The organism is Sulfitobacter maritimus, assembly GCF_013346665.1.
Classification (GTDB): Bacteria; Pseudomonadota; Alphaproteobacteria; order Rhodobacterales; family Rhodobacteraceae; genus Sulfitobacter; species Sulfitobacter maritimus.
In genome coordinates, this window is the sequence record NZ_JABVBB010000038.1 from 447,489 (window position 1) to 560,043 (window position 112,555).

At 60.1% G+C, this 112,555-nt stretch carries 104 protein-coding genes, 2 tRNA genes and 2 riboswitches (2 of these 108 only partly in view); of the genes, 56 read left to right on the top strand and 50 right to left on the bottom strand.

What is annotated here, in order from left to right; translation table 11 throughout:
* A protein-coding gene (locus HTT03_RS16965) for a c-type cytochrome (protein WP_174860964.1) crosses the window boundary here: on the bottom strand, positions 1-79 show its 5' end (the start). Its footprint begins 401 nt before the window's first position; 79 of the gene's 480 nt are visible here — the first part of the coding sequence; its start codon is at positions 77-79; its stop codon lies off the left edge, out of view.
* Positions 80-273: 194 nt separating this feature from the next.
* Here HTT03_RS16965 and idi point away from each other — a divergent pair, with 194 nt between their 5' ends.
* Positions 274-804: an isopentenyl-diphosphate Delta-isomerase gene (gene idi / locus HTT03_RS16970; protein ID WP_174860965.1), complete on the top strand. Its 531-nt coding sequence runs from the start codon at positions 274-276 to the stop codon at positions 802-804.
* Between the two features lie 19 nt (positions 805-823).
* Positions 824-1,705: an oxygen-dependent coproporphyrinogen oxidase gene (gene hemF / locus HTT03_RS16975; RefSeq protein ID WP_174860966.1), complete on the top strand. Its 882-nt coding sequence runs from the start codon at positions 824-826 to the stop codon at positions 1,703-1,705.
* A 322-nt stretch (positions 1,706-2,027) separates the two neighbouring features.
* Here hemF and hemE read toward each other — a convergent pair whose 3' ends face one another.
* The gene (gene hemE / locus HTT03_RS16980; RefSeq protein ID WP_174860967.1) at positions 2,028-3,068 is read right to left on the bottom strand and encodes a uroporphyrinogen decarboxylase; all 1,041 of its coding nucleotides are present in this window, start codon (positions 3,066-3,068) and stop codon (positions 2,028-2,030) included.
* An 83-nt stretch (positions 3,069-3,151) separates the two neighbouring features.
* Between hemE and hemC the strand changes: the two genes are divergently transcribed.
* The 5 genes from hemC (at position 3,152) to HTT03_RS17005 (ending at position 9,661) form a co-directional block, all read left to right on the top strand.
* Positions 3,152-4,099 (top strand): hydroxymethylbilane synthase, encoded by a 948-nt coding sequence (gene hemC / locus HTT03_RS16985; RefSeq protein ID WP_174860968.1) that lies wholly within the window; start codon positions 3,152-3,154, stop codon positions 4,097-4,099.
* A complete protein-coding gene (locus tag HTT03_RS16990) occupies positions 4,096-5,028 on the top strand; it encodes a LysR family transcriptional regulator (protein ID WP_174860969.1) in 933 nt (310 codons plus the stop codon). The genes hemC and HTT03_RS16990 overlap by 4 nt, the downstream gene beginning before the upstream one ends.
* A 61-nt stretch (positions 5,029-5,089) precedes the next feature.
* Positions 5,090-7,168 carry a hydantoinase/oxoprolinase family protein gene (locus HTT03_RS16995; protein ID WP_174860970.1) on the top strand — a complete coding sequence of 693 codons (2,079 nt, stop codon included), beginning with the start codon at positions 5,090-5,092 and terminating at the stop codon, positions 7,166-7,168.
* Between the two features lie 4 nt (positions 7,169-7,172).
* A complete protein-coding gene (locus HTT03_RS17000; protein WP_174860971.1) occupies positions 7,173-8,882 on the top strand; it encodes a hydantoinase B/oxoprolinase family protein in 1,710 nt (569 codons plus the stop codon).
* Positions 8,883-8,971: 89 nt separating this feature from the next.
* Positions 8,972-9,661: a fumarylacetoacetate hydrolase family protein gene (locus HTT03_RS17005; protein WP_174860972.1), complete on the top strand. Its 690-nt coding sequence runs from the start codon at positions 8,972-8,974 to the stop codon at positions 9,659-9,661.
* Between the two features lie 31 nt (positions 9,662-9,692).
* On the opposite strand, the gene HTT03_RS17010 is transcribed toward HTT03_RS17005, so the two are convergent.
* The 5 genes from HTT03_RS17010 to gabT all read right to left on the bottom strand — a co-directional run bounded on the left by HTT03_RS17010 (position 9,693) and on the right by gabT (position 15,129).
* Positions 9,693-11,060 carry a tetratricopeptide repeat protein gene (locus HTT03_RS17010; RefSeq protein ID WP_174860973.1) on the bottom strand — a complete coding sequence of 456 codons (1,368 nt, stop codon included), beginning with the start codon at positions 11,058-11,060 and terminating at the stop codon, positions 9,693-9,695.
* A gap of 1 nt (position 11,061) precedes the next feature.
* Positions 11,062-11,868 carry an alpha/beta fold hydrolase gene (locus tag HTT03_RS17015; RefSeq protein ID WP_174860974.1) on the bottom strand — a complete coding sequence of 269 codons (807 nt, stop codon included), beginning with the start codon at positions 11,866-11,868 and terminating at the stop codon, positions 11,062-11,064.
* Entirely contained in the window at positions 11,861-12,850 is a 990-nt protein-coding gene (locus HTT03_RS17020; RefSeq protein WP_174860975.1) for a P1 family peptidase, read from the bottom strand. Before HTT03_RS17020 ends, HTT03_RS17015 begins: the two co-directional genes overlap by 8 nt.
* A gap of 8 nt (positions 12,851-12,858) precedes the next feature.
* On the bottom strand, positions 12,859-13,605 hold the full coding sequence (locus HTT03_RS17025; protein ID WP_174860976.1) for an SDR family oxidoreductase: 747 nt from the start codon (positions 13,603-13,605) through the stop codon (positions 12,859-12,861).
* A 126-nt stretch (positions 13,606-13,731) separates the two neighbouring features.
* On the bottom strand, positions 13,732-15,129 hold the full coding sequence (gene gabT, locus HTT03_RS17030) for a 4-aminobutyrate--2-oxoglutarate transaminase (RefSeq protein WP_174860977.1): 1,398 nt from the start codon (positions 15,127-15,129) through the stop codon (positions 13,732-13,734).
* Between the two features lie 185 nt (positions 15,130-15,314).
* Here gabT and HTT03_RS17035 point away from each other — a divergent pair, with 185 nt between their 5' ends.
* Positions 15,315-15,866 carry a cupin domain-containing protein gene (locus HTT03_RS17035; protein ID WP_174860978.1) on the top strand — a complete coding sequence of 184 codons (552 nt, stop codon included), beginning with the start codon at positions 15,315-15,317 and terminating at the stop codon, positions 15,864-15,866.
* Positions 15,867-15,952: 86 nt separating this feature from the next.
* On the opposite strand, the gene HTT03_RS17040 is transcribed toward HTT03_RS17035, so the two are convergent.
* From HTT03_RS17040 to HTT03_RS17055, 4 genes are all read right to left on the bottom strand, one after another.
* Positions 15,953-16,120, bottom strand: coding sequence for a hypothetical protein (locus HTT03_RS17040; RefSeq protein WP_174860979.1), 168 nt, complete (start codon positions 16,118-16,120; stop codon positions 15,953-15,955).
* 131 nt (positions 16,121-16,251) lie between these two features.
* On the bottom strand, positions 16,252-17,976 hold the full coding sequence (locus HTT03_RS17045) for a sensor histidine kinase (RefSeq protein WP_174860980.1): 1,725 nt from the start codon (positions 17,974-17,976) through the stop codon (positions 16,252-16,254).
* Positions 17,977-17,978: 2 nt separating this feature from the next.
* Positions 17,979-18,536 (bottom strand): RNA polymerase sigma factor, encoded by a 558-nt coding sequence (locus HTT03_RS17050; protein WP_174860981.1) that lies wholly within the window; start codon positions 18,534-18,536, stop codon positions 17,979-17,981.
* Positions 18,536-18,706: a NepR family anti-sigma factor gene (locus HTT03_RS17055; RefSeq protein ID WP_174860982.1), complete on the bottom strand. Its 171-nt coding sequence runs from the start codon at positions 18,704-18,706 to the stop codon at positions 18,536-18,538. Before HTT03_RS17055 ends, HTT03_RS17050 begins: the two co-directional genes overlap by 1 nt.
* A 94-nt stretch (positions 18,707-18,800) precedes the next feature.
* On the opposite strand from HTT03_RS17055, the gene HTT03_RS17060 reads away from it, so the two are divergent.
* The 3 genes from HTT03_RS17060 (at position 18,801) to HTT03_RS17070 (ending at position 20,392) form a co-directional block, all read left to right on the top strand.
* On the top strand, positions 18,801-19,610 hold the full coding sequence (locus HTT03_RS17060) for a response regulator (RefSeq protein WP_174860983.1): 810 nt from the start codon (positions 18,801-18,803) through the stop codon (positions 19,608-19,610).
* A 126-nt stretch (positions 19,611-19,736) separates the two neighbouring features.
* Positions 19,737-20,042: an ElaB/YgaM/YqjD family protein gene (locus tag HTT03_RS17065; protein ID WP_174860984.1), complete on the top strand. Its 306-nt coding sequence runs from the start codon at positions 19,737-19,739 to the stop codon at positions 20,040-20,042.
* Positions 20,042-20,392 (top strand): phage holin family protein, encoded by a 351-nt coding sequence (locus tag HTT03_RS17070; RefSeq protein WP_174860985.1) that lies wholly within the window; start codon positions 20,042-20,044, stop codon positions 20,390-20,392. The genes HTT03_RS17065 and HTT03_RS17070 overlap by 1 nt, the downstream gene beginning before the upstream one ends.
* On the opposite strand, the gene HTT03_RS17075 is transcribed toward HTT03_RS17070, so the two are convergent.
* Complete coding sequence (locus tag HTT03_RS17075) at positions 20,364-20,714, bottom strand: DNA-binding transcriptional response regulator (RefSeq protein ID WP_174860986.1); 351 nt, start codon at positions 20,712-20,714, stop codon at positions 20,364-20,366. The two genes, HTT03_RS17070 and HTT03_RS17075, sit on opposite strands and share 29 nt — an antisense overlap.
* Positions 20,715-20,803: 89 nt before the next feature.
* Here HTT03_RS17075 and HTT03_RS17080 point away from each other — a divergent pair, with 89 nt between their 5' ends.
* A complete protein-coding gene (locus tag HTT03_RS17080) occupies positions 20,804-21,532 on the top strand; it encodes a Crp/Fnr family transcriptional regulator (protein ID WP_174860987.1) in 729 nt (242 codons plus the stop codon).
* 6 nt (positions 21,533-21,538) lie between these two features.
* On the opposite strand, the gene HTT03_RS17085 is transcribed toward HTT03_RS17080, so the two are convergent.
* Complete coding sequence (locus HTT03_RS17085) at positions 21,539-22,468, bottom strand: YihY/virulence factor BrkB family protein (protein ID WP_174860988.1); 930 nt, start codon at positions 22,466-22,468, stop codon at positions 21,539-21,541.
* A 42-nt stretch (positions 22,469-22,510) separates the two neighbouring features.
* Positions 22,511-23,362: a formate/nitrite transporter family protein gene (locus HTT03_RS17090; RefSeq protein ID WP_174860989.1), complete on the bottom strand. Its 852-nt coding sequence runs from the start codon at positions 23,360-23,362 to the stop codon at positions 22,511-22,513.
* 176 nt (positions 23,363-23,538) lie between these two features.
* Between HTT03_RS17090 and HTT03_RS17095 the strand changes: the two genes are divergently transcribed.
* Positions 23,539-24,819 carry an acetylornithine deacetylase/succinyl-diaminopimelate desuccinylase family protein gene (locus HTT03_RS17095; RefSeq protein ID WP_174860990.1) on the top strand — a complete coding sequence of 427 codons (1,281 nt, stop codon included), beginning with the start codon at positions 23,539-23,541 and terminating at the stop codon, positions 24,817-24,819.
* 102 nt (positions 24,820-24,921) lie between these two features.
* Here the strand turns inward: HTT03_RS17095 and HTT03_RS17100 are convergent, their stop codons facing one another.
* Complete coding sequence (locus HTT03_RS17100) at positions 24,922-26,178, bottom strand: Hsp70 family protein (protein ID WP_174860991.1); 1,257 nt, start codon at positions 26,176-26,178, stop codon at positions 24,922-24,924.
* Positions 26,179-26,330: 152 nt separating this feature from the next.
* On the opposite strand from HTT03_RS17100, the gene HTT03_RS17105 reads away from it, so the two are divergent.
* Positions 26,331-27,815, top strand: coding sequence for an ABC transporter substrate-binding protein (locus HTT03_RS17105; RefSeq protein ID WP_174860992.1), 1,485 nt, complete (start codon positions 26,331-26,333; stop codon positions 27,813-27,815).
* A 69-nt stretch (positions 27,816-27,884) separates the two neighbouring features.
* Here HTT03_RS17105 and HTT03_RS17110 read toward each other — a convergent pair whose 3' ends face one another.
* A complete protein-coding gene (locus HTT03_RS17110) occupies positions 27,885-28,322 on the bottom strand; it encodes a hypothetical protein (RefSeq protein ID WP_174860993.1) in 438 nt (145 codons plus the stop codon).
* Between the two features lie 249 nt (positions 28,323-28,571).
* Between HTT03_RS17110 and HTT03_RS17115 the strand changes: the two genes are divergently transcribed.
* From HTT03_RS17115 to HTT03_RS17165, 11 genes are all read left to right on the top strand, one after another.
* A complete protein-coding gene (locus HTT03_RS17115; RefSeq protein ID WP_174860994.1) occupies positions 28,572-29,519 on the top strand; it encodes an ABC transporter permease in 948 nt (315 codons plus the stop codon).
* On the top strand, positions 29,516-30,331 hold the full coding sequence (locus tag HTT03_RS17120) for an ABC transporter permease (RefSeq protein ID WP_174860995.1): 816 nt from the start codon (positions 29,516-29,518) through the stop codon (positions 30,329-30,331). Before HTT03_RS17115 ends, HTT03_RS17120 begins: the two co-directional genes overlap by 4 nt.
* Positions 30,328-31,929 carry an ABC transporter ATP-binding protein gene (locus HTT03_RS17125; RefSeq protein WP_174860996.1) on the top strand — a complete coding sequence of 534 codons (1,602 nt, stop codon included), beginning with the start codon at positions 30,328-30,330 and terminating at the stop codon, positions 31,927-31,929. The genes HTT03_RS17120 and HTT03_RS17125 overlap by 4 nt, the downstream gene beginning before the upstream one ends.
* Positions 31,930-32,131: 202 nt before the next feature.
* Positions 32,132-33,091 (top strand): TAXI family TRAP transporter solute-binding subunit, encoded by a 960-nt coding sequence (locus HTT03_RS17130; RefSeq protein WP_174860997.1) that lies wholly within the window; start codon positions 32,132-32,134, stop codon positions 33,089-33,091.
* A gap of 104 nt (positions 33,092-33,195) precedes the next feature.
* Entirely contained in the window at positions 33,196-35,949 is a 2,754-nt protein-coding gene (locus HTT03_RS17135; RefSeq protein ID WP_174860998.1) for a TRAP transporter permease, read from the top strand.
* Positions 35,950-35,959: 10 nt separating this feature from the next.
* Positions 35,960-36,391 (top strand): universal stress protein, encoded by a 432-nt coding sequence (locus HTT03_RS17140; protein WP_174860999.1) that lies wholly within the window; start codon positions 35,960-35,962, stop codon positions 36,389-36,391.
* Positions 36,392-36,458: 67 nt separating this feature from the next.
* Positions 36,459-37,541: a carbon-nitrogen hydrolase family protein gene (locus HTT03_RS17145; RefSeq protein WP_174861000.1), complete on the top strand. Its 1,083-nt coding sequence runs from the start codon at positions 36,459-36,461 to the stop codon at positions 37,539-37,541.
* Positions 37,542-37,607: 66 nt separating this feature from the next.
* The gene (locus HTT03_RS17150; protein WP_174861001.1) at positions 37,608-40,343 is read left to right on the top strand and encodes an aminotransferase class I/II-fold pyridoxal phosphate-dependent enzyme; all 2,736 of its coding nucleotides are present in this window, start codon (positions 37,608-37,610) and stop codon (positions 40,341-40,343) included.
* Positions 40,344-40,360: 17 nt separating this feature from the next.
* Positions 40,361-41,818 (top strand): biotin carboxylase, encoded by a 1,458-nt coding sequence (locus tag HTT03_RS17155; RefSeq protein ID WP_174861002.1) that lies wholly within the window; start codon positions 40,361-40,363, stop codon positions 41,816-41,818.
* Positions 41,819-41,835: 17 nt separating this feature from the next.
* A complete protein-coding gene (locus tag HTT03_RS17160; RefSeq protein ID WP_174861003.1) occupies positions 41,836-42,807 on the top strand; it encodes a C45 family autoproteolytic acyltransferase/hydrolase in 972 nt (323 codons plus the stop codon).
* On the top strand, positions 42,804-43,910 hold the full coding sequence (locus tag HTT03_RS17165) for a CaiB/BaiF CoA transferase family protein (protein ID WP_174861004.1): 1,107 nt from the start codon (positions 42,804-42,806) through the stop codon (positions 43,908-43,910). The genes HTT03_RS17160 and HTT03_RS17165 overlap by 4 nt, the downstream gene beginning before the upstream one ends.
* 49 nt (positions 43,911-43,959) lie before the next feature.
* Here the strand turns inward: HTT03_RS17165 and HTT03_RS17170 are convergent, their stop codons facing one another.
* Positions 43,960-44,520 (bottom strand): type 1 glutamine amidotransferase domain-containing protein, encoded by a 561-nt coding sequence (locus HTT03_RS17170; RefSeq protein ID WP_174861005.1) that lies wholly within the window; start codon positions 44,518-44,520, stop codon positions 43,960-43,962.
* A 164-nt stretch (positions 44,521-44,684) separates the two neighbouring features.
* On the opposite strand from HTT03_RS17170, the gene HTT03_RS17175 reads away from it, so the two are divergent.
* From HTT03_RS17175 to HTT03_RS17205, 7 genes are all read left to right on the top strand, one after another.
* Complete coding sequence (locus HTT03_RS17175; RefSeq protein ID WP_174861006.1) at positions 44,685-45,329, top strand: paraquat-inducible protein A; 645 nt, start codon at positions 44,685-44,687, stop codon at positions 45,327-45,329.
* Entirely contained in the window at positions 45,287-45,946 is a 660-nt protein-coding gene (locus HTT03_RS17180; RefSeq protein WP_174861007.1) for a paraquat-inducible protein A, read from the top strand. Before HTT03_RS17175 ends, HTT03_RS17180 begins: the two co-directional genes overlap by 43 nt.
* Positions 45,939-48,023: a PqiB family protein gene (locus tag HTT03_RS17185; protein WP_174861008.1), complete on the top strand. Its 2,085-nt coding sequence runs from the start codon at positions 45,939-45,941 to the stop codon at positions 48,021-48,023. Before HTT03_RS17180 ends, HTT03_RS17185 begins: the two co-directional genes overlap by 8 nt.
* A gap of 3 nt (positions 48,024-48,026) precedes the next feature.
* Positions 48,027-48,593: a PqiC family protein gene (locus HTT03_RS17190; RefSeq protein WP_174861009.1), complete on the top strand. Its 567-nt coding sequence runs from the start codon at positions 48,027-48,029 to the stop codon at positions 48,591-48,593.
* Between the two features lie 148 nt (positions 48,594-48,741).
* Complete coding sequence (locus HTT03_RS17195) at positions 48,742-49,257, top strand: GbsR/MarR family transcriptional regulator (RefSeq protein ID WP_174861010.1); 516 nt, start codon at positions 48,742-48,744, stop codon at positions 49,255-49,257.
* Complete coding sequence (locus tag HTT03_RS17200; protein WP_174861011.1) at positions 49,254-50,501, top strand: efflux RND transporter periplasmic adaptor subunit; 1,248 nt, start codon at positions 49,254-49,256, stop codon at positions 50,499-50,501. Before HTT03_RS17195 ends, HTT03_RS17200 begins: the two co-directional genes overlap by 4 nt.
* Complete coding sequence (locus tag HTT03_RS17205; protein WP_174861012.1) at positions 50,498-53,629, top strand: efflux RND transporter permease subunit; 3,132 nt, start codon at positions 50,498-50,500, stop codon at positions 53,627-53,629. The genes HTT03_RS17200 and HTT03_RS17205 overlap by 4 nt, the downstream gene beginning before the upstream one ends.
* Positions 53,630-53,641: 12 nt before the next feature.
* On the opposite strand, the gene HTT03_RS17210 is transcribed toward HTT03_RS17205, so the two are convergent.
* The 18 genes from HTT03_RS17210 to aroC all read right to left on the bottom strand — a co-directional run bounded on the left by HTT03_RS17210 (position 53,642) and on the right by aroC (position 69,198).
* Complete coding sequence (locus HTT03_RS17210; protein ID WP_174861013.1) at positions 53,642-54,106, bottom strand: PTS sugar transporter subunit IIA; 465 nt, start codon at positions 54,104-54,106, stop codon at positions 53,642-53,644.
* A 42-nt stretch (positions 54,107-54,148) separates the two neighbouring features.
* Complete coding sequence (gene hpf, locus HTT03_RS17215; RefSeq protein ID WP_174861014.1) at positions 54,149-54,715, bottom strand: ribosome hibernation-promoting factor, HPF/YfiA family; 567 nt, start codon at positions 54,713-54,715, stop codon at positions 54,149-54,151.
* 263 nt (positions 54,716-54,978) lie between these two features.
* Entirely contained in the window at positions 54,979-55,737 is a 759-nt protein-coding gene (gene lptB / locus HTT03_RS17220) for an LPS export ABC transporter ATP-binding protein (RefSeq protein ID WP_174861015.1), read from the bottom strand.
* Positions 55,737-56,231: an LptA/OstA family protein gene (locus tag HTT03_RS17225; protein ID WP_246253583.1), complete on the bottom strand. Its 495-nt coding sequence runs from the start codon at positions 56,229-56,231 to the stop codon at positions 55,737-55,739. The genes lptB and HTT03_RS17225 overlap by 1 nt, the downstream gene beginning before the upstream one ends.
* A gap of 5 nt (positions 56,232-56,236) precedes the next feature.
* Positions 56,237-56,845 (bottom strand): LPS export ABC transporter periplasmic protein LptC, encoded by a 609-nt coding sequence (gene lptC / locus HTT03_RS17230; RefSeq protein ID WP_174861016.1) that lies wholly within the window; start codon positions 56,843-56,845, stop codon positions 56,237-56,239.
* A 6-nt stretch (positions 56,846-56,851) separates the two neighbouring features.
* Positions 56,852-57,814 (bottom strand): KpsF/GutQ family sugar-phosphate isomerase, encoded by a 963-nt coding sequence (locus HTT03_RS17235; RefSeq protein WP_174861017.1) that lies wholly within the window; start codon positions 57,812-57,814, stop codon positions 56,852-56,854.
* The gene (locus tag HTT03_RS17240) at positions 57,811-58,425 is read right to left on the bottom strand and encodes a ribonuclease D (RefSeq protein ID WP_174861018.1); all 615 of its coding nucleotides are present in this window, start codon (positions 58,423-58,425) and stop codon (positions 57,811-57,813) included. Before HTT03_RS17240 ends, HTT03_RS17235 begins: the two co-directional genes overlap by 4 nt.
* 54 nt (positions 58,426-58,479) lie before the next feature.
* Positions 58,480-59,199 carry a PaaX family transcriptional regulator C-terminal domain-containing protein gene (locus tag HTT03_RS17245; RefSeq protein ID WP_246253585.1) on the bottom strand — a complete coding sequence of 240 codons (720 nt, stop codon included), beginning with the start codon at positions 59,197-59,199 and terminating at the stop codon, positions 58,480-58,482.
* A gap of 61 nt (positions 59,200-59,260) precedes the next feature.
* Complete coding sequence (gene paaZ / locus HTT03_RS17250) at positions 59,261-61,285, bottom strand: phenylacetic acid degradation bifunctional protein PaaZ (RefSeq protein WP_174861020.1); 2,025 nt, start codon at positions 61,283-61,285, stop codon at positions 59,261-59,263.
* Positions 61,286-61,295: 10 nt separating this feature from the next.
* On the bottom strand, positions 61,296-62,360 hold the full coding sequence (locus HTT03_RS17255; RefSeq protein WP_174861021.1) for a 2Fe-2S iron-sulfur cluster-binding protein: 1,065 nt from the start codon (positions 62,358-62,360) through the stop codon (positions 61,296-61,298).
* Positions 62,361-62,367: 7 nt separating this feature from the next.
* Positions 62,368-62,925, bottom strand: coding sequence for a 1,2-phenylacetyl-CoA epoxidase subunit PaaD (gene paaD / locus HTT03_RS17260; RefSeq protein ID WP_425506330.1), 558 nt, complete (start codon positions 62,923-62,925; stop codon positions 62,368-62,370).
* Positions 62,919-63,641, bottom strand: coding sequence for a 1,2-phenylacetyl-CoA epoxidase subunit PaaC (gene paaC / locus HTT03_RS17265; protein WP_217482878.1), 723 nt, complete (start codon positions 63,639-63,641; stop codon positions 62,919-62,921). The genes paaD and paaC overlap by 7 nt, the downstream gene beginning before the upstream one ends.
* Before the next feature lie 32 nt (positions 63,642-63,673).
* On the bottom strand, positions 63,674-64,018 hold the full coding sequence (gene paaB, locus HTT03_RS17270) for a 1,2-phenylacetyl-CoA epoxidase subunit PaaB (protein WP_174861023.1): 345 nt from the start codon (positions 64,016-64,018) through the stop codon (positions 63,674-63,676).
* Between the two features lie 5 nt (positions 64,019-64,023).
* A complete protein-coding gene (gene paaA / locus HTT03_RS17275; protein WP_174861024.1) occupies positions 64,024-65,016 on the bottom strand; it encodes a 1,2-phenylacetyl-CoA epoxidase subunit PaaA in 993 nt (330 codons plus the stop codon).
* Positions 65,017-65,044: 28 nt separating this feature from the next.
* Positions 65,045-66,250: a 3-oxoadipyl-CoA thiolase gene (pcaF, locus tag HTT03_RS17280; RefSeq protein WP_174861025.1), complete on the bottom strand. Its 1,206-nt coding sequence runs from the start codon at positions 66,248-66,250 to the stop codon at positions 65,045-65,047.
* Positions 66,251-66,515: 265 nt separating this feature from the next.
* Positions 66,516-67,115, bottom strand: coding sequence for a cob(I)yrinic acid a,c-diamide adenosyltransferase (gene cobO, locus HTT03_RS17285; RefSeq protein WP_174861026.1), 600 nt, complete (start codon positions 67,113-67,115; stop codon positions 66,516-66,518).
* A 24-nt stretch (positions 67,116-67,139) separates the two neighbouring features.
* Positions 67,140-68,078, bottom strand: a complete 939-nt coding sequence (locus HTT03_RS17290) for a DMT family transporter (RefSeq protein ID WP_174861027.1) — start codon at positions 68,076-68,078, stop codon at positions 67,140-67,142.
* 10 nt (positions 68,079-68,088) lie between these two features.
* Positions 68,089-69,198, bottom strand: a complete 1,110-nt coding sequence (gene aroC, locus HTT03_RS17295) for a chorismate synthase (protein ID WP_174861028.1) — start codon at positions 69,196-69,198, stop codon at positions 68,089-68,091.
* 92 nt (positions 69,199-69,290) lie between these two features.
* Positions 69,291-69,392, top strand: a riboswitch (TPP riboswitch).
* Between the two features lie 34 nt (positions 69,393-69,426).
* Here aroC and thiB point away from each other — a divergent pair.
* From thiB to HTT03_RS17310, 3 genes are read left to right on the top strand one after another with little or no spacing between them, the layout of a single operon-like run.
* Positions 69,427-70,404, top strand: a complete 978-nt coding sequence (gene thiB / locus HTT03_RS17300) for a thiamine ABC transporter substrate binding subunit (RefSeq protein ID WP_174861029.1) — start codon at positions 69,427-69,429, stop codon at positions 70,402-70,404.
* Entirely contained in the window at positions 70,380-71,936 is a 1,557-nt protein-coding gene (locus tag HTT03_RS17305) for a thiamine/thiamine pyrophosphate ABC transporter permease ThiP (protein WP_174861030.1), read from the top strand. The genes thiB and HTT03_RS17305 overlap by 25 nt, the downstream gene beginning before the upstream one ends.
* A complete protein-coding gene (locus HTT03_RS17310) occupies positions 71,923-72,615 on the top strand; it encodes a thiamine ABC transporter ATP-binding protein (protein WP_174861031.1) in 693 nt (230 codons plus the stop codon). The genes HTT03_RS17305 and HTT03_RS17310 overlap by 14 nt, the downstream gene beginning before the upstream one ends.
* Here the strand turns inward: HTT03_RS17310 and HTT03_RS17315 are convergent.
* Positions 72,612-73,094, bottom strand: coding sequence for a 6,7-dimethyl-8-ribityllumazine synthase (locus tag HTT03_RS17315; protein WP_174861032.1), 483 nt, complete (start codon positions 73,092-73,094; stop codon positions 72,612-72,614). The genes HTT03_RS17310 and HTT03_RS17315 overlap by 4 nt on opposite strands.
* 76 nt (positions 73,095-73,170) lie before the next feature.
* A riboswitch (FMN riboswitch) is annotated at positions 73,171-73,311 on the bottom strand.
* Between the two features lie 56 nt (positions 73,312-73,367).
* On the opposite strand from HTT03_RS17315, the gene HTT03_RS17320 reads away from it, so the two are divergent.
* The 5 genes from HTT03_RS17320 to HTT03_RS18770 all read left to right on the top strand — a co-directional run bounded on the left by HTT03_RS17320 (position 73,368) and on the right by HTT03_RS18770 (position 78,187).
* Positions 73,368-73,982, top strand: a complete 615-nt coding sequence (locus HTT03_RS17320) for an FMN-binding negative transcriptional regulator (protein ID WP_174861033.1) — start codon at positions 73,368-73,370, stop codon at positions 73,980-73,982.
* Between the two features lie 60 nt (positions 73,983-74,042).
* Positions 74,043-74,651, top strand: coding sequence for a glutathione S-transferase N-terminal domain-containing protein (locus tag HTT03_RS17325; RefSeq protein ID WP_174861034.1), 609 nt, complete (start codon positions 74,043-74,045; stop codon positions 74,649-74,651).
* A gap of 190 nt (positions 74,652-74,841) precedes the next feature.
* Entirely contained in the window at positions 74,842-75,402 is a 561-nt protein-coding gene (gene petA, locus HTT03_RS17330) for a ubiquinol-cytochrome c reductase iron-sulfur subunit (protein WP_174861035.1), read from the top strand.
* A gap of 14 nt (positions 75,403-75,416) precedes the next feature.
* A complete protein-coding gene (petB, locus tag HTT03_RS17335) occupies positions 75,417-76,760 on the top strand; it encodes a cytochrome b (RefSeq protein ID WP_174861036.1) in 1,344 nt (447 codons plus the stop codon).
* Between the two features lie 632 nt (positions 76,761-77,392).
* On the top strand, positions 77,393-78,187 hold the full coding sequence (locus HTT03_RS18770) for a cytochrome c1 (RefSeq protein WP_425506334.1): 795 nt from the start codon (positions 77,393-77,395) through the stop codon (positions 78,185-78,187).
* A 253-nt stretch (positions 78,188-78,440) separates the two neighbouring features.
* On the opposite strand, the gene mtaB is transcribed toward HTT03_RS18770, so the two are convergent.
* Positions 78,441-79,694, bottom strand: a complete 1,254-nt coding sequence (gene mtaB, locus HTT03_RS17345) for a tRNA (N(6)-L-threonylcarbamoyladenosine(37)-C(2))-methylthiotransferase MtaB (RefSeq protein WP_174861038.1) — start codon at positions 79,692-79,694, stop codon at positions 78,441-78,443.
* Positions 79,691-80,524: a diaminopimelate epimerase gene (gene dapF, locus HTT03_RS17350; RefSeq protein ID WP_174861257.1), complete on the bottom strand. Its 834-nt coding sequence runs from the start codon at positions 80,522-80,524 to the stop codon at positions 79,691-79,693. Before dapF ends, mtaB begins: the two co-directional genes overlap by 4 nt.
* 104 nt (positions 80,525-80,628) lie before the next feature.
* On the opposite strand from dapF, the gene HTT03_RS17355 reads away from it, so the two are divergent.
* Positions 80,629-80,704 (top strand) — tRNA-Lys (locus HTT03_RS17355).
* A 63-nt stretch (positions 80,705-80,767) separates the two neighbouring features.
* Here the strand turns inward: HTT03_RS17355 and HTT03_RS17360 are convergent.
* The 5 genes from HTT03_RS17360 to HTT03_RS17380 all read right to left on the bottom strand — a co-directional run bounded on the left by HTT03_RS17360 (position 80,768) and on the right by HTT03_RS17380 (position 85,330).
* Positions 80,768-81,616, bottom strand: coding sequence for an ABC transporter permease (locus HTT03_RS17360; RefSeq protein ID WP_174861039.1), 849 nt, complete (start codon positions 81,614-81,616; stop codon positions 80,768-80,770).
* Positions 81,617-81,620: 4 nt separating this feature from the next.
* Positions 81,621-82,850 carry an ABC transporter permease subunit gene (locus HTT03_RS17365; protein ID WP_174861040.1) on the bottom strand — a complete coding sequence of 410 codons (1,230 nt, stop codon included), beginning with the start codon at positions 82,848-82,850 and terminating at the stop codon, positions 81,621-81,623.
* A 59-nt stretch (positions 82,851-82,909) separates the two neighbouring features.
* The gene (locus HTT03_RS17370) at positions 82,910-83,953 is read right to left on the bottom strand and encodes an ABC transporter substrate-binding protein (protein ID WP_174861041.1); all 1,044 of its coding nucleotides are present in this window, start codon (positions 83,951-83,953) and stop codon (positions 82,910-82,912) included.
* Positions 83,954-84,012: 59 nt separating this feature from the next.
* A complete protein-coding gene (locus HTT03_RS17375; RefSeq protein WP_174861042.1) occupies positions 84,013-85,104 on the bottom strand; it encodes an ABC transporter ATP-binding protein in 1,092 nt (363 codons plus the stop codon).
* 140 nt (positions 85,105-85,244) lie between these two features.
* Positions 85,245-85,330 (bottom strand) — tRNA-Leu (locus tag HTT03_RS17380).
* Positions 85,331-85,496: 166 nt separating this feature from the next.
* Here HTT03_RS17380 and HTT03_RS17385 point away from each other — a divergent pair.
* From HTT03_RS17385 to HTT03_RS17435, 11 genes are all read left to right on the top strand, one after another.
* Complete coding sequence (locus HTT03_RS17385; RefSeq protein ID WP_174861043.1) at positions 85,497-86,483, top strand: complex I NDUFA9 subunit family protein; 987 nt, start codon at positions 85,497-85,499, stop codon at positions 86,481-86,483.
* On the top strand, positions 86,483-87,289 hold the full coding sequence (locus HTT03_RS17390) for an undecaprenyl-diphosphate phosphatase (RefSeq protein WP_174861044.1): 807 nt from the start codon (positions 86,483-86,485) through the stop codon (positions 87,287-87,289). The genes HTT03_RS17385 and HTT03_RS17390 overlap by 1 nt, the downstream gene beginning before the upstream one ends.
* 161 nt (positions 87,290-87,450) lie before the next feature.
* Positions 87,451-88,884: an NAD(P)-dependent oxidoreductase gene (locus tag HTT03_RS17395; RefSeq protein ID WP_174861045.1), complete on the top strand. Its 1,434-nt coding sequence runs from the start codon at positions 87,451-87,453 to the stop codon at positions 88,882-88,884.
* 134 nt (positions 88,885-89,018) lie between these two features.
* Positions 89,019-89,456, top strand: a complete 438-nt coding sequence (locus HTT03_RS17400; protein WP_174861046.1) for a GFA family protein — start codon at positions 89,019-89,021, stop codon at positions 89,454-89,456.
* Positions 89,453-89,887 (top strand): GFA family protein, encoded by a 435-nt coding sequence (locus tag HTT03_RS17405; RefSeq protein ID WP_246253587.1) that lies wholly within the window; start codon positions 89,453-89,455, stop codon positions 89,885-89,887. The genes HTT03_RS17400 and HTT03_RS17405 overlap by 4 nt, the downstream gene beginning before the upstream one ends.
* Entirely contained in the window at positions 89,884-94,416 is a 4,533-nt protein-coding gene (gene gltB / locus HTT03_RS17410) for a glutamate synthase large subunit (RefSeq protein ID WP_174861047.1), read from the top strand. Before HTT03_RS17405 ends, gltB begins: the two co-directional genes overlap by 4 nt.
* Before the next feature lie 464 nt (positions 94,417-94,880).
* Entirely contained in the window at positions 94,881-95,582 is a 702-nt protein-coding gene (locus HTT03_RS17415) for an SGNH/GDSL hydrolase family protein (RefSeq protein ID WP_174861048.1), read from the top strand.
* Between the two features lie 7 nt (positions 95,583-95,589).
* Entirely contained in the window at positions 95,590-96,324 is a 735-nt protein-coding gene (gene mtgA, locus HTT03_RS17420) for a monofunctional biosynthetic peptidoglycan transglycosylase (protein WP_217482851.1), read from the top strand.
* Positions 96,325-96,382: 58 nt separating this feature from the next.
* On the top strand, positions 96,383-97,051 hold the full coding sequence (gene fzlA, locus HTT03_RS17425) for an FtsZ-binding protein FzlA (RefSeq protein WP_174861049.1): 669 nt from the start codon (positions 96,383-96,385) through the stop codon (positions 97,049-97,051).
* A gap of 22 nt (positions 97,052-97,073) precedes the next feature.
* The gene (gene queG / locus HTT03_RS17430) at positions 97,074-98,120 is read left to right on the top strand and encodes a tRNA epoxyqueuosine(34) reductase QueG (protein WP_174861050.1); all 1,047 of its coding nucleotides are present in this window, start codon (positions 97,074-97,076) and stop codon (positions 98,118-98,120) included.
* A gap of 5 nt (positions 98,121-98,125) precedes the next feature.
* Complete coding sequence (locus HTT03_RS17435; protein ID WP_174861051.1) at positions 98,126-100,132, top strand: hydantoinase/oxoprolinase N-terminal domain-containing protein; 2,007 nt, start codon at positions 98,126-98,128, stop codon at positions 100,130-100,132.
* Between the two features lie 28 nt (positions 100,133-100,160).
* On the opposite strand, the gene msrA is transcribed toward HTT03_RS17435, so the two are convergent.
* From msrA to ade, 6 genes are all read right to left on the bottom strand, one after another.
* Positions 100,161-100,670: a peptide-methionine (S)-S-oxide reductase MsrA gene (gene msrA, locus HTT03_RS17440; protein ID WP_174861052.1), complete on the bottom strand. Its 510-nt coding sequence runs from the start codon at positions 100,668-100,670 to the stop codon at positions 100,161-100,163.
* Positions 100,667-101,116, bottom strand: a complete 450-nt coding sequence (gene msrB, locus HTT03_RS17445) for a peptide-methionine (R)-S-oxide reductase MsrB (RefSeq protein ID WP_174861053.1) — start codon at positions 101,114-101,116, stop codon at positions 100,667-100,669. The genes msrA and msrB overlap by 4 nt, the downstream gene beginning before the upstream one ends.
* A 79-nt stretch (positions 101,117-101,195) precedes the next feature.
* Positions 101,196-102,065 carry a DMT family transporter gene (locus HTT03_RS17450; RefSeq protein ID WP_174861054.1) on the bottom strand — a complete coding sequence of 290 codons (870 nt, stop codon included), beginning with the start codon at positions 102,063-102,065 and terminating at the stop codon, positions 101,196-101,198.
* A 687-nt stretch (positions 102,066-102,752) separates the two neighbouring features.
* Positions 102,753-103,040: an HU family DNA-binding protein gene (locus HTT03_RS17455; protein WP_007118569.1), complete on the bottom strand. Its 288-nt coding sequence runs from the start codon at positions 103,038-103,040 to the stop codon at positions 102,753-102,755.
* A gap of 127 nt (positions 103,041-103,167) precedes the next feature.
* Positions 103,168-104,631 (bottom strand): AMP nucleosidase, encoded by a 1,464-nt coding sequence (locus HTT03_RS17460; RefSeq protein ID WP_174861055.1) that lies wholly within the window; start codon positions 104,629-104,631, stop codon positions 103,168-103,170.
* On the bottom strand, positions 104,628-106,430 hold the full coding sequence (gene ade / locus HTT03_RS17465) for an adenine deaminase (RefSeq protein ID WP_174861056.1): 1,803 nt from the start codon (positions 106,428-106,430) through the stop codon (positions 104,628-104,630). The genes HTT03_RS17460 and ade overlap by 4 nt, the downstream gene beginning before the upstream one ends.
* Before the next feature lie 115 nt (positions 106,431-106,545).
* Here ade and HTT03_RS17470 point away from each other — a divergent pair, with 115 nt between their 5' ends.
* The gene (locus HTT03_RS17470) at positions 106,546-107,790 is read left to right on the top strand and encodes a glycosyltransferase family 4 protein (RefSeq protein WP_174861057.1); all 1,245 of its coding nucleotides are present in this window, start codon (positions 106,546-106,548) and stop codon (positions 107,788-107,790) included.
* A 34-nt stretch (positions 107,791-107,824) separates the two neighbouring features.
* On the opposite strand, the gene HTT03_RS17475 is transcribed toward HTT03_RS17470, so the two are convergent.
* Positions 107,825-108,943 carry a polysaccharide biosynthesis/export family protein gene (locus tag HTT03_RS17475; protein ID WP_174861058.1) on the bottom strand — a complete coding sequence of 373 codons (1,119 nt, stop codon included), beginning with the start codon at positions 108,941-108,943 and terminating at the stop codon, positions 107,825-107,827.
* Positions 108,944-109,082: 139 nt separating this feature from the next.
* On the opposite strand from HTT03_RS17475, the gene HTT03_RS17480 reads away from it, so the two are divergent.
* The 3 genes from HTT03_RS17480 to HTT03_RS17490 all read left to right on the top strand — a co-directional run.
* On the top strand, positions 109,083-109,952 hold the full coding sequence (locus tag HTT03_RS17480) for an NAD-dependent epimerase/dehydratase family protein (RefSeq protein WP_174861059.1): 870 nt from the start codon (positions 109,083-109,085) through the stop codon (positions 109,950-109,952).
* A 10-nt stretch (positions 109,953-109,962) separates the two neighbouring features.
* Positions 109,963-110,574, top strand: coding sequence for a sugar transferase (locus tag HTT03_RS17485; protein ID WP_174861060.1), 612 nt, complete (start codon positions 109,963-109,965; stop codon positions 110,572-110,574).
* 257 nt (positions 110,575-110,831) lie between these two features.
* Positions 110,832-112,555, top strand: the 5' portion of a protein-coding gene (locus HTT03_RS17490) for a polysaccharide biosynthesis protein (protein WP_174861061.1). The gene runs 157 nt beyond the window's last position; the window shows 1,724 of its 1,881 coding nt (coding positions 1-1,724); its start codon is at positions 110,832-110,834; its stop codon lies beyond the right edge, outside the window.

Here is a 112,555-nt window from a genome sequence, read left to right on the forward strand (position 1 = left end):
CGCCGGTGGCGTGGCTATCTGCCAAGAGCGGACTGGCTCCGAGACAAAGGGCGAAAATAGACGCAATACGCATAGTCATATACAAACTCCTCCAGCTTTCGGGGGAAACCTAGCGTTTTGGGCGTAAGGGTAAAGGGCGCAGGCTGCGCCAAAGTGTAGCATCATTGGGCCGATCAGGGTGTTAGCTGTTGAGCCTATGGGAAATTGCCCTGATAACCGCGCATGTATTTTTTCATAACCCGAGGGTGATATGACCAAGGCGGAGCGCATCTGATGGAGATCATGGTCCCGGCTTGGGTCGATGGCACCTTACAGCCTGTCGAAAAGCTCGCTGCGCATGAGCGGGGGCTGCGGCATAAGGCTGTGTCGATCTTTGTCATTGCGGGCGACAAGCTGCTGCTACAACAGCGCGCCCTTGGCAAGTACCACACGCCCGGCCTTTGGGCGAACACCTGCTGCACCCATCCCGAGTGGGGCGAGCCTGCAGAGGACTGCGCAGAACGGCGCTTGCGCGAAGAACTTGGGATCACGGCGCTTGATCTGGACCACCGTGGGCAGGTCGAATACCGCGCCGATGTGGGCGGGGGGCTGATCGAGCATGAGGTGGTGGATGTCTTTCTGGCCCATGCGCCTGAAAGTTTGGAAATGGCAATAAACCCCGACGAGGTCATGGCAACCAACTGGATGCGCCTGCGCGATCTGCACGCCGACCTCACACAAAACCCCGAGCGCTATACCCCTTGGCTACGCATTTATATGGCGGAACATGAAGGGCTTATCCTTGGTGACGGGGCAGCGAATTGACAAGAAAGGCGGGCAAAAGATGACCGACGACATGCAAGACGAAAAGGCCCGCGCCTCGGCGTGGTTCCGCACCCTGCGCGATGAGATCGTACAGGCTTTCCACGACATCGAAGCGCGCCATGTGGGCGAAGAGGAGGCCGGGCAGTTCGTGGTGAGCAACACCACCCGCACAGCGCCCGATGGCTCTGACGCCGGAGGCGGGGAGATGTCTGTGATGCGCGGTGGTCGTGTGTTTGAGAAGGTCGGTGTAAATATCTCGACCGTCTACGGCACCTTGGGCGAGCGTGCGCAGGCGGCGATGGCGGCACGAAAAGGACTGCCGGGCATGGCCGAAGATCCGCGCTTTTGGGCATCTGGCATCAGTCTGGTTGCGCATATGCAAAACCCGCATGTGCCTGCTGTCCACATGAACACGCGCATGTTCTGGACCCCGCATGCGTGGTGGTTCGGGGGCGGGGCGGACCTGAACCCCTGTATCGAATACGACGAGGACACCGCACATTTCCATGCCGAGATGAAGCGAGCCTGCGATCCTCATGGTACGACACTTTATAACGAGCTCAAGGCTTGGGCGGACGAGTATTTCTACATTCCGCACCGCAAACGGACGCGGGGCGTAGGCGGCATCTTTTACGACGACCGCAACAGTGGCGATTGGCAGGCCGATTTCGCGCTGACGCAAGATGTGGGCCGCGCGTTCCTGCCTGCCTTTGTGCCGCTGGTCGACAAGCGGCGCGGGATCGACTGGGACATGGATGACAAGGACGTGCAGTTGCGGCACCGGGGGCTCTATGCCGAGTACAACCTTGTCTATGACCGGGGAACGAAGTTTGGGTTGGAGACAGGGCATGACCCTGATGCGGTGCTGATGAGCCTGCCGCCGATGGCGAAGTGGGTTTGATGTAGCGCTCCGGCCGAAGAAAAACCGAAGGTGTGCCTTGATATGATTGGCGCGCCCTGGTTGCCCGGCAGGCCACCTCCCGCGAGGACTAACACCCCGGCTCGGAATGAAGCCGTAGGCGCCGGGCCGTCGCTTGCCCGCCCTGTCACGCTAAAGGCGTGCCGGAGTATATTGGGCGCACCTCTGGTGCGGCTGGGTAGGCGATTGGGTTACACTGGGAGAGACTTCGCGAGCACAAGTCTGCACCATAAATTGGCAAAAAGCATCCGAAGGATCGCCGACCCGCAGGCAGGCGATCGCACTCGTATCATGGTGCTAGTGTTCAGTCCCGCTTTTCGCGCACCGTATCGATCATCAACTGCACATTCTCCGGGTCCGCATCCGGCGTGATGCCATGCCCCAGATTGAAGATATGCGGCCCCTTCGACAGCGCATCGACAATCGCCCGGGTCTCCTGCACCAGCGCATCGCCGCCCGTCACCATATGCGAAGATTTGAGGTTGCCCTGAACACAGCCATTAGGCTGCACGTTCTCAGCCACCCATTCCGCGCTGACCCCATCGTCAACCGCGATGCAATCCGCCCCGGTGGCGGCATGCAGATTGGCAAACCGTGCCCCGGCACCGCGCGGGAAGGCGATGATCGGCACATGTGGATGACGCGCTTTTAGCGCGCTGATGATCTGGCGCAAAGGCTCGGTCGAATAGCGGTCAAAGTCAGTGCCCTGCAGCGATCCAGCCCAGCTATCAAAGAGCTTAATCACCTCGGCCCCTGCTTTGATCTGCATGTCGAGATATTCAATCGTTGCCAGCGTGATCCGCTCCATCAGCGCATCAAATACCTCCGGGTTCTCGTTCTTCAACGCATGGGCTGGCCCCTGATCTGGCGTGCCTTTGCCCGCGATCATATAGGTCGCCACTGTCCACGGTGCGCCAGCGAAACCAATGAGCGTGGTCTCTTTGGGCAGTTCGCGAGACAGGATGCGCACGGTCTCATAAATCGGGGCGAGATGCTCATGGATCGCATCCGCAGGCTTCAGGGCCTCCATCTCGGACTTGGTCGTGATCGTCGACAGCCGCGGCCCTTCGCCGGTAACGAACCACAGATCGGCCCCAAGCGCTTGCGGCACCAGCAGGATATCGGCAAAGAGGATCGACCCGTCAAACCCGTAGCGCCGAATGGGTTGCAAAGTGACCTCAGCCGCCAGTTCGGAATTGTAGCACAGCGACAGGAAATCTCCCGCCTTGGCCCGTGTGGCGCGATACTCCGGCAGGTAGCGCCCGGCTTGGCGCATCATCCAGATCGGCGGGGTCGGCAGGGTTTCGCCCGCAAGGGCGCGCAGGATGGTCTTGTTGGTGGTCATAATGGCGCTCCTAATGTGGCAAAGCCGTTACGATGCGAGGTACAGCAGTTGTCAGTTCATGTCGACGGGGGTAGGGATGCGGCATGACGTATCAGCTTCCCACCCCGGCTCGACCCCTTAACATCGGCACACGCGGATCGCTCTTGGCGCTCGCGCAAGCGAATGAGGTGCGCGACCGGCTCGCCGCCGCCTTTGACCTGCCGTCTGAGGCGTTCACCATTGTCGTCATCAAAACCACCGGCGACCGGATCATTGACCGCCCGCTGAAAGAGATTGGCGGCAAGGGGCTGTTTACCCGCGAGATCGAGGCGGCGCTGCTCGACGGCTCCATCGACATTGCGGTTCATTCGATGAAGGACATGCCAACGCTCCAACCCGGCGGGTTGGTGATCGACACCTATCTGCCGCGTGAAGACTGGCGCGATGCGTTTATTTCGCCCCGCCTGAAGTCTATCGCAGACCTGCCCGAAGGCGCGGTCGTGGGCACCTCCAGCCTGCGGCGGCGGGCGCAGGTCAAACTGCGGCGGCCTGATCTGGAAGTGGTCGAATTTCGCGGCAACCTGCAAACCCGTTTGAAGAAACTGGATGATGGCGTTGCCGAAGCGACCTTTCTGGCGATGGCAGGGCTGAACCGGCTTAAGATGGATGAGGTGCCAAAGGCCGCTGTTGATACCGACGACATGCTGCCCGCGATTGCACAGGGTGCCATTGGGGTCGAGCGGCGTATCGATGATCCTCGCGCCGCTGACATGCTGGCTGCGATCCATGATCGTGCGACCGGCGAACAACTGGCCGCCGAACGCGCGTTCTTGGCAGCGCTTGATGGCTCTTGTGAGACGCCAATCGCCGGGCTGGCCGAACTTAACGGCACCACCATGCGTCTGCGCGGCCAAGTGCTGCGCCCGGATGGGTCAGACGCCATTGGCGATGATATCACCTGCGCGATCTCTGACGGCGCCGAAGCAGGCGAGGACATGGCGCGCAAGCTCTTGGCTGAAGCAGGGCCGGGCTTTTTTGACTGGCGCGAATGATCGGCAATCTCTTCACGCTGAAACAGCTTGAAGCGCTAATCTGGGTCGCGGACCTTGGCAGCTTCCGCCGTGCCGCTGCGCATCTTAATACCACGCAGCCAAATATCTCGGCGCGCATTGCGGGGTTGGAGTCGACCTTGGGCGTGACGCTGATGCGGCGCGATGCGGGGTCAATCCGGCTGACGGAAAAAGGCCACGCGCTTTTGGTCCAAGCCCGCCGCGTGCTGCGCGAGGCTGAACGGTTGGTCGACATTGCGGCACGACCCGATCTGATCGACGACAGTCTGCGCCTTGGGGTGACCGAAGTGGTCGCCAGCACATGGCTGCGCCCGTTTCTACGCAGCTTGGCCGAAGCCTATCCCAACCTTACCGTGGAGCTCACCGTCGACCTGTCGCGCGATCTAGATCAAGAACTCGCGGCCAATGCGCTCGATCTGACCGTGCAAACCGCGCCTTTCTCCACCCCGGCGAGCGGGCAGTTGAACCTTGCAACCTATGACTACATCTGGGTCGCCGCCCCAGAGCTTGCCGCGCAGATTGGCCCTGCGCCTGACCTCGCCGCTTTGGTGCGTCATCCGGTGCTGGGTCACGCGCGGCATACGCAGGCCTATCAAGATCTTATCGGCTACTTTGACGGGACACGCGCACCTAAGGCGCGGTTGGTGCCGTCAAGCAGCCTGTCTGCGGCGATGAATATGGTGCTGGATGGCATGGGCGTGGCCGTGATGCCCCGTGTGATGGTTGCGCCGGCACTGGCCGAAGGCACGCTGAAAACACTTTCGGCCACATGGCACCCGCAGCCGCTGCAGGTGGCAGCTCGTTACCACACGGAGCGCACGCCCGGTCATGTCTCCCGCGCCGCAGAACTGGCACGCAGTTGCGCCGAGGCTTTTGATGTGCAGGATCAAAAAAATCTTTCACGCCCATAGAATATAATAATTTGCACCGATGCAGAGAACCCTCCTATCCTGCGCAAAATAGGAGAGAAACATGGCAGCATCGACCATCCGACTGGGCGTAGACATTGGCGGCACCTTTACCGATGTGGTGCTTGAAAAGGGCGGGGAGAGTTTCTCAACCAAAGTCCTAACCACCTATGCCGCGCCTGAAAATGCGATCATCGATGGGATGCACCAGGTCTGCGCCAAAGCCGGGATCACCCCTGCCGATCTGACGCAGATCATCCACGGCACGACACTGGCCACCAACGCGCTGATTGAGCGGCGGGGCGCCAAGACGGCGCTGATCACCACCCAAGGCTTCCGCGACGTGATCGAGATGCGGACCGAAAGCCGGTTTGAGCAATATGACCTGAACCTCACCCTGCCCGAACCCCTGCTGCCGCGCCAGATGCGCTACACGGTGAACGAGCGTATCGATGCCACGGGGGCCGTGCTGACCCCGCTGGACCGTGCCGAGGTCGAAGCACTGGCCGACCGTATCTCCAAGGGGGGCTATACCAGTGTCGCTGTCGGGCTGATCCACTCCTATCTGAACGACGCCCATGAGCGCATGATCCGGGAGGTGCTGGCGGAGCGCCTGCCGGATGTCATGGTCTCGATCTCTGCCGAAGTCTCGCCGCAGATGCGTGAGTATGAGCGCTTTAACACGGTCGTTGCGAACGCCTACATCAAGCCGTTGATGAAATCCTATCTCGGGCGGCTCGAAGGGCGTTTGCAGGACGAAGGTGTGAACTGCAACATTTTCCTAATGCATTCCGGCGGCGGCATCATCTCGATCGAAAGCGCCGCCGAATTCCCCGTCCGGCTGGTGGAATCCGGCCCCGCAGGTGGCGCGGTTTTCGCGGCCAACGTGGCGGCACGCTATGGGTTGGACAAGGTGCTGAGCTTTGACATGGGCGGCACCACGGCCAAGATCTGTCTGATCAAGAACCAGACGCCCAAGACCAGCCGGGTCTTTGAAGTGGCACGGACCTATCGGTTCAAGAAAGGCTCCGGCATGCCCATTTCGATCCCGGTGATCGACATGGTTGAGATCGGCGCAGGCGGCGGCTCGCTCGCCCATGTGGACGCCATGCGGCAAATCCGTGTGGGCCCTGAAAGCGCAGGCTCTGAGCCCGGCCCGGCCTGCTACGGGCGGGGCGGTGAGAAACCCGCTGTAACCGACGCTGATCTGGTGCTGGGCAAGCTTGACCCTGACAACTTTGCGGGCGGCTCAATCCAGCTTAGCACCGCAGGTTCCGAAGCAGCGTTGCAGAACGTGATTGGCAAAGAGTTGGACATGGACGCTGCCACCGCTGCCTTCGGTCTCGCCGAAGTGGTGGACGAAAACATGGCCAATGCCGCCCGCGTTCATGCGGTGGAGAATGGCGAAGACCTGAGCGAATACACGATGATCGCCTTCGGCGGCGCCGCCCCGCTGCACGCCGGACGGCTCTGTGAGAAACTGGGCGTCGAGCGTCTGCTGGTGCCACCGGGGGCCGGGGTCGGCTCGGCCATCGGTTTCCTGCGCGCGCCGTTTAGCTTCGAGGCCAACCGCTCGGTCTATATGAAGCTGTCGGACTTTGACGCGCCGCGCATCAAGACCTTGCTGGCAGAGTTGCAGGACGAGGCAACGGGTTTCGTGCGCAACTGCGACGCGACGGCGGGAATTCTGTCAGAGTTCAAAGTCTATATGCGCTACAGCGGTCAGGGCTGGGAAATCCCGATCATCCTGAGCGAAGAGGAAGCGATGAACCCCGATGCCGCCCGGTTCGAGGCGCTGTTTGAAGCCGATTATGCCAAGCTCTTTGGCCGCACGGTGGAGGGGCTGGATATCGAGATCACGGTTTGGGCCGTCAATGCCACCACGCCGCCAGAAGAGGTCGCCCGGACCCCGGAGCAGACCGGCGGCGATGCGGCAGATGTGGCTCTAACACGGCAGATGTTCGACCCGGCGCTGTCGAAGTATTGCGACGCTGCGGTGGTCTTGCGCGGTGGCATGTCGCCGGGGGCCACCACCCAAGGCCCCGCCGCGATCACCGAGGATGAGACCACCATTATTATCCCCAGCTCGCGCCAAGCCATCTGTCAGCCAGACGGCTGCATCGACATCACCGTGAAAGGGTAAAGACATGGCACAGACACATTCAAACGTCGCCTATCAGGTCATGTGGAACCGCTTGATTTCGGTCGTCGAGGAGCAAGCGCAGGCGCTGGTGCGCACGGCCTTTTCCACCTCGGTACGCGAAGCGGGCGACCTCTCAGCAGGGGTTTATGACACGGACGGTCAGATGCTGGCCCAAGCGGTCACCGGCACGCCGGGCCACGTTAACGCCATGGCCGATGCGGTGGCGCATTTCATCCGGCGGATCGGGCGGCAGAACATCCTTGAGGGCGATGTCTACATCACCAACGACCCGTGGGAGGGCACCGGCCACCTGCATGACATCACCATGGTCACCCCGTCGTTTCACCGTGGCAAGCTGGTCGGCTTCTTTGCCTGTACGGCGCATATCGTCGACATCGGCGGGCGCGGGTTTGGCGCGGATGCAGCGAGTGTCTATGAAGAAGGGCTCTATCTGCCGATCATGAAGTTTGCGGATGCGGGGAAGGTGGACGAGACCCTCGTGCGCATCATTCGCGGCAACGTGCGCGAACCGGATCAACTCGTCGGCGACATCTACGCGCTGACCACCTGTAACGAAATCGGCCATCGCCGCCTGATCGATATGATGGAGGAGTTCGACCTTGCCGACCTCGAAGGCATCGCCGCCTTCATCCTCGACAACTCTCGCCGCGCTACCTTGGAACGGATCAATGCGCTGCCGCGTGAGCAGGCAACGGGCGAGATGACGATTGATGGCTTCGACACGCCGATCACGCTAAAGGTGAAGGTGAGTATCGAAGAAGACCGTATCCTGTCAGATTTCGCTGGCACCTCAGGGATTGATAAAAAGGGCATTAACTGTCCATTGGTCTATACCAAAGCCTATGCCTGCTACGCGTTGAAATGCGCCATTGCGCCAGAGATTCCGAACAACGCAGCTTCGCTCGCACCGTTCCAGATCGCGGCTCCAGAGAACACCATCGTACATGCACTGCACCCCGCGCCGGTGGCGCTGCGCCATATCGTGGGGCATTTCGTACCGGATACGGTCTATGCCGCGCTGGACCAAATCCTGCCCAATCTGGTGCCTGCCGAGGGCGCGGGCTGCCTGTGTAACTTCCAAGTGAGTCTGCGTCCGCGCACGGATGCCGCAGCGCCCAAGGGCGCGCGGCGGGCTGAGGTGCTGACCTTTAACTCCGGCGGCTCCGGCGCGCGGCCTCAGTTTGACGGGCTGAACGCCACGGCCTTCCCGTCGGGTGTGATGACCATGCCCGTTGAGGCCACGGAACACGCAGGCCCGGTGGTGATCTGGCGCAAGGAGCTGCGGCCCGACAGCGGCGGTGCAGGGCGTCAGCGCGGCGGATTGGGCCAGTATATGGAAGTCGGCGCCCGCGAGGGGCATGAGTTCGATATGCAGGCCATGTTCGACCGGGTGGATCATCCCGCTCGTGGGCGGCAGGGCGGCAAGCCCGGTGCGCCGACGACCATCGCGCAGGACGATGGCACCCCGATGCGCGGCAAGGGCAAACAGTTCGTGCCACATGGTCGCCGAGTGATGATGGCTTTCCCCGGTGGCGCGGGCTACGGCAATGCCGCTGAACGCCCGAAAGACTTGGTCAAACGCGACCTTCTGCGTGGTTACATCAGCGCCGAGGTTGCCGCCGCTGACTATGGTCTAACCGCCGAGGAAATCCACGAGGTACAAGAGGCGATCCGCAAGGGCGTTGATCTGTAGCCGATTTCCGCGCTAGCGGCAGGGGACATTGACTGCGGCCAGGGCTCAGTGTTCCTTGGGCGCAGCTTGCGGCGCAAAGGAGACCAGCAATGTACGTGATCGATCCCCCCAAGCAGAGCAGCCTTGCAGTGCAAGGCACCAGCGACCGTTTCCCGGTGCGTCGCGTGTTCTGCGTGGGCCGTAATTATGAGGCCCATGTGGTTGAGATGGGCAACGACACCCGCGAACCGCCGTTCTTCTTTACCAAGCCCGCCGATGCTGTCTCTGACACCCCCTGCACCGTGCCCTATCCGCCGCTGACAAATGACTTCCACTTTGAGTCGGAACTCGTCATTGCCATTGGCAAAGGGGGCGCGAATATCGCTGAAGAGGATGTGATGGATCACATCTGGGGCGCCTCTGCGGGTATCGACCTCACCCGGCGTGATCTTCAGGCGGAAGCCAAGAAAATGGGCCGCCCGTGGGACTGGGGCAAAGCCTTTGACCATTCAGCGCCGATTGCGCCGCTCTTGCCGCTGGCCGAGGTTGGTTCTGTCACCAAAGGGCGCATTTGGTTGGCAGTGAATGGGGAGATGAAACAAGAGGCCGACCTCGCCGATATGATCTGGTCGGTGCGCGAGCATACGGCGACGTTGTCGCGGGCAGTCAAACTTGCGCCGGGGGACCTCATTATGACCGGAACGCCTGCGGGGGTTGGCCCTGTGCTGCCCGGTGATGTGCTGACCGGCGGTGTTGATGGCATTGCCGAATTTGAAGTGACCATCGGCCCGCGCGCTTAACCGGCGCGCGAGTCTCAGAGCTTCATTTAGGTCACACGCGCGCCTGCGTCCGCTCGGCACGGGCGCGTGCTTCCGCAGCAAGATCAGGCAGGCCGGAGTGATCGTAAACCTCGCCTAGCATCAAGTTCAGCGGCACGCTATCGGGATCATTGGCCCGGCGCATCTCCAAGACCTGCTGCGCGGCAGAGGTCCGGCCACCTCGGATCAGAGCGTCTATGTGGATTTGCTCAAACAGATCACGCTGTGCATGGCTGCCGCCGCATTCCGCCATCCGAGGCAGCGCCATGCCCATTTGCTGGATCGCTTCATCCCAGTCTTTCTCTGCATGAGCCACGATCCCCCGCGCGGCGGGCAGAGCCACTTCGGCCCAAGCGGCGTGATCGTGGGCCGCGCTGTCTTTGGCCCGCGCTTCGATCGCCGCGAGCATCTCCTTCGCCTCAGGACGCCCTGTGCAGCACAGCGCGTAAAGATACTGCAACGTTAGGAAGGGGCTGACCGTGTCCAGCCCCCTTGCCGCAACATGATCGGCCACATCATCCCAGCGATCCCCCACATCAACCCCGGCAAACTCCATCCGCGCCAAGAGCGACACGGCCCCGATTTGGTCCTGCGAGTAGTCTTTCTCAAGCCCCCAGATATGCTGGTCATAGGCGCGGCGTACGTCGTCATGGCGGCCTTGTGACAGGTAAAACAGCGTCAGATGCCACCAGTTGTGACTGCGCATAAATGAGTTCAGTCCGGCCCAAGTTTCAGCCACGCTTTCCATAAACCGCGCCCCTTCCGCGATCCTGCCTTCGGTCAGCATGACATGGGCCAAGGCGTGATGCGCCCAAGGTTCATCCGGGCGCAGTTCCATTGCACGGCGTGCGGCGGCTTCCGCGCGGTCGAGCAGGTGGCATTGCTCATAGCCAAAGGCGATCATGCCGTGGATGTAGGCAATGTCCTCCGCCGCTGGGAGAGATTTAAGCGCGATGCGCAGCATCTCGGCAGCATCACCTTGGTTGAACAGGTGATACTGCGCGAGCTTTAGCATTGCCAAATCGCGGGGCCACCGATCGGTGATCTGGTCACAGCAGGTGATCAGCGCAGGCACATCGCCGCTGACCCAATGGCCGACCGCCTGCACCACCTTTCGCTCGCGCGGGTTCGCGCCAGATGCCGCCTCGGCGCGCTTCAGATAGGGATGAGCCTTTTCCGGGGCGTCTGGGTTTTCGAGAAACATCCACAACAGCGCGGCATAGGCATTGACCAGAGCGTTCTCGGGGTCTGCATCTGCTGCGACGACAATACCAGCGGCTTTGGGTTGGTAGGACAGAAAACCATGGATGAAATCGTTAATCGCTTGAACGGTCTCAGGGCGGCTCGCGGTTATCTCCAGCCCATAGAGGTCTCTTGTCATCTTAGGTCTCCGAAAGCGTTGCGTGGAATTTGCCCAGGTGGGCAGCGACAGCCTCGGCGGCGTCCCAGTGGATCGAGTGGCCCGCGTCCGGCAGGGTAAATTGTGCCACATCAGGGATTTTCGCAAAGGCCGCTTCAGCGGCGGCGCGGGGGATCAGGATGTCATCGGCACCGTGCAGGACAAGGATCGGGCAGGGCAGATCAGCAGGTCGCACTGTAGGGCGGAAGCTGCGCAAGGCGTCGAGTTGATGGGCCATGGCATCCGCGCTTTGCGCATGGGGATAGGCCAATGCCGCCGCAAGGGCGTCTTCCACGTTTTCAGCTTGTGCAAAGAATGTCGGCGCAAATATCCACGGGTAGAGCGCCCGCAGCCAAAGCGCCTCTCCCTCCGGTGCGCGACGAACGGCCAAGAGAGCGTCAAACACGGCCATCGTCCGTGGTGCGCGGACCGGAGCCGAGGCGACGATGCCGAGCATCCTGACGCGCTCCGGTGCCAAACCCGTCAGTTCCATCCCCATCAGCCCGCCCATGGAATGACCGACCACATGGAACTGCTCATGGCCGAGGTGGTCCATCAGCGCCAGCGCGTCTTGCGCCATATGCATGACACTAATCTCAGCGTTCCATGGGGTCGTGCGCCCGGTGCTACGGTTATCAGGGCGGATCAGGGTAAAGTGGTCGCGCAGCAAAGGGGCCAACGCGCCCCAACTGGCGCTATCGCCTAGCATCCCTGCGAGCATCAAAAGCGCGGGGCCGTTGCCCTCGACCTCATAATGTAGGGAGACATCGGGCAGGGACAGGTCAGGCATTCAGCGTGCTCCAACAGGGCAGCAAATCCCCCTTGGCGGGGGTGGCGGCATAGATCGCGCGGGCGATGGCGCGCGATAGGCAAAGGGCAGCGGCATGGCCGATAAGGGCCACATCCCCCGCAGGCTTGGCAGCGGTGCTGAGGGAGAACACCAAGTCACCGTCGTTTGGCATATGCGCTGGCACCACTGCGCGGGCGATACCATCATGGGCAGCAACAGCGACACGCTGGCATTCGGCTTTGGTCAGCGTGGCATCGGTGGCGACAATCGCAATCGTCGTATTTTCGCGGGCTGACATGGCAGCCATTTTCCGGCTTTCCAACTGCAAACCCAGCCCGCTGGACGGATCAGGGCCCAGCCCGCCGAATTCCCCGTCGATCTCATAAGGGGCGGCGTGGAAGTAGCGATCACCCGGCGTGGTAACCGCCCCCACAGGGTTAGCGGCGACCAATGCGCCCACCACGCTGCCGTCCGCCAATTCGAGGCTCGCAGAGCCCAGACCGCCCTTGACCATCGCGCTCAATGCGCCTGTCCCCGCGCCCACACTGCCAAGGGCAAAGTCATCGTCCGCCGCTGCAAGTGCTGCACGGCCAAGCGCAGGGTAGGGGTTTGCCTTCCACTGCTTATTGCCGCCGTTCAGCAGGTCAAACAAGATCGCCCCCGGCACCAATGGGATCACCGCGTCGCCGATACGAAAGCCGCGGCCCTGCGCACGCAGCGCGTCCACAACACCAGAGCAGGCATCCAACCCAAAGGCGGACCCGCCCGAAAGCACAAGCGCATCGACCGCCGCCACAGTCTTATCCGGGGCCAATAGGTCAGTCTCGCGCGTGCCGGGAGCGCCTCCCATGACATGGACAGACGCGGTGAATGGCGCGTCTCCGATTAGAACAGTGCTACCGGATTTGAGGTCATCGTTCTGCGCATTGCCGACTTTCAGCCCCGCGACATCGGTGATCAAATTGCGCGATCCCCGTCTCATTAGTGTCGTCATATACAGCGGCCACCGTCCACTTCCAGCGCTACCCCGGTGATCATTGATGCTTCATCAGAACAGAGAAACAGCGCCGCATTGCCAATATCTTCCGGCTGAGAGAAGCGCCCCAAGGGGATGGTGTCCAGCAACTTTTTGCGCATTTCCGGGGTATCTTCACCCATGAAGGATTTGAGCAGCGGTGTCTCCCCGGCGGCGGGGTTGATCGCGTTCACGCGGATGCCATGTTCTGCCAGTTCAATCGCCATTGTCTTGGTCGCGGTAATCATCCAACCTTTCGACGCATTGTACCAGTTCAGCCGGGGGCGGGGCGAAACTGCGGCTGTCGAAGCGATGTTGAGGATGACCCCGCGCCCGCGTTCTTTCATGTAGGGCACCACAGTCCGTGCAGTTCGAAAGACCGATTTCATATTCACGTGAAACATTCGGTCAAAGTCATCTTCGCTGATGTCCTCAAGCGCGCCGGGCGGGTGCGCGACCCCTGCGTTGTTCACCAGAATGTCGATATGACCCCAGAGGTCTCGTGCGGCCATTGCCATATCTCGGACAGAGCCATTGTCGGAGACGTCGACCCGTATTGCCGTCGCATAATTGCCCATTTCCTGCGCCAATTGAGCGGCGCCGTCGCTGTCAATATCAGCGATCATCACCCGCGCTCCGTCCCTTTGAAACCGCCTGACAATACCAGCACCGAAACCCGAGGCTCCCCCAGTAACAATGGCCGTTTTCCCCGTCAGTCGCATGGCAGTCTCCGGTCGTATTATGTTGTGCTTTGGCCTTCAGTTTGCGCGCTTAACCCCTCATTGCCAACGAAAAAGCGCGCAGGCTGCCCTGCGCGCTTGATTTTGTACTGCCGTAATTCGGTGGTTTTAGTGCTGTTCTTCGGCCACTGCCGCCGCGACAGCCGCTTCGAAAATTGCCAGACCTTCGTCCAAAATCGCATCAGATGCGGTCAGAGGGACCATGACGCGGACGGCGTTGCCGTGCATGCCACAACTCAGCAGCAACAGTCCGCGCTGCAACGCATGGGCAATGACACGTTTGGTAAAATCGGCATCTGGTTTGCCGCTGTCAAAGTCAGTAACGAACTCGACCGCCACCATCGCGCCCAGTCCGCGAATGTCCCAAAAACGGTAGGGGGCAGCGCGGGCGCCGATCTCGGCAAAGCGGGCCTTGAGGGTTTCACCCATCGCTGTAGAGCGCGCCAAAAGACCTTCGTTTTCAATGACTTCGATTGCAGCCAAGGCCGCGGCGCAAGCGACTGGATTGCCGCCATAGGTGCCGCCAAGACCACCGGGGGCCATTGCATCCATCACGTCCGCACGCCCGATCACACCAGCCAGCGGGTAGCCACCGGCCATGGATTTCGCCACGGTGATAAGGTCCGGCACCACGCCGGAATGTTCAATGGCAAACCAAGTGCCGGTGCGGCCAAACCCAGCCTGCACTTCGTCCGCGATCAGCAGAATGCCGTGCTGGTCACAGATTTGACGCAGTTCCCGCATCATTTCGAACGGAACGGGGGTGTAGCCGCCTTCGCCCAACACAGGCTCAATGATGATGGCCGCAATGCGCTCTGGCTGAGCATCGGTCAAAAACAGGTTTTTAAGGCCGGTGATTGCGTCCTGAACGGTGATTCCGTCGCGCTGAGACGGGAAAGGCGCCCGGAATACATCGGATGGGAACGGCCCCACGTCCTTTTTGTAGGGAGTGATTTTACCAGTCATGCCCAGCGTCAACAGCGTCCGGCCATGGTAGCTTCCAGTGAAGGCGATTACGCCCGGACGTCCTGTCGCTGCCCGCGCGATCTTTACCGCGTTTTCGACGGCTTCAGCGCCGGTGGTGACCAGAAGTGTCTTTTTCGGCGCGTCGCCGGGCGCCAGGGTGTTCAGCTTTTCGGCCAGTTCAACGTAGGGGCCATAGGGGACCACCTGAAAGCTGGTGTGCGTGTAGTGATCTTCCTGCGCTTTGGCCGCTTCAACGACCTTTGGGTGGCGGTGGCCAGTGTTGAGCACGCCGATGCCGCCGACGAAATCGATGTAGCGGTTGCCTTCAACGTCCCAAAGTTCGGCGTTCTCGGCGTATTTTGCATAGATCGGCGCCGCAGAAGCAACACCGCGCGGAACAGCAGCGTCGCGGCGTGCGACCAGCGCCGCATTGGTGAGGTCGCTTGGCTGCGTGGCTGGGTTGGTTTCGACCACGGTCATCTGCGGGGCGGCCTTCGCCTTGGCGGATTTGCGGGAGGATTTTTTGGCAGTGCTGGACATAGGATTAAAACCTTTGTGGGCATGAGAAAAGAACAAGTGACGCCACGGCGTTTAAAAAATCTATTGTTGCGTTGAATATAATTGTCAATCGCCAATCTGCCCCTTATTTAAACGAGCGGCGATCCACCGTGAATTTGCCTTCAGCGGCGAACGGTTGGTCAACGTAACTGGATAGAGGCAAGTCATTGGATATTGGCAATAAATTAAAACTCCTGCGCAAGCAGCATGGGCTTTCTCAGCGTGAGCTGGCCGCGCGGGCCGGTCTAACCAATGGCACTATTTCGCTGATCGAGAAGAACCGGACCAGCCCCTCTGTCGCATCTTTGAAAAGCCTGCTCGACGCGATTCCGATTAGCATGGCCGAGTTCTTTTCGATCATAGAGGAAGAGGACACGAGCAAGGTTTTCTACCGGTCCGAGGAACTTATCGAAATCTCGCCCAGCAGTCAGGGCGGTGTGTCGTTGCGCCAACTTGGCAATGCAGAAAACCACGCGTTGCAGGTGCTACATGAGTCCTACGAACCGGGTGCGGATACCGGGCCGGAGTGGTTAAGCCATGAGGGGGAAGAGGCAGGCATCGTGGTGCGGGGACGTATTGAAGTCACTGTGGATGGAGCGGTGACAGAGTTGCAGGCAGGCGATGGGTATCTGTTCGACAGCCGCTTGCCCCATCGCTTTCGCAATCTGAGCGACACGGTTTGCGAAGTTGTAAGCGCCTGCACACCGCCGAGTTTTTAGGCGGGATATGGATCGGCCCCCGGCTGGGGCCCCGACGAACTTCGGCCCCGAACATGTGTTCAGGGCCGAAGTTCATGCTTGGGTCTTCAGTAGTCTGACCTGTAGTTTGACCTTTGCGTTTCCGGTTGCCGTTCGTTTGTTCCGGCGCGGTCTTCTTCTTCATGAAGTTCCCTTCGGCCCGTCGTCAGGGCCAGAATAATGACTGCTGCCAAGGTCAGGATAGTCAGGCCGCTGAGAAAGAGCTCCGTGGTCATCTCCATATCCTTTCCAATGTGCGTTTCAGGGTCTCAACTGCACGCCTCGCAAAGGGTTCCGACAAAAATTTCGGCAACACAGCCATGTTACCCAAACGCCGCATTCTCGGCAAAGTTTCGCAGATAGGCGTTTAGTAATCGTAAACCATCTTGCTGTCTGTCGGCACAGGGAAGTTGACCCGCATTTCATAGACACCATCGCGAGTTTCAATCTCGACCTGCCCGTTTAACTGTCGGGTAAAGGCAAGGATCAGACGAGACCCGAGACCAGTGCCAGTTTGCACTTCCTCCGGGTTGCCGATTGTATTGCGCACTTCCAGCATCGCCTGTTCAGGCCCGGTGTAGCTCAGTTTTAGCGAAATGAAGCCAGTGCCGGGCGCGACGGTAGAGACATATTTCAACGCATTGGTCACCGCTTCGGACACCAGCAACGTCAGGGGGGCTGCATCGTCAGCGTCGATCTCAATGGTTTCGTAATTCTGATCAACCTGCACGCCGCCGCCGGAAGGCAGTCCAATCGAAAGGCTCTGGTTAACGATTTCGCGCAGCAGTTCGCTCGCATCGACCCGTACCAGATCATCGTTTTGGTAGAGGTTCTTGTGAACCGTGGCGAGGCTCAGGATGCGTTCTTGGAGACGACGTAACACAAACCGCGCGTCTTCACTTTTTGCCTGCCTGATCTGCATGTTCATAATCGAAGAGATAAGTTGCAGGTTATTTTTGACCCGGTGGTGGACCTCTTTCAGCAAAATGTTCTTCTGCCGCAGGCTGTCTTCAAGGGTGGCTTCATCGCGCAGGATCGACTCTGCCATGCCGATAAACGCCGCTTCCATCTCCACCAGCTCCGTCGGGACTGATGGCCCAAGCGTGCCGCGTGGCAGGGTCCGGTTTAGCGCGAAGCGCCGCATCTGCCGGCCAAGCTTGCGAATGTGATTGATCGCCAACCGGTTCAACGCCCAAAACGCGACGATTAGGCTCGCGACCCACATCACAATCGGCAGCAACGCGCTTAGCCGGGTGGAGACGCCGGTATCAAGGAAGGGGGTGTCACGCGGCCAAACGCTGAGCGCATAGACCGTCTCTGGGACAATGGGAACAATAGCATAGGCGCGGTCTGTGCCGACCGCGTTCTTAGACAGGAAAACGCTCGACTCTTTGGTGGTCAGCAGCGGCAGTGCCACGTCGGCGGGGTACTCTTGTTTCGCCGTTTCCAGCCCATTCTCGGTGGTGAGGATATGCCCCATCTTGTTCACCGTCATCATCGCGACGTTGCTGTATTTGTCCGGGTTTTCACGGACCGCATTGATGGCATCTTGCGGGATGCTGAGGGACATAAAACCGATCAATTCCCTATTTTCATAAACGGGCGCATTGATCAGTGTAACGACCTGCTTGCTTACCTCGCCTTGCATAACTGGCATGGCGCGGCGTACCGGGTTCTTCAGCAGTTGTTTGAAGTTATCGACCTCAGAAAAATCATGCTCTTGTCCGGTGGAGGAGCATGTCATCCGCCCGTCGAGGCCGATAAACCCCACCAAAGAGTATATGTCAGAGGCCTGCTTATACTCGCGGAGAAAATCCGTACATTCCTGCGGGTCATCGCGCCGTAAGCGGACGATAGATGTTAGGGCTTCGGCGGCCCCAAAGGCTTCTTGAATGACCTGACGCTCAGCGGAAGATGCCTGCTCCGTTACAGCAATCAGGGACAATTCAGCACTTTCGCGACTTTGGTCAGCGATTTGCCGCGTTTGCACCACCGCGATCAAGCCGATGGGCAAGAGCGCGAGGGACAAAAACAGCAATACGCGGATCGTCAGCCCGCGCATCAAGTCACCGCTGAAAAAGCCAGAAGTCATGTCTAGAAAGAAGATACCTTTGATGCAGATAGGACAGACATAGTGGCGTCATCTGTCATCTCCAGTGACTCGTCATCATGGTGACCCAAAAGCTCTGCCAGACGGGCGCGCGCGCGGTTAGTCCGGCTTTTGATCGTGCCCACTGCAACGCCACACATATCGGCCGCTTCCTCATAGGAAAACCCGGAAGCGCCAACCAAAAGCAGGGCTTCGCGCTGCTCGTCTTTCAACAAAGCCAGTGCTTTGCGGAAATCGGTCATCTGCATGTGGCCATCATGAGCCGGCTTCTCGGCCAAGCCATCTGTCAGAACACCATCTACATCAGAGACTTCGCGCTTGGCCTTACGACGGGACGAGTAGTAGGTATTGCGCAGAATGGTGAACAGCCATGCACGCATGTTTGTGCCGACTTCAAATTTGTCGATATTGGTCCAAGCTTTTACAAGTGTATCCTGCACCATGTCATCTGCCGTGGCACCATTTCGCGTAAGGCTGATGGCAAAGGCCCGCATGGCCGGCAGATGCTCTACCAGCTCATCGCGCGGATCGGAACGGTTCATTATGACGATCCTTTTTCTGAGTCCTGTTCCTTCAGCTTTTGAAGCAGCTCTTTAAAGCGATCAGGGATGCCTTCTTCGAGCGTCTCTTCGAAAACCCGCTTGAGGTTGTCATCAATAACGCGCTCGCGCTCGTCGTTGTTTCCTGAGTTCACTAACATCACCTCTGGCATCGTCGTCCCGTTTGAATAATTATGTACGCATACTGGAACCAAACACAATGTCTGGGTGTTTGGTTCCAAGAAAAGTTAAAAAGGATCCGACTAAATGAACGATGCGACACAAAAGACCAGCATCAGCGATGAACTGGGCGCGAACATCCCCTATCTTCGCCGGTTCGCGCGGGCGATGACAGGTAGCCAGACCAGCGGCGACACTTTCGCTGCTGCCGCGCTGGAGGCTATTTTGGTGGATCGCTCGGTGCTTGACGGTGTGGATACAAAGACCGGTTTGTTCAAGGTTCTCTACGGTATTTGGGCGAGCGCAGGCGCCCCGGTCGAGGAAGGCGAGAGCGGCCCGCGGGCCAAGGCGCAGCGCCACCTAGCCAGCCTGACCAATAACAGCCGTGAGGCGCTTTTGTTGCACACGATCGAAGGGTTCTCTCACGAGCAAATCGCGGCGATCATTGGGGTGGACAAGGAAGAAGCCGATGAGCTGATTCAGATCGCCCACCGTGAGATGGCCGATAGCACGTCGGGATCGGTGATGATCATCGAGGACGAAGCGATCATCGCGATGGACATTGAATCCATCGTTGCAGATATGGGTCACCGGGTCACCGGCATCGCCCGCACCCGCGACGAAGCGGTGAAACTGGGCAAGGCCGATGTACCTGATCTGATCCTCGCGGACATCCAGCTTGCCGACAACTCCTCGGGCATCGACGCGGTCAACGATCTGCTGCAGGAACTTGGCATGCGCCCTGTGATCTTTATCACGGCCTTCCCCGAGCGTCTGCTGACCGGCGATAAACCTGAGCCGGCGTTCTTGATCTCCAAACCCTACTCGGTTGATCAGGTCGTCTCCGCCGTGTCGCAGGCGATGTTCTTCTCCTCCACAGAAACGCTCAACGCCTGATCTGAAGGCGAGGCAATCTGCAATCGTTGCAGTGCCCATAAGGCCCCCCGCGCGCCCGCCGCGCGGGGTAAAACTATGAAAAGGCCCGCCTAGGCCAAATCAAATCACCCAGCAGGAGCCTTCCTCATGGCTAAGACCCCCAACGCGAACGGCAGTCAGATCACACTCGAAGAACTTTCGGATCAAATCACGCTTCTGAAAAAAGACATCGCGTCTTTGACAGAGACGTTGGGAGAATACGGCAAAGCGAAGTCCGAAGAGGTGCGCGACACAGCACGCGGCGCAGCGCAAGACTTGTCTGACGCCGGGCGCCTCAAAGCGATGGAAGCGCAAAAGCAGGCCGAAGAGTTTCTTCAAACGCAACCCGGAACCGCGCTTGGAATTGCTGCTGGTTTGGGCTTTCTCGTCGGTATCATAACGGCGCGTCGCTGATGCTTGCGAGCGTTATGCAACATCTGCGCGGCTCGGTTAGACGGGCCGCGCGGACAGCCATGCTGAGTGTCGGCGCGGCGATCATGCTTTTAATCGGCCTGTTGTTTCTGACGCTCGCCGCATGGCTTTTTCTTGTCACTATTGCCTCTGCACTGACCGCAGCCCTGATCTTGGGCGCGCTCTATCTTGGTGTCGGCTTTCTTATGCTGGCGCTTGCCAGTCCGCGTGACGGTGCTGCGCCCTCAAGACCTGCGGCGAGCAGCCCTAATCCGCCCGAACATGAGGGCGCAAAGAGCCTCGTCATGGCCTTTCTCGCCGGGATCACCGCTGGCCAGAAAGCACGTCGCTGATAGTCGATAGCAAAGTGTTGCTGGAAAATGGGCGGGCCACATAGTCGAGACCCGCTGCCGCCTCAACTGTGTGCGGCGTGTCGTCCACGATCAGCACAACCGGGAACCAAGCCCGCAGATTGCGCAGTTCGGGCAGCCACTGCTGGATCTCTTCTTGGGTAACAGAGAACACGGCCACGCCGATTTCACTGATCTTATCGACGATGCGGGAAATGTCGAAAGCATCGAGAACGTCAATTTTGCATTGCGGATACGCGGCGGAAAGAGTTTCGTTGATATCCGAACATACCACTGGGTCCGGTTCGTAGATCAGGATAGACATGGCTCTTCCCCCGGGGGTTAAAAGTATCTGTCTAGGCTGCTCGCACAGGCCGCGCATTAAACTATGACATAGAAGGGCAGATTTAACCAATGCCGACACAATGCCGCTATTGTCCGTTGCAGCGCAAAGAAGCTTTCCTGCCCATGACCAAAGAAGAACTTATGTTCATGGAGAAGTTCAAATCTGGTGAGCTGACGGTCGAGCCCGGCACTCCGATCCTTTTGGAAGGGTCAAACGCTCCCCAGCTTTACACCGCACTATCCGGCATGGGCATCCGCGATAAGACCTTGGAAAACGGCAAGCGGCAGGTCATCAATTTCGTGTTTCCGGGCGATTTTATCGGCTTGCAGGCCGGTGTGATGGGCGAGATGGGCCATTCGGTTGAGGCACGAACCCATATGCGGCTCTGCGTTTTTAACCGCAGTGAGTTCTATAGCTTTTTCAAATCCCACCCCGAACGCGCCTTTGACATCACCTGGCTTGCCGCTATCGAAGAGCACTTCATGGGCGAAGTGCTCGCCACCATTGGCCAGCGCACCGCTTCGCAGGCGATCGCTTGGGCCTTGCTCAAGATTTTCGAGCGCGGCCAATCACTTGGCATGGTCACGCACAATCAAATGCCACTGCCCTATACGCAGCGCGATCTGGCTGATGCGCTTGGCCTGTCGCTGGTGCATACCAACAAAAAAATCGCCGCGCTTAGGGAACGGCAATTGCTGTCTTGGGCAGACGGGGTCTTGCAAATCAACAGTGTCGAAGCCTTGGCCAAAGAAGCGCTGACAACGCCGGGACAGCGCCAAAAGCGCCCTTTGATGTAGTCGCTCTCAGTCGTGTTCCAGCTTGATCCAAGTATCCGCCGCCTCGGCCCCCCGCTGACCGCGGGGTTTGGGAGGGCCAACGGTGCTGTCAGGCCGGGTGCGCCGTTCGATCTGGGCGTTTAGTGATGCACCAAAGAGGATGAGAAAACTACTGATCCAAAGCCAGACCAACATCGCGATCACCGCCCCGATAGAGCCATACACCTGATTGTAATTGCCAAAGTTCGCCACATAGTAGGAAAACCCTACAGAGACGGCTGCCCAAGACAAAACCGCCAAAACGGCCCCGCTGCTCAGCCACGCGATCCGCGCTGCACGGCGGTTGGGACCAAATCGGTAGAGCACACCAACGCCCGCGAAAAGCACCACCACAGCCACCGTCCAACGCAGCAAATCAGCTACCGCAACAGCCAGTGGCCCGAGCGGCAGAAAGCTCAGGACAATGGGCGCCACCACCACGGTCAACAAGGCCACGATCCCCACGGCAACAAGGCTCAGCGTCAACAGCAAAGCATGCGCATAATGCCGCGCAATCTTGCGGTTCCGCTCGCCGTAAACCGTATTCAGCCCAATCACCATCGCACCGACCCCGGCACGCGCCGACCAGAGCGCCACCAGCAAAGACACGACCCCTGCCCAACCCAACGTATCCGCACGCGCCGTCACCAGTCCTGTGACCTGCGAATACAGGATATCATAGACATCATTAGGCAAAAGGCTGCGCACTTCCTCTAACTGGGCGATCGCCACGGCCGGGTCCGAGATCAGCCCAAGCAGAGCAATCAACGCCGCCAAAGCCGGAAAGAGCGATAGCATGGCGAAAAACGCCACCCCGGCCGAGATAAGCGCAAGATTGGCTTCTGACGCCTGTGTCAGACTGGCTTTGAAAGCATCCCAGTAGATCGCCGGGCGTGACGGAAGGCGGCGTTGTATCAAAGAGAACCCTTTTCTATCCAAGCCGGTCGGAGGGGCGAAAACCTAATCTTCACTCTCTTCCACATCGTCGCGAACCTGCCCCCAAGCTACAAGGGTGAAGATCAGCGTCCCGCCGATAATGTTGCCCAGAAGCACCGGCAAGAAGAACCCAAAAATCGCCTGCATCCCGCCAAGGCTGCCGTTAAGCACCAGCACAGCCATCTCTACGGACCCTGCGACAATATGGGTGAAATCCCCCGCGGCGATCAGCCAAGTGAAGGTTAAGATTAAAAAAAATGCCGCCTCATCGGCCTCAGGCAGCATCCAGACGATCAGCGCCACAATCACCCCCGCAGGAATGCCGCGCCAAAACCCTTCGATGGGCTCCATTCCTGTCGCATGTTCCGACAGCGCAATCATGGCCGGCAAAACCTCTGCCGGGATCGCGGGCGTGAAAATGAAAAGCGCGGCAGCCCCGAATGCCCCGACGACGTTGGCGCTTAACACCACGGTCCAAAGTCGGGCGACGCTGGCCAAAATACCCAAGCTGCGTTCCTGCATGAGCGGCAAGACGGTAGTGATCGTGTTCTCGGTGAAAAGCTGCATCCGCCCCATGATCACCGCAATAAAACCAAGCGAATAGCCGATATTTTCAACCAGATACCGCCACCCTGCTTCCGGCAGATAGGTACGAAAGATCGCCTCCCCCAGCACCGAAAGACTGATCAGCATACCCGCAGAGATACCGGACCAGATCACAGAGCGGTTGGTGCGGTTAAGCTCATTGCGCCCTTCGCGCCGGATCACTTCATAGATCAGCTTAGGCGACAGCGCCGCCGCGTTGCTGACAGAACGTTCCTCGGCGGCTTCCGACACGGCGGACTGCGGGGGTTTGTTCCGGATCAAAGGGGCCATGCGTTTTTCCTGAATATATGGACAAGAGAAACTTAGCGCGGACTGAGACATCTGACAGAAAAAAGGTCAGGCGGAGCCGTACTGTCACTCTCGCACAGGGCACTTATCCCATCTGTTTCAGTGATTTCGATGCGAGGGTCTTGCTAATCCCGCAAAGCCGATCAAACATGCGCCCCATGACCAGTAGAACCTCATCCGCCATCGATGCCAAGCGTGACGACCTGATCGCGCTGACCCAAGATCTCATCCGGATCCCGACCCTCAACCCACCCGGGCAAGATTATCTGGCGATCTGCGAATATCTTGACCGCCGCCTGTCAACGCATGGGTTTGAGACACAGTTGATCCGCGCCCATGGCACCCCCGGTGACAGCGAGAAATACCCTCGTTGGAACATCATCGCCCGCCGAGAGGGCGTGCGCAGCGGGGAATGCGTTCATTTCAACAGCCACACTGACGTGGTCGAAGTTGGCGCAGGCTGGACTTTCGATCCTTTCGGTGCCGAAATCTCTGACGGCAAGATCTATGGGCGCGGCACCTGTGACATGAAGGGCGGACTGGCCGCATCTATCATCGCCGCCGAAGCCTTCATCGAAACACATCCCGATTTTGAAGGCGCGATTGAAATCTCTGGCACCGCGGATGAGGAATCCGGCGGTTACGGCGGCGTAGCCTATCTGGCGGAGCAGGGGTTCTTTAATCCCACCAAGGTGCAGCACGTCATCATTCCCGAACCGCTGCACAAAGACCGCATTTGCCTTGGCCACCGCGGTGGCTGGTGGGCCGAGATCGAAACCAAAGGTGAGATCGCCCACGGCTCCATGCCTTTTCTGGGTGACTGCGCCGTGCGCCATATGGGCGCGGTGCTGCATGAATTCGAAGACAAGCTCTTCCCCGCCATGGCCGCACGGCACACCGATATGCCCGTTGTCCCCGAGGGCGCGCGGTCCTCGACCATGAACATCAACTCAATCCATGGCGGCCAAGCCGAGCAGGCCGAAGATTTCGACGGTCTGCCTGCCCATTGCGTCCCCGATTCCTGCCGCATTGTGATCGACAGACGGTTCTTAGCAGAAGAGCCGCTCGACCAAGTGCGCAACGAGGTGACCGACCTGCTCGAAGGCCTCCGCGCCAGCCGGCTGGATTTTGACTACACCTTGACCGAACTCAACGCCGTGCTGCCCTCAATGACCGACCGCGAAGCGCCAGTGGTACAAACCGTTTCCCGCGCGATTCAGGATGTTATGGGCAAAACAGCGGAATATGTCGCCTCCCCTGGCACTTATGACCAAAAGCACATCGACAGGATCGGCAAGCTCAAAAACTGCATCGCGTATGGCCCCGGCATTTTGGAGTTGGCGCATAAACCCGACGAATACATTGGTATCGACGATATGATGGATTCCGCCAAAGTCATGGCCGCCGCGCTCGAATCCCTGCTCCTGCCCCAAGCCTAACCGTTGCGGCACATCCCGCGTCCAAGACCGAGCGCTACCGCCCTATCTTCATCCTTTTAAAAATACCGCATCCCGCCCTCTCCCCGGGCGGGACATTTGCGGTTAGCCCCGCACATCCATCGAACTGCACAGCGCCAACCCTTCCACAATCGCCGTTAATGCCGCCCCGCGATGCAATTCAGCACGGGGGAACCGTTCGCGCAGAGCAGCCTCAACCACCTGCATAAGGCTGGACCCGCCGACAAAGATCAAACGATCCACCGCCGCCGGGTCTATCTCCGCTTTTTGCAAAGTCGTTTCCGCCGCCATGCCGATCTGCTGGGCCAGTGGATCAAGCCGTTTGCGCACCCAGTCGCGGGGCAAGGGCAGGGTTGCGCGGGGTTTTAACATTGAGACATCTATAACCGGCTCTGCCTCGCCCTCGGCCTCATTCGCGCGGATTTTTCCGGCCTCAACCGCAAAGGCCAGATCATGGCCCAGTTCTTCGTCCAACACTTTGACCAAGCGCGCCAACCTCTTGGGGTGCTCTGCGTATTTCAGCAGATCCGCCGCGGCGCGCCGTGTCTCTGGCCCGTAGAGGAAAGGTATCTTGGCCCAGGTCGCGAGGTCATTGAAAATCGCATTGGGCGCAAGATGGGTGCCGTCGCCAAAGCTATGCCGGATTTCGCTGCCCATACCCAATTGCGGCATCACCCGGCCAATCGACAAAGACCGGTCAAAATCGGTGCCGCCCAACCGGATTCCATAACTGGCCAGAATGTCGATCTCGTCAGTGCCGCCTTGGCGGAAAAGTGTGAAATCCGATGTGCCGCCGCCGATGTCGACCACCAGACCCAAATCCCCGGGGCGCAGGGCTTGGCGGTTGGCCAGCGCTGCGGCTTCGGGCTCATTCATGAAATCCACCCGGTCAAACCCCGCCCGAGCATAGGCTTCGCGCAAATCTTCGAGCGCCTGCGCATCACGCCTGTCATTGGCGGAATGAAACCGCACCGGGCGTCCTGAAAGCGCTGCGGTAAACTGTTGACCCGTCGCCGCCTCGGCCCGGTCCTTCACCCTTGCAAGAAAGCGCGCGACAATGTCGATAAAATCCAAGCGCTCAGCCAAAAGCAGGCGTTTCTCGCGCATGAGACTGGTGCCGAGCAAACTCTTTAAGCCGCGCATATAACGCCCCTCGGCTCCGGCAAGCAAAGCCTCTGACGCTGCCGCGCCCAGAAGCATCTCTTTGGCCTCGGCATCAAAAAAGACCGCAGTTGGTAGCGTCTGCGCATCGGCTTCCAATGCAATGAGACGTGGGACCCCGTCCGGTGCGATACCAGCGGCAGTGTTGGAAGTTCCGAAATCGATACCAAGCGTCGCCATGGTCTTCTCCTGTCGTCACGATCTCGCCGGTCAGCGAGCGCCATTGCAAAGGCCGGGCGATACCCTCCTTAACTGCGCTTGGCAACGAACGCTGGCGCCGCCCACAGCTTTTGGCTAGCCTTCGAAAAAACACGACAACTTGGGAGCAAATCATGAACCGTTTCAAAAGCCTGATGACCGGGGGGGCAGCCGTTGCCTTGGCCATTGCCGCCACTGGCGCTTGGGCCAAAGACGATATCACCGTCGCCCTACAGCTTGAGCCACCGCATCTTGATCCAACCTCTGCGGCGGCCGGGGCGATTGACTCGGTGCTTTATTCGAACGTTTTCGAAGGTCTTACCCGTTTCATGGGGGACGGCTCCGTCGTGCCGGGGCTGGCTGCATCTTGGGATATTTCCGAGGACGGGCTGACCTACACGTTCAAACTGCGCGAAGGCGTCACATTCCACGATGGCACCACAATGGACGCCGAAGATGTGAAATTCACGCTCGACCGGATCAACGCCGAAGATAGTGCAAATGCGCAAAAGGCGCTCTATTCCTCTATCTCAGAGGTGAAGGTCACCGACCCCCAGACCGTGGAAATTACCTTGAGCGAACCGAACGGCAATATGCTGTTCAATCTGGCATGGGGTGATGCAGTGATCGTCGCGCCCGAGAGTATTGAGGGGATCAAACAAACGCCCATTGGGACCGGCCCATTCAAATTTGACGACTGGAGCCAAGGCGACAAGATTACGCTCTCGCGCTACGACAATTATTGGGGGGAGGCGCCTGCGTTAACCGGTGCGACGTTCAAGTTCATCTCAGACCCCACCGCTGCCTTTGCCGCCGTCATGGCAGAAGATGTCGATGTTTTCGCCGGTTTTCCCGCCCCAGAAAACATCCCGCAGTTTGAGGCGGACCCACGGTTTCAAGTCTTAATCGGCTCGACCGAAGGTGAGACCATCCTGTCGATGAACAACAAGCAGGCGCCTTTTGATGATATCAAAGTGCGGGAGGCCGTGGCCCATGCCATTGACCGGCAGGCGATTATTGACGGTGCGATGTTTGGGTACGGAACCCCAATCGGCACTCACTTTGCACCGCACAACCCGGACTATGTCGATCTGACCGAGATGAGCGACTATGACCCCGAAAAGGCGAAAGCGCTTTTGGCCGAAGCCGGTTTTGAAGATGGATTTGAAACAACCCTGCACCTGCCCCCACCGTCCTATGCCCGCCGTGGCGGAGAGATCATTGCTGCGCAATTGGCGGAGGTAGGCATCAAAGCGCAGATCACCAATGTCGAATGGGCGCAGTGGTTGGAGACCGTGTTCAAAGGCAAGAATTTCGGCCTGTCTATCGTAAGCCATACCGAACCTATGGATATCGGCGTCTATGCCAATCCGGATTACTATTTTCAGTATGACAACCCTGAGTTTCAGGCTCTGATGGCCGAGTTCAACAAAACCGCCGACCCGGCGCAGCGCAGCGATATGCTTGCCAAGGCGCAGACGATAATCGCTGAGGATTACGTGAATGGCTATTTGTTTCAGCTGGCCTTTCCGACCATCGCCAAAGCAGAAGTGCAAGGCCTGTGGACCAATGCGCCAACGCAGGCCACCGATCTAACGGCAGTTCGCTGGGCTGAATAATTTCTCAGGCTTAGCACAAAAAAAGGGCGCGCTGGATAGCGCGCCCTTCGTCGTCAAATAGATTGACTATCAGTTTTTGCCGCGCAGGCCCGCAGCAGCTTCGCTGACCAATGCGTCAGGGTTCTGGTCGCAGACGACGGCGAAATCTTCCATCTCCTGCTCCATCTCGGTATCAGCCATTTCGTCGGCTTCTTCAGAGTCTTCGACAGCTTTCGTGTTGTCGATCAACGAATCTTCGGTCTCTTCGGCATCGGTGGCCTCAGCAGCGGTCGTGTCGCTCGGCTCGGTGCCGTCGTTTTTGGTCTCTGTGATCAGGGAACCTTCGCTGTCGCTGGTTTCCAGCTCGGCGATTGCCATCGATGCGACTTCCATTTTATCTGCATCGCTCAATTCTTTATACTGCGCGCAGGTCATGGTTGCCATGTCCAGGTGCGCTGCGGCAAAGGCGGGTGCGGAAACGGTGCCCGTAAGGCCGGCGATCGCAAGTGTTTTCAGTGTCGTTTTCATTCTTTTTCTCCTGTTTCGCTGTTCTCCCCAGCACAACCCGGTCATCGGTGGTTGGTTCCCAACACATTTTGTGAATGAAGGTACGGTGTCCGGAAAAATGACTAACAGGTTGGAGTTGTTTGTTAAAATCTGGGCGATCTTTGGCTCACGCCGCCGTGACAGCACAATTGTGTCCCATGCGCCTCGCGACACTGGTCAAAGTTATCGTCCCCTCTGGACCCTCTGAGCCGCGCCGCCTAACGTCGCGCCATGCTACGATATGCGACGAAACGATTTCTCTCATTGCTCATCAGTCTGGCCGTTGCCTCGCTGGTGATTTTCGTCGTGATCGAAGTGGCACCGGGCGATCCGGCATCCTTTATGCTAGGCCTGAACGCCCAGCCTGAAACACTGGCGGCATTGCGGTCTGAACTGGGGCTCGATCAGTCGCGGCCGGAACGGTATCTCGAATGGGTCAGCGGCATGCTACAGGGGGATTTTGGCACCTCTTACACCTATCGCACACCAGTCACTGAAATGATCGGAGATCGGCTGTGGGTCTCCGTGCCTTTGGCGCTCTATGCGCTGGCGCTGTCGATCCTTGTTGCGTTCCCGGCAGGTATCTTTGCAGCCTCACGCCGGGGACAAGCGGGTGATGTTGGGGTCATGGGGGCCACGCAACTGGGGGTGGCGGTGCCGAACTTCTGGTTTGCGATGATCCTCGTGCTGATCTTCTCAATCAATCTGCGCTGGTTCTCAGCGGGCGGTTTTGTCGGTTGGGACAAAGGCCTCTTTGCTGGGTTGCACGCGCTGACCTTGCCTGCGATTGCGCTGGCTTTGCCGCAGGCGGCGATCCTTGCGCGGGTCATGCGCTCGGCCTTGCTGGATGTGTTAGACGAAGATTTCATGCGGACCGCGCGGGCCAAGGGGCTGACCGCGCGACAGGCACTTTGGCGACATGGGCTTCGCAATGCGCTGATTCCGGTGCTGACGATCATCGGCTTGCAGTTCTCTTTCCTGCTGGCTGGGTCGATTATTATCGAGCAAGTCTTTTACCTGCCGGGCCTTGGGCGTCTGGTGTTTCAGTCAATCTCGGCGCGGGATCTGATCGTGGTCGAGTCGGTCGTGATGCTCTTGGTCTTTTCGGTAATCTTGGTGAACTTCCTCGTTGATCTGGCCTATGGCGCCGTCGACCCTCGGCTGAGGGCGCGCACATGAATCGCAATCTGCTACTTGGTGCCGCGCTGACGTCGATCTTTCTCTTGGCCGCGCTGATCTCCTTTGTCTGGACGCCTTATGACTATGCCGGGCTCGACATCGCGAATAAGCTGCGCGGGCCTTCGTTGGCCCACCCCATGGGGACAGACCACTTCGGGCGCGATATTTTGAGCATGATCATGGTCGGTGCGCGTACCTCCATCGCCGTGGCTTTGGTGGCGGTGGGGATCGGCATGGGGGCGGGTGTGCCGCTGGGGCTTTGGGCGGCTGCGCGGCGCGGGAGCCTTGTGGATGAGGTCATCATGCGCGGCAATGATCTGGTTTTCGCGTTTCCGGCCATCGTTATCGCCATCTTGATCACAGCGGTGTTCGGTGCCGGAGCGATCAATGCGATCATTGCCATCGGTATCTTTAACATTCCCGTCTTTGCGCGGATCACCCGCGGTGCAGCCCTGTCGCTTTGGCAGCGCGAGTTCATCCTTGCCGCGCGGGTTGCAGGCAAATCTGCCGCGCGTATTTCAGCGGAGCATATCCTGCCCAATGTTGCCAATCTGTTGATCGTGCAGGGGACCATTCAGTTCTCGCTCGGTATCCTTGCCGAAGCGGGGCTGAGCTATGTCGGCCTTGGCGCACAGCCGCCCTTGCCCTCTTGGGGGCGGATGCTGGCTGATGCGCAGACGATGGTGAGCATTGCGCCGCATATGGCGTTAATGCCCGGTTTCGCGATCATCCTCACGGTGCTGGGGCTGAACCTGATGGGCGACGGATTGCGCGATCTGCTTGACCCGCGATTGAGGGTGGCACGCACATGACGTTGTTAAGTGTTTCCAACTTATCGCTGTCGATCCATGGGCTGCGCATTCTGGACGGTGTCACCTTCTCTGTCGCGCCGGGAGAAATCGTAGCGGTGACCGGCGAAAGCGGCTCAGGCAAATCAATGACCGCGCTAGCCGCGATGCAGCTGTTGCCCAAAGGCACGACGACCAGCGGCCACGTTATGTTGGGCGATGACGACCTGACACAGATGAGCGAAGCTGCGCTTTGCGGTGTCCGTGGCAATGACATCGGCATGGTATTTCAAGAGCCGATGACCGCGCTGAACCCGGTGCAGACCATTGGCCGTCAAGTGGCTGAAACCATCCGCGTGCATGAACCGAGTGTATCGCGCGCTGAGGCAGAGGCCCGTGCTGCCGATACGTTAGCCCGCGTCGGACTGCCGCAAGACCGTTTCCCCCTCTCGCGCTATCCGCATGAACTTAGCGGTGGGCAGCGCCAGCGCGTGGTCATCGCGATTGCCATCGCCCTGCGCCCCCGTCTGCTGATTGCTGATGAGCCGACGACCGCCTTGGATGTCACCACACAGGCACAGATCCTGAAACTGCTCACCCGCTTGGCCCGGGAAGATGGGATGGGGCTGTTGATGATCACACATGACCTCGCTGTCGTCGCAGATATGGCCGACCGCATTGTCGTTATGCGCAAAGGTCAGATCGTCGAGCAAGGTGAAACGCAAAGCCTTCTGCGCGACATGCGTCATCCCTATACGAAAATGCTGTTTGAGGCTTCGCGTCATGAGGTCGACCTGCCAGAAGCACCGGCGCCTATGCCTTTGCTGGAGGTCAAAGACGTCTGTCGTGATTACCGCCTGCCGCGCAAAACGCTCTTTGGCCAGCCGGGACATTTTCGCGCCGTAGATAACGTCAGCTTTACGCTTAACCGAGGCGAGCGTCTGGGGCTGGTTGGTGAGTCCGGTTGCGGAAAATCGACCCTAACGCGGGCAATCTTGGGTCTTGAGCCCGTGCAAGAAGGGAGCATCCTGTTGGATGGGCAACCTGTCTTTACAGGTACGAAGCCCAACCTCGACGTGCGGCGCAAATTGCAAGTGGTGTTCCAAGATCCCTTCGGCAGTTTTAACCCGCGCCACCGTGTGGACCGGCTGGTGACTGAGCCTTTTCATCTGCTCGACAACGCACCGCAGGGGGCCGAACGGACCCGCGCCATTGATGAAGCACTGACCGCTGTAGGGCTTACACCCAAAGACGCACGGAAATACATCCATGAGTTCTCCGGCGGCCAGCGCCAGCGGATCGCCATTGCCCGCGCCCTAATCATCCGGCCAGAGTTGATCCTCTTTGATGAGGCCGTAAGTGCGCTTGATGTGTCTGTTCGGGCGCAGATTCTCGATCTGCTGGCCGACCTTTGTAGTCATTACGACCTGACCTACCTCTTTATCTCGCATGATCTATCGGTGGTGCGCAGCGTGACAGATCGGGTCTTGGTCATGAAATCTGGGCAGATCGTCGAAGCGGGCGAAACTGGGCAGGTTTTCGACGCGCCACAGCATCCTTATACCCAAGCGTTGATCGCGGCCGCGCCGGTGTTGCCGGACTTGTCTTTGGCCGCAGGATAACGGGCCGATTGATTGAAAAGAAAAAGCGTCCTAACGTAGTGGTGAGATTCCCGCACTGCGGGCGCGGCTGGCATCTGGCCCTCCACGCAAAGTGGAATTTCCCTCGGCGGTTCAATTGCATAATCGTCCTGGCGCTCTACTTGTGCATGCAATGGCGTCCGCCTAAAGGGGGGATCGCCAATATAACAATGGGAGACATCTTATGAAAATGTTCAAAATGCTCGCGATGACCGGTGCCATGGTGGCCGGCACTGCGGCCATGGCTCAGGAAAAGTTCATCACCATCGGCACCGGTGGCCAGACGGGCGTTTACTTCGTCGTCGGCCAGTCGATCTGCCGTTTGGTGAACCGCGGCACCGCGGATCACAACCTGAAATGCACTGCGCCGTCGACCGGCGGGTCCATCGCCAACATCAACGCGATCAAGGCAGGCGATATGGACATGGGCGTGGCCCAGTCCGACTGGCAGTTCCACGCTTACAACGGTTCTTCGCAGTTCGAAGGCGACAAGTTCGACAACCTGCGCGCGGTCTTCTCTGTGCATGGTGAGCCGTTCAACGTGATCGCCCGTGCCGACAGCGGTATCGAGACTTTTGACGACCTCAAAGGTAAGCGCGTCAACATCGGCAACCCCGGTTCCGGTCAGCGCGCCACCATGGAAGTCGTGATGGACGCCAAAGGCTGGACGCTGGACGATTTCGCGCTGGCCTCCGAATTGAAGCCCGCAGAGCAAGCTGCTGCTCTGGGCGACAACAAAGTTGACGCGATCATCTACACCGTGGGCCACCCCAATGGCTCCATCCAAGAAGCCGTGTCGACCATCGACGCCAAGCTGATCCCCGTTGAAGGTGACGCGATCCAAGGTCTGATCGACGACAACCCCTACTATGCCGAGGCCACCGTGCCGGGCGGCATGTACAAGGGCACCGACGAAGACGTGAAAACCTTCGGCGTGAAAGCGACATTCGTGACCTCCGCCGATGTGGAAGACGATGTGGTCTATCAGGTTGTGAAAGCCGTGTTCGACAACTTCGACCGTTTCAAGCGTCTGCACCCGGCCTTTGAAAACCTGACCGAAGAAGAAATGATCTCTGGCGGTCTCTCCGCGCCGCTGCACCCCGGTGCAGAGAAGTATTACAAAGAGCAAGGTTGGCTCGAGTAATCTATCCGTGACATGATAGCTCTGGCGGCGGTACGCTGCCGTCAGAGACCCGAGGAAGAACAATATAAGCACCCGTCTTAAGACGGGGCTGACAGGGGGACGATATGTCAGAGAAGGACCAGCAACAGGCGGCGGCCGTCGAAACCGCCGCGACCGGTGACCGAGGCGGGTTAAGCCAAGCGGAACTGGACGAACTTGTCGCTTCTTCTGATACCGGCGGACGCTCTGTCGCCGGGTTTATGGGCACTTTGCTGTTGCTCGTCGCGCTGGCTTGGTCACTGTTTCAACTCTACATCGCATCGCCCTTCGGTCTGTTCAATGACACGTTGGCCCGCTCTATCCACCTGGGCTTTGCCGTTTTCCTTGGCATTATGGTTTTCCCGGCCACACGCACCAGTTTTCAGGTGGCACTTGGCGTGATCGTTCCCATCGTGCTCGCCGCGCTCTTTATGGCGAGTACCAAGGATTCCACCGCTATCTGGTGGATTCCGATCCCCGCCGCTTTTGTGATCGCGACAGTGTTGCTCGGCTCGCCCAAGAACCGCATTCCGATCTGGGAATGGGCCTTGGCCATCGTTGGTACATTCTGCGCGTTGTACCTCTTTATCTTTTACCGTGATATCGCCAACCGCGTCGGCGCGCCGATCCTGCCAGACTATATCGCAGGGGTTACCGGACTGTTAATCCTGCTCGAAGCCACCCGCCGCGCCCTTGGTCCGGCGCTGATGATCGTGGCGAGCGTCTTTCTTTTCTACACCGTGCTTGGCCCCTATATGCCCAGCATCATCGCGCATAAGGGCAACAGCCTGAGCGAGATCGTGAACCACCAGTGGATCACCACCGAAGGCGTCTTTGGCATCGCGCTCGGGGTGTCGACCTCCTTTGTGTTCCTCTTTGTACTCTTTGGTTCGCTGTTGGATCGGGCAGGGGCGGGCAATTACTTCATTCAAGTCGCCTTTAGCCTCATGGGCCATATGCGCGGCGGTCCGGCCAAGGCGGCGGTTGTGGCCTCGGCGATGACCGGCCTTATCTCCGGCTCTTCAATCGCCAATGTGGTCACGACCGGTACCTTCACCATCCCACTGATGAAGAAGGTCGGTTTCTCCAGCGAGAAGGCAGGCGCGGTCGAAGTGGCGTCCTCCGTCAACGGGCAGATCATGCCGCCCGTGATGGGGGCTGCGGCCTTCCTCATGGTCGAATATGTCGGCATCCCCTATTTCGACGTGGTCAAACACGCCTTTCTGCCTGCGGTGATTTCCTACATCGCGCTGGTCTACATCGTGCATCTTGAGGCGATGAAGGCCGGGATGCAGGGTCTGCCGCGTGCCTATACGCCCAAGCCGCTGGTGCAGCAGCTCATTGGCATCGCCTTTGCAATTATCGCGATCTGCGCACTGTCTTTCGCGGTTTACTATCTGATGGGCTGGATCCGCCCCGCCTTCCCGGAAACGGCGGGCTATATCATCTTTGTCTTCCTCACGGCGGTTTATGTCGGGCTGCTATACGTGGCGAGCAAGGAAGAGCCGCTGAAATTGGACGACCCGAATGCCGAGGTGACGTCCCTCCCGATGCCCGGCCCGACTGCGCGGTCTGGCCTGCATTTCATCCTGCCGGTGGTCGTGCTGGTCTGGGCGCTGATGGTGGACCGTCTGTCGCCCGGTCTGTCGGCCTTTTGGGCAGCGGCCTATATGATCTTTATTCTGCTGACGCAGCGCCCCTTGATGGCGATGTTCCGGGGCGAGAGCCAGTTTGTGAACGATGTGAAAGCAGGAATTCTTGACCTGATCGACGGGCTGGTCACCGGCGCGCGTAACATGATCGGGATCGGCATCGCTACGGCGACAGCTGGTATCATCGTCGGCGCAGTGAGCCAGACCGGCGTTGGCTCGGCACTGGCGGATGTGGTCGAGGTGCTCTCGGGCGGCAATATCCTTGCGATCCTCTTCCTGACGGCGATCTTGTCGCTGATCCTTGGCATGGGCCTGCCCACCACGGCGAACTATATCGTCGTCTCTGCGCTGTTGGCGCCGGTGATTGTCACGCTGGGCCAGCAGAACGGGCTGATCGTGCCGCTGATCGCGGTACACCTGTTCGTGTTCTACTTTGGCATCATGGCGGACGTGACCCCGCCGGTGGGCTTGGCGAGTTTCGCCGCCGCTGCCGTGTCGGGCGGTGATCCGATCCGCACGGGTCTGGTGGCCTTCTTCTACTCGCTGCGCACTGCCGCGCTGCCGTTCTTGTTTATCTTTAACACGGAGTTGCTGCTGATTGGTGTTACATGGGGGCAGGGGCTGTTTATCTTTGTCGTGGCCACCATTGCGATGCTGCTCTTTGCGGCGGCCACGCAGGGTTGGTTCCTTGCCCGCAACCGGTTTTACGAAACCATCGCGCTCTTGCTCATCGCCTTTACCCTGTTCCGTCCGGGCTTTTGGATGGACATGATCTATCCGCCCTATAGCGAAGAAGCCCCAACCGAAATTGTCCAAGCGGCTGAAGAAACGCCAGCCGGCGAACGGCTGCGGCTGCGGGTATCTGGCGTGAATGATTTAGGCGATCCATTGGAGTTTGTCGCGCTGCTGCCCATCGGCGCGGGGGAAACCGGGGCTGAGAAACTCGAAGCCGCTGGCCTGATGTTCCGCGAGGACGGCGACAAGATGATCATCGACGATGTGGTCTATGACAGCCCGGCACAGGGCGCGGGCCTTGATTGGGACCAAGAGGTGCTGCGCGTGCTCAAGCCGATGCCGCAACCCAGCAAATACTGGATGTTTATTCCCGCGCTGCTGCTGCTGGCGCTGGTCGTCTTCTTACAACGGGGCCGTGCTGCGCGTGACACTCGCAAGCCCGCGACAGCCTGAGGAGAGCGCCATGTTTGACAATATCTTGCTGACGGTTGACCTAAGCGACCCCAAATCTTGGGAAAAAGCGCTGCCACAGGCGATTGATATGATCCGCCTGTCCAAAGGCACGCTACATATCCTCTCGGTCGTGCCAGACATGGGCACGCCGCTCGTCGAAGGGTTCTTCCCGGCGGATTATGAAAAACAGGCCACAGGACGGGCGGCCAAAGCGCTTGAGCGTCTGGTCGAGCAGGAAGTGCCAGATGACGTAAAGGTGAAGCAGCACCTCAAATTCGGCAAGATCCACCGTGAAGCGCTGAAAACGATAAAGAAATCAAACGCTGATCTTGTGGTTATGGGCTCTGAGCATCCCGACAGTCTGCGCGAATTCCTTGTCGGGTCCAATGCCGACCGCATTGTGCGCCGTTCGCCTGTTTCCGTTTTGGTCGTGAGGGCGTAAGAAACGTGCGTCGCGGAGATAAGCAAGGAAATGGTCCATTGCGCCGCGTTGTTCGGAGTATTCACGCATGACCCCCTTTGCGATTGCCGGCGTGCAGATGTACGTCAATGCCTTGCAGCCCAATGTCGACGGCATGATCCAGCGGCTCGACATTCTGATGGCGCGGTTCCCTTGGACGCAGATGGTGCTGTTCTCTGAACTGGCGCCTTTCGGTCCGCTGGACCGCTTTGCCCTGCCGCCAGAGAATGAGACGATTGAGCAGTTTCAGGCCGCCGCGCGCAAACATCGGGTCTGGCTGATCCCCGGTTCGATGTTCCTGAAGCATCCCGAAGATGGCCGCGTCTACAACACCTCGGTCGTCATCAATCCCGAAGGCGAGGTGGTGCGCCGCTATGCCAAGATGTTCCCCTTCCGCCCCTATGAGGCAGGGATCGCCGCAGGCAATGAATTCTGCATTTTCGATGTGCCGGATGTGGGCCGATTTGGCCTGTCGATCTGCTATGACATGTGGTTCCCTGAAACGACGCGGCAGCTGACTTCACAGGGTGTGGAAGTGTTGCTGCATCCGGTGCTGACCGGCACCACCGACCGCGATGCGGAACTTGCTATCGCACGGGCGACGGCGGCGCAGTTCCAGTGCTATATCTTTGACGTGAATGGTCTGGGCGCTGGCGGTGTCGGCAAATCATGTGTCGTCGATCCAACCTCGATGGTGTTGCATCAGTCGGCGGGGCAGGAGGACATGTTCCCGATTGAGATTGATCTCAACATGGTGCGCCGTCAGCGTGAGACGGGGATCAAGGGACTGGGGCAGTTGCTCAAATCCTTCCGCGACCGTCCGGTCGACTTCCCGGTCTATGACCGCGACAGCGGCGCGGATGCCTTCCTGCACACGCTTGGCCCGCTTGAAGTTCCACAGCAAGGCTCCCGCGCTGGTCTGCATGTCGACGTGCCGGGCCAACAGGTGCCCGCCGAAATTCCAACTTACAAAGGCAAGAACGGTTTCCCACCTGAGCCGCTTGCCAGCCCCACCGCCGGTACGGCGCCTGAGGTGGCGCAAACACCGGCGCCCGCAGCCCCCGCCGCGGCGATGCCCGATCCAGAGACAACGCCCGAAACGCCCGGGCTGAACGAACATACCAGCGGCTAGGCCGGGGCGAGGGTCGCGCAAAGCGTGACCTGAAGCATCGGTCGGCCCTTCAGCAGAGGACGACTGATGCATTCTATGAACGACTATTCCTCGGCCATTCAACTGCGGTCGGATCGGTGGAGCGCCCTGCGCGCCGCCGCCGCCGCCATGTCGCGCGACCCGAAGGGCAAGGCCGCGGCGCAAGTGCGCGAGGAAATCGAGGCGCTGTTTGACTCGCTGGCGTTGATCGAGCCCTATTGGGCCTTCCCCGGCATGAGCGCCTTTGATCACATGCGCCGCCAGTTCGCCCATGGCAATTTCGAAGATCTAGCCTTTGCGGTGAACCGCGTGACCCGCGCCTTGACCACCGGCGCATATCGCCGTCGCACGATCCCGCTGGAGCGCGACAGTCTGGATCAGGACGAGCATGACGACGAGGCGATGCTGCCGCCTGAAGCACGCGCCTTGGCTAAACCCTATTTCGAAGTGCTCATCGTCGACAATGTGAACGAGCATCAAGAGCGCTGGCTGCGCAGCAACGTTACCCGGATGCGCCGCACCGAAGACCCGTTCATCTATGAAGCCGTCGTGGTGCCGAGCCTCGAAGACGCCTTGATCGCAGTCATGTTTAACCACAACATTCAAGCGATCGTCGTGCGTCCGGGGCTGACGCTGAAATCAAAGGTGGATCAGTCTATATTGACTCGCTACCTCGCGCGCGCAGGGGGCCGGGATGAGATCGACGCGCTGGAGCCTGAGAGCTACGGCCCGGAACTCTGCCGGATGATCGCTAAAGTGCGGCCTGAACTGGATGCCTATCTGGTCACCGAACGCTCGGTCGAGGATATCGCGGGGCTCGATTTGGGGATTTGTCGGCGGGTTTTCTACAACCAAGAAGACTTTATGGAGTTGCACCTCAATATCCTGCGGGGGGTGCAGGCACGGAATAAGTCACCGTTTTTCACAGCGCTGGTGGAGTATTCAAAACAGCCCACCGGGGTTTTCCACGCCATGCCCATCAGCCGCGGCAAGTCGATCACGCGCAGCCATTGGATTCAGGATATGGGGGCGTTCTATGGCCCTAATATCTTCTTGGCCGAGACGTCCGCCACCTCCGGCGGGCTCGACAGTCTGTTGGAACCGAGTGGTCCGATCAAAGAGGCGCAGGAACTGGCGAGCCGCGCTTTCGGCTCTAAACAGACGTTTTTCGCCACCAATGGCACCTCAACCTGCAACAAAATCGTCGTGCAGGCGCTGGTGCGGCCCGGTGATATCGTGCTGGTCGACCGCGACTGCCACAAGTCGCACCACTACGGCATGGTGCTGGCGGGCGCGCAGGTAAGCTACCTCGATAGCTATCCTCTCAACGAATACTCGATGTACGGCGCCGTACCGCTGCGGGAGATCAAGGAGCGGCTGCTGGAGCTAAAGGCCGCAGGCAAGCTCGACCGTGTGCGGATGCTTCTGCTGACCAACTGCACCTTCGACGGGCTGGTCTATAACGTCGAGCAAGTCATGGAGGAATGTCTGGCAATTAAGCCCGATCTCATCTTCCTCTGGGACGAGGCATGGTTCGCATTCGCCCGGTTTAGTCCCACATATCGTCAGCGCACCGCAATGAACGCGGCCAATGTGCTGCGGGAGAAGTTCAAGTCCGAGGCCCATGCCGACGCCTATGAGGCACAGCAAAAGACGCTGAAGGACGCGGACGACGAGACCCTACTCAACACCCGTCTGATTCCGCCACCACAGGCGCGGGTGCGGGCCTATGCCACGCAGTCGACCCACAAGACGTTGACCTCGCTGCGTCAAGGGTCGATGATTCACGTTAATGACCAAGACTTCAAAGGCGAGGTCGAGCAGAGCTTCCACGAAGCCTATATGACCCACACCTCCACCTCGCCGAACTACCAGATCATCGCCTCGCTGGACGTGGGGCGGCGTCAGGTCGAGCTTGAAGGGTTCGAGTTCGTACAGCGGCAGGTCGAAGCCGCGATGTCGATGCGCCGTGCGATCAGCGAGCATCCCCTCTTGCGGAAGTATTTCAAAGTGCTTTCCGCCGGAGACATGATCCCAGAGCCGCACCGCGAAAGCGGCGTGACCAGCTATTACGACGTGGAGCAGGGCTGGACTGATATGTGGGATTGTTGGGAGCAGGATGAATTCGTGCTCGACGCAACCCGCGTGACCTTGGCCGTGGGCGGCACCGGCTGGGATGGCGATACCTTCAAGACGCAGATTTTGATGGATAAATACGGCATCCAGATCAACAAGACCTCGCGCAATACCGTGCTGTTCATGACCAACATCGGCACCACGCGCTCCTCGGTCGCCTATCTGATCGAAGTATTGGTCGAGATCGCCAAATCACTCGACGATCTGTTGGATGATGCCAGCCGGATGGAGCGTCTGTCCTTTGATCGCCGCGTCACCAACCTGATGGAAAACTACCCACCGCTGCCGGATTTCAGCTGCTTCCACGATGCCTTCCGCGCTGCTGACACGCCCGAAGGCGACATCCGCACGGCCTTCTTCCTCGCCTATGATGAGAAGAACTGTGACTACCTCGATCTCAACGGCTCGCTGCAAGAGGCGATGGACGCGGGCGATACCGTGGTCTCGGCCAGTTTCATCATCCCCTATCCGCCCGGCTTTCCGATCCTCGTCCCCGGACAGGTCGTCAGTCAGGGAATTCTCGATTTCATGCGCGCCTTGGACGTGAGCGAGATCCACGGATACCGGCCCGATCTGGGTCTGCGTGTCTTCACCTCCGAGGCGCTCAACCGCGTGCGCGGCAAAGACCTTTCTTCTTCACCCGTTTGACCAAAAGGACCTACGACATGGCAACAGTACTTAAGAATATCTCTGAAATCCGCCGGTTCTTTCATCGAAACGAAGACCCTGTTTATTTCATCTCGGCCACCAATTTTAACCTGTTGGGCCTGGATGAATGGGTGAAGAACTTCAAATATATCTGCTACATCGACTGCTACGGCGGCAAACATCCCAACGTCTTTTGCCCCTCGGAACAGCCGCACGCGGAGTTCCAGAGCATTGAGGATATCAACAACTACCTCCTGCAGCACAAAGAGGTCATCGACTTCATCAAGCGCCGCGGCGGCAAGCCCAAGTTTGTCTTCTTGATGTTCGACGAAGAAACCGAGCGCTTATCCAAAGAGCTTGGCGCCGAAGTCTGGTTCCCGAAGGCCAAACTGCGCCAATCGATGGACAACAAGATCGAGACCGTGCGCATCGGCAACAAGGCCGGCGTGCCATCGGTGCCCAATGTGCTGGCCGAAGTAAAGTCTTATGAGGATTTGAAAAAGACCTGTGAAAAGGCAGGGATTGGCAATGATCTGGTGCTGCAATCAGCCTATGGCGACAGCGGGCACACGACGTTCTTTATCAAATCCGAAGCTGACTTCCGCCGCCATGAGAGCGAGATCGTCGGTGAAGGTGAGATCAAGATCATGAAGCGGATTGACTGTCGTGGTGCCGCGATTGAGGCTTGCGCCACCAAAGAAGGCACGATCGTTGGCCCGCTGATGACCGAACTCGTAGGCTTCAAGGAACTGACGCCCTATCGCGGCGGCTGGTGTGGCAATGAAATCCTCGCCACAGCTTTCCCGCCCAAGGTGCGCGAGAAGGCGCGTGATCTGACGTTCAAGTTCGGTGAGCAGCTGCGCAAGGAAGGCTATCGCGGCTATTTCGAGTTGGATTTCCTGATCGACAAAAAGACCGGTGACTTGTGGCTCGGCGAGCTAAACCCGCGCATCACCGGCGCCTCTTCGATGACCAACCACGCCGCTTTTGCCCATGCCGACGCACCGCTCTTCCTGTTCCACTTGCTGGAGTTCTCGAAAAAGAAGTTCAACCTTGATGTGGACGAATTAAACGCCCGCTGGGCCGATCCTCAGAATATCGACGGGTGGAGCCAGATGGTCATCAAACACACCGATGACAGCGTCGACATCTGCACCGAAGCGCCCGAGACCGGCATTTACAAGATGAAGGAGGACGGCAGCGTGGTCTTTGACCGCTTCGATTACCACCGCCGGGCGGTGGAGAGCGAGAACGAAGCCTTCTTCCTGCGTATCCTGCAACCGGGTGATTACCGCTATGAGGGGGCCGACATCGGTATCCTTGTGACGCGGGGTCGTTCGATGACGAAGTCTTTCCAGTTGAATGAGCGGGCGAAAAAGTGGATTCACGGGATCAAGCGCAGCGTGGACGGCAAACCCATTCCCTCTGCTTCTGCCGGACCGGAGTTTTCGGACCCGGCGTTCAAGATCCTGTAGCAAGATGAAAGGCCGCGATGTACTGGCGCGCACTGTCCGAAGATCAGCCCGGCCCCAAGTGGGCCGGTCTCTTCGCGGCCTATTGGCCGGACTACCACGCGTGGTGGCTAAAGGAAGGTGAGGCCGCGCGGCCGACCTATGCCCAATGCCGCCGCGCCTTGGGTAAGCACATGCCCGAGATGCTGCCGCTGTATGACGAGCTTTGCACCCTCGCGGGTGGCGGCGATCATGCGGCTCGGTTCCTGAGTTTCTACTGTTTGCCCCCCTATCTGGCAGCCTGTAGCCAAGCGATCTGGGCGGGCAAGGAGCCTGTCATGGTGCGTAACTATGACTACAATCCCAAATCCTTTGACGCGATGGTGCTGCGGACCAATTGGCAGGGGCGTCAGGTTATGGGGACATCGGATGGGCTTTGGGGTTTGGTCGATGGGGTGAATGATGCCGGGTTGGCGATATCGCTGACCTTTGGCGGGCGGCGTGTGGTGGGCGATGGCTTTGGCGTGCCTCTGATCCTGCGCTATGTTTTGCAGACCTGCGAGACGACAGAGCAAGCGAGCGAGGTGCTGGCCCGCGTGCCGACGCATATGAGCTATAACGTCACCGTGCTTGACCGCAAACGCAACTACATCACGGCCATGATGGCGCCGGATCGGCCTGCGGTAATCACCCGCGCTGCGGTGGCGACGAACCATCAGGAGAACGTCGAATGGGTCAGTCACGCTCGCTTTACTGCGACGGTTGAGCGCGAGCGTTATTTGCTGCAACGTTTGCGTCTGCACCGCGACCCGGAGGAGAAGTTCATCAACGCTTTCCTGAAACCCCCGCTCTATTCTACCGCCTTTAAAGCGGGCTTTGGCACGCTTTACACAGCCGTGTACCGGCCCCGTAAACGCGAGATGGAATTGCGTTGGCCGGGGACGGTCTGGTCGCTGTCTCTCTCTGACTTCAACGAAGGAGCGCGGGAAGTGCTGATGCCGGGGGCCGCATGAACGACGGGACGCGCACAGGGCCATTGGCCTCTTTAAGAGTTGTCGAATTCTCCGGTCTTGGCCCGGCGCCGCTGGCGGGGCAGTTGCTGGCGGATCTGGGGGCCGATGTAATCACGGTGGACCGCAAAGCCGCCCCTGCCGATCCGTCTGAAATCAACCGTCGCGGCAAGCGCTCGGTCGTTTTGGATCTAAAATCGCCTTCGGGTTTGGCGGCCGCCAAGCGGCTGATTGCCTCCTGTGACGTGCTGATCGAAGGCTTCCGCCCCGGTGTGATGGAGCGTCTTGGTCTCGGGCCAGAGGACTGTCCCGAGCGCCTGATCTATGGCCGCATGACGGGCTGGGGGCAAACAGGACCTTGGGCGCAAAGAGCAGGGCACGACATCAACTATTTGGCCCTGACCGGCGCGCTTCATGCGATGGGGTCGAAAGACACGCCGCCTGTGCCGCCGCTTAATCTGGCGGCAGACTATGGCGGCGGCACGATGTTTTTATTGTTCGGCATCCTTTCAGCGGTGATCGAACGTGGCGTCACGGGCAAGGGGCAAACCGTCGATGCGGCTATGGTCGACGGTGTGCCTGCGATGATGGGGCTGATCCACGGGATGCTGGCGCAGGGGGCATGGACCGAAGAGCGTGCGTCGAACTGGCTTGATGGCGCCGCGCCCTTCTACCGCTGCTACACATGTTCAGACGGGAAATTCATTGCTGTAGGCGCGTTAGAGCCGCAGTTCTTTGCCATTTTGCTGGAGCGGCTAGAACTGCCTGCGGAATACCTCAGCACTCAAAATGACAGGGCAACTTGGACCGCGCGAAGCGCTGAGTTTGCCGCCCTTTTCGCCACCCGAACAAGGGACGAATGGGCGGCGCATTTCGATGGGACAGATGCCTGCGTGGCCCCTGTTCTCAGCTTTTCCGAAGCGCCAAATCATCCGCAAATGGCGGCCCGGCGCAATCTGGTCGAGGTGCAGGGCGTGCCGCAATCTGGTTATGCGCCGCGCTTCGGAGCCCACAATCCACGGATGCCCACAGCGCCGCGTGCGATAGGAGGGGATACTGCCGAGGTGCTGGCTGAGATCGGCCTGACCCCCGACGATCTAACATAAAAGCCCCCGGCGACGATGCCGGGGGCAATCTCTTTCAACATGGATCGAGTTAGGCTGCTCTGCGCTCGTGTTTGCCTTCTTCGATCTCTTCGACGATCTTGGACACAAAAGCGTCCAGATCATCTGGCGACCGGCTGGTTACGATGCCTTGGTCGGTCACGACCTCGCTGTCTTCATATTTCGCGCCCGCGTTCTTCACGTCTGTCGCGATGGAGGGATAGCAGGTGGCCTTGCGCCCTTCGATGACGCTCGCCTCAATCAGCAACCACGGAGCGTGGCAGATTGCGGCCACCGTCTTGCCGCTATCATGGAATTTGCGGATCAGCGAAACGGCGTCTTTGTTCACCCGCAGCAAGTCCGGGTTGATCTGACCGCCCGGCAGGACAATGGCGTGATAGTCCTCGACCTTTACATCGGCCAGAGCAAGATCGGCGGGGATGCTGTTGCCCCAGTCATCTTTGTCCCAACCTTTAATCTCGTCGCCTTCGGGGCTGGCCACACGCACGGTGGCTCCACGATCCCGTAGGTCTTTCAGTGGCTTTTCCAACTCCGATTGCTCAAAGCCATCGGTGGCGAGGATCAGGATTTTCGCAGTGTTGATATCGGTCATTGCTGTCTCCTTTTGAATCTTCTGAAGCTCAACAACCGCTTGGCTTTCATGTTCCACCGGGCTTTGCCCCTCCGCGAGAAGCCGCCACCGGGTAGGCGGACAAAGAGGTGAGGGGGCGTGAATATTAGTGGTCTTTTGGGGCGCGCATCATATATCCCGAAGCAATGGATCATGCCGCAATTTCCCTTGCAGACCTGCCTTTGGATGAGTTGATCGTCTGTCCGCAGTGCGATGCCACCTACCGGCTGCGACGGCCTGGCCATGGTGAGCGTGCGGTCTGCAGTCGGTGCCACACGACCCTCATCAACCACCGCCGCAATGCCGGTTTGCAGATTATCGCGGTGTCGGTTGCGGTTTTGGTGTTGATCATTGGCGCGACCATATTCCCGTTCCTGCGGATCGATGCGGCTGGCACCAGCAATGCGGTATCCGTGCTGGACGCCGCGCTGGCCTTTGGTGGGCCGATGATCCTGCTGTCATTGGCAACCGCGGCGCTGATCGTTTTTATCCCGTTGCTCCGTGTGGTGCTCACCCTCTATGTCTTGATCCCCATCGTTTTGGACCGACCCCCCGCGCGGCATGCTGTGCCTGCCTTTCGTTTGTCCGAAGGGCTGAAGCCGTGGTCCATGGCCGAGGTTTTCGCGATCGGTTGCGCTGTGGCCTTGGTCAAAGTGGCGGATTTGGCGGATGTCGAATTCGGCCCTGCGTTCTATATGTTCGGGGCATTGGTGGTGCTGGTCATCGCGCAAGACAGATTTTTATGTAAATGGTCGGTATGGCACTCACTGGAACACCCGAAAAAATCGTAAGCGCACGGGAATTGGGCATCGTCGCCTGTACGCGCTGTACCAAGCCTTGGCCGATGGGCACGCGGACCTGTGGACGCTGTGGTCACCGTCTAGTTTCACGCGACCGGCTGAGCTTGCAGCGGGTCTGGGCGTTCTGGACCGTTGGGCTGATGTGCTACATCCCCGCCAATATCTACCCTATGCTGAAAACCCGGACGCTGTTCCAGGTCGACGAAAGCACGATCATCGGCGGGGCGGTCGAACTGGCTCAATATGGCAACTGGGGGATCGCCTTTATCATTCTCTTCGCCTCTGTCGCCATTCCACTGGGCAAGTTCTTTGCCGTGGCTTATCTGGCGCTCAGCGTGCAGCGGGGGTGGGCGACGTCCCAGCGTCAACGGCAATATCTGTACGAAGTGGTCGAGTATATTGGGCGCTGGTCCATGATCGACATCTTTGTGGTTGCGATTTTATCATCTCTGGTGCAACTCAAGACACTGGCATCCATCAATCCGGGAGCCGCGAGCATTTTCTTCGCCCTCTCCGTGATATTCACGATGTTGGCTGCGCAAGCGTTTGACTCCCGTATGATCTGGGATGCTCACGCCAAAGACGAAGGCCCGAACCGCAATGACTGAAACGCCTCCCGACGTGCAAATCTCGCCCGCACGTAAAATGTTCCTAAGCGGGGCGTCGGTGATCTGGCTTATTCCGATCCTTGCCCTGATCGTCGCGCTGTTCGTGGCCTACCGCTCCTATTCCGAGCGCGGGCCGGTGATTGTTGTTGAGTTTGAAACCGGCGCAGGTGTGGCCGCGGGTGAAACGGAACTGCGGTTTCGCGATGTCACCGTGGGCGTGGTGGAAAAGGTCGGCTTTACCAGCGGGTTGGACAAGGTCACAGCGCATATCCGCGTGGAAAAAGACGTAGCACCCTATATCGACAGCGGCGCGGTATTTTGGGTCGTCCAACCCGAAGTGACCGCGCAGGGCATCACCGGGCTGAGCACGGTGCTGAGCGGCGTCTATATCGAAGGCGCATGGGACCGGCAAATCGGACCGGCGGCAACGCGCTTTCAGGGAGCCTCCACAGAGCCTTTGATCCGGCCTGGGCAAGGCGGGCTCGAAATCGCCTTTCGCTCAACAGCCAATGGCGATCTGACCGACAATGCGCCGATCCTTTACCGGGGGATCGAAGTGGGCCGGGTGGGCTATGCCAAGATCGCCCCTCAGGGGAATTATGCGATTGTTGAGGCGATTATCTTTGAAGAGCATCGTAGCCTAATTAACGATTCTACGCGCTTTTGGGATGCGTCGGGGTTCAGTGTGAACATCGGCCCTGCCGGGGCGGAGATCGATTTCTCCTCTCTCGCGACTTTGGTCGGCGGCGGCATCACCTTTGATACTTTCGTGTCAGGCGGGACTCCGGTTTCGGATGGCACGGTCTTTGAAATCTACCCGGACAAGGAAACCGCGCGGAATTCTGTGTTCAACGCCTCCGAGGTCGATCCGCTCAAGATGAGCGTTGTGTTCGACGACAATATCTCAGGTTTGATTGTAGGTGCGCCGGTAGAGTTGAGCGGGCTTGAGATCGGCGAAGTCGACACGCTGTCCGGCCTGATAGACCGGGAGCGTTTTGGCGACAGTCGGGTGCGGCTCAATGCGATCCTGTCAATCCAGCCTGCGCATCTAGGCTTGCGCGGCGATGTCACCGCCGAGGCAGCGCTCGCGTTCCTGAAGGAGCGGGTCTCTGACGGGCTGCGGGCGCGCTTGGCCTCTGCCAGCTTGCTCACAGGCGGGCTAAAGGTCGAAATGGTGATGGTTGAGGACGCGGAAGAGGCAGCCTTGGTTGAGACTGAAAACGGTCTGTTCATCATGCCCACCACCGAGAGCGATGTTTCTGATGCGGCCGCGACCGTTGAAGGGGTCTTTACACGGATCAACAAGCTGCCGATCGAAGAACTGCTGTCCAGCGCGATTTCTCTGATGAACTCTGCCGAAGCTTTCGTCTCTTCTGAAGACCTGCGCGAAACGCCACAGGATGTGCGCACGCTTTTGGGTGAGCTGACCGGCCTCGTGTCTTCAGAAGACGTCAAGAACGTCCCTGTTGCGCTGAATGCCACCCTAACAAAGGTCGAAAGGCTCGTCGCACAACTGGAAGAAGAGCGGATCGTCGAACGTTTGGGCGGCGCGCTTGAAGGTGCCGCAGAGGCGGCGGAGTCGGTGTCATCGTCGGTTGAGGGTGTGCCGGAGCTTGTCGAGCAAATCAAAGCGGTGGCCGCCAAAGCTGAATCGCTTGAGGTGGAAGAACTGGTCGTTGCGCTGACAGACCTCACGGAATCCGCAGATGCCGTGATCGGCACCGATGATGCGGTTGCCTTGCCGGGTTCGCTGAAGCGCGCGCTTGATGAGGTGAACCTCACTTTGGAAGAGTTGCGCGAAGGCGGCGCGGTGGAGAATGTGAACCGCACGCTGGCCTCCGCGCGCAATGCTGCCGACAATATCGCGCTATCAGCCAAGGACCTGCCGCAGATCGTCACCCGGCTGACCGGGCTTTTTACGCAGGCCGGACGAACCATCGAGGGCTACGACAAGGGCGAACAGCTTAGCCGAAGCGCAGAACGCACCCTGCGCGAAATTCAGAAAGCCGCCGAAGCTCTTGCATCTTTAGCGCGGACCATTGAACGTAACCCTAATTCGCTCTTGCTGGGACGGTAACGCATGATTGCTGCAAAATCCTTTTTCGCTCTAGGCTTGGTCGCGCTGCTGGCGGCCTGCGGGAGTGATGCTGAACGGTTCACCGTGCGCGCGCCCGAGGTGAGTGAGAAAACCTCAATCGCCTTTTCGTCGGTCGAGGTGCGCGATGTCTCATTGCCGACCTATGCCGCCGCCGAAGAAATATCGCTACAGATGGCGGATGGACGTCTAATCAGTTCGACCGAGGTGCTTTGGGCCGACGCGCCTGAGCGTGCGGTTGCGCTAGAGCTAAGCCAGAACCTCGCACGGCTGACCGGGCGGCGCATCGCCTCAGAGCCTTGGCCGTTTGAGGCCTTCCCCGAAGCGCGGGTTGAGGTGCGGTTTGCTGAACTCGTTGCGACCGAAGCCGGCGCGTTCCGCGCATCGGGGCAGTATTTTGTCGCTGTGAGAGACGGTGGCCGCGAGCGGTCCGGTCTGTTTGACCTCAGCGTGCCGTTCAATCCCGAAGGGGGGCCGAATGCAATCGCGGCGGCGCGGGGACAGTTGGTGCTGGATCTGGCGCGTTACATCGCCCGCAACGGGCTGAAGTAAGCGCGACAGAAGACCCGAGATTCTCAACCTGCGAGAATTGTCACGGGAAAGTGCGTTCAGTGTGTTCAGATATATCTGAACGCTCTTGATTTGAAGCGGCGGCTGGTTACCTACCGACAACGCTTTACGCCGGCACGGACCCTGACTGATGGATACTGCACTGCAAATCGACGACCTGCGCGATGATTTCATCGCCCGGATGGGCGTGGTTGCCGCGAACGATGGTATGCCGCGCATGTCGGGGCAGGTCTTTGCCATGCTGGTGTTTGAGGGCGAAGAAGTTGCCTTTGGCGATCTTGCCAAGGGTCTTTCCGTCAGCCGCGCGACCATCAGCACCTCCATTCGCTTATTGGAAGAACGCGGCTTAATCCGCCGGATTAACAAGGCTGGGGATCGACAGGACTATTTCAAACTGGCCGATGACGCCTATGCCGCCATGACCAGATGCGCAATCGCGGCCACCCGGCGTTCGAAATCTGAAATTGACGCTACGATCGACAAGCTGCCGGATGAAGCGACGGCGGTGCGCGACCGGCTCCAAGCCTTTGCGGGGTTCTATGAGGCGATCAGTACCGCGCTTGAAGATGCCACCCTTCGGGTAAGCCAGCCAAAACATGACACGGCCCAGAGCCTGCGTCCTGCGGACACGGAGATCGAACAATGAATGAGACCCCTTCTGGCGAGCGTCAAACACTCGATTTCGAAAGCGACGCCGGGTCCGGTCGGTCCAAGTTCGTGGCCGGTGGGATTGCGCTGCTGATCGCGCTTTGGATGGGCAGCGGCTATGTCATGCCCTCAGAAGAGAACGCGCCCGTTAAAGAAGCCGGACCGATCACACCCTCCGCGGTGACCGTTGCCGTGCGCGGCTCTGCGGCAGAGGAGGTCGCGCAGGTGTTCGTCGTCGAAGGCCAAGCCTTGCCGGACCGGGACACGCAGGTCCGCGCCGAAGCGGGCGGCGAGATTGCCGAAGTGTTGGTTGCCAAAGGGGATGATGTCGCTGGGGGGGACTTGATCGCGCGGCTCAGCACCACGGCCCGCGCTTCCGATCTGTCCCGCGCCCAAGAAGAGCTTAACCGCGCACAGCGGGAGTACGACAATGCCGAGGCGCTCCTGGATCGAGGCGTTTCAACTGTCGACCGCGTAAGTCAGGCACGGGCGACTTTGGCCGCAGCCCGTTCTGCCGTGACCTCTGCAAAAGAAGCGCTCAGGAACACCGAAATCCGCGCACCTTTCGCCGGGCGGCTGGAAGAATTGGACATCTCAGCCGGTGAATTCATTTCTGAAGGCGAGGGTGTCGCCCGATTGGTGGACAACACACCGCTGACCATCCGCGTGCAAATCCCGCAGCAGTCGCTTAGGGATATCGAAGTCGGCCAGACAGCCGAAGTGTCCTTTATCACTGATGTTGAAGCACAGGGCGTGGTCAAATTCGTCTCAAGCAGCGCCAGCGCAGAGACCCGGACCTTCGCTGCTGAGATTGAGGTCGCCAATGCCGATGGCGCCATTCCGGCGGGCATTTCCGCGCGGGTGCGCATTCCGACAGGCACGACCAAGGCGCATTTCGTGTCCCCCGCGATCCTGTCGCTGGACACGGACGGCACGCTCGGGGTGAAAACGGTGGATGCCGAGAATAGGGTCGTTTTTAATGAGATCGCCATTGTCCGCGCTCAAACCGATGGGATTTGGATCGCCGGACTGCCTGACGAAACCGAGATCATCACCATCGGACAGGGGTTCGTGAACCATGGTGAAGTGGTAGACCCCCAGCCTGAAAGCGGTACGGAAGACATCCGGGAAGGGGGCTTGGCCGCCAGTATTGCCGGCTTGGATGAACCGGAGGAGACCGAGACCACCAACGGTCAGATTACCGGCAGTGCTGAAACCGTTCAGGCGGAGCCGGTCGAATGAACGCGCTTATCGAAGCCGCCTTTAGCCGCGCACGTGTGGTCAATCTCGCGTTGATTATGATCCTTGCCGTGGGGGCGCTTGCCTATATCAGCATTCCCAAAGAAAGCGCGCCTGAAATCCCCATCCCGACCCTCTATGTCTCAACCTCGCTCGATGGCATTTCGCCAGAAGACAGTGAACGCTTGCTGGTTGAACCGCTTGAGACCGAGTTGAGCGCGCTGACGGGGCTTAAGAAAATCACCTCTAACGGGGCCGAGGGGCATGCCTCTGTCCAGTTGGAGTTCGAGCCTGGTTTCGACGCCGATGAGGCGCTTGATAAGGTGCGCGAGGCGGTGGACCGGGCCAAGTCTGACTTGCCGGAGGATGCCACTGATCCCGTCGTGACAGAGATCAATACGGCGCTTTTCCCGATCCTCACCGCGATCCTTTCGGGGCCGGTGCCTGAGCGTACGCTCAATAACATCTCTGAGGCATTGAAAGACGAGATTGAGGGACTTCCGGGGGTACTGGAGGTTGATGTCGGGGGCGAGCGCACGGAACTGCTCGAAGTGCTGATCGATCCCACGGTGTTCGAGACCTACAACATCTCTTTTGAAGAGCTGATTGGGCAGATCAACCGCAACAACCGCCTCATCGCCGCCGGTGCTATCGAAAGCGGTGCCGGACGGTTGGTCTTGAAAGTGCCGGGCCTGATCGAAAACGTCGAAGACGTCATGTCGCTGCCGATCAAGGTCCGGGGAGACACGGTTGTGACCTTCGCGGATGTCGCAACGATCCGCCGCACCTTTGAGGACCCAACCGGCTTTGCCCGTATCGACGGCCAGCCCGCGCTCGCGCTTGAGATTAAGAAACGGTCGGGCGCGAATATTATTGAGACGGTCGAAGAAGTCCGCACGCTGATCGATGAAATGCGCAGCGAATGGCCGGATAGCATTACGGTAAACTATACGCAGGACGAATCGGAGCAGGTCGAAAGCATGCTCAGTGATTTGGAAGCAAACGTGATCGCGGCGGTGATCCTAGTGATGATCGTAATCGTCTGGGCATTGGGCATCCGGTCAGCATTCCTCGTCGGGTTGGCAATTCCCGGCGCGTTTTTGGCCGGGGTCACCGCGCTTTGGGTGATGGGCTATACGATGAACCTTGTGGTGCTGTTCTCGTTGATCCTTGTGGTGGGGATGTTGGTGGATGGGGCCATTGTCACCACCGAACTGGCTGACCGTCGTCTGCAAGAGGGGCATCCGCCCAAAGCTGCCTATGCCCATGCCGCCAAGCGTATGGCTTGGCCGATCATCGCCTCCACGGCGACGACGCTGAGTGTGTTTTTCCCGCTGTTGTTCTGGTCCGGCACGACGGGGGAGTTTATGAAATTCCTTCCGATAACTGTGATCCTGACCCTGACTGCGTCTCTGTTTATGGCGCTGGTGTTTATTCCAGTGGTCGGTGGGCTGATCGGCAAGCGGCCTCCGCAGACGGCCAAGGATAAGGCTACACTTTATGCTGCCGAACAAGGCGATCCCCGAACGCTCAACGGTTTTACCGGACGCTATGTCAAGCTGCTGCAATTCGCCATTCTGCGCCCTTGGATGACTCTGTTCTCTGCTATTGCATTCCTAATCGCGGGCTTTACCGTCTATGGGCAATACGGCAATGGCATCACCTTTTTCCCTGATGTAGAGCCTGATTTCGCGCAGGTGCAGGTGCGTGCGCAGGACAACTTCTCGATCTATGAGAAGGACGCGCTGGTGAGGCTGGTTGAGCAACGGCTGTTCAAATACCACGAGATCGCGAGTGTCTATGCGCGGACTGGCGGTGGCCGGCAGGACAGCGCTGATCTGATCGGCACCATTCAAGTCGAGTTTATCGACTGGGACAAACGGCGCACGGCCGCCGTCATTGGCGAAGAAATCCGCGCTGAGATGGCCGCGATTCCGGGGATCAAGGTGCAGGTCCAAACGGCGTCTAACGGCCCCTCGCCGGGGAAACCGATCAACCTGAAAGTCCGCGCCCATGATCAACAAGTGCAACAGCGGGTGGTCGATCAAATCCGGGCTGAAATGGAGCGGATCGGCGGGTTTACCGATGTGACCGACACGCGCCCGCTGCCGGGGGTCGAATGGCGGATCGCGGTCAACCGCTCTGAAGCGGCGCGGTTCGGTGCTGATATTTCGACCCTGGGACAGGCTGTGCAGCTTTTGACGCGCGGGATCACCGTTGCGGATTACCGCCCCGATGATGCGGAAGGCTCAATTGACATCAATGTGCGCTTTCCTTCCGATGAACGGACCTTAGAGGAACTGCAATCACTGCGTGTTCCGACTTCGTCGGGCCTGATCCCAATCTCGAACTTTGTGACGTTTGAACCCAGCCCCCGTACCGGAACAATCACCCGTGTCGATCAGCAGCGCGTTGTTACGATTGAGGCGAATGTCGCACCCGGCGTGTTGGTCAATGACCAGACAGTGGCCTTGCGGACGGCAATTGATGCGATGGATCTGCCACCGGGCGTTGAGGCGAGCTTTGCCGGTGAGGCCGAAGATCAGCGGGAATCGATGATCTTCCTGATCGGTGCCTTTATCACGGCGGTTTTCCTAATGTTTGTCATCCTCGTGATCCAGTTCAACACCTTCTATCAGGCGTTTATCGTCATGTCGGCCATCGTCTTTTCCATTGCGGGGGTGCTGTTTGGCTTGCTGGTCACCGGGCGGCCCTTTGGCATCGTCATGGGCGGGATCGGCGTGATCGCCTTGGCCGGGATCGTGGTGAACAACAATATCGTTTTGATCGACACCTATAACGATCTGAAGAAAGACGGGCTGTCGCCCTATGAAGCCGCGTTGCGCACCGGTGCGCAGCGTTTGCGGCCCGTGGTGCTGACCTCAGTGACAACGGCACTTGGGCTGATGCCAATGGTGATCGGGTTAAACATCAACTTCTTCACGCGGGAGATCGTCTATGGCGCCCCGTCGACACAGTGGTGGACGGAGCTTAGCTCGGCCATCGCGGGGGGGCTGGTTATCGCAACGGTGCTGACCTTGGTCGTGACACCGGCGATGCTGATGCTGGGAGAGAAGAAGGCCGCGCGAAATCAGCCGACGCCGCGCAATGCAACGCCGGCTGAAGCATGAGATAGAGCCGCATTAAGCGGCTTTATCGGCCTTTTCTTCGGTGAGAATGGTATAAAGCGTTGCCGGATCGGGGTTCGACCGCAGCTTCGTGCAAATGCTGGTGTCCCGCAATGTGCGGGCGACCAGTGCAAGTGCTTTAAGGTGCTCAACACCCGCGTCTTCGGGGGCAAAAAGCGCAAAGGCCACATCGACGGGCTGCCGATCCACCGAGGAAAAATCAATCGGCTTGTCGAGCAGCACAAAGGCACCGACGACCTTGTCGATGCCATCGATACGCGCATGGGGCAGGGCGACACCATGGCCAACACCCGTTGGCCCAAGGGTTTCGCGTGTCATCAGCGCATCGACGACCTGACCCGCAGGCAGCCCATAGGCATGCTGCGCCAGTTCGCCGATATCTTGCATCAAACGTTTCTTGCTAGAAGCTGAGGTCAAAACTTTAACCGCTTCCGGCTTGAGAAGTTTGCCGAAATCCATTTCGCTCGCCCTGCTCTCATGGCGAATACTTTCGCCGTTGCGTTACGAAGGATCGATCCAGCCGATGTTCCCATCATCCCGACGGTACACGACGTTCATTCCTTCTTGGCCTTCCTTGCGAAACAGGAGCACCGGGTCGCCGGACAGTTCCATCTGCATAACCGCTTCACCTACAGACAAAGTTGCGATCTTTGTCTGCATCTCTGCGATAATCATGGGTTGGAGGCTGTCGGGTTCCTGCGCATCTGAATCGCTGTCTGACGCGAGGATATAAGAGGACGCACCCAAAAGTTCAACCGGTTCAGATCGGTCTTTGTGGTGGTCCTTCAAGCGGCGCTTATAGCGGCGCAGTTGCTTTTCCATCTTTTCACGGCACGCGTCAAAAGCCGCATAGATTTCAGTCGCTTTGCCCTTGGCGGAGGCATTGAGCCCGGTGGAAAGATGCACGGTCGCTTCGCAGACAAATTCATGCCCGGACTTGGAAAACACCACTTGGGCATCTGTCGGGCGTTCGGCATACTTGTTGACCGCCTCATTCAGTTCCGCTTGGACGTGACTCCTAAGCGCGTCGCCAATGTCGATCTGTTTGCCGCTGATTTGGTACCGCATATCGTCTCCTTGTCATTCTTGATCCGAACGTCGTCAAAAGGTCCACACGCATGTGGGCCACAACGGTTCAAATATGGAGGAATGGCGTTGTGCCAAGGATGATTTTGCCTAGTCCTTCGGAGGAAGGGCGTTGCAGGATCATACAGGCACGCATTATCACCATAGATCAATGAGGCCGCTTTTCCGTTTGAAAGTCAATGGTGACGATGCGGATCGGGCGGAATATTGAATGCAATCTTCCGCTTTCCAGCGGCCCCGGCAGATTAGGAAATTTTAAAGTTGTCGCCTAGATAGACGCGGCGCACGTTCTCATTTTGGACCACCTCTTCCGGCGTGCCGGACATCAGGACCTCGCCCTCATGCAGAATATAAGCGCGGTCGACAATCTCCAACGTTTCCCGCACGTTATGATCTGTAATCAAGACGCCGATGCCCCGTTTTTTGAGGTCTGCCACCAACTGGCGAATATCGCCCACCGAGATTGGATCGACCCCGGCGAAAGGTTCGTCGAGCAACAGGTAGCTGGGATCGGCAGCAAGGCAGCGGGCGATCTCCACCCGGCGGCGTTCGCCTCCTGACAGCGCCAGAGCAGGGGCGCGGCGCAGGTGTTCGATAGAGAACTCGGTCAGCAATTCTTCGAGCCGTTCGCGGCGCTGGTGGCGGTGTTTGACCCGAATATCGAGGATGGCGCTGATGTTGTCTTCGACAGAAAGCCCGCGGAAGATGCTCATTTCCTGTGGTAGATAACCGATGCCGAGCTGAGCGCGGCGGTACATTGGCAGGGTTGTCACGTCTTTGCCATCGACTGTGACCCGCCCGCCTTCGGGCGTGACCAGTCCGGCCACGGCGTAAAAGGTCGTGGTCTTCCCCGATCCATTCGGCCCGAGCAGCGCCACGACCTCCCCACGGTCGAGCTGCATTGAGAAATCCCGGATCACCGCCTTTTTGCGATAGGACTTGCGCAGATGATCAATGCGCAGCCCGGCAGTGCCGCCGGTGATCTTTAGATCGGGCGCGGGCATCAGTTGTCGTTGCCGGTCTGCAAGATTGTTTTGACCCCGCCTGACATTTGGGCGGTGCCATCAGTCAGGTTCACGGTCATTTCCTGTGCGCTGAGCGCGCTTGGCCCTTGGGTCATCAGCACATCGCCGCGCATCACCAAGGTGCCTGCATCGATGTCGTAATCTGCCCGCTCCGCTTCGGCGGCATCCTCGCCCGAGACCAGCAAGACGCCCCCGGTGGCCTCCAACTGGGCGATCCCCTCGGCATCAGCCCGGTAAACGACCTTTACCTGCGCCGCTGATAGCTTCATCTCGCCTTGAGATATCAGAACGTTACCTTCAAATACGGCTGTCCCCGTCGCATTGTCGACAGACAGGTTGTCTGCCGTGACTTCGACCGGGAGGCCGGTGTCTTGGGTCATCGCACCGAAAGCGACATTGGCCGATTGCGCGGCCACAGGCGACGCGTGCAAGACGTAAAGCAGCGGCAGAAGCAAAAAAATAAAATGTCTCAAGGCAGTTACTCTTTTGTTGGCTGCGGCGTGTATACCAGCTTCACGCCTTTTGTGAAAAGCATTTGCGATCCAGCTTCGTTGCGTCGGTTGGTGATGACCATCCCCCCCGCCGCGATCTCGCCCGCCGGGCTGGTGGCTTGGACCGGCCCAGGTGAGGCGATATCTAGCGTCGTCAGGTTCGATGTCATCTGCTCAGAAAGGATGCGATACCCTGTCGAGGTGGTAATGCGCACATCTCCGCTGAGGTCAGCACGATCTGCGGCAGGGTCGACCGTGGCTTCTGCAGCATCGAGCACGATCTGCGTACCGCTTTGCAAATCCAGCACCGCGCGGAGGTTTTCGGCTTTGTTGGTCCCCGATTGCCCGCGCGGTGTGGTCAGCTTCTCAGCAGAGAATGAGATCAGATCGCCTGCGTCGGTCGTGCCGGAATAGAAGGGGCCAGTGACCTGTTGGTCACGCAGACGGTCCTGCACTTCTTTCTCGGCAAAGGGAATCGTGGCTTCGGGATCAATCGCGCGGGAGAGCAGAAAGAGGGTTGATAGCAATCCCAGTGCGATCAGCGGAAACAGGATTTTCAGCCATGACACAAGGCGCGTATAGCGATCCCCCTGCATCTGCGGTCAGCCCAGCCCGACGCGCAGACAGTCGTGCAGATGCAACAAGCCGATCGGTGTTTGCCCCTCTTCGGGGTCGATCACGATCAGGCAGGTGATCTTGCGGCTGTTCATCACGCCCACGGCCTTTTCGGCAAGTTCATCCGGCCCGATGGTCACGGGCGAAGGCGTCATCACATCGCGCGCCGACATCGTCATCAACCCATCCAGATGCCGGGCAAGGTCACCCATCGTGATAATCCCTGCAACCGCACCATTGTCCTCGGTCACGCAGACCACGCCAAACCCCTTGCGGCTGATCTCGCCAAGCGCTTCGGGCATTGGCGCGTCAACGTTTACCAAGGGAATGGCCGCGCCGACATGCATGAGATCGCCTACCCGGCTTAGCCGCGCGCCCAGTTTGCCGCCGGGGTGGAAATCGCGGAAATGCTCAGCGGTGAAGGCGCGGTTCTCCATCAGGGCCACGGCCACGGCATCGCCCATCGCCAACGTCAATGTGGTGGAGGTCGTGGGGACAACGCCAGTGCCGCAGGCTTCGGCAATGCGCGGCAGTTCCAGCACCACGTCGCTGTGCCGCCCGAGGCTGCTATCGGGGCGGCTGGTGATGCCGATCAGCGGGATGGCGTAGCGGCGCGAATAGGCGATGAGATTCGCCAGCTCCGGCGCTTCGCCCGAGTTCGAGATCGCCAGCACCACATCGGCGGCGGTGATCATGCCCAAGTCGCCATGGCTTGCTTCAGCTGGGTGGACGAATTGCGCGGGCGTGCCGGTCGAAGCCAGCGTCGCCGCGATTTTATTGCCGATATGGCCCGACTTGCCGATGCCGGTGACGATAATCCGGCCTTTGCAGGCGCGCATCAGGTCGATGGCGGCGCGGAAACGGTCGTCCAAGCTGTCGGCCAGTTGGATTAGCGCCTCGGATTCGCAGCGGATCACCCGCCGGGCGGTATCAAGAAAGGGTGTGTTCATGCGTGTGCGAAGATGTCCGTGTCCGGCCATCCCTCCAAATCTAGCCGGGCGCGCATCGGCAGGAAATCGAAACAGGCCTGCGCCATTTCCATCCGGCCTTCGCGTATCAGACGCTTGTTAAGTTCATCGCGCAGACGGTGCAGGTAAAGCACATCCGACGCGGCATAGTCGATCTGGGCTTGGGTCAGCTTTTCGGCGCCCCAATCGCTGGATTGCTGCTGTTTCGAGATGTCGACGCTCAGCAGTTCCTGACAGAGTTTCGCCAGCCCATGCCGATCCGTATAGGTGCGCACCAAACGGCTCGCGATCTTGGTGCAATAGACCGGGGCTGCGGTGGCGCCAAAGGCGTTGAGCATCGCCGCGATGTCAAAACGGCCATAGTGAAACAGCTTCAGCACATGGGGGTTTTCCAGCAAGGCGGAAAGGTTCGGTGCCTGGGTTTGACCTTTTGCGATCTGCACCAGATGCGCATGGCCGTCGCCACCCGACAGTTGCACAACGCAAAGTCGGTCACGATGCGGATGAAGGCCCATCGTCTCGCAATCAATGGCAACCATCGGCCCAAGGTCGAGGTCATCCGGCAGGTCGTTTTGATAGAGGAAATTTGTCATGAGCACGTCTATACCGCGCTTGTCCGGCGTGGGAAAGCAGCCCGTTCGCGGCAGTCAGGCCACCGCCGACGCAGCAGCCAGATCCTGCAAGGCCGGACGGGGGTAGCGCCTCAGCAGCCCGTCCACCCGCAGGTGGCATTGATAGCCCGCCCAATCGCGTCGCATCAGCCCACCGGGGAGGGCGGGATGTTTCAACACCAAACGCCGCCAATTATGCACGATAAGGCACCGTAAAACGGCGATGTCGAGCGCATTCATTTGGCTGGTGCGAGCCATTTGTTGTTCCACCGCCATCAAGGCGCTTAACAATGCATCATATTCTGCTTCTAGCGCTACCGGCTCGGCAGCGCGGCGCAGCCAATCTGGCGGCGCCTCTCCTTGCAATGCAAGACTTCCTTTTGGGGCCGTGCTTCCCATCGGGCCAATATAGACGCGCGGGGTGACAGAGACAAAGCCCCCGGCGCGCAGGTTTTTATCGGTCTCGCGCCCATTCTCCTCGGTCAAGACCATCTGCCACGGCTCCGATAGATCCGGCGGCGCGGCATAGATGCGGGGGCTGGCGGCGGCACTTTCAGCGCGGCCCTGTGCTGTCAGACTGTGCTGGCTGATCCGGCCCACCTTGCGCGACTGCAACCAGCCGTCATTGCGCAGCCGGTGCAGCGCCACGCGGCTCGCCTCTGGTCGTACGCCGAGCGCGGCCATGATCGTCGACAGCACCGGCCCGTCGATCGCGTCACCATGCCCTTGGGCGAGATCGCCAAAAAGGCTGATCATCAACGACCAGACGCGCTGCCCTCCCAAGGCCGCGAAGGCTGCAACCACCGGAAGAGGGGACTCAGAGGGCATTCATCGTGAGCAGGTCATATTCCGCGACCGCCTCCTCACGCTGGTTGGTCAGCGTCACATGCCAGCGCACCTCGCCGTATTCCTCGTTGCGGGGGGTTTTGTGCTTGACCGAAAGCCGCACTTTCATGCTGTCGCCTGCCGAGACCGGCTCAAGGAACCGCAGGTTGTCGAGGCCAGTGTTCGCCAGTACTGGGCCGGGATCAGGCTGCACAAAGAGGCCCGCCGCAAAGCTCAGCAGCAGATAGCCATGTGCCACACGCCCCGGAAAGAAGGGGTTCGCCGCGGCGGCTTCCTCGTCCATATGCGCATAGAAGGTGTCGCCGGTGAAATGTGCGAACTTCTCAATATCGTCGAGCGTGATTTCGCGGGATTTGGAATAGAAGGTCTCGCCCAAGTCCAACTCGGTGAAGCGGCGGGTAAAGGGGTGATCGCGGTCCGTGATCTCTTCCGCGCCCGGCACCCATTGCTGGCCGATGGCTGTCAGAATGTCGGGGCTGCCCTGAATGGCGGTGCGTTGCATATAGTGCATCACCCCGCGCACGCCGCCCAGTTCCTCACCGCCGCCCGCGCGACCCGGTCCGCCATGGACCATATGCGGCAGGGGCGAGCCATGTCCGGTGGCTTCGGCCATAGACTTGCGGTTGTTGAAGTAAAGCCGCCCGTGGAAGGCCGCGGCACCCATGGTCAACTCACGCGCGACCTCGCCGTCGTTGGTGATGATGGACGCCACGAGGGAGCCTTGGCCGCGGTTCAGCAGTTGCGTGGCATGGGCCAGATCGCGGTAGGGCATGAGGGTCGAGACGGGGCCAAAAGCCTCGGTGTCATGCACGCGCTCGGCCTTGTCGGGATCAGCACAGTGGAACAGCATCGGCGGCAGGAAGGCACCATTGTCCTTATCCGCGCCGTTGACGGTGAAGTTGTCCGGATCGCCAAAGACACGCTCTGCCTCAGCTCCAAGCAGCGCGACCTTTTCCAGCACGTCGCGTTTCTGGCTGCCAGAGACCAACGCGCCCATGCGCGTATCATCGGCGCGCGGGTCGCCGATGGTGGTTTTGGCGAGGCGGTCGGACAGAGCCGAAATCACCGCATCAATCTGCGCCTCAGGTACCATCACGCGCCGGATCGCGGTGCATTTCTGGCCCGCCTTGGCGGTCATCTCGCGCTGCACCTCTTTGACGAAAAGATCGAACTCCGGCGTGCCGGGGGTCGCGTCAGGGCCGAGGACAGAGGCGTTGAGACTGTCTTGCTCGGAAGTAAAGCGCACCGAGTTCTGCAGGAGCTTCGGATTGCTGCGCAGTTTCAGCGCGGTGTCTGCGGAGCCGGTAAAAGCCACGGCATCCTGACAGTCGAGGTGGTCGAGCATATCGCCCAAGCCCCCGCTGACCAGTTGCAACGCGCCTTTGGGCAGCAGGCCGCTGTCGAGCATCAGCCGCACGCAGTGTTCCGTGACGTAGCAGGTCGCGGTGGCCGGTTTCACAATCGCCGGAACCCCGGCGAGCAATGTCGGCGCGAGTTTCTCCAACATGCCCCAGACGGGGAAGTTGAACGCGTTGATATGCACCGCGACGCCTTGCAGCGGGGTACAGATATGCCGCCCCATGAACTGACCTTCGCGGCCCAACTGCTCGGGGAGACCATCGAGATAGACATGCGCATCCGGCATCTCGCGCCGCCCCTTGGAGGCGAAGACCAGCATGGTACCAATACCGCCGTCCACGTCGATCTTGTGATCCGACAGTGTCGCACCCGTGTCATAGCTCAGGTCATAAAGCGTTTGTTTATGCTCCATCAGATGCAACGCCAGCGCCTTTAGCATCCGGGCACGGTCATGGAATGTCATCGCGCGTAAGGCGGGGCCGCCGTGCTCGCGGGCAAAGCCGAGCATCGCCTGCACATCCAGCGCGTCGTTCCCGGCTTGGGCAATCACCTCGCCTGTAATTGCGCTTGCGATGTTGCGGGCGCCAGCACCAGAGGCCAGCCATTCGCCGGCCGCAAAGCTTTGAATATTGCGCATGTCGGCTCCTTTAATGTGTGTCGTAGTCGATGGTGAGCGTGTCGCTCAGCGGGTAGCTCTGGCAGGTCAGCACATAGCCGCGCTCGACTTCATAGTCCTCCAGCGCGTGGTTGGAGAGCATTTCGACCTCCCCATCGAGCACCTTGCCCATGCAGGTCGAACAGACCCCAGCCTTGCACGAAAACGGCGCTTCTTGCCCGTTCTCCAACGCCGCTTCGAGCACCGACTGCCCCTTTTGCATGGTAAAGCTGCGCCGTGCGCCGTCGATGATGACGGTGACTTCGGTGCCGCTCTGGCCTTCGCTGCGCTTGGCCATTTCCTGTTTGGCCAAACGGCCTTGCTGGCTTTCGCTGAAGAGTTCAAACTTGATCTGATCCTCCCCCAGCCCGTTGGTCTTCAGCGCTTCGGCAATCGCCAGCATCATCGGCTCCGGCCCGCAGATGAAGGCGGTATCGATGGTGTTGACTTGGATCCAATGTTTAAAGAGCGCGTCACATTTCGCCTGATCGACGCGACCTTCGAACAGCTCCATGTCCTGCCCGGATTCGAGGATGTGGATGATGGTCAGCCGCCCCATGTAGTGGTTCTTGAGGTCCTCAAGCTCCTCGCGGAACATGATCGTGTTCACGGCGCGGTTGGCATAGACCAGCGTAAAGGTCGACTTCGGCTCGCGTTTCAGCACGGTTTTCAGGATCGACAGCACCGGCGTGATGCCCGATCCACCCGCGAAACCGAGGTAGTTTTTCGCCACCTCCGGCTCAATCGCGGTGAAGAACTTGCCCTGCGGCGGCATGGCGTGCAGCACATCGCCCACCTTGAGCTCGGTATTGGCGTAGGTCGAAAACGCCCCGCCATCGACACGTTTGATGCCGACCTTCAACTCACCATCGTCGAGCCCTGCGCAGATCGAATAGTTGCGCCGCAACTCAGTGCCGTCGAAATCCTGCTTAAAGGTCAGGTACTGGCCTTGGGTAAAGGCAAAAGCCTCAGGGTCTTCTGGCTTCAACGTCAGCACCACCGCATCGCGGATGGTGTGGTGAATATCAGTTACTAACAGGGGGTGAAACTGGCTCATCGGGGCCTCAGATACATTTGAAATAGTCGAAGGGTTCAAGGCAGTCTTGGCAGCGCCATTGCGCCTTGCAGGGGGTCGAGCCGAACTGGCTGATCCGCTCCACCGCTTGGCTTTTGCAATGCGGACAGTGCTGCGGGCCACCTGCTGGGCGTGGGGGCGCGATGCCGTAAGCTTCCAGCTTGGCGCGGCCTGTGTCGGTCATCCAATCGGTGGTCCAGGGCGGGGAGAGCTGACGCTTCAGTTCCAGCTTCTCAATGCCTCGGTCGCGCAGGGCCATCTCGATATCAAGGTTGATGATGCTGGTGGCGGGACAGCCGGAATAGGTCGGCGTGATGGTCACGACCAGCGTCTCATCCTGCCACTGCACATCGCGAATGATACCGAGATCGGTCAGTGAGATGGCCGGAATTTCTGGGTCTGGAATGGCAGACAGCCACGCCCAAACAGTCTCTAAACTGGGTTTTTCGCCACTGGCGCGATGCAGGGAGCCACGCGGCGACCTGTCGCGGACCACCCCGGGCACCGGCGCGGGGGCGGGCCGGGTGCTGGGGGTGGATCTTACCATGTGGCGTCCGGGTAGGCGCGTTGCAGCCACTGCATCTGGGTCAGCATATGGCCCAGATGTTCGCTGTGCCGCGCGCCGCTTTTCCCGCCCTTATGGGCAAAGTCATCGTCGGGTTTGGTCAGGGTTGCAGCCGCCAGCGTGTCGCCAACCAGTTGGTCATAGCCCGCACGCAGACTGGCCGGATCTGGCGCGATGCCCGCCTCGACCATGGCCGCGTCGACGTCATCGCCAAGGAACATCTCACCGACATAGGGCCAGAGCAAGTCTAGTGCCGCCTGCATCCTGCGGTGGCTTTCATCGGTCCCGTCACCCAACCCGATCACTGTGTCCGAGGAGCGCTCAAGGTGGTAGGTCACTTCCTTGGCTGATTTCTCGGCGATGGCGGCGATCTCTTTGTCACTGGAATCGATCAGCGCGGTCAGTTGCGCCAGATGCCACGCGTCGAACAGGAACTGTCGCATCATGGTCTGGCCGAAGTCGCCATTGGGCTGTTCGACCAGCAGCACATTGCGGAAATCCCAGACATCGCGGTGAAAAGCCAGCTTGTCGGCATCGCGCCCCGCGCCCTCGACCTCACCCGCCAGTCCCAGCCAAAGCTGCGTCTGGCCGATCAGATCAAGCGCTACATTCGCCAGCGCGATGTCTTCTTCCAACACCGGGGCCACGCCGCACCATTCCGAAACGCGGTGGCCGAGTACCAGCGCGTTGTCGCCCATACGGCAGAGGAATTCGAATTTGGGATCGGTGCTCACATCGCCCCCACTTCGTCGGGAATGTCAAAGAAGGTCGGATGGCGGTAGACCTTGTCATTAGCGGGCTCGTAAAGCGCGCCTTTTTCCTCGGGGGAGGAGGCCGCGATGGCGCTGGCTTGAACTGCCCAGATGCTTACACCCTCATTGCGGCGGGTATAGACGTCGCGAGCGTTCTTGATCGCCATCTCCGCATCCGCCGCATGGAGGCTGCCGACGTGACGGTGGCTCAACCCGTGCTGGCCGCGGATGAAGATTTCCCACAGGGGCCATTCGGTGCTGCGCGCCTTTCCGTGGGGGGCCGCTTCGGTGCCGTCATATTCACTGGATTCAGGGCTGCTCATGTCGCTTACTCCGCTGCCATTTGTCTGCTGCGCTTCTTCTCGGCGTGGGCCAGAAGCCCCTCGCGCACCCAACGGCCTTCGTCCCAGGCCTTGTTGCGGGCCGCGAGCCGTTCGGTGTTGCAGGGGCCGTTGCCCTTGAGCACCTGAAAGAACTCTTCCCAATCCGGCTCGGCGAAATCGTAGTGGCCGGTCTCCTCGTTGAACTTAAGCGTCTCGTCGGGGATCGTGAGGCCAAGGTATTCCGCCTGCGGCACCGTCTCGTCGACGAACTTCTGGCGCAGCTCATCATTGGTGTTCATCTTGATCTTCCACGCCATCGACTGCGCCGAATGGACCGAATCCTTGTCTGAGGGGCCGAACATCATCAGCGCCGGGAACCAGAAGCGGTTGAGCGCGTCCTGCGCCATCTTGCGCTGCGCGGGGGTGCCGTTGGCCATCTTCATCATGATGTCGAAGCCTTGGCGCTGGTGGAAGGATTCCTCCTTACAGATACGCACCATGGCGCGAGCGTAGGGGCCGTAAGAGGTCCGTTGCAGCGGCACCTGGTTCATGATCGCGGCACCATCGACCAGCCAGCCCACAGCGCCCATATCGGCCCATGTCAGGGTCGGGTAGTTGAAGATCGAGGAATACTTCATCTTCCCGGACAGCAGGTCACGGGTCATCTGGTCGCGGGTCACACCGAGCGTCTCGGCCGCGCAGTAGAGGTAGAGACCGTGACCGGCTTCGTCCTGTACTTTTGCGAGAAGGATCGCCTTGCGCTCCAACGTCGGTGCGCGCGTGATCCAGTTGCCTTCGGGCAGCTGGCCGACGATCTCGCTATGGGCGTGCTGGCCAATCTGGCGGATCAGGTTCTTACGGTAGCCCTCGGGCATCCAGTCCTTAGGCTCGATCTTGCCGCCCGCGTCGATGCGTTCCTGAAAGGCGCGCTCTTCGGGGTCCATCTCGTCAAGGGATTTGATGCCCTTGCCGGTGGATTTGATCATCTGTGCATACATCGGTCTGTTCCTTTCGAGGAAAGAAGTCTCAGCCTGCGTTTTCGAGGATCAGGGCGACGCCCTGACCCACGCCCACACACATTGTACATAGCGCGTATTTGCCGCCCGTCCGCTTGAGTTGCAGCGCTGCTGTCATCACCAAACGTGCGCCGGACATGCCAAGCGGGTGGCCAATCGCGATGGCGCCGCCGTTGGCGTTCACATGGGCTGCGTCATCCGGTACGCCAAGGGCGCGTAGGGTGGCGAGACCTTGGCTCGCAAAAGCTTCGTTAAGTTCGATCACGTCCATCTGCTCAATGGTGAGGCCCGCGCGATCCAAGACTTTGCGCACGGCAGGGATCGGGCCAATCCCCATGACGCGCGGTTCGACACCCGCAGCGGACATGGCAACGACGCGGCCGATGGGTGTCAGGCCGTGGTCCTTCACGCCGGCTTCGGAGGCCAGCAGCATCGCCGCCGCGCCGTCGTTCACGCCCGACGCATTGCCTGCCGTGACGGTCAGATCCGCGCCATTGATGCCGCGTAGTTTGCCAAGTTTTTCGAGCGTGGTGCCGGGGCGGGGGTGTTCGTCGCGGTCCACGATCACATCATCGCCCTTGCGCTGCGGGATTGTGACGGGGGTAATTTCCTCGGCAAAGAGGCCCTTTTCATCCGCCTCGGCCCAGCGTTGTTGGCTGCGGGCGGCGAAGGCGTCTTGGTCTTCGCGCGACACGTCATGGTCAGCGGCGACGTTGTCTGCGGTTTCGGGCATCGAATCCACGCCGAACTGCGCCTTCATTTTCGGATTCACAAAGCGCCAGCCGATGGTGGTGTCATAGACCGCATTGTTGCGGGAAAAGGCAGTTTCGGCCTTGGGCATCACGAAAGGCGCGCGCGACATGCTTTCGATTCCGCCCGCGATGGCGAGGTCCATGTCCCCGGCGCGAATGGCGCGGGCGGCGGCGCCGACGGCGTCCATGCCGCTGGCGCAGAGGCGGTTGATCGTGGCACCCGGCACATCGACAGGCAGACCCGCCAGCAGGGCGGCCATGCGCGCGACGTTGCGGTTGTCTTCGCCCGCTTGGTTGGCGCAGCCCATAATGACATCATCGACACGCGCCCAATCCACCGACGGGTTCCGCTCCATCAGCGCCTTCAGCGGGATCGCCGCCAGATCGTCGGCGCGAACCGAAGAAAGGGCGCCGCCGTAACGGCCAATGGGGGTGCGCTGCGCGTCGCAGATGAATGCCTGCATGGGGGTACTCCTGTTGTTACCGCGCAATCTAGCCTTTTGCGCGATTCGGTTCAATTGAAATGTTACGGTTTGGTGTGGGTGTGCGGTATTTGGTAACGCTTTGAGGCGAGGCGATGAGAGTAGCGCCCTCCGTGGGGGGCGATCTAGACCTCACTGTATAACGACCGATTAGCGGGGTCGGGGACATTGTGTTCGCCGCACCGTCGCAAAATCGCCCCCCGGTGGGAAGGAGGGCGATGCCCGGTGTGCTATCGGGCGAAGAGCTTTAAAAATCTACGCCGCGCTGCGCTTTAATGCCGGCGTGGAAGGGGTGCTTCACTTCGGTCATCTCGGTCACCAGATCGGCGTAGTCACACAATTCCGGCTTGGCATCGCGGCCCGTAAGCACAGCAGTGGTGCCTTTGGCCCGACCCTCAAGCCCGGCGATCACGTCCTCAACCTTCAGATAGTCATAGCGCAGCGCGATGTTGATCTCGTCCATCACCACCAGATCATAGTCGCCGCTTGCCATCATATCACGGGCCTTGCCAAAAGCGGCTTCGGCGGCGGCGATGTCACGGTCGCGGTCTTGCGTGTCCCATGTGAAACCCTCGCCCATCGTGTGCCACGTGACCTCGCCCAGCCTGTCAAAGAACTGACGCTCGCCGGTGATCCATTTGCCCTTGATGAACTGCACGACGCCCACCTTTTGCTTCCACCCAAGTGCGCGGATCACCACGCCAAAGGCCGACGAGGACTTGCCCTTGCCGTTTCCGGTATGCACCAGCACCAGCCCTTTTTCGGGGTCGCGCAGCTCGGCCACTTTGGCCCGCTGCGCGGCCTGTTGCTGTTGCATCTTTTGCTTGTGGTCCTGCGCGTCGCTCATCTGGTTCTCCAATATGGGTGTGGTTCAAGCCTTAGGGTCGGTGACCGAACGCGCCTTGCCGCGCTCCATGCCCAGTTGCCGCTCACGCCAGATCACCAGCGCCCCCGCGCCGATCACCAAGGCGGCGCCCGCCAGCATCATCATCGTGGGCAGTTCGGCAAAGAATATGTACCCCAGCACGATGGCAAAGATCATCGAGGTGTAGTCATAGGGCGCGAGCATTGAAGCCGAGCCAAAACGGTAAGCCGAGGTGATCAAAATCTGCGCCACCCCGCCGATCAGCCCGGCCAAGACCAGCAGGCCAAAGGTCTTCGCATCCGGCATCACCCAGCCGAAGGGCAGGGTGAACAGCGCCAAGAGGGACGCGGTGACCGAGAAGTAAAACACGATTGCGGCGGTGTCTTCGCTCTGGACCAATTGGCGGATGTGGATCTGCACAAGGCTGCGCAACATCGTGGCCATCAGGATCAGAAGTGCGCCGATGGTGGCGGTCTGCTCCATCGTGCCGATGCTGGTAAATCGCGGCCAAAGGATGATCATCACGCCGACAAGTCCCAAGGCCACGGCGGTAACCCGGATCAGGCGGATTTGCTCGCCTAGCAACACGGCGGCGAGGATGACGGTAAAGATCGGCGTGGCAAAGCCGATCGCAGTGACTTCGGGCAGCGGCAGGAGACCGAGGCCGGTAAAGGTCAGCCCCATCGCCGTGGTGCCAAACAGCCCGCGCCAAACATGGCCCATGGGGTTCTTGGTTTTCAGCCCGCTGCCCAGCTTGCCGCGTTGGGCCAACCAAATGAGGATCACCGGAATGGCAAAGAAAGAGCGGAAAAAGACGGCCTCTCCCGCTGGAACATCATCGGCCAGCGACTTGATAATGACGGACATGAAGGTGAACAACAGGATCGCCGTGATCTTAAGCCCGACGCCAAGGGCAGGGCGGGCGGAAAAATCATCGACTTTCATGGTTCACATCTCATGCTTCGGGGCCGATCCGTCCGCGATTGGTGCCAATCTGTCCGCGATGCAGCAGCAGGTGATCCAGCAGCACGCAGGCCATCATCGCTTCGCCCACCGGCACCGCGCGGATGCCGACGCAGGGGTCGTGGCGGCCTTTGGTGATGATCTCGGTCTCTTCGCCCTGCTTGGTGATGGTGCGCCGTGTGGTTAGGATGCTGGAGGTCGGTTTGACGGCGAAGCGCACGACCACGTCCTGCCCGGTGCTGATCCCGCCCAAGATACCGCCCGCGTGGTTCGAAGAATATTCCGGCCCATCGGGCCCCATGGTGATCTCATCGGCGTTCAATTCGCCCGTCAGCATGGCCGCTGACATGCCTTCGCCGATCTCGACGCCTTTGACGGCATTGATGCTCATCATCGCGGCGGCCAGATCGGTGTCGAGCTTACCATAGACTGGCGCGCCGAGGCCCGCCGGCACGCCGCGCGCGGTCACTTCGATGATCGCGCCAACGCTACTGCCGGATTTGCGCAGCCCGTCGAGGTATTCTGCCCAGTCGTCCGCCGCATTGGCGTCCGGGACCCAAAAGGGGTTCTGATCGATCTGGTCCCAGTCGAACGCCTCGCGGTCGATCTTATGCGGCCCCATCTGCACCATATAGCCGGTGATCTGAAGCTGCGGGGCCAGCGCCTTGATCGCCTCACGCGCCAAACCGCCCGCTGCCACCCGCGCCGCCGTCTCGCGCGCCGAGGAGCGCCCACCCCCGCGATAGTCGCGGATGCCGTATTTCTGGAAATAGGTGATGTCGGCATGGCCGGGGCGGAACTTATCCTTGATGTCGCCGTAGTCTTTCGAGCGTTGATCGGTGTTCTCGATCATCAGCTGCACGGGCGTGCCCGTGGTGACACCTTCGAAGGTGCCCGACAGAATCCGCACCTCATCCGCCTCACGCCGCTGCGTGGTGTATTTGTTCTGGCCCGGTTTGCGCTTGTCGAGCCACTGCTGGATCATGCCTTCGTCGATCGGCACGCCCGGGGGGCAGCCGTCAATCGTCGCACCGAGAGCAGGCCCGTGGCTCTCGCCCCATGTGGTGACCCGGTAAAGATGGCCAAAGCTGTTGATCGACATGGGCGGACCTCCTGTTGCCAAACCCTTAGCCGGGGCAGCGCCCTGCCTCAAGGGGATTTGCCTTGCCAATCATGCGGGGGGCATCTACCTCTGGCCTCACCTCGGGGGGCCTTAGGGCTGAGATGTGCGTGTTGTGCGGACCCGTTGAACCTGAACCGGTTAACACCGGCGGAGGGAAGGTCAGGACAGACATCCACCTTTTACCTTTCGCCGCAAAAGGAGGATGCAATGAAGTATCTTACACTTGCTGCGGGCGTCATGGGCGCATCGGCGGCTTGGGCTGAAACGCCTGAACTGACGGTCTATACCTACGACAGTTTCGTCACCGAATGGGGGCCGGGCCCCGCCATCCAAGAGGGGTTCGAGGCCGAATGTGGCTGCGACCTGAAATTCGTTGGCATGGGCGATGGCGCGGCACTGCTTGCGCGGCTCAAGCTTGAGGGCGCACGCTCTGACGCGGATATCGTGCTGGGGTTGGACACCAGCCTTGTTGCCGCCGCGAAAGAGACCGAGTTGTTCGCGCCGAGCGGGTTGCAGGTCGACTACGACCTGCCGATTGCTTGGGACGATGAGGTCTTTGTTCCCTACGACTGGGGTTATTTCGCCTTTGTCCATGGCACCGATCTGGACGCGCCTGCCGACTTTAAAGCGCTTGCAGAGAGCGATCTGAAAATCGTGATTCAAGACCCGCGTTCTTCGACGCCCGGTTTGGGGCTGCTGATGTGGGTCAAAGCGGCCTATGGCGACGACGCGCCCGAGGTATGGGCAGGTCTGGCCGATAACGTGGTGACCGTCACCAAAGGCTGGTCCGAAGCCTACGGTCTGTTCCTCGAAGGTGAAGCCGACATGGTGCTGAGCTACACCACCTCCCCCGCCTACCACCTGATTGCGGAAGAGGACGACAGCAAGACCGCAGCACTGTTTAACGAAGGCCACTACATGCAGATCGAAGTGGCGGGAAAGCTCGCGGGGTCGGATCAGCCCGAACTCGCGGATCAGTTCCTGCAATATCTCGTGTCCGACGCGGCGCAGTCGGTGCTGCCCACGACCAACTGGATGTATCCCGCCGTGACGCCCAAAGACGGTCTGCCCGAAGGGTTCGAGGGCATGATCGAGCCCGGTAAGGCGCTCTTGGTGCCGAACGGAGATGTGCCTGCGCTCCGTGAGGAGGCACTGGACGAATGGCTGACCGCGCTGTCGCGTTAAGCGGCAAGACGGGGCTTTTCGCCGCCGCGCTCGTCGCGGGGCTGATCCTTGCCGCTCTGATCGCTGTTTTCATGGCGGCCGATGTGGCGGCAGGGCTTGGCGCCGCAGACTGGGCGGCGGTGCGGTTCACTGTGACGCAGGCAGTGTGGTCGGCGGTCTTGTCGGTACTGCTGGCCGTGCCGGTCGCGCGGGCGCTGGCGCGGCGGCGGTTTTGGGGGCGCGGGGCGTTGATTACGCTGCTCGGTGCGCCCTTTATTCTGCCGGTGATCGTGGCCGTGCTGGGGCTGCTGACGGTCTTTGGACGCTCGGGCGTGCTGAACCAGTTTGGCGGGGCTCTGGGCCTGCCGCCGGTGTCGATCTACGGGCTGCATGGCGTGGTGCTGGCGCATGTGTTCTTCAACCTCCCGCTGGCAACACGGCTTTTGCTGCAAGGCTGGCAGAGCATTCCATCCGAGCGGTTTCGGCTGGCGGGGCAGCTTCAGATGACCCCGCGGGCGCTGTTTCGGGCGCTGGAATGGCCGATGCTGCGGCAGGTTCTGCCCGGTGTGACGGCGCTGATCTTTGTGATTTGCCTCACCAGTTTCGCCGTCGCGCTGACGCTGGGCGGCGGGCCGCGTGCGACGACGATCGAACTGGCGATCTATCAGGCGTTTCGGTTTGACTTCGATTTGGGGCGGGCGGCGCTTTTGTCGGTGGTGCAGCTTGTGCTCGCGGGGGCTGCGGCGGTTGCGGCGCTGTGGCTGATCCCGCCGATCAGCTTGGGCGGCGGGCTAGACCGGCCTCTGCGCCGCTGGGATGCGCGCGGCGGAGGGCAACGGTTGCTCGACATTACCGTGATTACGGTTGCCGCCTTGTTTTTGCTGTTGCCTCTGGGGGCCGTGGTGTTGCGCGGATTGGTAGGTTTGGGGCAACTGCCGCCTTCGGTTTGGCAAGCCACGCTGAACAGCATTTTGGTGGCGGGTCTCAGCGTCTTGGTGCTGGCTGCGTTCGCGCTGCCAATGGCGGGATGGATCGCCACACGGCGGCGCGGTGGGGTCGAGGCGATTGGTCTGATGGGACTTGCGGCTTCTCCGCTGATGATCGGCACGGGCTGGTTTATTCTGATTAATCCGGTGCTGGATCCCGCGCGGCTGAGCCTGCCGGTTACGGCGTTGGTCAACGCGCTGATGGCGCTGCCCTTCGTGCTGCGCATTCTGGTGCCGCGCCTGCGCGAGACATTGCAGGATTTCGGGCCGCTGACCCAAACGCTCGGCATGCAAGGCTGGGCGCTCTGGCGGCTGTTGGTCTTGCCGCGCCTGCGTCCACAGTTGGGCTTTGCGGCGGGGCTCACCGGGGCGCTGTCGGTGGGCGACCTCGGCGTGATCGCGCTCTTTGCCGATCAGGAGCGTGCGACGCTGCCCTTGCAAATGTATCGTCTGATGGGGGCCTACCGGATGGAGGCCGCAGCAGGAGCGGCACTGTTGCTGCTGGTCTTGGCGCTGGCGGTGTTTTTTGTCTGCGATAAATGGGGACGCTGGCATGCTGACGCTTGAAGAGATGCGCATTAAGCGGGGTGAATTCAGGCTGGTCGCTGACATGACGCTCGCACAAGGGCGTAGCTATGCCGTGATCGGCCCCTCTGGGTCGGGCAAGTCGACCTTGTTGGCGGCGATCTGTGGTTTCGTGCCGGTGGCTGCGGGGAGGCTGCTACGGGACGGCGCGGAGATCACGGACCAGCATCCGGGTCAGCGCGGCATGACGATGCTATTTCAGGACAATAACCTGTTTCCGCATCTCACCGTGCGGCAGAACGTCGGCCTTGGCCTGCGTGCGGATTTGCGATTGCGGGCGGCGGATCGGGAACAGGTCGATGCCGCACTTAGGCGGGTGGGCCTCAGCGATCACGCCATTAAACGCCCCGGTGCGTTGTCCGGTGGACAGCAAAGTCGTGTGGCCTTGGCGCGGGTGCTCGTGCAAGCGCGGCCTTGGGTGCTGTTGGATGAACCCTTCGCCGCCCTTGGCCCGGCGCTTAGGGTCGAGATGCTGGATCTGGTCCAAGACCTCGCCCGTGAGACCGGGGCAGGATTGATCATGGTGACCCATGCGCCGGAAGACGTGCGCCGCATCGCGGATGAGGTGATTTTTGTCGAAGGCGGGCGTGCCCATGCGCCGGGGCCGGCGACAGAGTTGCTCGACAACCCGCCTCCGGCCCTGCGCGCTTATCTCGGTTAGGCGGCGGAGGCTTTTGAAATTTTCGGGGCGGTTTCTTGTGAAGAAAACGTCTCCAGCGCTTGGGTCATGCCGAGTGCGGCCTGCGCGGCCTCGCGCCCCTTGCTGACGAAGTGGTCGCGATAGATCGCGTTGTGATGATCCGTTTCCTGATAGTGGTGCGGAGTGAGCGAGACCGACAGCACCGGCAGATCGCAGTCCAGCCCCACCCGCATCAGCCCATCGACCACCGCCTGCGCCACGAAGTCATGGCGATAGATACCGCCATCCACCACGAAGGCTGCGCAGATCACAGCGTCGTAGCGCCCCGTCTTGGCCAAACGCTGTGCCATGAGCGGCAGTTCAAAGGCACCGGGAACAGCGAAACTGTCCACCTGTGCGGCGTCGATAATTTCGGTAAACCCGTCATAGGCGCGGTCGACGATATCCGTATGCCAACTGGCGCGCACAAAGGCGAAACGGGCGGAACGTTCTTGTGTCATGGTGATCTCCTTTAGGTTCAGACACGTCCACCCAAGGCGATCACGCGCACAGACCGAGCAGGTGCCCTGCCTGTGTTCGCATTCTCTTCCATCCGGACTGTGACCGTCGGCTCTGGAATCGCACCAGATCTGCTGACACCTCGCGAAAGGCCGCTCGCGGGCTTGCGGGGGACCGCTTACCGCCGGTGGGGAATTTCACCCCGCCCTGAGAATGATCGCAGGTTGCCAAGATGCCGGACCCTCTGCAATACCAAAAAAAGAAGGAACGGCCTGATGCATCCAAACCCTATATTCCGCAAAGAGGGCCGTGACCGGAACCTCGGTTTCGCCCGCGACGTCGGCTTTGGTGTGCTGGCGATGAACGCCGAGGAGGGGCCATTGATGGCGCATGTGCCCTTCATTCTAAATGAAGCGGGGGATCTGGCGGAACTGCATCTGGTACGCTCGAACCCCATCGCGCGGGCGCTGAGAACTCCGCAGTCGGTGCGTTTGGCGGTAACCGGGGCCGACAGCTATGTTTCGCCCGATTGGTACGGGATCGAAGATCAGGTGCCGACATGGAACTACGTCGCCGTCCATCTGACTGGGCTGCTCGAAATGCGCCCGGCAGAGGCGTTGCCTGACCTGCTGGCGCGGCAATCGGCGATCTATGAGGCGCGACTGGCGCCCAAGACGCCATGGAAGATGGACAAGATGTCACCCGAGGCGCGGGACAAGATGCTGCGTATGATTGTACCCTGTCAGATCCGCGTCACCGGGATCGATGGCACGTGGAAGCTGGGTCAGAACAAAGCTGATGCCGTGCGTTTGGCGGCGGCGGATCAGATGTCGGCACATGGGTTTGGGACGGACCCGGCGTTGATGGCGGACCTGATGCGGGGGGTGTGATCGCCGTTGCGTCGCGCACCGCACCGTTGAATAGTATGGTAAACCAACGGGGGACTTCACGTGAAACTATTCTATTCTCCAACTTCACCCTATGTCCGCAAGGTTATGGTGTTGCTGCACGAAACTGGCCAGTTGGACGATGTCGCGCTGGAGCCGACCTCTGGCACGCCATTGGCCCCGGCAGAGGGTTTTGCAGAAAAGAATCCGCTCACCAAAGTGCCTGCGTTGGAGCGGCCTGATGGCTGCACACTCTATGATAGCCGAGTGATTTGCGCCTATCTGGATGATCGGGCTGGCGCCGGGCTTTACCCCAGTGGACCAGCGCGGTGGGACACATTGACGCTGGAAGCGACCGCGGATGGGATGCTCGATGCCGCTTTGGCCATGGTCTATGAGGGCAAGCTGCGCCCCGAAGACAAACGCATGGCGGAATGGGTCGAAGGTCAATGGAGCAAAGTTGAACGCGCCTGCAAGACGCTGAATGCCCGCTGGACCGCCCATCTTGCCGGTCCATTAAATATGGGGCAAATCGCGCTTGGCTGCGCTCTGGGCTATCTTGATTTCCGTCATGGTACGCGCGATTGGCGGGCCGGAAACCCGGATTTGGCGGCTTGGTTCGATAATTTTGATTCGCGCCCGGCAATGACGCATACGGCACCGCCACAGTAATTAGGCCGTATTGATATTGCCACATTCGCGGTATTTTTGCCGCGCTGTAGCGGTCTGGTAAGCGATTGCGCGGCTTTGACATCTGGACGGGCGCGGTCCATCCCGGTAGATAGCGCCCAGAAGTCAGGTGGCAAGGTGACGCCACCCCTGTATCTGACGGCCAGATTTGGCCAAGAATTGGAGTAAACCCGTGTCCCAAGCAGAAGAACACGCAGGCACCCGGAGGGATTTCCTGTATTACGCGACAGCCGGTACAGGTGCCGTCGCCGTTGGTGCCGCCGTCTGGCCTTTGGTCAACCAGATGAACCCCTCTGCCGACGTAAAGGCGCTGTCATCCATTCGTGTGGATGTATCTGGCGTTGATGTCGGGACGCAGCTCACTGTGAAGTGGCTGGGCAAGCCCGTATTCATCCGCCGCCGCACTCAGGCCGAGATCGATGAGGCGAAATCCGTCGATGTCTCCAGCCTGCCCGATCCGATCGCGCAGAACGAGAATCTGACTGGCGATGTGCCTGCTACCGACGAGAACCGCGCCTTGGACGAAAACGGCGAATGGCTGGTTCAGATGGGCGTTTGTACGCACCTTGGCTGTGTGCCTTTGGGCGATGCGGGTGACTTTGGCGGCTGGTTCTGCCCCTGCCACGGGTCGCATTACGACACGTCGGGCCGCATCCGCAAAGGGCCGGCGCCACGCAACTTGCCGGTGCCTGTCGCCGAATTCGTGGACGAGTCCACGATTAAACTGGGTTAAGGGAGCGGAAGAGAATGTCTGGAATTCCTCACGACCATTACGAGCCGAATTCGAACGGCGAAAAGTGGCTGCACCGCCGCCTTCCCATCGTCGGCCTGATGTATGACACATTGATGATACCCACACCAAAGAACCTGAACTGGATGTGGATCTGGGGCATCGTGCTGGCCTTCTGTCTGGTGCTGCAAATCATCACCGGCATCGTTTTGGTGATGCACTACACGCCGCATGTCGACATGGCTTTCGCGTCGGTTGAGCACATTATGCGCGACGTGAACGGCGGCTATATGATCCGCTACCTGCATATGAACGGCGCATCGCTGTTCTTTATCGCGGTCTATGCCCACATCTTCCGTGGTCTCTATTACGGCTCCTACAAGGCTCCGCGTGAGATCACGTGGATCATCGGCATGTTGATCTATCTGCTGATGATGGCGACAGGCTTCATGGGCTACGTTCTGCCGTGGGGTCAGATGTCCTTCTGGGGTGCGACGGTTATCACCGGTCTGTTTGGCGCGATCCCCTTCATTGGCGAAGGTTTGCAGACCTTCCTGCTGGGCGGGCCTGCCGTTGATAACGCGACGCTGAACCGCTTCTTCTCGCTGCACTACCTGCTGCCCTTTGTGATCGCGGGCCTCGTGATCCTGCACATCTGGGCCTTCCACACCACCGGCAACAATAACCCCACCGGGGTCGAAGTGCGCCGCACGTCGAAGGAAGAAGCGCAGAAAGACACGCTGCCGTTCTGGCCTTACTTCGTGATCAAGGACTTGTTCGCTCTGGCCGTGATCCTGACCGTGTTCTTTGCGGTTGTTGGTTTTATGCCGAACTACCTCGGCCACCCGGACAACTACATCGAAGCGAACGCTCTGGCGACGCCTGCGCATATCGTGCCGGAATGGTACTTCCTGCCCTTCTATGCGATCCTGCGGGCCTTCACCTCTGAGGTCTGGGTTGTGCAGATCGCCTCTTTCGTGACCGGTGGCATCATCGACGCCAAATTCTTCGGCGTGCTGGCCATGTTTGGCGCGATTGCTGTCATGGCGCTGGTGCCGTGGCTCGACACCTCCTCCGTGCGTTCGGGCCGCTATCGTCCGATGTTCAAATGGTGGTTCGCGCTGCTGGTGATCGACTTCTTCGCCCTGATGTGGCTGGGCGCGATGCCGGCGGAAGAGCCCTATGCGACCTTCTCGCTCATCGCAGCAGCCTATTGGTTCGCCTACTTCCTCGTTATCCTGCCCATCTTGGGCGTGATCGAGAAGCCATTGGCGCAGCCTGAAACCATCGAAGCCGACTTTGATGCGCATTATGCGCCCAAGGCAGGCGGCACCAAGACGCTTGTGAACCCGGCGGAATAAGGATCATGACAATGATGAAGACCAACCTCCTTTCTGCTGTGGTCACTTTGGGCCTCGCCCTGCCGGGAACGGCAGTGCTGGCACAGGACACAGCGACGGAAGAAGAACTGCTGACCACTCCGGCGGAAACGCCGGAGGCCGAGGCTGAGACTGCACCTGCGGAAGCTGAGATCACTGCTCCGGTGGAAGACGCACCCGCAGACTCAGCGGCGGAGGCGGACGCCCCTGCTGAGGCCGAGGCCGCTGAACCTACGCCGGAACTTGAACCGGCGCCAAGCGAAGCGCCTGTGGATGCGGAAGCACCTGCTGAGGAAGCCGACCCGGAAGAAGCGCCTGTAGAGGAAACGACTTCTGAAGAGGCGCCTGCGGAAGAGGTGACAACCGAAGAAGCCGCTCCAGAAGAGGCACCGGTTGCGGACGTAACGTCCGAGGAAGCGCCTGCGGAAGCAGAAGCAACCGAAGACGCGACAGCCGAAGAAGTAACGCCAGGCGAAGCTGTTGAAGACGCGCCTGCGGAAGACCAGGCAACGGACGACGCTCAGTCGACCGCCGAAGAGAACGCGGAAGCCGAAGTCATCGTCGAAGACGACGCCGCGGGCCAGGCCCATAGTGACGATCCCGAAGTGGGTGTCATGAACGATGAAGATCATGGCGACGCCGAAGCAGATCATGCGGCAGCCGAGGATGACCACGGCGGTGATTCTCATGCCACCCCGCATATCGAGAACATCGACTTCTCCTTCGACGGTCCTTTCGGCGCCTATGATGTAAACCAGCTTCAGCGCGGCCTGCAGATCTACACCGAGGTTTGCGCGGCTTGCCACGGTCTGGAATATGTCGCGATGCGGACATTGGCGGACGAAAGCGGTCCGAACATGCCCGAAGAGCAGGTGATCGAATACGCCAAGGGTTATGACGTTTATGACGCCGAGCTGGACGACACCCGCCCCGGCACCCCGGTCGATCACTTCCCTGGCTCCAACCTGCCCAACGCGCCTGACCTGTCGCTGATGGCGAAAAAGCGCGCGGCTTTCCACGGCCCCTATGGTCTGGGCATCAACCAGTTCCTCAAAGGCATCGGTGGTCCTGAATATATCACCGCGCTGCTGACTGGTTATACCGGCGAGGAAAAGGAACAGGCGGGCACGGTGCTTTACGAGAACACCGTTTTCCCCGGCGGCTGGATCGCCATGGCGCCGCCCCTGTCGGATGAGCTGGTCGAGTTCGCGGATGGGCACGCCAATGATGTGCAGCATCTGTCCGAAGACGTTTCTGCCTTCCTGATGTGGACGGCGGAGCCCAAGCTGGGCGCGCGTAAACAAGCTGGGTTCACCGGTGTTGTGCTGCTGGGTCTGCTGTCGGTGCTGCTGTACCTGACCAACAAAAAGCTCTGGGCACCGGTCAAGAACCGCCGCAAAGGCGACTGAACAGGTCGCTAAGTTCAAAAGATTAAAGGGGCGTCGGGAAACCGGCGCCTCTTTTGCATTTGGGTTGATGGTTTGATGTGGGCGGGGCGCGCTGCACAACTGAGTGGCACACCAGACATCGGCCTCTCTACCCCCGGAGAATGATTTTACTCCGTTTTAACAGACAGATTGGCCAGCGATCTTCGCAACACGATGGCCCATGGCGTGCGCCCTGATTGCCTATCGAGGAAAGCGCTACCCTTCGGGTTTCATGTCAGGCGGTAAGCTGCTCGCCTGCGATACCGGTAATCTTGGCGCTTACAATCTGCCCCTCAGCCTGAGGCTCGGCAAAGCGCACCTCCGTAAACTGCGCCGTGCGCCCCATATGAGGGTTCTCCATGAGCACCTCGTGGGTCCGCCCCACCTGCTGCTGCAAGTGGCGCTGCACCTGCTTCACCCCTGCTGCGCGCAAACGTGCCGCACGTTCCTTGATCGCCGCTCCGTTAACCGCAGGCATCCGTGCCGCAGGCGTGCCGGGGCGGGCGGAATAGGGAAAGACATGCAGCCAAGTCAGGTCACATTCCTCGACCAGCTTCAGCGAGTTTTCGAACATCGCCTCCGTTTCGGTCGGGAAGCCGGCGATGATATCGGCGCCGAAGGTCATATCGGGGCGCAGCGCGCGGGCCTCTTGCGCGAAGCGGATTGCGTCGTCGCGAAGGTGCCGTCGTTTCATGCGCTTAAGGATCATGTCGTCGCCGTGCTGCAGCGAGAGATGCAAATGCGGCATCAAGCGCGGCTCGGCGGCGATGGCCTGCATCAGGTTCTCGTCCACTTCGATCGAATCGATCGACGAAATCCGCAAACGCGGCAGATCAGGCACCAGCCTCAGAATGCGCATCACCAAGTCACCGAGCTTTGGCGTGGCGGGCAGGTCGGCGCCCCAAGAAGTCAGGTCGACCCCGGTGAGCACCACCTCGTTAAAGCCCTTATCCACCAGACGCTTGATTTGGTCCACCACCACGCCCGCCGGGACCGATCGGGAATTGCCCCGGCCATAAGGGATGATGCAGAAGGTGCAGCGGTGGTCGCAGCCGTTCTGGACCTGCACATAGGCGCGGCTGCGGGTGCCGAAACCGTCGATCAGGTGGCCTGCCGTCTCGGTCACCGACATGATGTCGTCGACCTGTACGGTCTCGGTCTCGCCGATGAAATCGGCGGCCATGCCCTGCCATGTCGCGCCCTGCATTTTCTCGGTGTTGCCAATGACGGCGTCGACCTCGGGCATGGCGTTGAAGGTCTCGGGTTCGGTCTGCGCCGCGCAGCCGGTGACGATCAGTCGGGCTTCGGGGTGGGCCTTGCGCAGCTTGCGAATGTCCTGCCGCGCCTTGCGGACGGCCTCGGCGGTGACGGCGCAGGTGTTGACCACCACGGCGTTCTCCAGCCCTGCCTGTTCGGCCAACTCCTTCATCGCTTCAGTCTCATAGACGTTGAGACGGCAGCCCATGGTGCTGAAAATCGGGGCGCTCATGTCAGGCTCTCCAGAAATGCGGGGGTGAGGGTGCCCGAGAAGACATGCATCGTCGGCCCAGTCATCCAGACGCCGTCCTCGCACCAATCGATATGCAGCGTGCCGCCGTCGAGGTCGATGCGCACGGCGCGACCGGTGAGGCCGCGCCTCGCAGCAGCCACGGCGGTGGCGCAGGAGGAGGAGCCCGAGGCCAGCGTCACGCCGACGCCACGTTCCCACACGCGCATGCGGATGTGGTCCGGCCCGACGATCTGCGCGACCTGCACGTTGGTCCGTTCTGGGTAGAGCGGATCATGCTCGGCGCGGGGGCCGAGATCGGAGAGGTCCACGGCTTCGGCATTTTCGACGAAGAAGGTGCAATGTGGGTTGCCCATGCCAGTGGCGACGGGATCGCCCTCGATGGGCAGATGCAGCGTGTCCATTTCGCGCGCCAGCGGCACCTCGTCCCAATCGAGCTGCGGGTGGCCCATATTGACAGAGGTTAGGCCATTGCCCACGTCTTTCGCCGCCAGATCGCCCCGCGCGGTGGTCAGATGCAGCGAATCGCGGCCCGTGTCATCCATCAGATAACGCGCGATGCAGCGTGTGGCGTTGCCACATGCGGCGGAGAGGGAGCCGTCACTGTTGTAAAACGTCAGGTGCGCGTCGCCGGTCCCTCGCGTGATCACTGCAAGCTGATCGAATCCCACACCAAATTGCCGGTGCCCGATGCCCTGCGCCATCGCCGGGGTCACGTCGATCGCCTCCGCGCGTGCATCGAACACGACGAAGTCATTGCCAAGCCCATGCATCTTCATGAAGGGCAATCCGGGGGTCTGAGCGTTATACATTCGGCGCATATAACCCCGGCATGAAAACTAATCCAGCATCTCGCATTATTTTCGTGATTAAGGGCTTGACCCTGCCGCCTGTAATTTCTAGTTACCCGCCTAGTGGGCCGTTAGCTCAGTTGGTAGAGCAACTGACTTTTAATCAGTAGGTCGATGGTTCGAACCCATCACGGCTCACCACTCACTCACCCTCCCTTCCTAGTGATGCAGATGAGGTGTTTGGTGTCGTGAAAGCGGTTTTGCCTATTCCTGCCCGCGCAGCCGCGCGGAGCGTCGGCGTAGGGCTTCCAACACGAAAAGCATTGTCGCCGAGAGCACCACGAGAAGCGTCGCCACCGCGAGAATCGTCGGGTTGATCTGCTCGCGCAGGCCCGAGAACATTTGGCGCGGAATCGTGCGCTGTTCGGGGCCCGCGAGGAAGAGCACCAGCACCACCTCGTCAAAGGATGTGACGAAGGCGAACAGACCGCCGGAAATCACGCCGGGGCGGATGAGCGGAATCACCACGTCCCAGAACACTTTGATTGGCGAGGCCCCAAGGCTTAGCCCCGCGACGAAGAGCGAGCGGTCGAAGCCACTGAGGGTGGCGGTGACGGTGATGATGACGAAGGGCACGCCAAGCGCCGCATGCGCGATGATGAGGCCGGTGAAGGTGCCGACAAGATTGAACTGCGTGTAGAAGAAGAACATCCCCGCCGCGATGATGATCAGCGGCACAATCATGGGCGAGAGCAGCAGCGCCGTGATCACCCGTTTGAAGGGCATCCAAGGCGAGGCGAGGCCGACGGCTGCCAGCGTGCCCAGCACGGTTGCGATGCTGGCCGCCGCGATGCCCACGAGGAAGCTGTTACGGATTGCGATGCGCCATTTTTGGTCGTCCACGATCTCTTGATACCAGCGCGTCGAATAGGCGTCCGGGTCGAGCGACAGCATGCCTTGGGTGAAGGTAAAGAACGGCTCGGCGTTGAACGACAGCGGCATGATCACGAGGATCGGCAACATCAGGAAGATCAGCACCAAGGCCGCCATGATGCGCAGGCCGTAGTGGCCCGCTTTGTGCCAGATCGTGTAATAGTCGGGCAATGGGCTCATGACGTCATCCCAGCTTGAGGTTGTCGGTGCCGACGAAACGGTCGAACAGCCAGTAGAGAACGAGGATCAGGATCAGCAGGAGCGAGCCCAAGGCCGCCGCGAGTTCCCAGTTGTTGGACACTTGCATGTGGAAGGCGATGATGTTGGAAATCATCTGCCCATCGGTGCCGCCCACCAGCGCGGGCGTGATGTAGTAGCCCACGGAGATGATGAAGACCAACAGCGCCCCGGCTGAGAGGCCCGGCAGGCTCATCGGCAGGTAGATTTTGTACCACGCGCCAATCGGGTTGCTGCCCATCGAAATCGCGGCGCGCATGAAGCTTGCGTCGATCCCCCGCATCACCGCGTAGAGCGGCAGCACCATGAAGGGCAGCAGGATGTGGGTCATGGCGAGGATCGTGGAAAACTCATTGTAGAGCAGTTCGATCGGCTCGTTGATTAGCCCGGCCCAGAGCAGGGAGGAGTTCACCACGCCTCCGGCCTGCAGCAGCGCGATCCACGCAGTGGTGCGCACCAGCAGCGAGGTCCAGAAGGGCAGCAGGACAAAGACCATCAGAAAGTTCGCCGTCGCGGGGCTGGCCTGCGACATGTAGAAGGCCAGCGGGTAGCCCAGCAGCATCGTCAGCCCGGTGATGATCAGCGCCATCTTTAGCGTCTTGGTGTAGAGTTGCTTGTAGATCTGCGTGTCGCGCTGGACGATGTCCCCTTCGGAGTCGTACTCCATATCGACGGCGGTGAGGTAGTAGCTCGACGTATAGACCTGCCCGGCGCTGCGGATTGCGCGCCATGTGGCCGGGTTGCTCCAACGGTCGTTCTTCTCCAGCAGCATTTCTGCGCCGTTGGCCGCAAGTTCGTCGTCATCGGCACGGCGCAGCCCGCGGGCGGTGGACTTTACCACGCTCGACATGCCGGGCAGGGCGCGGTTGATTTCATCCGCAAAACGGCCAGAGGTGCGATCGTTTGCCATGCGTTTCATGTCGATGGCAAACTGGGTGATCGTCGCCTCATCGGGCAGGTCTTCGCCTTCCCAGTCTTCCAACATCGCCAGCGTCTCGGGCACCAGTTCCGCCACAGTGGGGTTATAGACACTGCGGAACAGCATCGTGGTGATCGGCGCAACAAATGCAAAAAGGATGAAGACCAGCAGCGGCACCACGAACAGAAACGCCTGCGTGCGACGTCTGCGCATTTGGCGACGGGCGTTGGCGGCGTCTTGGGAACTGAGGCTGGACACGCGGTTACTCATCTATAGGGGGTAGAGCCCCGCGCCCGGTAAGGCGCGGGGCAGGGTGCTTATTGCAGCAGCCATTCGTTGAACTTCTCGCCCAACGTCTCGCCGTAGTCGGCCCAGAAGATGCCATCGGCTTTGACGCCTTCATCAAGATGCGCGGTCGGCAGGTCTTGCTTGACCTCTTCGGGCAGCAGCGCCTGAGCGGAGTTGCGCGTGGGGCCGTAAGCCACGTCCTGCATGCCCGAGAGCGGCACGGTGCCGGTAGCGAACTTGATGAACTCCATCGCCTCTTCTTTCTTCTCGGTGCCCTTCATGATTGCCCAAACGTCGAGGTCGTAGATGTGACTGTCCCAGACGATCTCGAAGGGGGCGCCATCATCCTTGATCGCGGCGAAGATACGGCCATTGGCGGATTGCACCATAGTGGCCCCGCCGTCGTTCAGCAGAACGGGGGCCTGAGACCAGCTGTCGTACCAAGTGATGTCGTCTTTGATGGTGTCGAGCTTGGCAAAGGCGCGTTTCTGGCCTTCTTCGGTGGCGAGCACCTCATAGACTTCTTCGGGGGCGACGCCATCGGCCAGCAGTGCCCATTCCAAGTTCACTTGCGGACGTTTGCGCAGACCACGTTTGCCGGGGAACTTCTCGGTGTCAAAGAAGTCTTCAATGGTTTTCGGGCCTTCGCCGTTTTCGGTGTTCACCGCAAAGACGACGGACCAGACGATGTTGCCGACGCCGCATTCATTGGCCAGCGCGTCTTCGATAAAGTCCTCCGCCGCCGGGGTGCCATCGTCGCCATCGGGCAGAACCGATTGGTCGATCACTTCCAGATAGCCTTCGGCGCAGGCGCGTTCGAGGTCGATCACTTCGATGTCGACCACATCCCAAAGGATGTTGCCCGCTTCGACCTGCGCTTTCATCTCAGCCACGCCGCCGCCGTAGTCTTCGAACAGGACGTTGGTGCCGGATTTATCCATATAGGGCTGGATCATATGCTCCATCTGTGCGGCGCCATAGGCCCCGCCGAAGGACGTCACCGTCAGGTCTTCGGCCATGGCGGGGCTGGCGATCAGCGCCGCGGTGGCCAGATAACTCAGATGCTTCTTCATCGGTCTCTCCTTGTTGTGTCCAGGTTTTATGCAGGGCCCCGGTTTGCCCTCGGTCGCCTTTAATCGGCAAAGGCGATGCAGTCTTTCGTCAGGGACAACAGCTGCGCCATCGCGCCCTCTTCGAACTCGGGCGCGGACAGGTCGTTGAGCACTTTGACGATAATGTCGGTGCTGTCCGGCAGGCGGAAATAATAGCGGATGAAATCGCCCACATAGATGCGCGTGACGAAAGTCGCCGTTAGCGCGTTGTCATGGGCATGGGTCGTGGGATGGATGAACAGTTTCTCGGGCCGGATCGAGACGCGGCATTGCGCGCCTTCGGTCAGCCCTTCGGAGGTTTGCGTGGTGATCGTGCCGGTATCGGTCTCGACCTTGGCGATCTCGCCCTCGATCCGGGTGACGCGGCCCTGCACGAAATTGTTCTCGCCGATGAACTCGGCCACGAAGGCATTCACCGGGCGCTCGTACAATTCCGCGGGCGGGGCGCATTGCTGCACCACACCGTCGTTAAAGACGGCGATCCGGTCGGACATCGACAGCGCCTCGGTCTGGTCGTGGGTGACGTAGATGACGGTAAAGCCGATCTGCTTGTGCAGGCGGGTGATCTCAAACTGCATCTGTTCGCGCAGGTTCTTGTCGAGCGCGCCCAAGGGTTCATCCATCAGGATCAGCGTCGGCTGAAAGATCATTGCGCGGGCCAGTGCCACGCGCTGCCGTTGCCCGCCCGACAGTTGACCCGGGCGGCGGTCGCCAAAGGCCGACAGTTCCACTAACGCCAGATACTCCGCCACGCGGTCCTTGATTTCGGCCTTGGGCATCTTGCGCACCGACAATGGATAGGCGAGATTTTCGGCCACCGTCATATGCGGGAACAGGGCGTAGTTTTGGAACACCATGCCGATGTTGCGTTTGTTGGGTGCGGTTTTGTTAATGGACTTGCCACTGATGGCAATGTCGCCCGAAGTGACGCTCTCAAACCCTGCCAGCATCATTAGAACTGTGGTTTTGCCGGAGCCGGAGGGGCCAAGGAGGGTGATAAACTCCCCCTCTTGCACGTCCATATCGAACCCTTTGACCACGAGGTTTTGCTGGTCATAGCTCTTCTTAACGTTATCAAAACGCAGAAAAGCCTCTGCTTTGGTATCTTTCATACTGGCGCGGCTCTCCCCTGTCGCTGAGGGGAGTTAAACAGGTGCGGTGATTCTTAACAATACGCGCAATGAAACGCTGACATTGCGAGAGGAAGGGGGGGTAAATATCGAAACAAGCTCTCTCACTTGCTGCGGAATTATGGTGCCCAGGAGAGGACTCGAACCTCCACACCGTTGCCAGTACTAGCACCTGAAGCTAGCGCGTCTACCATTCCGCCACCTGGGCACGTATCGTGGGGGTGCTCTAAGGCTCGGCTGAGCGGCTGTCAATCGCAATTTGGCCGAAACTTCGAAAATCCGTGTTGCTGCGCACCGATCTTGGGGGTTTTGCCTTGTTACAGGGGCAGCGCGCAGGTACATCCTGTGAAAGAATAAGCTACAGGAGCGGCAGAATGTCTAAGCTGGTCACGATTTATGGCGGTTCGGGGTTTGTCGGACGCTATATCGCGCGTCGCATGGCCAAGGCCGGCTGGCGGGTGCGGGTGGCGGTGCGTCGTCCGAATGAAGCGCTTTTCGTGCGTACATATGGCGTTGTCGGTCAGGTCGAGCCGATCCTTTGCAATATCCGTGATGATAATTCTGTGCGCGCGGCGCTGCGCGGGGCTGATGCGGTGGTAAGCTGTGTGGGCGTGCTGGTGGAGAGCGGCAAGAACGGCTTTGATGCCGTGCAATCCGAAGGGGCCGAACGCGTGGCGCGGCTGGCTGCGGAGGAAGGCGTTGCCCGGATGGTGCAGGTCTCGGCCATTGGGGCTGATATGAACGCCGATAGCGATTATGCCCGCACCAAGGGCGAAGGCGAGGCGGGTGTGCAAAAGCACATGCCGGGGGTCGTGATCCTGCGTCCTTCGATCATGTTCGGGCCGGAAGACTCCTTCTTTAACCGCTTTGCTGGCATGACCCGTATGGGACCGATCCTTCCGGTTGCGGGGGCGAATACGCGGTTCCAGCCGGTCTATGTTGATGATGTGGCAAAGGCGGCTGAAAAGGCGCTTATCGGTGGTGTCGCGCCGGGTGTCTATGAGCTTGGCGGTCCGGATGTGGATACCTTCCGTGGGTTGATGCAGCGGATGCTTCAAGTTGTACATCGTCGGCGGCTCGTGCTGAACATGCCATGGATCGTTGCGAAGGTGATGGCCTTTGGTTTCGACCTGCTCCAGACCGTTTCGATGGGGCTGTTCACCAACACAATGCTCACGCGGGATCAGGTCAAAAACCTGCGCAATGACAATGTGGTAGGAGCTGATGCCAAAGGCTTTGCCGAGCTGGGCATTACCCCGGTGTCGATGGAGTCGGTGCTGCCTGATTATCTGTGGCGGTTCCGGCCTTCGGGTCAGTATGACGCCATCAAGGCTTCCGCACGGAATTTACGGCAGGGCTAATGGAAAACTCGACAACGTTGATCGCCGCCTTTCTGGGTTTGCTGGAAGGGCTGACGGAGTTTATTCCTGTCTCATCTACCGGGCATCTATTGGTGGCCGGGCATTTTCTAGGTTTTGAAAGCGCAGGGCGCACCTTTGAGGTGGTGATCCAGTTGGGCGCGGTGCTGGCGATCCTGACGGTCTATTCAACGCGGCTTTGGGCGGTGTTTTCGGCAGCGCCGCATGACCCGCAAGCGCGCCGGTTTATCTTGTCGGTGCTGGTGGCTTTCTTGCCTGCGGTTTTCGTGGGCGTTCTGGCGCATGACTTTATTAAGACGGTTCTGTTTGAGACCCCGCTGCTGATTGCGGTGATGTTGATCTTGGGCGGGATCGTTCTGGTGGTTGTGGACCGGATCGCGCCACCGACAACGGAGCCGGACGCGATGCGGTTTCCGCTGCCGATGGCGCTGAAAATCGGGGCTATTCAGTGCCTTGCGATGGTGCCGGGGGTGTCGCGCTCAGGGGCGACGATTGTGGGGGCGCTGATGCTGGGCGCGAGCAAGCGGGCGGCGGCGGAGTTTTCGTTTTTCCTGTCGATGCCGACGATGGCGGGCGCTTTTGCCTATGACTTTTACAAGAACCGCGACGTGCTTGATGCCTCGGCGATGGGCGAGATCGCGGTGGGCTTTGTCCTTGCTTTTATCACGGCGGTGGTCGTGGTGCGTTGGGTGCTCGATTACGTCGGGCGCTATGGTTACGCGCTGTTTGGCTGGTGGCGAATCCTTGTCGGCGGGGTCGTGATACTGGGGCTCTGGGCTGGCCTGTAGGGCTGGTAGGTCCGCATCGGACCTTAAATGATGCATAAAAATGATCTCCGGGTGGGGTGAAAGCCCGGAAAGCGGCAATTATGGCAGCATTGCTGTCTTTTATTTGCCGAGGCGCTGTCGTATGCGGGTCTTCTGACGAAATTTGTCGAAGGAACGGGTATATGGCGAAGCAGGTTATGCTGAAATTTACGGATGTGGCGCGGGATATGCCTGAGAAACGTCCGCCTAACTTGCGCCGGACCGATTTCGACGAGATTTATGCCGAGTACGCCGACCGCAAGGCGGCGGAGCAATCCAGCCGCTGCAGTCAGTGTGGTGTGCCATACTGCCAGACCCATTGCCCGCTGCACAACAACATCCCCGACTGGCTGCGGCTGACCGCTGAGGGGCGGTTGGAAGAAGCCTATGAGATCAGTCAGGCGACGAATACATTTCCTGAGATCTGTGGCCGTATCTGCCCGCAGGATCGGCTGTGCGAAGGGAACTGTGTGATTGAGCAGTCCGGCCATGGCACTGTGACCATCGGCTCGATCGAGAAATACATCACCGATACCGCTTGGGAGCAGGGCTGGGTCAAAGCCCCGGCACCGCGTGAGGAGCGGCAAGAGAGCGTGGGCATCATCGGCGCTGGCCCCGGCGGGCTGGCGGCGGCGGATATGCTGCGGCGTGCGGGTGTGCAGGTCACGATCTATGACCGCTATGACCGCGCGGGCGGGCTGCTGACCTATGGTATCCCCGGCTTTAAGCTGGAAAAGGACGTGGTTGAGCGCCGCAATGCGCAGTTGGTCGAAGGCGGCGTGACCTTTGAATTGAACTGCGACGTGGGCCGCGACATCAGCTTTGGGGCCATTCGGGGCAAGCATGACGCGGTGATCATCGCGACGGGCGTCTATAAGACGCGCGAGATCGAAGCGCCCGGTGTGGGCGGCTTTGGGGTTGAGCGGGCGATTGACTTTCTCACCGCTTCTAACCGCAAGAGCTTTGGCGATACGGTGGAAGAGTTCGAGAATGGCCGTCTGAATGCCAAGGGCAAGAAGGTCGTGGTGATCGGCGGCGGTGACACGGCCATGGACTGTGTGCGGACCTCGATCCGGCAGGGCGCGGAGAGCGTGAAATGCCTGTATCGCCGGGACCGGGCCAATATGCCGGGCAGCCAGCGCGAAGTGCAGAACGCCGAGGAAGAGGGCGTGATCTTTGAGTGGCTGAGCGCGCCGAAAGGCTTTGTTGGCGATCCGGTGACGGGTGTGATGGTGCAGAAAATGCGCCTTGGTGCGCCGGATGTGACGGGCCGTCAGGCACCTGAGGTGATCGAGGGCGCGGATTACGTTGAAGATGCGGACCTTGTGATCATGGCGTTGGGCTTTGAGCCGGAAGACCTGCCAACACTCTGGGGCGAGCCGGACCTGCCGGTGAACCGCTGGGGCACGATCAAGGCCGATTACGTCACCGGGGCGACGGCGCTGGAAGGTGTCTATGCCGTGGGGGACATCGTGCGGGGTGCCTCGCTGGTCGTTTGGGCGATCAAGGACGGGCGCGACTGTGCTGAGGCGATCTTGAATGATTTCAACGGGGTGCAGCGTATTGCTGCGGAATGAGATGAAGATTCATTACCCAAAGGTTAAATGTCACAGAGTGTACACCGGACGTACACAGGGCGTGCATATGCCCTTCCGCCCCGTTTTGGCCGATAGGTCAATCTCTGCGACCTTTGCCGGGGCGAAGGTGAAGAATGTCTGAAGAACGTCATCACGGTCATTGTCTTTGCGGTGCGGTCACGGTGGAGGTCTCCGGCCCGCTGGGTGAGATTTCGGCCTGTCATTGCGATCTCTGCACACGGTGGAGCGGGTCGATGCAGATGGGCATTGAGGTGCCTCGGGAGAGGGTGCGTTATGCGGGGCCGATCCGGACCTATGCGTCATCCTCCTTTGCCGAGCGGGCGTGGTGCGAGACTTGCGGCACGGCGGTTTGGTTTGCCGATACTGAAGGCGAGAACGCCAGCGTGTTGGAACTGGCACCGGGGCTGTTTGATGGCTTCGGCGGGGCCAATTTGGCGCGGGTGGTTTATGCCGACCGTGCGCCGAGCAATCTGGCGCTGGCGGGTGATCTGGAGCGGGTGAGCAAGGCGGATTACGAGGCGCGAAACCTGCATGTGGAGGACAAGCCATGAGCCGATTGGAGGGCAAATGCCTTTGCGGGGCGGTGACGCTGAGTTTCGAGCCATTGAAGGATGCGCTTGGGGCCTGCCATTGCGAGATGTGCCGCCGCTGGACCGGGAGCGCCTTTCTGGAGATCGACGCGAAGCCGGGTAGCCTGACCCATGAAGGCCCGGTCAAGAGCTATGCCTCGTCCGACTGGGCCGAGCGGGCGTGGTGTGACGCCTGTGGCAGCACGCTTTGGTATCACCTGACGCTGCCGGGGCATGATTATTACAGCATTAGCGCCGGGCTGGTCGATGACGCCGGCGGGCTAGAGCTGAAGACCGAGATTTATATCGATGTGAAGCCCGCAGGCTATGCCTTTGCCGGGGAGCACGAAACCAAAACCAAGGCCGAAGTCGAAGCAGGATTTGCGGCATTTGTGGAAGGAACCAAGCCATGACCAAATATGATGACGCCTGGGTAGCCCGCGAAGAAGCCAAACGCGCGATGATGGCCGAGAAGGGCATGTATAGCTTTGAAGAGGAACATTCCTCTTGCGGTGTCGGCTTGGTGGTGAACGTCAATGGCGAAAAGACCCGCGAAGTTGTGCTGAACGGGATCAACGCGTTGAAAGCGATTTGGCACCGGGGGGCGGTGGATGCGGATGGGATGACCGGCGATGGCGCAGGCATCCATGTGCAGATTCCGGTGCCGTTTTTCTACGATCAGGTGCGCCGCACCGGGCATACGCCGCGCGAAGATGAGATGATTGCCGTGGGGCAGGTGTTCTTGCCGCGCACGAATTTCGCCGCGCAGGAGACTTGCCGGACCATCGTTGAGACCGAAGTCCTGCGCATGGGCTACTACATCTATGGCTGGCGTCATGTGCCGGTGGATATTTCCGTGCTGGGCGAGAAAGCCAATGCGACGCGGCCTGAGATTGAGCAGATTTTGATCTCGAACGCTAAGGGCGTGGATGAAGAAACCTTTGAGCGGGAGCTTTATGTGATCCGCCGCCGGATCGAAAAAGCTGCCATCGCGGCGCAGGTGCCGCAGATGTACATCGCGTCGATGTCCTGCCGCAGCATTATCTACAAGGGCATGATGCTGGCCGAACAGGTGGCGGAGTTCTATCCCGATCTGAAAGACGACAAGTTCATCAGCGCCTTTGCGATTTATCACCAGCGCTATTCCACCAACACTTTCCCGCAGTGGTGGCTGGCGCAGCCCTTCCGCATGTTGGCGCATAATGGCGAGATTAACACGCTCAAGGGCAACACCAACTGGATGAAGAGCCATGAGATCCGCATGGCGTCTGCGACCTTTGGCGAGATGGCCGAGGATATTAAGCCGATCGTGGCGGCGGGGTCGAGCGACTCGGCGGCGCTGGATTCGGTGTTTGAGGTTTTGGTGCGCGCGGGGCGTTCGGCGCCGATGGCGAAGACGATGCTGGTGCCGGAGTCTTGGTCCAAGCTGGCGGTGGAATTGCCGCAGGCGTGGCGCGATATGTATTCCTATTGCAACTCGGTTATGGAGCCTTGGGACGGGCCAGCGGCCTTGGCGATGACCGACGGGCGTTGGGTCTGCGCGGGGCTGGACCGGAACGGCTTGCGCCCGATGCGCTATGTTGTGACCTCGGACGGGATGCTGATTGCGGGCTCGGAAGCCGGGATGGTGCCGCTGGATGAATCGCGGGTTGTGGCCAAGGGCGCGCTTGGGCCGGGGCAGATGATCGCTGTCGATATGGACGCGGGAAAGCTGTTCTACGATGCGGAGATCAAGGACCGGCTGGCGGCCAATCAGCCCTTTGGCGAATGGGTCAGCAAGATCCACGAGTTGGACGATGTGCTGAGCGCGGTGACGGAAAAGCCGCTGTTTGAGGGCAATGAGTTGCGCCGGCGTCAGGTGGCGGCGGGCTATACGATTGAGGAGTTGGAGCAAATCCTCGCGCCGATGGCGGAGGACGGCAAAGAGACGCTGGCGAGCATGGGGGATGACACGCCTTCGGCGGTCTTGAGCGGGCAGTACCGGCCTTTGAGCCATTTCTTCCGGCAGAACTTTAGCCAGGTGACCAACCCGCCGATTGATAGCTTGCGCGAATTCCGGGTGATGAGCCTGAAGACGCGGTTCGGGAACCTGAAAAACGTGCTTGATGAAGACAGCAGCCAAACTGAGATCCTGGTGCTCGACAGTCCTTTTGTGGGCAACGCGCAGTTTGAAGAGCTGATGGCGCAGTTCAAGGCGCTTACGGTGACGATTGACTGCAGCTTTGAGCGGGGCAATGGCAACCTGAGCGCTGCTTTGGCGCGGATCCGGGCTGAGGCAGAGGATGCGGTGCGCTCCGGCGCGGGGCATCTGGTGCTGACGGATCAGTATAGCGGCGAAGACAAGGTTGCGATGCCGATGATTTTGGCCACCAGCGCGGTGCATAGCCATCTGGTGCGCAAGGGACTGCGGACCTTTACCTCGCTTAACGTGCGCGCGGCGGAATGTGTCGATCCGCATTACTTTGCGGTGCTGGTGGGCTGCGGTGCGACCGTGGTGAACGCTTATTTGGCCGAGGATTCCTTGGCCGATCGGATCGGGCGTGGGCTGCTGGATATGTCGCTGACCGAAGCGGTGCAGAAGTACCGTGAGGCGATTGATCAGGGTCTGCTCAAGATCATGGCGAAGATGGGGATTTCGGTGATCTCGTCTTATCGCGGCGGGTTGAACTTTGAGGCGGTGGGCCTGTCCCGCGCCATGTGTGCGGAGTATTTCCCCGGCATGACCAGCCGGATCAGCGGCATCGGTGTCGTTGGTATCCAGCGCAAGGCTGAGGAAGTTCATGCCCGTGGTTGGTTGGGCGATGGCGTCGTCATGCCCATCGGCGGTTTCTACAAGCAGCGCAAGACGGGTGAGAAACACGCGTGGGAGGCGAGCAGCATGCATATGTTGCAGATGGCCTGCAACAAAGCGTCTTACCAGATGTGGCAGCAATACTCGAAGAAAATGCAGAGCAATCCGCCGATCCATCTGCGCGATCTGCTCGACATCAAGCCGCGGGGCAATCCGGTGCCGTTGGAGGAGGTGGAGAGCATCACCTCGATCCGCAAGCGTTTCGTGACGCCGGGGATGTCATTGGGGGCGCTGAGCCCGGAGGCGCATAAGACGCTGAACGTGGCGATGAACCGCATCGGGGCGAAGTCCGACAGCGGCGAGGGTGGCGAAGATCCGGCGCATTTCGTGCCGGAGGCCAATGGGGACAATCCGTCAGCCAAGATCAAACAGGTGGCCTCTGGGCGCTTTGGCGTGACGGCGGAGTATCTGAACCAATGCGAAGAGTTGGAGATCAAGGTCGCGCAGGGCGCCAAGCCCGGTGAGGGCGGCCAGCTTCCGGGGATGAAGGTCACCGACCTGATCGCGCGGTTGCGGCATTCGACCAAGGGCGTGACGCTGATCTCGCCCCCGCCGCATCACGACATCTATTCGATCGAAGACCTCGCGCAGCTGATCTATGACCTCAAGCAGATCAACCCGCGCTGTAAGGTGACGGTGAAACTGGTGGCGTCTTCGGGCGTTGGGACGATTGCTGCGGGCGTGGCCAAGGCCAAGGCCGACATCATCCTGATTTCCGGCCATAACGGTGGCACCGGGGCCTCACCTGCGACTTCGATCAAATATGCGGGTCTGCCGTGGGAGATGGGCCTGACCGAGGCGCATCAGGTTCTGTCGATGAACAACCTGCGCGACCGGGTGACATTGCGCACGGATGGGGGCCTGCGGACCGGGCGTGACATCGTCATGGCCGCGATGATGGGGGCCGAGGAATATGGCATCGGCACCGCTGCGCTGATCGCGATGGGTTGCATCATGGTGCGCCAGTGTCAGTCGAACACCTGTCCGGTGGGGGTGTGTACGCAGGACGAAGCCCTGCGTGGCAAGTTCACCGGCAATGCAGATAAGGTGGTGAACCTCATTACCTTCTACGCCACTGAGGTGCGCGAGATTTTGGCCAGCATCGGGGCGCGGAGCCTTGATGAAGTCATTGGCCGTGCGGACCTGTTGACGCAGGTGAGCCGGGGTTCGGCGCATTTGGATGATCTGGACCTCAACCCACTGTTGATCACCGTCGATGGGGCGCATGAAAACGTCTATGACCGCGATAAGCCGCGTCAGGCGGTGCTCGATACGTTGGATGCGCAGATCGTGCGGGATGCGGCGCGGTTCTTGGAAGATGGCGAGAAGATGCAGCTGTCCTATGCGGTGCAGAACACGCATCGGACGGTGGGGACGCGGGTGTCGAGCCATATCGTCAAGCGATTCGGGATGCGCAATTCCTTGCAGCCGGATCACCTGACGGTGAAACTGACTGGGAGTGCCGGGCAGTCTTTAGGTGCCTTTGCGGCACCGGGGCTGAAGCTTGAAGTTTCGGGCGATGCCAATGACTATGTGGGCAAGGGCCTGTCGGGCGGTACGATTGTGGTGCGGCCTTCGATGGCGAGCCCGGTGGTGGCGTCGGAGAATACGATCATTGGCAACACGGTGCTTTACGGTGCGACGGCGGGGTATCTTTTTGCCGCTGGCCGGGCGGGTGAGCGCTTTGCGGTGCGTAACTCCGGCGCGCATGTGGTGATCGAAGGCTGCGGCAGCAACGGGTGTGAATATATGACCGGCGGTGTGGCGGTGATCCTTGGGGAAATCGGGGCGAATTTCGCGGCCGGGATGACCGGGGGGATGGCTTATCTCTATGACCCCGATGGGCTGGCGCCAAAGCTGATGAATGCCGAGACCATTGTGACCTGCCCGGTGGCGGTGGATCATTGGATGGCGCAGTTGCACGGGCTGTTGGAGCGCCATCTGGCCGAGACCGGCAGCCGCAAGGCGGCGGATATCCTGCAGCATTGGGAGAGCGAGAAGCACAACTTCCTGCAGGTATGCCCGAAGGAAATGTTGGTGCATCTGCCTGCGCCGTTGAGTGTTGAAGAGACGGCTGTTCCGGCGGAGTGACGAGGGCGATCGCCTGCCCGTGGGGTGGCGATTGCGACGGTCCTTCGTGCCACTTTATAGATCGGCCTTGGCGTGACTTCGCGGAGTTGCGTCAAGGCTCACCAAATCGCCAGCCCGCCGGGACGGGCAGGCGATGGCCCGGCGCCTGCGGCTTGATTCCGGGCTGGGATGGCCGAATTAGCGTGTTTATTTGAGTTCTTAGGGCGTTCCGCTGTCCGTGAGGTGGCGATCAAAACGGCTCTTCGTGCCACTTTATAGATCGGTTTTGGCGTGACTTTGCGGAGTTGCGGCAAGGCTCACCAAATCGCCAGCCCGGCCGCACCAAAGGTGCGCTTAAACTAAATCGGCACGCCTCTGGCGTGACGGACGGGCAGGCGATGGCCCGGCGCTTGCGGCTTGATGCCGGGCTGGGGTGGTATTTAAAAACGTCTGGGCTACTTCTGCCTCTCCACAGGAGGCGGGTCATGCGCATAATTTTAGCGTCATTATTGATAGTCACAGGCCTCGTGGCCTGCACAGACACCGCGCCACGCGGCGGTGGTGACATTCTCGTCCTCGGCGATTCCATCATGGCTTGGAACGGCAGCGCTGCGATTCCCGATGTCATCGCCAGCACAACGGGCCGCAGCGTCACCAGCCGCGCCGTGCCGGGGGCGCAGTTTGACAATGGCTCGACCATCGCCGCTGCCGTTGGCTTCGACATTCAACAACAGTTCCCCGGCGGGCGCTGGAACTGGGTGCTGGTCAATGGGGGCGCCAATGATCTGAGTGCGGATTGCGGCTGCGGCGCTTGCGGGCAGTCTGTCAACGCGCTGATCAGCCCCGATGGGCAGGGCAGCATCCCGGCCTTCCTGCGCAAACTACGTGCAGAAACCGGGGCGCAGGTGATGTGGATGGGATACTATGCAGGCTCTAACACAGGCTCTTTCGCCGGGTGCCGCGATGATTTGGTTGAGATCGAACGTCGCATTGCAGGCTTCGCGGCCCGCACCCCCGGCGTGCATTTCGTTGATTCCGAAGACGTGATTGACCGCAACGACCGAGGACTGTTCGCGCGCGATAACGTGCATCCCTCCAAACGAGGCTCGGCGCGGATTGGTGCCTATCTGGCCCAAGAGATCACAGCGCGTGAGAAACGTTCACAAACGCCTGCCAGCAGCCTATAGCTACACCATGAGCACACGTAAAAAGACCGCCCCCAAAGGCCGGGGTCGCCGCAAGGCTGCGCCGCAGATGACCTTTAAACAACGCGTGACCCGCTGGTTTTTCGGCGCTGTTCTTTTGCTGGGCGCATTGGTGGTGCTGCTGGTTCTGCTCTTTCGCGTCGTCAATCCGCCAACCGGGGTCTATATGTTCTCCGAAAGCCGCCGCTTGGGCGGGGTCGAGCGCGACTGGGTGCCGCTGGAGCAGATCGCTCCGGTGATGGCCCGCTCTGCCGTGGCAGCGGAGGATGCGAATTTCTGCAACCACTGGGGCTTTGACATGGAGGCGATCCGCACGGCGATCGAGAACGGCTCTGAGCGCGGGGCGTCGACGATCAGCCAGCAGACGGTCAAGAATGTGTACCTCTGGCACGGCCGCTCTTGGCTGCGCAAAGCGTTGGAAGCGGGGATGACGCCGCTGCTTGAGGCGCTTTGGCCGAAGCGGCGGATTATCGAGGTCTATCTGAATGTTGCGGAGTTTGATGAGGGCGTCTTTGGCGTCGGCGCGGCAGCACCGCATTACTTCGGCGTGAGCGCTGCGGATCTTAGCGCCAAGCAAGCCGCGCGGCTCGCCGCGATCCTGCCCGACCCGAAAGGGCGCTCGGCCTCCAGACCTAGCCCCTTTACCCGCAAGCGTACGGCGCAGATCATGGACGGGGCGGCGACCATCCGCGCGGACGGTCGTGCGGCCTGTTTCGAGAGTTGAAAATCCCTGCGTCAGCAGGCATGGAAGGGGCTGATCCCCTTAAACAAAAGGACTTCTCATGACGGCTCGGTTGTTTCACGTTCCTTTGTCCCCCTTCTGTCGCAAGGTGCGGCTGAGCCTGGGCGAGAAGAAGATCGAGGTCGAGTTGGTTGAGGAGCGTTACTGGGAGCAAGACCCGGATTTTCTGCGCCGCAACCCTGCGGGCAAGGTGCCGGTGCTGCGGTTGGACGGGATCATGATGTCCGAAAGCGCCGCGATCTGCGAATATATCGAAGAGACCCGGCCCGAGGCGTCGCTGCTGCCGCAAGACCCGGTGCAGCGCTTGGAAGTGCGCCGGCTGGTGAGCTGGTTCGATGACAAGTTCCACCATGAGGTGACGTCCAAATTGCTCTATGAGCGGGTGAACAAGAAGGTCACCAAACAGGGTTATCCGGACAGTAAGAACGTCAAGGCCGGGGCCAAGGCGATCAAATATCATCTCGATTACATGACATGGCTGCTGGACCATCGCCGTTGGCTGGCGGGTGATGTTATGACGCTGGCGGATTTCGCGGCGGCGGCGCATCTGTCGTCCTTGGATTATATCTCTGACGTGGATTGGAACCGTTCGGAGGCGGTGAAGGATTGGTACGCTAAGATCAAATCCCGCCCGGCCTTCCGTTCGATCTTGGCCGATCAGGTGCCGGGTTTCCCGCCGCCCTTGCAGTATAACAACCTTGATTTCTGATGGCATTTGAGGCGCCAGAGGCATGACCGTGGACAGGGACGCCTTGAAAGCGCGGGTGGTGGCACGTGCGCTTGAGGAAGGTTTTGTCGCCTGCCGCATCTGTCGGCCCAGCGATGTGCCGGAGGTGCCGGAGCGGTTGGAGCGCTTTGTCGAAGCGGGCTTTCATGGTCAGATGGGCTGGATGGAAGAGCGGATGCATTGGCGCGGCAATCCGGCAGCCCTGTGGCCCGAGGCACGCTCGGTCATCATGCTGGCGGAAAGCTATACGCCCGAACATGATCCGCGTGCGGTGTTGGCGCAGCCTGAGAAGGGTGCGATTTCGGTCTATGCGCAGGGGCGCGATTACCATGACATTGTTAAGAAGCGGCTGAAACGGCTGGCCCGTTGGCTGATGGAAGAGGCCCGCGCGGCTGATCCGGAGGTGAAGGTTTTCGTTGATACCGCGCCCGTGCCAGAGAAGGCGTTGGCGCAAGCGGCGGGGCTGGGCTGGCAGGGAAAGCATACCAATCTGTTAAGCCGGAAGTTCGGCAATTGGGCCTTTTTAGGCTCTGTTTTTACGACGCTGGACCTAGAGCCTGACGCGCGGGAGGTTGATCACTGCGGGTCGTGCCGCGCCTGTTTGGAGGTCTGTCCGACCGAGGCTTTCCTCGCGCCTTATCAGCTCGATGCGCGGCGTTGCATTTCCTATCTGACGATTGAGCATAAAGGCCCGGTGGATCTAGAGTTGCGCGAAAAGCTGGGCAACCGGATTTACGGCTGTGATGATTGTCTGGCGGCCTGTCCGTGGAACAAGTTTGCCGTCGCCGCGAGCGACATGCGCTATCATGGGCCAGCGGTGCAGCCTTCCGATCTGGCGGAACTGGCGGCGCTGGATGACGCGGCGTTTCGGGCGCGGTTTTCCGGCTCTCCGATCAAGCGGATTGGGCGGGATCGTTTTGTGCGGAACGTGCTTTACGCCATTGGCAATTCTGGACTGGCGGAGTTGCGTCCGGTGGCGCAGGCTCTGGCCGAGGATGCTGACCCGACAGTGGCCGATGCGGCGCGCTGGGCAGCGGGGCGATTGGGGTAAGGCCGATGGCGGTTCTATTGGGGGTGGACACGGGCGGCACCTATACGGATGCCGTGTTGATCCGGGATGAGACGCAGGTCATTGCCTCGGCCAAGGCGCTGACAACGCGGGCGGATTTGGCGGTTGGTGTTGGCAATGCCGTGAGCGCGGTACTGGCGCAATCGGGGGTGGCGCCTTCGGAGATTGCGATGGCGTCGCTCTCGACCACGCTCGCGACCAATGCGCTGGTCGAAGGGCAGGGCGGGCGCGTGGCGCTAATCTATGTCGGGTTTCGGGCGCGAGATTTGGCGGCGCATGGGCTGGAAGAGGCTCTGCGCGGTGATCCACATCTAATGCTTGCAGGCGGTCATGACCATGCCGGGGCTGAGGTGGAAGCGCTGGATGAAGCGGCGCTATCGGCCTTTTTAGAGACACATAAGCAAAGCGTCAGCGGCTTTGCCGTGGCGAGCCAATTTGCCACGCGCAACCCCGCGCATGAGTTGCGGGTGGCGGAACTGGTGGCTGCGGTGACGGGGCGGCCTGTCTCAACCTCTCACGCGCTATCAGCGCGGTTGAACGGGCCGAAACGGGCGCTGACTGCGCTGCTGAATGCCCGGCTGATTGGCATGATTGACCGTCTCATCGGGCGGGCGGAGACGCAGTTGCGCGCATTGGGGATCGACGCGCCAATGATGGTAGTGCGCGGCGACGGGGCGTTGATGTCGAGCGCGCAGGCGCGGCAGCGGCCAATTGAGACGATTCTAAGCGGGCCAGCGGCGTCCTTGGTCGGGGCGCGGTGGCTGACGGGGGCCGAACATGCGCTGGTGTCGGACATTGGCGGGACGACGACGGATGTGGCGCTGTTGCGCGATGGGCGGCCTGCGATTGATCCGGCTGGCGCGCAGGTGGGGCCGTATCGCACGATGGTCGAAGCGGTGGCGATGCGCACCCATGGGCTGGGCGGGGACAGTGAGGTGCATTTTGTTGCCGAAGGGTTGGAGGCAAAGGTGACCTTGGGGCCAAAGCGGGTCCTGCCGGTCTCGCTCATTGCCACGGAAGCGCCAGAGGTGGTGCATGCGGCCCTTGATGCGCAGTTGCGGCGAAAGGTGCCGGGGGCGCATGATGGGCGCTTTGTACGGGCTGTGGCGGGGCAGGAAGCGGAGGGGCTTGCTCCGCGAGAGGCGGCATTGTTGGAGCGGATTGGCGCCGCGGTGCATCCTTTGGGTGCTATCCTGCTGTCACGGATCGAACAGAGCACTTTGGCGCGACTCGTGGCGCGGGGGTTGGTGCAAGTTGCAGCAGTGACGCCTTCGGACGCGAGCCATGTGGCGGGGCGGTTGGATGCGTGGGACGCCAGCGCTGCACGCAAGGCATTGGAACTGTTCGGGCGGCAGCGGGGTGGATCGGGCAACCCGTTCTGTCTTAAACCTGAGCAACTCGCGCAGATCATCATCGACCGTCTGACCTATCAGACAAGTTTGGCCTTGTTAGAGACTGCTTTTGCCGAGGAAGACCCCGGTTTCGACCTGCCGGCAGAGACGCTGGCGCGGCATATATTGATGGAACGGGGGCTGGTGGGGCACCGTGGTTTATTGCGGATGGACGCGGGGCTGAACCTGCCTGTCGTGGGGCTGGGCGCTTCGGCGCAGAGCTACTATCCGGCGGTGGGCGCGCGGCTGGGGACCGAAATGATCTTGCCGGAACATGCGGGGGTGGCCAATGCGATTGGCGCCGTCGTGGGGCGGGTCATCATGCGGCAAAGCGGGTCCGTGACGTCGCCCGGCGCCGGGAAGTTCCGCGTGCATCTTAACGAAGGCCCAGAGGATTTCAGCGATCCTGAGGGCGCTTTGACCTTGTTAGAGATGGTTTTGACCCAACAAGCGCGGGCGCGGGCCAAAGCGGCGGGCGCGGCGGAGATTGAGGTGCAGGTCTCACGCGACATTCGCACGGCGGGTGTTGAGGGGCGCGAAGTTTTTGTTGAGGCTGACGTGACCGTCGAAGCCTCTGGTCGGCCGCGTGTGGCGGTAGGCTGACCCCCGGCGCGGGGCCGGGGGCAGTGATTTATTCAGCAGCGTCGCGTTTGGGCAGCACCCAGTCGGCGCGGGGGAAGTGGCAGGTGTAGCCGTTGGGCAGACGCTCAAGGTAGTCTTGATGCTCCGGCTCGGCTTCCCAGAAATCGCCAACTGGTTCGACTTCGGTCACGACTTTGCCGGGCCAGAGGCCGGAGGCTTCGACATCCGCGATGGTGTCTTCGGCCACGGCTTTCTGCTCGTCGTTCACATAGTAGATCGCAGAGCGGTAGCTCATCCCGATGTCGTTGCCTTGGCGATTTATTGTGGTGGGATCGTGGATCTGGAAGAAGAATTCCAACAGTTCACGATAGGATGTTTTTTCGGGATCAAAGATGATCTCGATCCCCTCGGCATGGGTGCCGTGGTTGCGGTAGGTGGCGTTGGGGACATCGCCGCCGGTATAGCCGACGCGGGTCGAGACCACGCCGGGGCGGCGGCGGATGAGGTCTTGCATGCCCCAGAAACAGCCCCCCGCCAATACTGCGCGTTCGGTTGTCATGTTACGTTCTCCACTTGGTTGAGATACTCGCCATAGCCTTCGGCTTCCATGTCGTCACGGTGGATGAAGCGCAGGGAGGCGGAGTTGATGCAGTAGCGCAGCCCGCCCCGGTCAGGGGGGCCGTCGGGGAAGACATGGCCAAGGTGGCTGTCGCCGTGTTTGCTGCGCACTTCGGTGCGGACCATGCCGAGCGAGGCGTCTTCATGTTCTTCGACATACGCAGGCTCGATCGGTTTGGTGAAACTGGGCCAACCGCAGCCGCTTTCGTACTTGTCCGAGGAGGCAAAGAGCGGCTCGCCCGAGACGATGTCGACATAGATGCCCGGCTCTTTGTTGTTCAGGTATTTGCCGGTGCCGGGGCGTTCGGTGCCGCTGCGTTGGGTGACGTGGAACTCTTCGGGTGTGAGCGCGTCAATGGCGGCGGTGGTTTTCTCGTATTGGGGCATGGCGTCCTCCGGTTATGGGCTTGGCCTATTAAATGGGGTCTGATGGTGGAATTCAAAGGGTTTGCGGCTCACAGAGGTGTTACGCTTTGCGCTGGCGCGAGACTTGCACCGCGAGAATGCCGCCCGCGATGATCGCCACGCCAAGGATGTCACGCGGGCCGAGGGTTTCGCCCAGCAGCAGCGCCGCGATGGCCACGCCGAAGAACGGGTTGAGGAAGTGGAAGGTCGCCGCCCGCGTGGCGCCGATGCGGTTGACCAGCCAGAACCAGACCACGGTGGCGGCAAGGCCGGGGACGAGGCAGGTATAGGCGAAAGCGAGGGTGAGGCGCAGGCTGGGGTCGATGCGGGGAGTCTCGAACAGGAGGGTCGCGATAGAGAGGGCCACGCAGCCGACGAGCATCTGCAGGCCGACGACCATGAGGAAGTTGCCGCCTGAGGTCGCGCCGCGCACTAGGAGGGTGGCGGCGGTGAGAGCGACGACGCCGATGGCGCAGAGGATGAGGCCGTAGAGGTCGACTTGGCCGCCGAGACGCGTGCCCATGATGATGGCGACGCCGAGGACGCCTGCGAGGAGGCCCGCGATGCCTAAGGGGCGGAGTTTCTCGCTCAAGAAAGCCCATGCTGCGAAGCCGACGAGCAGGGGCATGGTAGAGGCAATGATCGCGGCAAGGGAGGCTTCGATGGTTTGCATGGCGATGAAGTTGAGGCCGAGGTAAACTGCGTTTTGCAGCACGCCAAAGATGATCGTGGCGCGCCATTGGGCGGGGGTGAGGCGCCAGCTTTGGCCCAAGGCGAGTGCTATGCCGACGCCGATGAGGCCGGAGATGAGGTAGCGTAGGGAAAGGGCCAAAAGTGGAGAGGCGTCCATCACGATAATGCGGGCAGAGGTGAAGGCCGAGGACCACATGATGGCAAAGGCCAACCCCATGAGAATTGCGCGTATGTCCATGAGATGCCCCCCTGTTCTGAACTTGCTAAGCAATGGCGGGTTTGCGAAGGGAGGACAAGGCGGGTTTGGCAGGTTGCGCAGACGGTCTGGAATACCCGACCTTTAAGAATACCACCCGGCCCGGAATGAAGCCGCAGGCGTCGGGCCATCGCCTGCCTGCCATGCCAACGTGCGCCAGAATATGATGGGCGCACCTTTGGTACGACCGGGGAGGCGATTAGATGGGGTTAGGTGCGACATTACGAACGCACATTATAAATGAACCATAAAGTGGCACGATGCGACGTCAGATCGCCAACCTGCGGACAGGTCCTGACCTTAGATAACTAGATCACGAACTGGCAGACAAGCGGTTCCCCGGTTCCATCTGCCACCAGCCCGGAATCAAGCCGCAGGCGCCGGGCCATCGCCTGCCCGCCCCCCGTGTAGGCGATTTGGTGATGCTGGGTATAACCTCGCAAGCGCACATCAATGCTGAACTATAAAGTGGTAGTCAGGGACCTCAGATCGCCGACCCGCGGGCAGGCGATGGCCCTCAAGCCACTAATCCATGGGTTGATAGAGATGCAGTGCTACGACACCGACCGTCGCTGAGTTTGGTGTTGCGCCGCGGGCGCTCGCCTTCCCCCCCCTCAACAAAAAAGGGCCGCCCGAAGGCGACCCTTTCGTAAACATTCAGCCAAAGGCTTACTCGTTCACGCTGTCCTTCAGCGCCTTCGCGATGGTCATCTTGACCACTTTGTCGGCGTCTTTCTTGAACTGCTCGCCAGTGGCGGGGTTGCGGACCATCCGCTCAGGGCGCTCACGGCAATAGATTTTGCCAACGCCCGGCAGGGTCACGGCACCGCCAGCGGACACTTCACGGGTGATCAGGTTGCAAACGGCGTCGAGCGCTGCGCCTGCGGATTTCTTGTCGGTGTCCATCTCTTCTGCCAGTGCAGCGACGAGCTGGGTCTTGGTCATCGGTTTTGCCATTTTATTCTCCTTAGACTGCCCGCGTTTTAGGGCCTCATGGCCGGAATGTAACGGTATGTTGTGGGATAACACAACGAATTGTGGCGCTCAGGACGCTAAAACATGCGATTTTCCGCTGTTTTTAACCCTATAGGAACGCGGTTTCGTCAAACGACCGTAGTTTTCGGCTGTGAATACGCTCCAACGGCATACGGCGCAGCAGTTCCATGGCGCGAATTCCGATCATCAAATGCCGTGCGACTTGGGTTTTGTAGAAGTCAGATGCCATGCCAGGCAGTTTCAATTCACCGTGCAGCGGCTTGTCCGACACGCAAAGCAGTGTGCCGTAGGGCACGCGGAAGCGGTAGCCATTGGCGGCAATCGTCGCGCTTTCCATATCCAGCGCCACGGCGCGGGACTGGCTGAGGCGTTGCACCGGGCCGGATTGGTCGCGCAACTCCCAGTTGCGGTTGTCAATCGTCGCCACGGTGCCGGTCCGCATGATGCGTTTGAGCTCATAGCCTTCAAGCTGGGTGACCTGCGCCACCGACTGCTCCAAGGCGATCTGAATTTCGGCCAAGGCCGGGATCGGCACCCAGACCGGCAGGTCGTCGTCCAGAACGTGATCCTCTCGCAGGTAGCCATGCGCCAGCACGAAGTCGCCCAGAGCCTGCGTATTGCGCAGGCCGGCACAGTGGCCGACCATCAGCCACGCATGGGGCCGCAGCACGGCGATATGGTCGGTGGCGGTTTTTGCGTTCGACGGGCCGACCCCGATGTTAACCAGCGTGATGCCAGAGCCGTCGGCGCGTTTGAGGTGATAGGTCGGCATCTGCGGGGTCTTCAGCGTCTCCGGCAGCGGCGCATCTGGGTCGCTAATCTCGGCATTGCCGGTGGAGACAAAGGAGGTGTAGCCGCTTTCCGGGTCGCGCAGCATGGCGCGGGCGTATTGCTCGAACTCTGTCACGTAGAACTGGTAGTTGGTGAACAGCACATGGGCCTGAAAATGCTCCGGGTCCGTGGCGGTGTAATGCGCGAGCCGGGCGAGGGAGTAATCGACCCGCTGAGCGGTGAAGGGCGCGAGCGGGCGCACATCATCCTCGGGGACATAGGTGCCGTTGACGATGTCATCATTGGTGGTGCTGAGGTCTGGCACGTCGAAAACATCGCGTAGGGTGAAGTCGGCAGCCCCCTCTTGCGGCACGTTCATCGCATTGTCGCCGCCCATGGCAAAATGCACCGGGATCGGTGTGGTCGAGGGGCCGATGGTCACTGGCATGTCGTGGTTTTCGATGAGCAGACCGATTTGTTGGATCAGGTAGTTCCGAAACAGGTCAGGCCGGGTGATCGTCGCAGAAAAGCTGCCGGGAGAGGAAACATGGCCAAAGGACAATCGCGTATCGACATGCGCAAAAGACGAGGTGCGAAAGCGCACTTCGGGATAGAAAGCGCGGATGCGGGCCTCTGGCGCGCTGCTCTGCATGGCGGTGGTAAAGCCGTCGCGCAGGAACTGGGTGGCGCTTTCGTAAAGCTCGGTCAGCCGATCCACGGCGGCAGTGGCGTCGCGAAACTCTTCGGGGTTCGGTGTGTCCGGAGTGAGGATGGTGCTCATGTTTGCGGCTCTAACAATGGGATGATTTCAAATTTCTGCACATCGACCAGCCCAAGGTCCGAGATACGCAGTTCCGGGATCACGACGAGGGCCAGCAGCGAGTGCTGCATATAGGCGTTGTTCAGCTTGCAGCCACAATCGACCATCGCTTGTACAAGACGGTCGGCATCGGCAGCGACTTCAGCGGCGGGGCGGTCGGACATCAGCCCCGCGATGGGCAGGGCGACAAGCGCCAGTTCCTCGCCCTCGCGGAAGATGGTGATGCCGCCGCCGACCTCGCGCAGCCGGTTCGCGGCCAGTGCCATCTGTTCGGCATCGGTTCCGACGACGATCATATGGTGGCTGTCATGCGCGACGGTAGAGGCCATGGCCATGCGCCCTTCATAGCCAAAGCCAGAAACAAAGGCGTTGGTCACGGTGCCGGTGGCGCGGTGGCGTTCGACCAAGGCGATTTGGCAGACCTCGCCCGTGGCCTGCACGCGGCCATCGGTGACGGGCAATTCGAATTTCAGCGCACGCGTGGGCGCTTGGTTTTCGACCACGCCGATCACATTGGCGGTGACGGCATTGGCACCTTCCGGGGCGGGGATGTCGAAGTCATCGGCGCTCAGGTCGCGGGCCATGTTCACGGTCTGGCGAGCCATGTCAGGCCAATCGTAATGGGGGCAGTCGACAAGGCATTTGCCGTCTTCCGCTACGACGTCACCGCGGGCGATGACGGTCTCGATTGGCAGGGTCTTGAGGTCAGACGTCAGAATTACATCGGCGCGGCGGCCCGGTGTCAGCGAGCCGATCTCGCGTTCCAGCCCAAAGTGGGTGGCGGTGTTGATCGTCGCCATTTGCAGGGCGATCAACGGGTCACAGCCGCAGTCGATGGCATGGCGGACAACGCGGTTCATATGCCCGTCGTTCGTAATTGTGCCGGAATGGCTGTCATCGGTGCAGAGGATCATATTGCGCGGATCGAGACCCTTTTCCGTGATCGCGGTGATCTGAGTTTTGACGTCATACCAAGCGGAGCCGAGCCGGATCATCGAGCGCATCCCCTGCCGCATCCGCGCCACGGCGTCGGCCTCGCAGGTGCCTTCGTGGTCATCCGCAGGGCCACCTGCGACATAGGCGGCAAAGGCGGGGCCAAGATCGGGAGAGGCATAGTGGCCGCCGACGGTCTTGTTCGCGCGTTGGGTGGCGGCGATCTCGGCCAGCATCTGCGGGTCGGCATTGCTGACGCCCGGAAAATTCATCATCTCGCCCAAGCCGACGATGCCGGGCCATGCCATCGCCTCGGCAACATCCTCGGCGGTGATTTCGAAGCCCGTGGTCTCCAGCCCCGGCGCGGAGGGCGCGCAGGAGGGCATTTGGGTGAAGATATTAATGGGCTGCATCAGCGCTTCGTCATGCATCATGCGCACGCCGTTTAGGCCGAGGACATTGGCGATCTCATGCGGATCGGTGAAGGCCGAGGTCGTGCCATGCGGGATCACGGCGCGGGCGAACTCCGCGGGGGTGAGCATGGTGCTCTCGATATGCATATGCCCGTCGCAAAGGCCGGGGACCATATAGCGGCCCTTCGCCTCGATCATGCGGGTATCATCACCCCTGCAATGGCTGGCGTCAGGGCCGACAAAGGCGATGCGCCCGGCGGCGACGGCGATGTCATGATCAGGCAGGCATTCGCGGGTGTGAACATTGACCCAGATGCCACCGGTGATGATCGTGTCAGCTGCGCGCCGTCCGGCGGCGACATCGACCAATTGCGCGGCCACATCGGGCCAGGAGGGGAATGTTTTATCTGTCATGGCCCAAGGTGACATAGGCGCGAGGGAGGTTCAAGCCAGCCGCGTGGGGGTGTTATTGCCAGCGCAAGTCGCTTGCGGTTAAGTGGGCCAAGACGCAAAAGACGAGGCGCGGCGGATGAATTTTCTCTTTGTGCACCAGAACATGCCGGGCCAATACCGCGAGCTCATTGAATGGCTGGCACAGGCCGGTGGACATCGTATCTACTTTCTGACCCAGCGCCGGGATGCTCCGAACTTGCCGGGTATTGAGACACGCATCTACCGCCCGCATCACAGGCCCGAGCCCAGCGCCTATGGCCTGTCTAAAATCTGGGAGGAAGCCGCAGGCAATGGCTTTGGCGCGGTCAACGCAGCACGCCAGATTGAGGTAAAGGAGAACTTTCGCCCCGATATCATCATCGGCCATGTGGGCTGGGGGGAGCTTACCTTTTTTAAACAGCTTTGGGCAGACGTGCCGATCATTGGCTATTTCGAGTATTACTACAACATGACCGGCGGCACGGTCGGGTTTGACCCCGACGACCCCCCATCGGGCCATGCGCCCTATCTGAACCACGCCCGCAATATCGTGCCTTTGGCAAATATTGAGACGGTCGATCTGGGTCAGTGCCCAACGGTCTGGCAGCGCGACCGGTTTCCGGAGAGCTTTCACCGCAAATTATACGTCACTCATGACGGGATTCGCACGGACCGGCTGCGGCCTGACCCGGAGGTGAGCTTGGGATTGGGGCGTCTGGCCAAACCGTTGACGCGCGATGATGAGGTCATCACCTATATCTCCCGCAACCTTGAGAAGACCCGCGGCTTTCATATCATGATGCGAGCCTTGCCGCGGATCATGCGTGAGCGGCCCAATGCACGGGTGGTGATCGTGGGCGGCAATGACGTGTCCTATGGCGGCAAGAGCAAACACCCCGGCGGGCTGCGCGGTGAAATGGCGGCCGAGGTCGGGCATGAGGTGGATTGGGACCGGGTGCATTTCATTGGCAAAGTGCCCTATCCTGACTTTCAGAAACTGGTTCAGCTGAGCCGCTGTCACATCTATCTCACCATGCCCTTTGTGCTGTCGTGGTCTTTGCTAGAGGCGATGTCGATGGGGGCCACGATTGTCGCCGCCGATGTGGCGCCGGTGCGCGAGGCGATTTCCCATGGCAAGACCGGGATGCTGGTGGATTTCTTTGACCCCGATGCGCTGGCGGCACAGGTGGTTGATGTGCTGGCCAACCCAAAGGCCCATGCGCATCTTGGCCCCGCAGCGCGGGGCCATGTGGTGGCGAAATATGATTTCCTGACCCATTGCCTGCCGAAGCATCTGGCGCAGATCAACGCGTTGGTGCCTGAGGAGAAACGGATCCGCTAGACCGGCGCGGGGACTGCGCCGATCTGGCTGGGGGTCAGTTGCCGAGGTTTCCTGCAGATCGGACCACGCCAAAGACCGAGCCGACAAGACCCAGAATGGTGCGTGTGTCTGTCAGCGGGCTTTCTGTGGCCAGAACAAGATCGCCGGAATGAATCTGGAAATTGCGGGCTGAGAAAAGCCCGTCAGAGGTGGTCAGATCCAGCGTAAAGACCACCCGCGTCCGGCGCGGCCCGCGCACCCCGGCACTGACCGCGCTGGCGGGGTATTCACGCAGAATCAGAATGCCTTGAGGGTTGGCGCGGGAGTCGTTCACGCCGCCGATGATCGCCAAGGCATCCAGCGCCGAAACCTCGTCCCGGTTAAAGCGGAACTGCGCTTCTTTTCCCGCCGCGCCGAGCGACAGGAAGTAGCGGCGGTCTTCTTCGATGATCAGTTTGTCGCCGCCTTGCAGCCGGGTATCAAGATGCGGGTTTTCATAGAGCCGATCGATTGACGTGGCGTAGATGTTCTGGCCACGCACCAGCTTGACCTGCGGGTTCTCAAGGCCGTTTCGAACTCCCCCGCCCGCAGAGATCGCCGCGAGAACGGTATAGTTGTTGTCCGGCATCATCACACTGCCGGGCGCATTCACCCCACCAACGAGATCAACCGCGTTGCCGCGGCCTTCGGTCATTGCCAGTTGCACCTGTGCCGATGGCACGATGGCTTCGAGCTGGCGTTGCAGCAGCAGACGCGCGGATTCAGGCGTGCGCCCGGAAACACGGATTTTGCCAACATAGGGCACGAAAATCGTACCAGATTCTGAAACCCGGATGCCTGCCAGATTGGCAACCCGTTCAGCAGGGGAGGTCAGCAGAGAATTTTCCCCACTGTCCCAAACCTGAACATCCAGCCGGTCGCCGGGGCGGATGACCTGGGCGTTCGACCCTCGGCTCGCGCCGATCCAACCATGACGGCGGACCCCTGTCTGAGGCCATTGTGCGACGCTGGGCAAAAAGGCGCGGGTGACGGGGTAAACGGCAATATCAGCCCCCGGCGCGGTTGCGTCCTGCGTGACCTCTTTTTCGATCGCAGCCCCCCGTGGCAGGGCACCGCAGGCTGCCAAAGACACCGCCAGCAGGGCCGACAGAAAGAGCTTGCTGATATGCTTCATATAACGCGTGACCGCTTTCTATGTTTTTCGATGAACCGGGTGGTCCGCATCTGTATGCAGGAAGGCACCGGTAATGGTAAAGGATGATATGAACCCCGCCCCCCAGAGTTCGATATGCAGCAGGATAGAGACTAAGCCCATGACGTCAATCACTTCAAAGGAGATCAGACCGTCTGGCGGCGTGCTATTGCTGGGCGCGACGGGTCGGTTGGGAGGGATGCTGCGCCGCCATTGGCCGCAAGCGGGAGACCTGCTATGCCAAAGCCGACGCGCAATGGCGGGTTTCGCGCAGTTTGATCTGCCACTGCCGGGGCAACCGCCATCTGACGCCGCGCTTCGGGCAGCCGAAGGGGTGCGGGCGATTATTTGCCTTTCGGGTGTGACGCCCGCCGCCGCCCGCAATGGCCAACCGATGAGCGATAATACCACGCTTGCCACTGCAGCGTTGGACTTGGCCCAAGCGGCCGGGGTGTCGCGGGTGCTTATTGCGTCCTCGGCGGCGGTATATGGTGCAGGCAAGGGCGCAATGTCCGAAACGCAGGCTGTGACGCCCCTGTCAGACTATGGCCGTGCCAAGCTGGCGATGGAGCAGGCCGTACTGGCCCGCGGGGCGGGTATCGCGCGTATTCTACGGATTGGTAATGTGGCGGGCGCTGACGCGATCCTTGGCGGGTGGCGGCCCGGTATGGCGCTTGACCAATTTGCAGACGGGCGCACACCACGGCGCAGTTATATCGGGCCGGTCACGCTGGCGCGGGTGATGCATGGGCTTTGCGGCAGTGCAGACTTGCCTGACGTGTTAAACATAGCCGCACCGGGGGTCGTTGAGATGGGGGCGCTGCTGGATGCGGCAGGGCTGGCATGGCAACCACGCCCTGCGGGGGCAGAGAGCATTGCTAAGGTGGAATTAGACACGAATGCGCTTGAACGCCTTGTGCCTTTTGCGCCAGAAAACACCAGCCCCGCCGGATTGGTCGGTGAGTGGCAGCAGGACAGACAAAATCCATGAGCTTTTCTGAATGACGTGGCGCAAACGCCTTTTCGATCTGTTTTTCGCCAGCCTCCTGGTGATCATCCTCGGCCCCATTTTGCTGGGCCTGTTGGTCTGGTTGCTGTTCAAGGAAGGGCGTCCGCTGTTTCATGTGGCGGAACGGATGAAAACGCCGGATCAGAGCTTCAACCTTTGGAAACTGCGCACCATGACGGTTGTCGAGGGCGATCAGGGGGTCTCTGGCGGGAACAAACGCAGCCGGATCACCGAAACGGGCGCTTGGCTGCGCGCGCGGCGGTTGGATGAGTTTCCGCAACTGTGGAATATCCTGCGCGGCGATTTGAGCTTTGTCGGCCCACGCCCACCGCTGCGCGAATATGTCGAACGCTTCCCCGAGATCTACCAAGAGGTCCTTAAATCCCGACCGGGGGTGACTGGGCTTGCTACCATTCGGTTTCACAAACACGAAGACAGGCTGCTGTCCCGCTGTCAGACGCCCGAAGAAACCGACGATGTTTACTGCCGGGTCTGTGTGCCACGAAAAGCACGGCTTGACCTGATCTACCAGCGGCATCAAAGCACCTGCTACGACTTTGATCTGGTGTTTCAAACCATCGGTAATCTGTTCCGGCGCGGGTAGTTAAGTGAGTGGCTCTGTAATGTCTGACAGGGCATTTGGCAGGGAATCCCGCCTAAGTAGTGGTTTTTCTGAACAGATCGTGGCATCGTGCCGCCTGTTGGGGAAAAAGTTAAGGATTCTAGCGGCGCATATCGCTAAAGCCCTTGCTCGTGATCCCGACGATATGCCAGAGCGCTGCCGGATCGTCCGGGCGCGTTTGGCGGCGTTTGGTCATATTGGACGCCACAGATCGTATGACAGATAGCAGGAAATAGCGAATGTTGAGCTTCGTTCAATCGCTGACCAAACAACAAAAACGCATCATTATGCTGAGTTTTGACTCGGTGTTGCTCATCCTTGCGGTGGTCGCGGCTTTGGCACTGCGTGGGCTGCCCGCGGGATTTGCTGAATCGCTGTTCAGCTACCTGTCGATCTTGCCCTATCTACTGCTTGTCGGGGCGGGTGCGTCGATCTGGCTGGGTGTCTGCAGCATACAGTTGAACGCCTATGAGACCGCCGCCGTTGGTGCGACGGCGATATTAAGCGCGATTCTGGCGACCACGTCTTTTCTCACCTCATGGGTGCTGGGGCCGGACTACCCTTTTGGCTTGCACGTCATACTCGGCGCGTTTTTCTTTTCCTTCGTGGTCATTTCCCGCGCACTTTTGTTGCAAGTGGTGCTGATGATTTATCGCAAGGGGCCAACGCGGTGCCGGGTGTTGATCTACGGCGCAGGCACCACCGGGACGCAACTGGTGTCGGCCCTGCGCGGCCATGAACAAATTGAGCCGATCGCCTTTGTCGATGATAACGTGGCGCTTCAAGGGCTTAGGGTGGCAAAGCTGCCGGTATATTCGCCCATGCGCGTGGCGGAACTGGTGGCGGAAAAACAGATCGACCGGGTGTTGCTCGCGGTGCCATCGCTGAGTGTACCCAAACAGGCGCAGATTGCCCGGCGGTTGGAAAAGATGCGGCTGGAGGTGCAAACCCTGCCGTCTTTCGCGCAGTTGATTGGTGAGGAAGCGCTGGTAGATAAGCTGGCCCCGGTGGCCCCGCGACGGTTCCTCAACCGCGATGAGGTGACTCATGCGAATGACCACGGCGCGGCCTATAGTGGCAAAGTGGTCTTCGTCTCCGGCGCGGGCGGGTCGATCGGGTCTGAGATTTCTCGTCAGGTGCTAGAGCAGCGCCCGACGAAACTGGTGCTGTTCGAGCTGAGCGAACTCGCTCTTTACAACACAGACATGGAGATGCGGCAGTTGGCCGAAGGCTCCGGTATTGAGGTTGTCTCTGTCTTGGGGTCGGTAACCGACAGTCGGCAGTTGCGCAAAGTGCTGTCTCAACACAAGGTTAACGTGATCCTCCATGCGGCGGCCTATAAACACGTGCCATTGGTCGAGGCAAACCCGCTCTCGGGCTTGGTGAACAATGTCTTGGGCACCCAAGCGCTGGCCGAACAGGCCGCACGGGCGGGGGTGGAGCGCTTTATCCTCATCTCCACCGACAAGGCCGTGCGCCCGACCAATATCATGGGCGGTTCCAAGCGTCTGGCCGAGCTTGTCCTGCAAGATATGGCGCGTAAATACGGCGGGCCGGATGGGGTAATCTTTTCAATGGTGCGCTTTGGCAATGTTCTGGGGTCCTCCGGCTCTGTGGTGCCTTTGTTCCAAGAGCAACTTAGCCGCGGCGGCCCCTTGACCGTGACGGATCGTGGCGTTGCTCGATACTTCATGACCGTGGAGGAGGCCGTGCAACTGGTATTGCAAGCGGGGGCACAGGCCGATGGGGGCGAAGTCTTTGTGCTCGATATGGGCAAGCCAGTGCCCATTCTGAAGCTGGCCCGGCAGGTGATCGAAACGGCAGGCTATACCGTACGCGATGAGGACAACCCCGACGGTGATATTGAGATCGCGATCACGGGTCTGCGCCCGGGCGAGAAGATGACCGAGGAGCTAACCCTCAGCGGAACCTTGATCGGCACACGGCACCCCAAGATTTTCTC

What these genes read in the sequence shown, in the direction of transcription:
- HTT03_RS17455 (WP_007118569.1), bottom strand. Translation starts at nt 103,040, where the DNA reads ATGGCAAAACCGATGACCAAGACCCAGCTCGTCGCTGCACTGGCAGAA.
- HTT03_RS17045 (WP_174860980.1), bottom strand. Translation starts at nt 17,976, where the DNA reads ATGACTTCTGGCTTTTTCAGCGGTGACTTGATGCGCGGGCTGACGATC.
- HTT03_RS17460 (WP_174861055.1), bottom strand. Translation starts at nt 104,631, where the DNA reads ATGAGCACCATCCTCACTCCGGACACACCGAACCCCGAAGAGTTTCGC.
- hemC (WP_174860968.1), top strand. Translation starts at nt 3,152, where the DNA reads ATGACGTATCAGCTTCCCACCCCGGCTCGACCCCTTAACATCGGCACA.
- queG (WP_174861050.1), top strand. Translation starts at nt 97,074, where the DNA reads ATGACCGTGGACAGGGACGCCTTGAAAGCGCGGGTGGTGGCACGTGCG.
- HTT03_RS17485 (WP_174861060.1), top strand. Translation starts at nt 109,963, where the DNA reads ATGACGTGGCGCAAACGCCTTTTCGATCTGTTTTTCGCCAGCCTCCTG.
- HTT03_RS17120 (WP_174860995.1), top strand. Translation starts at nt 29,516, where the DNA reads ATGAATCGCAATCTGCTACTTGGTGCCGCGCTGACGTCGATCTTTCTC.
- HTT03_RS17170 (WP_174861005.1), bottom strand. Translation starts at nt 44,520, where the DNA reads ATGACCGATATCAACACTGCGAAAATCCTGATCCTCGCCACCGATGGC.
- hpf (WP_174861014.1), bottom strand. Translation starts at nt 54,715, where the DNA reads ATGCGGTACCAAATCAGCGGCAAACAGATCGACATTGGCGACGCGCTT.
- HTT03_RS17290 (WP_174861027.1), bottom strand. Translation starts at nt 68,078, where the DNA reads ATGAAAGTCGATGATTTTTCCGCCCGCCCTGCCCTTGGCGTCGGGCTT.
- HTT03_RS17245 (WP_246253585.1), bottom strand. Translation starts at nt 59,199, where the DNA reads ATGATCAGCCTTTTTGGCGATCTCGCCCAAGGGCATGGTGACGCGATC.
- HTT03_RS17165 (WP_174861004.1), top strand. Translation starts at nt 42,804, where the DNA reads ATGAACGACGGGACGCGCACAGGGCCATTGGCCTCTTTAAGAGTTGTC.
- HTT03_RS17475 (WP_174861058.1), bottom strand. Translation starts at nt 108,943, where the DNA reads ATGAAGCATATCAGCAAGCTCTTTCTGTCGGCCCTGCTGGCGGTGTCT.
- HTT03_RS17400 (WP_174861046.1), top strand. Translation starts at nt 89,019, where the DNA reads ATGTCTGAAGAACGTCATCACGGTCATTGTCTTTGCGGTGCGGTCACG.
- HTT03_RS17020 (WP_174860975.1), bottom strand. Translation starts at nt 12,850, where the DNA reads ATGAGACGGGGATCGCGCAATTTGATCACCGATGTCGCGGGGCTGAAA.
- HTT03_RS17125 (WP_174860996.1), top strand. Translation starts at nt 30,328, where the DNA reads ATGACGTTGTTAAGTGTTTCCAACTTATCGCTGTCGATCCATGGGCTG.
- mtaB (WP_174861038.1), bottom strand. Translation starts at nt 79,694, where the DNA reads ATGAGCGCCCCGATTTTCAGCACCATGGGCTGCCGTCTCAACGTCTAT.
- HTT03_RS17305 (WP_174861030.1), top strand. Translation starts at nt 70,380, where the DNA reads ATGGCTGACCGCGCTGTCGCGTTAAGCGGCAAGACGGGGCTTTTCGCC.
- HTT03_RS17055 (WP_174860982.1), bottom strand. Translation starts at nt 18,706, where the DNA reads ATGCCAGAGGTGATGTTAGTGAACTCAGGAAACAACGACGAGCGCGAG.
- HTT03_RS17470 (WP_174861057.1), top strand. Translation starts at nt 106,546, where the DNA reads ATGAATTTTCTCTTTGTGCACCAGAACATGCCGGGCCAATACCGCGAG.
- HTT03_RS17175 (WP_174861006.1), top strand. Translation starts at nt 44,685, where the DNA reads ATGGATCATGCCGCAATTTCCCTTGCAGACCTGCCTTTGGATGAGTTG.
- HTT03_RS17095 (WP_174860990.1), top strand. Translation starts at nt 23,539, where the DNA reads ATGACCAGTAGAACCTCATCCGCCATCGATGCCAAGCGTGACGACCTG.
- HTT03_RS17065 (WP_174860984.1), top strand. Translation starts at nt 19,737, where the DNA reads ATGGCTAAGACCCCCAACGCGAACGGCAGTCAGATCACACTCGAAGAA.
- HTT03_RS17205 (WP_174861012.1), top strand. Translation starts at nt 50,498, where the DNA reads ATGAACGCGCTTATCGAAGCCGCCTTTAGCCGCGCACGTGTGGTCAAT.
- HTT03_RS17210 (WP_174861013.1), bottom strand. Translation starts at nt 54,106, where the DNA reads ATGGATTTCGGCAAACTTCTCAAGCCGGAAGCGGTTAAAGTTTTGACC.
- HTT03_RS17415 (WP_174861048.1), top strand. Translation starts at nt 94,881, where the DNA reads ATGCGCATAATTTTAGCGTCATTATTGATAGTCACAGGCCTCGTGGCC.
- HTT03_RS17005 (WP_174860972.1), top strand. Translation starts at nt 8,972, where the DNA reads ATGTACGTGATCGATCCCCCCAAGCAGAGCAGCCTTGCAGTGCAAGGC.
- idi (WP_174860965.1), top strand. Translation starts at nt 274, where the DNA reads ATGGAGATCATGGTCCCGGCTTGGGTCGATGGCACCTTACAGCCTGTC.
- msrA (WP_174861052.1), bottom strand. Translation starts at nt 100,670, where the DNA reads ATGACAACCGAACGCGCAGTATTGGCGGGGGGCTGTTTCTGGGGCATG.
- HTT03_RS18770 (WP_425506334.1), top strand. Translation starts at nt 77,393, where the DNA reads ATGAACGATGAAGATCATGGCGACGCCGAAGCAGATCATGCGGCAGCC.
- msrB (WP_174861053.1), bottom strand. Translation starts at nt 101,116, where the DNA reads ATGCCCCAATACGAGAAAACCACCGCCGCCATTGACGCGCTCACACCC.
- hemE (WP_174860967.1), bottom strand. Translation starts at nt 3,068, where the DNA reads ATGACCACCAACAAGACCATCCTGCGCGCCCTTGCGGGCGAAACCCTG.
- HTT03_RS17040 (WP_174860979.1), bottom strand. Translation starts at nt 16,120, where the DNA reads ATGACCACGGAGCTCTTTCTCAGCGGCCTGACTATCCTGACCTTGGCA.
- HTT03_RS17010 (WP_174860973.1), bottom strand. Translation starts at nt 11,060, where the DNA reads ATGACAAGAGACCTCTATGGGCTGGAGATAACCGCGAGCCGCCCTGAG.
- HTT03_RS17185 (WP_174861008.1), top strand. Translation starts at nt 45,939, where the DNA reads ATGACTGAAACGCCTCCCGACGTGCAAATCTCGCCCGCACGTAAAATG.
- HTT03_RS17200 (WP_174861011.1), top strand. Translation starts at nt 49,254, where the DNA reads ATGAATGAGACCCCTTCTGGCGAGCGTCAAACACTCGATTTCGAAAGC.
- petB (WP_174861036.1), top strand. Translation starts at nt 75,417, where the DNA reads ATGTCTGGAATTCCTCACGACCATTACGAGCCGAATTCGAACGGCGAA.
- gltB (WP_174861047.1), top strand. Translation starts at nt 89,884, where the DNA reads ATGACCAAATATGATGACGCCTGGGTAGCCCGCGAAGAAGCCAAACGC.
- hemF (WP_174860966.1), top strand. Translation starts at nt 824, where the DNA reads ATGACCGACGACATGCAAGACGAAAAGGCCCGCGCCTCGGCGTGGTTC.
- HTT03_RS17320 (WP_174861033.1), top strand. Translation starts at nt 73,368, where the DNA reads ATGCATCCAAACCCTATATTCCGCAAAGAGGGCCGTGACCGGAACCTC.
- paaB (WP_174861023.1), bottom strand. Translation starts at nt 64,018, where the DNA reads ATGAGCAGCCCTGAATCCAGTGAATATGACGGCACCGAAGCGGCCCCC.
- HTT03_RS17180 (WP_174861007.1), top strand. Translation starts at nt 45,287, where the DNA reads ATGGTCGGTATGGCACTCACTGGAACACCCGAAAAAATCGTAAGCGCA.
- HTT03_RS17395 (WP_174861045.1), top strand. Translation starts at nt 87,451, where the DNA reads ATGGCGAAGCAGGTTATGCTGAAATTTACGGATGTGGCGCGGGATATG.
- paaA (WP_174861024.1), bottom strand. Translation starts at nt 65,016, where the DNA reads ATGTATGCACAGATGATCAAATCCACCGGCAAGGGCATCAAATCCCTT.
- HTT03_RS17190 (WP_174861009.1), top strand. Translation starts at nt 48,027, where the DNA reads ATGATTGCTGCAAAATCCTTTTTCGCTCTAGGCTTGGTCGCGCTGCTG.
- paaZ (WP_174861020.1), bottom strand. Translation starts at nt 61,285, where the DNA reads ATGCGCAATATTCAAAGCTTTGCGGCCGGCGAATGGCTGGCCTCTGGT.
- HTT03_RS17450 (WP_174861054.1), bottom strand. Translation starts at nt 102,065, where the DNA reads ATGGACATACGCGCAATTCTCATGGGGTTGGCCTTTGCCATCATGTGG.
- HTT03_RS17105 (WP_174860992.1), top strand. Translation starts at nt 26,331, where the DNA reads ATGAACCGTTTCAAAAGCCTGATGACCGGGGGGGCAGCCGTTGCCTTG.
- HTT03_RS17235 (WP_174861017.1), bottom strand. Translation starts at nt 57,814, where the DNA reads ATGAACACACCCTTTCTTGATACCGCCCGGCGGGTGATCCGCTGCGAA.
- HTT03_RS17050 (WP_174860981.1), bottom strand. Translation starts at nt 18,536, where the DNA reads ATGAACCGTTCCGATCCGCGCGATGAGCTGGTAGAGCATCTGCCGGCC.
- HTT03_RS17370 (WP_174861041.1), bottom strand. Translation starts at nt 83,953, where the DNA reads ATGAAGAAGCATCTGAGTTATCTGGCCACCGCGGCGCTGATCGCCAGC.
- HTT03_RS17070 (WP_174860985.1), top strand. Translation starts at nt 20,042, where the DNA reads ATGCTTGCGAGCGTTATGCAACATCTGCGCGGCTCGGTTAGACGGGCC.
- HTT03_RS17155 (WP_174861002.1), top strand. Translation starts at nt 40,361, where the DNA reads ATGGCAACAGTACTTAAGAATATCTCTGAAATCCGCCGGTTCTTTCAT.
- HTT03_RS17360 (WP_174861039.1), bottom strand. Translation starts at nt 81,616, where the DNA reads ATGAGCCCATTGCCCGACTATTACACGATCTGGCACAAAGCGGGCCAC.
- lptC (WP_174861016.1), bottom strand. Translation starts at nt 56,845, where the DNA reads ATGCAGGGGGATCGCTATACGCGCCTTGTGTCATGGCTGAAAATCCTG.
- fzlA (WP_174861049.1), top strand. Translation starts at nt 96,383, where the DNA reads ATGACGGCTCGGTTGTTTCACGTTCCTTTGTCCCCCTTCTGTCGCAAG.
- HTT03_RS17080 (WP_174860987.1), top strand. Translation starts at nt 20,804, where the DNA reads ATGCCGACACAATGCCGCTATTGTCCGTTGCAGCGCAAAGAAGCTTTC.
- HTT03_RS17025 (WP_174860976.1), bottom strand. Translation starts at nt 13,605, where the DNA reads ATGCGACTGACGGGGAAAACGGCCATTGTTACTGGGGGAGCCTCGGGT.
- HTT03_RS17130 (WP_174860997.1), top strand. Translation starts at nt 32,132, where the DNA reads ATGAAAATGTTCAAAATGCTCGCGATGACCGGTGCCATGGTGGCCGGC.
- HTT03_RS17310 (WP_174861031.1), top strand. Translation starts at nt 71,923, where the DNA reads ATGCTGACGCTTGAAGAGATGCGCATTAAGCGGGGTGAATTCAGGCTG.
- HTT03_RS17145 (WP_174861000.1), top strand. Translation starts at nt 36,459, where the DNA reads ATGACCCCCTTTGCGATTGCCGGCGTGCAGATGTACGTCAATGCCTTG.
- HTT03_RS17060 (WP_174860983.1), top strand. Translation starts at nt 18,801, where the DNA reads ATGAACGATGCGACACAAAAGACCAGCATCAGCGATGAACTGGGCGCG.
- HTT03_RS17435 (WP_174861051.1), top strand. Translation starts at nt 98,126, where the DNA reads ATGGCGGTTCTATTGGGGGTGGACACGGGCGGCACCTATACGGATGCC.
- lptB (WP_174861015.1), bottom strand. Translation starts at nt 55,737, where the DNA reads ATGCCCGCGCCCGATCTAAAGATCACCGGCGGCACTGCCGGGCTGCGC.
- HTT03_RS17015 (WP_174860974.1), bottom strand. Translation starts at nt 11,868, where the DNA reads ATGCCTGACCTGTCCCTGCCCGATGTCTCCCTACATTATGAGGTCGAG.
- HTT03_RS17150 (WP_174861001.1), top strand. Translation starts at nt 37,608, where the DNA reads ATGCATTCTATGAACGACTATTCCTCGGCCATTCAACTGCGGTCGGAT.
- HTT03_RS17000 (WP_174860971.1), top strand. Translation starts at nt 7,173, where the DNA reads ATGGCACAGACACATTCAAACGTCGCCTATCAGGTCATGTGGAACCGC.
- paaC (WP_217482878.1), bottom strand. Translation starts at nt 63,641, where the DNA reads ATGGGCGACAACGCGCTGGTACTCGGCCACCGCGTTTCGGAATGGTGC.
- aroC (WP_174861028.1), bottom strand. Translation starts at nt 69,198, where the DNA reads ATGTCGATCAACAGCTTTGGCCATCTTTACCGGGTCACCACATGGGGC.
- HTT03_RS17075 (WP_174860986.1), bottom strand. Translation starts at nt 20,714, where the DNA reads ATGTCTATCCTGATCTACGAACCGGACCCAGTGGTATGTTCGGATATC.
- HTT03_RS17090 (WP_174860989.1), bottom strand. Translation starts at nt 23,362, where the DNA reads ATGGCCCCTTTGATCCGGAACAAACCCCCGCAGTCCGCCGTGTCGGAA.
- HTT03_RS17115 (WP_174860994.1), top strand. Translation starts at nt 28,572, where the DNA reads ATGCTACGATATGCGACGAAACGATTTCTCTCATTGCTCATCAGTCTG.
- paaD (WP_425506330.1), bottom strand. Translation starts at nt 62,925, where the DNA reads ATGGTAAGATCCACCCCCAGCACCCGGCCCGCCCCCGCGCCGGTGCCC.
- HTT03_RS17135 (WP_174860998.1), top strand. Translation starts at nt 33,196, where the DNA reads ATGTCAGAGAAGGACCAGCAACAGGCGGCGGCCGTCGAAACCGCCGCG.
- HTT03_RS17110 (WP_174860993.1), bottom strand. Translation starts at nt 28,322, where the DNA reads ATGAAAACGACACTGAAAACACTTGCGATCGCCGGCCTTACGGGCACC.
- HTT03_RS17390 (WP_174861044.1), top strand. Translation starts at nt 86,483, where the DNA reads ATGGAAAACTCGACAACGTTGATCGCCGCCTTTCTGGGTTTGCTGGAA.
- ade (WP_174861056.1), bottom strand. Translation starts at nt 106,430, where the DNA reads ATGACAGATAAAACATTCCCCTCCTGGCCCGATGTGGCCGCGCAATTG.
- HTT03_RS17385 (WP_174861043.1), top strand. Translation starts at nt 85,497, where the DNA reads ATGTCTAAGCTGGTCACGATTTATGGCGGTTCGGGGTTTGTCGGACGC.
- HTT03_RS17195 (WP_174861010.1), top strand. Translation starts at nt 48,742, where the DNA reads ATGGATACTGCACTGCAAATCGACGACCTGCGCGATGATTTCATCGCC.
- mtgA (WP_217482851.1), top strand. Translation starts at nt 95,590, where the DNA reads ATGAGCACACGTAAAAAGACCGCCCCCAAAGGCCGGGGTCGCCGCAAG.
- HTT03_RS17255 (WP_174861021.1), bottom strand. Translation starts at nt 62,360, where the DNA reads ATGAGCCAGTTTCACCCCCTGTTAGTAACTGATATTCACCACACCATC.
- HTT03_RS17100 (WP_174860991.1), bottom strand. Translation starts at nt 26,178, where the DNA reads ATGGCGACGCTTGGTATCGATTTCGGAACTTCCAACACTGCCGCTGGT.
- HTT03_RS17375 (WP_174861042.1), bottom strand. Translation starts at nt 85,104, where the DNA reads ATGAAAGATACCAAAGCAGAGGCTTTTCTGCGTTTTGATAACGTTAAG.
- HTT03_RS17405 (WP_246253587.1), top strand. Translation starts at nt 89,453, where the DNA reads ATGAGCCGATTGGAGGGCAAATGCCTTTGCGGGGCGGTGACGCTGAGT.
- gabT (WP_174860977.1), bottom strand. Translation starts at nt 15,129, where the DNA reads ATGTCCAGCACTGCCAAAAAATCCTCCCGCAAATCCGCCAAGGCGAAG.
- HTT03_RS17160 (WP_174861003.1), top strand. Translation starts at nt 41,836, where the DNA reads ATGTACTGGCGCGCACTGTCCGAAGATCAGCCCGGCCCCAAGTGGGCC.
- thiB (WP_174861029.1), top strand. Translation starts at nt 69,427, where the DNA reads ATGAAGTATCTTACACTTGCTGCGGGCGTCATGGGCGCATCGGCGGCT.
- HTT03_RS16990 (WP_174860969.1), top strand. Translation starts at nt 4,096, where the DNA reads ATGATCGGCAATCTCTTCACGCTGAAACAGCTTGAAGCGCTAATCTGG.
- HTT03_RS17480 (WP_174861059.1), top strand. Translation starts at nt 109,083, where the DNA reads ATGACGTCAATCACTTCAAAGGAGATCAGACCGTCTGGCGGCGTGCTA.
- HTT03_RS17315 (WP_174861032.1), bottom strand. Translation starts at nt 73,094, where the DNA reads ATGACACAAGAACGTTCCGCCCGTTTCGCCTTTGTGCGCGCCAGTTGG.
- HTT03_RS17240 (WP_174861018.1), bottom strand. Translation starts at nt 58,425, where the DNA reads ATGACAAATTTCCTCTATCAAAACGACCTGCCGGATGACCTCGACCTT.
- dapF (WP_174861257.1), bottom strand. Translation starts at nt 80,524, where the DNA reads ATGTATAACGCTCAGACCCCCGGATTGCCCTTCATGAAGATGCATGGG.
- cobO (WP_174861026.1), bottom strand. Translation starts at nt 67,115, where the DNA reads ATGAGCGACGCGCAGGACCACAAGCAAAAGATGCAACAGCAACAGGCC.
- HTT03_RS16995 (WP_174860970.1), top strand. Translation starts at nt 5,090, where the DNA reads ATGGCAGCATCGACCATCCGACTGGGCGTAGACATTGGCGGCACCTTT.
- HTT03_RS17140 (WP_174860999.1), top strand. Translation starts at nt 35,960, where the DNA reads ATGTTTGACAATATCTTGCTGACGGTTGACCTAAGCGACCCCAAATCT.
- pcaF (WP_174861025.1), bottom strand. Translation starts at nt 66,250, where the DNA reads ATGCAGGCATTCATCTGCGACGCGCAGCGCACCCCCATTGGCCGTTAC.